This window comes from Mesorhizobium sp. WSM4813 (genome assembly GCF_055811555.1).
Genome location: NZ_JBVVQU010000012.1, coordinates 1 through 113,184 on the forward strand (window position 1 = coordinate 1; position 113,184 = coordinate 113,184).

At 61.6% G+C, this 113,184-nt stretch carries 109 protein-coding genes, 3 tRNA genes, 1 pseudogene and 1 riboswitch; of the genes and pseudogenes, 51 read left to right on the top strand and 62 right to left on the bottom strand.

The features are described 5' to 3' along the window. Window positions 1-179: helix-turn-helix domain-containing protein (locus AC0L25_RS08900; RefSeq protein ID WP_473595258.1), on the bottom strand; the 179-nt coding region annotated here is incomplete at its 3' end. 201 nt (window positions 180-380) lie between these two features. Between AC0L25_RS08900 and rpmG the strand changes: the two genes are divergently transcribed. Continuing rightward, on the top strand, window positions 381-548 hold the full coding sequence (gene rpmG / locus AC0L25_RS08905; protein WP_006201775.1) for a 50S ribosomal protein L33: 168 nt from the start codon (window positions 381-383) through the stop codon (window positions 546-548). 518 nt (window positions 549-1,066) lie between these two features. Here the strand turns inward: rpmG and AC0L25_RS08910 are convergent. Together AC0L25_RS08910 and AC0L25_RS08915 are read right to left on the bottom strand one after the other, a co-directional pair. Beyond that, window positions 1,067-2,440, bottom strand: coding sequence for a PleD family two-component system response regulator (locus AC0L25_RS08910; protein ID WP_473595157.1), 1,374 nt, complete (start codon window positions 2,438-2,440; stop codon window positions 1,067-1,069). A 33-nt stretch (window positions 2,441-2,473) separates the two neighbouring features. Further along, window positions 2,474-2,830 (bottom strand): response regulator, encoded by a 357-nt coding sequence (locus AC0L25_RS08915; protein ID WP_287247952.1) that lies wholly within the window; start codon window positions 2,828-2,830, stop codon window positions 2,474-2,476. Window positions 2,831-3,080: 250 nt separating this feature from the next. Here AC0L25_RS08915 and AC0L25_RS08920 point away from each other — a divergent pair, with 250 nt between their 5' ends. Beyond that, window positions 3,081-3,380 (top strand): DUF3572 domain-containing protein, encoded by a 300-nt coding sequence (locus AC0L25_RS08920; RefSeq protein WP_473595158.1) that lies wholly within the window; start codon window positions 3,081-3,083, stop codon window positions 3,378-3,380. Between the two features lie 24 nt (window positions 3,381-3,404). Here the strand turns inward: AC0L25_RS08920 and AC0L25_RS08925 are convergent, their stop codons facing one another. After that, window positions 3,405-4,892, bottom strand: a complete 1,488-nt coding sequence (locus AC0L25_RS08925) for a hypothetical protein (RefSeq protein ID WP_473595159.1) — start codon at window positions 4,890-4,892, stop codon at window positions 3,405-3,407. A gap of 157 nt (window positions 4,893-5,049) precedes the next feature. After that, complete coding sequence (locus AC0L25_RS08930; RefSeq protein WP_473595160.1) at window positions 5,050-6,435, bottom strand: S8 family serine peptidase; 1,386 nt, start codon at window positions 6,433-6,435, stop codon at window positions 5,050-5,052. A gap of 122 nt (window positions 6,436-6,557) precedes the next feature. Here AC0L25_RS08930 and AC0L25_RS08935 point away from each other — a divergent pair, with 122 nt between their 5' ends. Both AC0L25_RS08935 and AC0L25_RS08940 read left to right on the top strand, forming a co-directional pair. Next, window positions 6,558-7,100, top strand: a complete 543-nt coding sequence (locus tag AC0L25_RS08935; protein WP_473595161.1) for an RNA polymerase sigma factor — start codon at window positions 6,558-6,560, stop codon at window positions 7,098-7,100. Further along, a complete protein-coding gene (locus tag AC0L25_RS08940; protein ID WP_473595162.1) occupies window positions 7,097-7,885 on the top strand; it encodes an anti-sigma factor family protein in 789 nt (262 codons plus the stop codon). Before AC0L25_RS08935 ends, AC0L25_RS08940 begins: the two co-directional genes overlap by 4 nt. Window positions 7,886-8,627: 742 nt before the next feature. Here the strand turns inward: AC0L25_RS08940 and AC0L25_RS08945 are convergent. Together AC0L25_RS08945 and AC0L25_RS08950 are read right to left on the bottom strand one after the other, a co-directional pair. After that, window positions 8,628-9,338 carry a DUF6065 family protein gene (locus tag AC0L25_RS08945; RefSeq protein WP_473595163.1) on the bottom strand — a complete coding sequence of 237 codons (711 nt, stop codon included), beginning with the start codon at window positions 9,336-9,338 and terminating at the stop codon, window positions 8,628-8,630. Window positions 9,339-9,478: 140 nt separating this feature from the next. Beyond that, window positions 9,479-10,054, bottom strand: coding sequence for a GNAT family N-acetyltransferase (locus tag AC0L25_RS08950; protein ID WP_473595164.1), 576 nt, complete (start codon window positions 10,052-10,054; stop codon window positions 9,479-9,481). A 68-nt stretch (window positions 10,055-10,122) separates the two neighbouring features. Here AC0L25_RS08950 and AC0L25_RS08955 point away from each other — a divergent pair, with 68 nt between their 5' ends. Continuing rightward, window positions 10,123-11,451, top strand: coding sequence for a DNA polymerase IV (locus tag AC0L25_RS08955; protein WP_473595165.1), 1,329 nt, complete (start codon window positions 10,123-10,125; stop codon window positions 11,449-11,451). An 80-nt stretch (window positions 11,452-11,531) separates the two neighbouring features. Here AC0L25_RS08955 and AC0L25_RS08960 read toward each other — a convergent pair whose 3' ends face one another. Continuing rightward, window positions 11,532-12,038 (bottom strand): hypothetical protein, encoded by a 507-nt coding sequence (locus AC0L25_RS08960; protein ID WP_473595166.1) that lies wholly within the window; start codon window positions 12,036-12,038, stop codon window positions 11,532-11,534. Between the two features lie 180 nt (window positions 12,039-12,218). Between AC0L25_RS08960 and AC0L25_RS08965 the strand changes: the two genes are divergently transcribed. Next, the gene (locus AC0L25_RS08965; RefSeq protein WP_473595167.1) at window positions 12,219-13,100 is read left to right on the top strand and encodes a DMT family transporter; all 882 of its coding nucleotides are present in this window, start codon (window positions 12,219-12,221) and stop codon (window positions 13,098-13,100) included. Between the two features lie 107 nt (window positions 13,101-13,207). Here the strand turns inward: AC0L25_RS08965 and AC0L25_RS08970 are convergent, their stop codons facing one another. From AC0L25_RS08970 to AC0L25_RS08985, 4 genes are all read right to left on the bottom strand, one after another. Next, a complete protein-coding gene (locus AC0L25_RS08970) occupies window positions 13,208-14,011 on the bottom strand; it encodes a potassium channel family protein (RefSeq protein WP_473595168.1) in 804 nt (267 codons plus the stop codon). 99 nt (window positions 14,012-14,110) lie between these two features. After that, window positions 14,111-15,121 carry a methyltransferase gene (locus AC0L25_RS08975; RefSeq protein ID WP_473595169.1) on the bottom strand — a complete coding sequence of 337 codons (1,011 nt, stop codon included), beginning with the start codon at window positions 15,119-15,121 and terminating at the stop codon, window positions 14,111-14,113. Window positions 15,122-15,226: 105 nt separating this feature from the next. Continuing rightward, window positions 15,227-18,706: a DNA polymerase III subunit alpha gene (dnaE, locus tag AC0L25_RS08980; RefSeq protein ID WP_473595259.1), complete on the bottom strand. Its 3,480-nt coding sequence runs from the start codon at window positions 18,704-18,706 to the stop codon at window positions 15,227-15,229. Between the two features lie 399 nt (window positions 18,707-19,105). Then, window positions 19,106-21,118, bottom strand: a complete 2,013-nt coding sequence (locus AC0L25_RS08985) for an acetyl-CoA carboxylase biotin carboxylase subunit (RefSeq protein ID WP_473595170.1) — start codon at window positions 21,116-21,118, stop codon at window positions 19,106-19,108. A gap of 197 nt (window positions 21,119-21,315) precedes the next feature. On the opposite strand from AC0L25_RS08985, the gene AC0L25_RS08990 reads away from it, so the two are divergent. The 10 genes from AC0L25_RS08990 to AC0L25_RS09035 all read left to right on the top strand — a co-directional run bounded on the left by AC0L25_RS08990 (window position 21,316) and on the right by AC0L25_RS09035 (window position 33,776). Continuing rightward, complete coding sequence (locus AC0L25_RS08990) at window positions 21,316-22,443, top strand: S-(hydroxymethyl)glutathione dehydrogenase/class III alcohol dehydrogenase (RefSeq protein WP_473595171.1); 1,128 nt, start codon at window positions 21,316-21,318, stop codon at window positions 22,441-22,443. Window positions 22,444-22,729: 286 nt separating this feature from the next. After that, entirely contained in the window at window positions 22,730-23,197 is a 468-nt protein-coding gene (locus AC0L25_RS08995; RefSeq protein WP_473595172.1) for a YaiI/YqxD family protein, read from the top strand. Window positions 23,198-23,331: 134 nt separating this feature from the next. After that, window positions 23,332-24,015, top strand: a complete 684-nt coding sequence (locus tag AC0L25_RS09000; protein WP_473595173.1) for a DUF1345 domain-containing protein — start codon at window positions 23,332-23,334, stop codon at window positions 24,013-24,015. Between the two features lie 114 nt (window positions 24,016-24,129). Further along, window positions 24,130-25,011 carry a cytochrome b/b6 domain-containing protein gene (locus tag AC0L25_RS09005; RefSeq protein WP_473595174.1) on the top strand — a complete coding sequence of 294 codons (882 nt, stop codon included), beginning with the start codon at window positions 24,130-24,132 and terminating at the stop codon, window positions 25,009-25,011. 1 nt (window position 25,012) lies between these two features. Then, window positions 25,013-25,801: a molybdopterin-binding protein gene (locus tag AC0L25_RS09010; RefSeq protein WP_473595175.1), complete on the top strand. Its 789-nt coding sequence runs from the start codon at window positions 25,013-25,015 to the stop codon at window positions 25,799-25,801. A gap of 179 nt (window positions 25,802-25,980) precedes the next feature. Then, window positions 25,981-26,067, top strand: a riboswitch (glycine riboswitch). Window positions 26,068-26,215: 148 nt separating this feature from the next. Next, on the top strand, window positions 26,216-27,316 hold the full coding sequence (gene gcvT, locus AC0L25_RS09015) for a glycine cleavage system aminomethyltransferase GcvT (RefSeq protein WP_473595176.1): 1,101 nt from the start codon (window positions 26,216-26,218) through the stop codon (window positions 27,314-27,316). Between the two features lie 5 nt (window positions 27,317-27,321). Continuing rightward, a complete protein-coding gene (gene gcvH / locus AC0L25_RS09020; RefSeq protein ID WP_473595177.1) occupies window positions 27,322-27,690 on the top strand; it encodes a glycine cleavage system protein GcvH in 369 nt (122 codons plus the stop codon). A gap of 16 nt (window positions 27,691-27,706) precedes the next feature. Further along, complete coding sequence (gcvP, locus tag AC0L25_RS09025) at window positions 27,707-30,517, top strand: aminomethyl-transferring glycine dehydrogenase (protein ID WP_473595178.1); 2,811 nt, start codon at window positions 27,707-27,709, stop codon at window positions 30,515-30,517. A 235-nt stretch (window positions 30,518-30,752) separates the two neighbouring features. Further along, window positions 30,753-32,804, top strand: coding sequence for a DNA topoisomerase IV subunit B (gene parE, locus AC0L25_RS09030; protein ID WP_473595179.1), 2,052 nt, complete (start codon window positions 30,753-30,755; stop codon window positions 32,802-32,804). A gap of 297 nt (window positions 32,805-33,101) precedes the next feature. After that, complete coding sequence (locus AC0L25_RS09035) at window positions 33,102-33,776, top strand: outer membrane protein (RefSeq protein WP_473595180.1); 675 nt, start codon at window positions 33,102-33,104, stop codon at window positions 33,774-33,776. A gap of 88 nt (window positions 33,777-33,864) precedes the next feature. Here the strand turns inward: AC0L25_RS09035 and AC0L25_RS09040 are convergent, their stop codons facing one another. Continuing rightward, window positions 33,865-34,986: a DUF2336 domain-containing protein gene (locus tag AC0L25_RS09040; RefSeq protein ID WP_473595181.1), complete on the bottom strand. Its 1,122-nt coding sequence runs from the start codon at window positions 34,984-34,986 to the stop codon at window positions 33,865-33,867. A 214-nt stretch (window positions 34,987-35,200) separates the two neighbouring features. Between AC0L25_RS09040 and AC0L25_RS09045 the strand changes: the two genes are divergently transcribed. After that, a complete protein-coding gene (locus tag AC0L25_RS09045) occupies window positions 35,201-35,677 on the top strand; it encodes a MaoC family dehydratase (protein WP_473595182.1) in 477 nt (158 codons plus the stop codon). Window positions 35,678-35,680: 3 nt separating this feature from the next. After that, window positions 35,681-36,562 carry an HpcH/HpaI aldolase/citrate lyase family protein gene (locus AC0L25_RS09050; protein ID WP_473595183.1) on the top strand — a complete coding sequence of 294 codons (882 nt, stop codon included), beginning with the start codon at window positions 35,681-35,683 and terminating at the stop codon, window positions 36,560-36,562. A gap of 189 nt (window positions 36,563-36,751) precedes the next feature. On the opposite strand, the gene AC0L25_RS09055 is transcribed toward AC0L25_RS09050, so the two are convergent. After that, window positions 36,752-37,723, bottom strand: coding sequence for a sensor histidine kinase (locus AC0L25_RS09055; RefSeq protein ID WP_473595260.1), 972 nt, complete (start codon window positions 37,721-37,723; stop codon window positions 36,752-36,754). A gap of 77 nt (window positions 37,724-37,800) precedes the next feature. Beyond that, a complete protein-coding gene (locus tag AC0L25_RS09060) occupies window positions 37,801-39,240 on the bottom strand; it encodes a DUF7125 family protein (protein ID WP_473595184.1) in 1,440 nt (479 codons plus the stop codon). 322 nt (window positions 39,241-39,562) lie between these two features. On the opposite strand from AC0L25_RS09060, the gene AC0L25_RS09065 reads away from it, so the two are divergent. Continuing rightward, the gene (locus AC0L25_RS09065) at window positions 39,563-41,476 is read left to right on the top strand and encodes a hybrid sensor histidine kinase/response regulator (protein WP_473595185.1); all 1,914 of its coding nucleotides are present in this window, start codon (window positions 39,563-39,565) and stop codon (window positions 41,474-41,476) included. 75 nt (window positions 41,477-41,551) lie between these two features. Here the strand turns inward: AC0L25_RS09065 and AC0L25_RS09070 are convergent, their stop codons facing one another. Beyond that, on the bottom strand, window positions 41,552-42,160 hold the full coding sequence (locus AC0L25_RS09070; protein ID WP_473595186.1) for a flavin reductase family protein: 609 nt from the start codon (window positions 42,158-42,160) through the stop codon (window positions 41,552-41,554). Beyond that, entirely contained in the window at window positions 42,161-42,745 is a 585-nt protein-coding gene (locus AC0L25_RS09075) for a nitroreductase family protein (protein WP_473595187.1), read from the bottom strand. 156 nt (window positions 42,746-42,901) lie between these two features. Here AC0L25_RS09075 and AC0L25_RS09080 point away from each other — a divergent pair, with 156 nt between their 5' ends. After that, window positions 42,902-43,867: a hypothetical protein gene (locus AC0L25_RS09080; protein ID WP_473595261.1), complete on the top strand. Its 966-nt coding sequence runs from the start codon at window positions 42,902-42,904 to the stop codon at window positions 43,865-43,867. Window positions 43,868-43,896: 29 nt separating this feature from the next. Here AC0L25_RS09080 and AC0L25_RS09085 read toward each other — a convergent pair whose 3' ends face one another. The 8 genes from AC0L25_RS09085 to AC0L25_RS09120 form a co-directional block, all read right to left on the bottom strand. Next, window positions 43,897-44,835, bottom strand: coding sequence for a lysophospholipid acyltransferase family protein (locus AC0L25_RS09085; RefSeq protein ID WP_473595188.1), 939 nt, complete (start codon window positions 44,833-44,835; stop codon window positions 43,897-43,899). An 88-nt stretch (window positions 44,836-44,923) separates the two neighbouring features. Beyond that, window positions 44,924-45,142: an RES family NAD+ phosphorylase gene (locus AC0L25_RS09090; protein WP_473595189.1), complete on the bottom strand. Its 219-nt coding sequence runs from the start codon at window positions 45,140-45,142 to the stop codon at window positions 44,924-44,926. Continuing rightward, complete coding sequence (locus AC0L25_RS09095; protein ID WP_473595190.1) at window positions 45,079-45,447, bottom strand: RES family NAD+ phosphorylase; 369 nt, start codon at window positions 45,445-45,447, stop codon at window positions 45,079-45,081. The genes AC0L25_RS09090 and AC0L25_RS09095 overlap by 64 nt, the downstream gene beginning before the upstream one ends. Next, window positions 45,444-45,830: a hypothetical protein gene (locus tag AC0L25_RS09100; protein ID WP_473595191.1), complete on the bottom strand. Its 387-nt coding sequence runs from the start codon at window positions 45,828-45,830 to the stop codon at window positions 45,444-45,446. The genes AC0L25_RS09095 and AC0L25_RS09100 overlap by 4 nt, the downstream gene beginning before the upstream one ends. Window positions 45,831-46,047: 217 nt before the next feature. Further along, a complete protein-coding gene (gene thrS, locus AC0L25_RS09105; RefSeq protein WP_473595192.1) occupies window positions 46,048-48,030 on the bottom strand; it encodes a threonine--tRNA ligase in 1,983 nt (660 codons plus the stop codon). A 165-nt stretch (window positions 48,031-48,195) separates the two neighbouring features. Next, window positions 48,196-49,020: a class D beta-lactamase gene (gene blaOXA / locus AC0L25_RS09110; RefSeq protein ID WP_473595193.1), complete on the bottom strand. Its 825-nt coding sequence runs from the start codon at window positions 49,018-49,020 to the stop codon at window positions 48,196-48,198. A 137-nt stretch (window positions 49,021-49,157) separates the two neighbouring features. After that, window positions 49,158-49,526, bottom strand: coding sequence for a membrane protein insertion efficiency factor YidD (yidD, locus tag AC0L25_RS09115; RefSeq protein ID WP_473595194.1), 369 nt, complete (start codon window positions 49,524-49,526; stop codon window positions 49,158-49,160). 7 nt (window positions 49,527-49,533) lie between these two features. Then, a complete protein-coding gene (locus AC0L25_RS09120; protein WP_354491555.1) occupies window positions 49,534-49,980 on the bottom strand; it encodes an iron-sulfur cluster assembly scaffold protein in 447 nt (148 codons plus the stop codon). Between the two features lie 240 nt (window positions 49,981-50,220). Between AC0L25_RS09120 and folE the strand changes: the two genes are divergently transcribed. The 3 genes from folE (at window position 50,221) to AC0L25_RS09135 (ending at window position 52,437) form a co-directional block, all read left to right on the top strand. After that, entirely contained in the window at window positions 50,221-50,856 is a 636-nt protein-coding gene (gene folE, locus AC0L25_RS09125) for a GTP cyclohydrolase I FolE (protein WP_292514149.1), read from the top strand. A 66-nt stretch (window positions 50,857-50,922) separates the two neighbouring features. Next, window positions 50,923-51,393: a phosphoribosyl-AMP cyclohydrolase gene (hisI, locus tag AC0L25_RS09130; protein ID WP_473595195.1), complete on the top strand. Its 471-nt coding sequence runs from the start codon at window positions 50,923-50,925 to the stop codon at window positions 51,391-51,393. Window positions 51,394-51,477: 84 nt separating this feature from the next. Then, window positions 51,478-52,437 (top strand): patatin family protein, encoded by a 960-nt coding sequence (locus AC0L25_RS09135; protein ID WP_473595196.1) that lies wholly within the window; start codon window positions 51,478-51,480, stop codon window positions 52,435-52,437. Between the two features lie 37 nt (window positions 52,438-52,474). Here the strand turns inward: AC0L25_RS09135 and recJ are convergent, their stop codons facing one another. From recJ to AC0L25_RS09160, 5 genes and pseudogenes are all read right to left on the bottom strand, one after another. After that, complete coding sequence (recJ, locus tag AC0L25_RS09140; RefSeq protein WP_473595197.1) at window positions 52,475-54,259, bottom strand: single-stranded-DNA-specific exonuclease RecJ; 1,785 nt, start codon at window positions 54,257-54,259, stop codon at window positions 52,475-52,477. Between the two features lie 61 nt (window positions 54,260-54,320). Continuing rightward, a pseudogene (gene glpX / locus AC0L25_RS09145) lies at window positions 54,321-55,303 on the bottom strand (class II fructose-bisphosphatase). A 141-nt stretch (window positions 55,304-55,444) separates the two neighbouring features. Further along, entirely contained in the window at window positions 55,445-56,758 is a 1,314-nt protein-coding gene (locus AC0L25_RS09150) for a homoserine dehydrogenase (RefSeq protein ID WP_473595198.1), read from the bottom strand. A gap of 46 nt (window positions 56,759-56,804) precedes the next feature. After that, the gene (locus AC0L25_RS09155; protein WP_473595199.1) at window positions 56,805-58,022 is read right to left on the bottom strand and encodes an LL-diaminopimelate aminotransferase; all 1,218 of its coding nucleotides are present in this window, start codon (window positions 58,020-58,022) and stop codon (window positions 56,805-56,807) included. A gap of 79 nt (window positions 58,023-58,101) precedes the next feature. After that, window positions 58,102-58,422 (bottom strand): hypothetical protein, encoded by a 321-nt coding sequence (locus AC0L25_RS09160; protein ID WP_473595200.1) that lies wholly within the window; start codon window positions 58,420-58,422, stop codon window positions 58,102-58,104. Between the two features lie 172 nt (window positions 58,423-58,594). On the opposite strand from AC0L25_RS09160, the gene phaC reads away from it, so the two are divergent. From phaC to AC0L25_RS09185, 5 genes are all read left to right on the top strand, one after another. Then, window positions 58,595-60,430, top strand: a complete 1,836-nt coding sequence (gene phaC / locus AC0L25_RS09165) for a class I poly(R)-hydroxyalkanoic acid synthase (RefSeq protein WP_473595201.1) — start codon at window positions 58,595-58,597, stop codon at window positions 60,428-60,430. Window positions 60,431-60,645: 215 nt separating this feature from the next. After that, complete coding sequence (locus AC0L25_RS09170; RefSeq protein WP_473595202.1) at window positions 60,646-61,899, top strand: YcbK family protein; 1,254 nt, start codon at window positions 60,646-60,648, stop codon at window positions 61,897-61,899. 189 nt (window positions 61,900-62,088) lie between these two features. Next, window positions 62,089-62,163 (top strand) — tRNA-Glu (locus AC0L25_RS09175). 46 nt (window positions 62,164-62,209) lie between these two features. Continuing rightward, a complete protein-coding gene (locus tag AC0L25_RS09180) occupies window positions 62,210-62,476 on the top strand; it encodes a hypothetical protein (protein WP_473595203.1) in 267 nt (88 codons plus the stop codon). A gap of 209 nt (window positions 62,477-62,685) precedes the next feature. Continuing rightward, window positions 62,686-62,874, top strand: a complete 189-nt coding sequence (locus tag AC0L25_RS09185) for a helix-turn-helix domain-containing protein (protein ID WP_473595204.1) — start codon at window positions 62,686-62,688, stop codon at window positions 62,872-62,874. A gap of 22 nt (window positions 62,875-62,896) precedes the next feature. Here the strand turns inward: AC0L25_RS09185 and AC0L25_RS09190 are convergent, their stop codons facing one another. Together AC0L25_RS09190 and AC0L25_RS09195 are read right to left on the bottom strand one after the other, a co-directional pair. Then, window positions 62,897-63,148 (bottom strand): hypothetical protein, encoded by a 252-nt coding sequence (locus tag AC0L25_RS09190; RefSeq protein WP_473595205.1) that lies wholly within the window; start codon window positions 63,146-63,148, stop codon window positions 62,897-62,899. A 185-nt stretch (window positions 63,149-63,333) separates the two neighbouring features. Continuing rightward, window positions 63,334-63,627, bottom strand: coding sequence for a hypothetical protein (locus AC0L25_RS09195; RefSeq protein WP_352955861.1), 294 nt, complete (start codon window positions 63,625-63,627; stop codon window positions 63,334-63,336). Window positions 63,628-64,261: 634 nt separating this feature from the next. On the opposite strand from AC0L25_RS09195, the gene AC0L25_RS09200 reads away from it, so the two are divergent. After that, window positions 64,262-64,486: a hypothetical protein gene (locus AC0L25_RS09200; protein ID WP_352955859.1), complete on the top strand. Its 225-nt coding sequence runs from the start codon at window positions 64,262-64,264 to the stop codon at window positions 64,484-64,486. Window positions 64,487-64,730: 244 nt separating this feature from the next. On the opposite strand, the gene AC0L25_RS09205 is transcribed toward AC0L25_RS09200, so the two are convergent. Both AC0L25_RS09205 and AC0L25_RS09210 read right to left on the bottom strand, forming a co-directional pair. Continuing rightward, on the bottom strand, window positions 64,731-64,925 hold the full coding sequence (locus AC0L25_RS09205; protein WP_473595206.1) for a hypothetical protein: 195 nt from the start codon (window positions 64,923-64,925) through the stop codon (window positions 64,731-64,733). A gap of 1,308 nt (window positions 64,926-66,233) precedes the next feature. Continuing rightward, window positions 66,234-66,443, bottom strand: a complete 210-nt coding sequence (locus tag AC0L25_RS09210; RefSeq protein WP_473595207.1) for a hypothetical protein — start codon at window positions 66,441-66,443, stop codon at window positions 66,234-66,236. Between the two features lie 241 nt (window positions 66,444-66,684). On the opposite strand from AC0L25_RS09210, the gene AC0L25_RS09215 reads away from it, so the two are divergent. Together AC0L25_RS09215 and AC0L25_RS09220 are read left to right on the top strand one after the other, a co-directional pair. Next, a complete protein-coding gene (locus AC0L25_RS09215) occupies window positions 66,685-66,852 on the top strand; it encodes a DUF3606 domain-containing protein (RefSeq protein WP_473595208.1) in 168 nt (55 codons plus the stop codon). Between the two features lie 58 nt (window positions 66,853-66,910). Continuing rightward, window positions 66,911-66,981, top strand: a tRNA-Ser gene (locus tag AC0L25_RS09220). Between the two features lie 94 nt (window positions 66,982-67,075). On the opposite strand, the gene AC0L25_RS09225 is transcribed toward AC0L25_RS09220, so the two are convergent. Then, window positions 67,076-67,531: a YybH family protein gene (locus AC0L25_RS09225; protein ID WP_473595209.1), complete on the bottom strand. Its 456-nt coding sequence runs from the start codon at window positions 67,529-67,531 to the stop codon at window positions 67,076-67,078. 1,436 nt (window positions 67,532-68,967) lie between these two features. After that, complete coding sequence (locus tag AC0L25_RS09230) at window positions 68,968-70,734, bottom strand: calcium-binding protein (RefSeq protein ID WP_473595210.1); 1,767 nt, start codon at window positions 70,732-70,734, stop codon at window positions 68,968-68,970. Between the two features lie 201 nt (window positions 70,735-70,935). On the opposite strand from AC0L25_RS09230, the gene AC0L25_RS09235 reads away from it, so the two are divergent. Continuing rightward, window positions 70,936-71,169 carry a hypothetical protein gene (locus AC0L25_RS09235; RefSeq protein ID WP_473595211.1) on the top strand — a complete coding sequence of 78 codons (234 nt, stop codon included), beginning with the start codon at window positions 70,936-70,938 and terminating at the stop codon, window positions 71,167-71,169. A 219-nt stretch (window positions 71,170-71,388) separates the two neighbouring features. On the opposite strand, the gene AC0L25_RS09240 is transcribed toward AC0L25_RS09235, so the two are convergent. Both AC0L25_RS09240 and AC0L25_RS09245 read right to left on the bottom strand, forming a co-directional pair. Further along, window positions 71,389-72,048, bottom strand: coding sequence for a DUF2161 domain-containing phosphodiesterase (locus AC0L25_RS09240; RefSeq protein WP_473595212.1), 660 nt, complete (start codon window positions 72,046-72,048; stop codon window positions 71,389-71,391). Window positions 72,049-72,187: 139 nt separating this feature from the next. After that, complete coding sequence (locus AC0L25_RS09245; protein ID WP_473595213.1) at window positions 72,188-72,478, bottom strand: DUF982 domain-containing protein; 291 nt, start codon at window positions 72,476-72,478, stop codon at window positions 72,188-72,190. A gap of 226 nt (window positions 72,479-72,704) precedes the next feature. Between AC0L25_RS09245 and map the strand changes: the two genes are divergently transcribed. Both map and radC read left to right on the top strand, forming a co-directional pair. Further along, window positions 72,705-73,532 (top strand): type I methionyl aminopeptidase, encoded by an 828-nt coding sequence (gene map / locus AC0L25_RS09250; RefSeq protein ID WP_473595214.1) that lies wholly within the window; start codon window positions 72,705-72,707, stop codon window positions 73,530-73,532. A 49-nt stretch (window positions 73,533-73,581) separates the two neighbouring features. Next, the gene (radC, locus tag AC0L25_RS09255; RefSeq protein WP_473595215.1) at window positions 73,582-74,349 is read left to right on the top strand and encodes a RadC family protein; all 768 of its coding nucleotides are present in this window, start codon (window positions 73,582-73,584) and stop codon (window positions 74,347-74,349) included. 52 nt (window positions 74,350-74,401) lie between these two features. On the opposite strand, the gene AC0L25_RS09260 is transcribed toward radC, so the two are convergent. Next, a complete protein-coding gene (locus tag AC0L25_RS09260; RefSeq protein WP_473595216.1) occupies window positions 74,402-75,850 on the bottom strand; it encodes an MFS transporter in 1,449 nt (482 codons plus the stop codon). Window positions 75,851-75,992: 142 nt separating this feature from the next. Here AC0L25_RS09260 and AC0L25_RS09265 point away from each other — a divergent pair, with 142 nt between their 5' ends. The 7 genes from AC0L25_RS09265 to AC0L25_RS09295 all read left to right on the top strand — a co-directional run bounded on the left by AC0L25_RS09265 (window position 75,993) and on the right by AC0L25_RS09295 (window position 82,617). Continuing rightward, a complete protein-coding gene (locus tag AC0L25_RS09265; protein WP_473595217.1) occupies window positions 75,993-76,901 on the top strand; it encodes a LysR family transcriptional regulator in 909 nt (302 codons plus the stop codon). Between the two features lie 509 nt (window positions 76,902-77,410). Next, complete coding sequence (gene coxB / locus AC0L25_RS09270; RefSeq protein WP_473595218.1) at window positions 77,411-78,226, top strand: cytochrome c oxidase subunit II; 816 nt, start codon at window positions 77,411-77,413, stop codon at window positions 78,224-78,226. An 86-nt stretch (window positions 78,227-78,312) separates the two neighbouring features. Further along, window positions 78,313-80,082, top strand: a complete 1,770-nt coding sequence (gene ctaD / locus AC0L25_RS09275) for a cytochrome c oxidase subunit I (RefSeq protein ID WP_473595219.1) — start codon at window positions 78,313-78,315, stop codon at window positions 80,080-80,082. After that, complete coding sequence (locus AC0L25_RS09280) at window positions 80,079-80,783, top strand: cytochrome c oxidase subunit 3 (RefSeq protein ID WP_473595220.1); 705 nt, start codon at window positions 80,079-80,081, stop codon at window positions 80,781-80,783. The genes ctaD and AC0L25_RS09280 overlap by 4 nt, the downstream gene beginning before the upstream one ends. 13 nt (window positions 80,784-80,796) lie before the next feature. After that, entirely contained in the window at window positions 80,797-81,519 is a 723-nt protein-coding gene (locus AC0L25_RS09285) for a heme-copper oxidase subunit III family protein (RefSeq protein WP_473595221.1), read from the top strand. Between the two features lie 31 nt (window positions 81,520-81,550). Then, window positions 81,551-81,955 (top strand): cytochrome C oxidase subunit IV family protein, encoded by a 405-nt coding sequence (locus AC0L25_RS09290; protein WP_473595222.1) that lies wholly within the window; start codon window positions 81,551-81,553, stop codon window positions 81,953-81,955. Window positions 81,956-82,143: 188 nt separating this feature from the next. Then, window positions 82,144-82,617 (top strand): aminoacyl-tRNA deacylase, encoded by a 474-nt coding sequence (locus tag AC0L25_RS09295; protein ID WP_065007814.1) that lies wholly within the window; start codon window positions 82,144-82,146, stop codon window positions 82,615-82,617. Window positions 82,618-82,798: 181 nt separating this feature from the next. On the opposite strand, the gene AC0L25_RS09300 is transcribed toward AC0L25_RS09295, so the two are convergent. The 3 genes from AC0L25_RS09300 to AC0L25_RS09310 all read right to left on the bottom strand — a co-directional run bounded on the left by AC0L25_RS09300 (window position 82,799) and on the right by AC0L25_RS09310 (window position 85,439). Beyond that, window positions 82,799-83,617, bottom strand: coding sequence for a DUF2189 domain-containing protein (locus AC0L25_RS09300; RefSeq protein WP_473595223.1), 819 nt, complete (start codon window positions 83,615-83,617; stop codon window positions 82,799-82,801). A 406-nt stretch (window positions 83,618-84,023) separates the two neighbouring features. Beyond that, window positions 84,024-84,971, bottom strand: a complete 948-nt coding sequence (locus AC0L25_RS09305; protein ID WP_473595224.1) for a heme o synthase — start codon at window positions 84,969-84,971, stop codon at window positions 84,024-84,026. Window positions 84,972-85,058: 87 nt separating this feature from the next. After that, complete coding sequence (locus AC0L25_RS09310; RefSeq protein WP_473595225.1) at window positions 85,059-85,439, bottom strand: c-type cytochrome; 381 nt, start codon at window positions 85,437-85,439, stop codon at window positions 85,059-85,061. 274 nt (window positions 85,440-85,713) lie between these two features. Here AC0L25_RS09310 and AC0L25_RS09315 point away from each other — a divergent pair, with 274 nt between their 5' ends. Then, complete coding sequence (locus tag AC0L25_RS09315; protein WP_473595226.1) at window positions 85,714-86,601, top strand: alpha/beta fold hydrolase; 888 nt, start codon at window positions 85,714-85,716, stop codon at window positions 86,599-86,601. A 22-nt stretch (window positions 86,602-86,623) separates the two neighbouring features. After that, a complete protein-coding gene (locus AC0L25_RS09320; protein ID WP_473595227.1) occupies window positions 86,624-86,950 on the top strand; it encodes an antibiotic biosynthesis monooxygenase family protein in 327 nt (108 codons plus the stop codon). A gap of 80 nt (window positions 86,951-87,030) precedes the next feature. Here AC0L25_RS09320 and tig read toward each other — a convergent pair whose 3' ends face one another. Together tig and AC0L25_RS09330 are read right to left on the bottom strand one after the other, a co-directional pair. Next, entirely contained in the window at window positions 87,031-88,503 is a 1,473-nt protein-coding gene (tig, locus tag AC0L25_RS09325) for a trigger factor (protein ID WP_473595262.1), read from the bottom strand. Between the two features lie 553 nt (window positions 88,504-89,056). Then, window positions 89,057-89,773: a hypothetical protein gene (locus AC0L25_RS09330; protein ID WP_473595228.1), complete on the bottom strand. Its 717-nt coding sequence runs from the start codon at window positions 89,771-89,773 to the stop codon at window positions 89,057-89,059. A 459-nt stretch (window positions 89,774-90,232) separates the two neighbouring features. Here AC0L25_RS09330 and AC0L25_RS09335 point away from each other — a divergent pair. Both AC0L25_RS09335 and AC0L25_RS09340 read left to right on the top strand, forming a co-directional pair. Next, window positions 90,233-90,315 (top strand) — tRNA-Leu (locus AC0L25_RS09335). A gap of 235 nt (window positions 90,316-90,550) precedes the next feature. Further along, a complete protein-coding gene (locus tag AC0L25_RS09340; protein ID WP_473595229.1) occupies window positions 90,551-90,682 on the top strand; it encodes a hypothetical protein in 132 nt (43 codons plus the stop codon). A 32-nt stretch (window positions 90,683-90,714) separates the two neighbouring features. Here the strand turns inward: AC0L25_RS09340 and AC0L25_RS09345 are convergent, their stop codons facing one another. Genes AC0L25_RS09345 through AC0L25_RS09355 form a run of 3 tightly spaced genes read right to left on the bottom strand, consistent with a single transcriptional unit; the run spans window position 90,715 to window position 93,903 of the window. After that, on the bottom strand, window positions 90,715-92,163 hold the full coding sequence (locus AC0L25_RS09345; RefSeq protein WP_473595230.1) for an aromatic amino acid lyase: 1,449 nt from the start codon (window positions 92,161-92,163) through the stop codon (window positions 90,715-90,717). A 52-nt stretch (window positions 92,164-92,215) separates the two neighbouring features. Continuing rightward, a complete protein-coding gene (locus AC0L25_RS09350; protein ID WP_473595231.1) occupies window positions 92,216-92,797 on the bottom strand; it encodes a GDYXXLXY domain-containing protein in 582 nt (193 codons plus the stop codon). Then, the gene (locus AC0L25_RS09355; protein ID WP_473595232.1) at window positions 92,794-93,903 is read right to left on the bottom strand and encodes a DUF2157 domain-containing protein; all 1,110 of its coding nucleotides are present in this window, start codon (window positions 93,901-93,903) and stop codon (window positions 92,794-92,796) included. Before AC0L25_RS09355 ends, AC0L25_RS09350 begins: the two co-directional genes overlap by 4 nt. A gap of 235 nt (window positions 93,904-94,138) precedes the next feature. On the opposite strand from AC0L25_RS09355, the gene AC0L25_RS09360 reads away from it, so the two are divergent. Next, on the top strand, window positions 94,139-94,279 hold the full coding sequence (locus AC0L25_RS09360) for a DUF1127 domain-containing protein (protein WP_091596947.1): 141 nt from the start codon (window positions 94,139-94,141) through the stop codon (window positions 94,277-94,279). A gap of 54 nt (window positions 94,280-94,333) precedes the next feature. After that, window positions 94,334-94,474 (top strand): DUF1127 domain-containing protein, encoded by a 141-nt coding sequence (locus AC0L25_RS09365; RefSeq protein ID WP_023802557.1) that lies wholly within the window; start codon window positions 94,334-94,336, stop codon window positions 94,472-94,474. Window positions 94,475-94,826: 352 nt separating this feature from the next. Here the strand turns inward: AC0L25_RS09365 and AC0L25_RS09370 are convergent, their stop codons facing one another. Beyond that, window positions 94,827-95,378 (bottom strand): hypothetical protein, encoded by a 552-nt coding sequence (locus AC0L25_RS09370; RefSeq protein WP_473595233.1) that lies wholly within the window; start codon window positions 95,376-95,378, stop codon window positions 94,827-94,829. A 149-nt stretch (window positions 95,379-95,527) separates the two neighbouring features. On the opposite strand from AC0L25_RS09370, the gene trmFO reads away from it, so the two are divergent. The 3 genes from trmFO (at window position 95,528) to AC0L25_RS09385 (ending at window position 97,618) form a co-directional block, all read left to right on the top strand. Continuing rightward, on the top strand, window positions 95,528-96,940 hold the full coding sequence (gene trmFO, locus AC0L25_RS09375) for a methylenetetrahydrofolate--tRNA-(uracil(54)-C(5))-methyltransferase (FADH(2)-oxidizing) TrmFO (protein WP_473595234.1): 1,413 nt from the start codon (window positions 95,528-95,530) through the stop codon (window positions 96,938-96,940). 76 nt (window positions 96,941-97,016) lie between these two features. Continuing rightward, the gene (locus tag AC0L25_RS09380) at window positions 97,017-97,319 is read left to right on the top strand and encodes a type II toxin-antitoxin system ParD family antitoxin (protein ID WP_473595235.1); all 303 of its coding nucleotides are present in this window, start codon (window positions 97,017-97,019) and stop codon (window positions 97,317-97,319) included. A 35-nt stretch (window positions 97,320-97,354) separates the two neighbouring features. Then, window positions 97,355-97,618 (top strand): type II toxin-antitoxin system RelE/ParE family toxin, encoded by a 264-nt coding sequence (locus AC0L25_RS09385; protein ID WP_473595263.1) that lies wholly within the window; start codon window positions 97,355-97,357, stop codon window positions 97,616-97,618. Between the two features lie 86 nt (window positions 97,619-97,704). On the opposite strand, the gene AC0L25_RS09390 is transcribed toward AC0L25_RS09385, so the two are convergent. The 4 genes from AC0L25_RS09390 to yajC form a co-directional block, all read right to left on the bottom strand. Beyond that, entirely contained in the window at window positions 97,705-98,535 is an 831-nt protein-coding gene (locus AC0L25_RS09390; RefSeq protein ID WP_473595236.1) for a phytoene/squalene synthase family protein, read from the bottom strand. 1 nt (window position 98,536) lies between these two features. Continuing rightward, entirely contained in the window at window positions 98,537-98,926 is a 390-nt protein-coding gene (locus AC0L25_RS09395; protein ID WP_473595237.1) for an Mth938-like domain-containing protein, read from the bottom strand. A 13-nt stretch (window positions 98,927-98,939) separates the two neighbouring features. Further along, on the bottom strand, window positions 98,940-101,492 hold the full coding sequence (gene secDF, locus AC0L25_RS09400; RefSeq protein WP_473595238.1) for a protein translocase subunit SecDF: 2,553 nt from the start codon (window positions 101,490-101,492) through the stop codon (window positions 98,940-98,942). Between the two features lie 326 nt (window positions 101,493-101,818). Beyond that, complete coding sequence (yajC, locus tag AC0L25_RS09405) at window positions 101,819-102,157, bottom strand: preprotein translocase subunit YajC (RefSeq protein ID WP_352954379.1); 339 nt, start codon at window positions 102,155-102,157, stop codon at window positions 101,819-101,821. Between the two features lie 287 nt (window positions 102,158-102,444). Between yajC and AC0L25_RS09410 the strand changes: the two genes are divergently transcribed. After that, window positions 102,445-103,320, top strand: coding sequence for an ATP-binding protein (locus AC0L25_RS09410; protein ID WP_473595239.1), 876 nt, complete (start codon window positions 102,445-102,447; stop codon window positions 103,318-103,320). Between the two features lie 163 nt (window positions 103,321-103,483). Here AC0L25_RS09410 and AC0L25_RS09415 read toward each other — a convergent pair whose 3' ends face one another. From AC0L25_RS09415 to nagZ, 10 genes are all read right to left on the bottom strand, one after another. Further along, window positions 103,484-104,977, bottom strand: a complete 1,494-nt coding sequence (locus AC0L25_RS09415) for a peptidoglycan DD-metalloendopeptidase family protein (protein ID WP_473595240.1) — start codon at window positions 104,975-104,977, stop codon at window positions 103,484-103,486. Between the two features lie 212 nt (window positions 104,978-105,189). Continuing rightward, window positions 105,190-105,855, bottom strand: coding sequence for a protein-L-isoaspartate(D-aspartate) O-methyltransferase (locus tag AC0L25_RS09420; RefSeq protein ID WP_473595241.1), 666 nt, complete (start codon window positions 105,853-105,855; stop codon window positions 105,190-105,192). Further along, a complete protein-coding gene (gene surE, locus AC0L25_RS09425; RefSeq protein ID WP_473595242.1) occupies window positions 105,852-106,610 on the bottom strand; it encodes a 5'/3'-nucleotidase SurE in 759 nt (252 codons plus the stop codon). Before surE ends, AC0L25_RS09420 begins: the two co-directional genes overlap by 4 nt. Then, window positions 106,610-108,031 carry a serine--tRNA ligase gene (serS, locus tag AC0L25_RS09430; protein ID WP_473595243.1) on the bottom strand — a complete coding sequence of 474 codons (1,422 nt, stop codon included), beginning with the start codon at window positions 108,029-108,031 and terminating at the stop codon, window positions 106,610-106,612. The genes surE and serS overlap by 1 nt, the downstream gene beginning before the upstream one ends. Before the next feature lie 362 nt (window positions 108,032-108,393). Further along, entirely contained in the window at window positions 108,394-109,203 is an 810-nt protein-coding gene (gene tatC / locus AC0L25_RS09435) for a twin-arginine translocase subunit TatC (protein ID WP_095493799.1), read from the bottom strand. A gap of 44 nt (window positions 109,204-109,247) precedes the next feature. Next, entirely contained in the window at window positions 109,248-109,940 is a 693-nt protein-coding gene (tatB, locus tag AC0L25_RS09440; RefSeq protein WP_473595244.1) for a Sec-independent protein translocase protein TatB, read from the bottom strand. 30 nt (window positions 109,941-109,970) lie between these two features. Further along, window positions 109,971-110,192, bottom strand: coding sequence for a twin-arginine translocase TatA/TatE family subunit (locus AC0L25_RS09445; protein ID WP_029353164.1), 222 nt, complete (start codon window positions 110,190-110,192; stop codon window positions 109,971-109,973). A gap of 179 nt (window positions 110,193-110,371) precedes the next feature. Then, window positions 110,372-111,151 (bottom strand): SMC-Scp complex subunit ScpB, encoded by a 780-nt coding sequence (gene scpB, locus AC0L25_RS09450; RefSeq protein ID WP_473595245.1) that lies wholly within the window; start codon window positions 111,149-111,151, stop codon window positions 110,372-110,374. After that, on the bottom strand, window positions 111,148-111,948 hold the full coding sequence (locus AC0L25_RS09455) for a segregation and condensation protein A (protein ID WP_473595264.1): 801 nt from the start codon (window positions 111,946-111,948) through the stop codon (window positions 111,148-111,150). Before AC0L25_RS09455 ends, scpB begins: the two co-directional genes overlap by 4 nt. Before the next feature lie 127 nt (window positions 111,949-112,075). Continuing rightward, on the bottom strand, window positions 112,076-113,095 hold the full coding sequence (gene nagZ, locus AC0L25_RS09460; protein WP_473595246.1) for a beta-N-acetylhexosaminidase: 1,020 nt from the start codon (window positions 113,093-113,095) through the stop codon (window positions 112,076-112,078). Window positions 113,096-113,184: the final 89 nt, after the last annotated feature.

The following is a 113,184-nucleotide window of genomic DNA, read 5'->3' on the forward strand; positions in this document are numbered from 1 at the left end:
TCGAGCAAGCCAGCTTCCCCAGCCTCTTCGTACCGGTCCCGGTAACGCCGGAACTGCCGTTCCGACATGCCGAGCAACTCGCCAGCCTCCATCATCGAAAGGTCGCCGCCTTCCCAGCGGCGCAAAACACCAACAAACTTCTGCATTCTCCGGTCCTGTAGCCATGCTGCCCGCTTCATCCCCAGCCTCCGTTCGCTGGTGATCAAACCGGACAACTCATCTGCTACCTAATCCGGACAACTCATCTGCTTACGACAACCGAAGCCTCACGGGGTTGACTTTCCGGGCGCGTTCTTTATGTGTCGCGCCAAGTTTCCCGCGTCCGGGTGTTTCCCCGTGCTCCAGCGGCCAAAACTCCACGAACATAACGGACTGATACAATGGCCAAAGCCGCAAACATCAAGATCAAGCTTCTGTCGACCGCCGACACCGGTTTCTTCTACGTGACCAGCAAGAACAGCCGCACCAAGACGGACAAGCTGTCGTTCCGTAAATACGATCCGGTTGCCAAGAAGCACGTCGAGTTCAAGGAAACCAAGATCAAGTAATCTGGTTTCCTGCTTTAAAGCCAAAACGCCGCCCTATGGGCGGCGTTTTTGCTTTAAAGGCTTCGAAAAAGTCCAAAATGTCCAATGCTTGTCCCAGAGTCCTGATGCATTTTGAGAACGGGGGCCGGTCGGCGTTTGGCAGCGGTACGAGGAGGCCACTATGTGCCAGCGCCGGCCGGCCGACCCCACGGACCCAGGAGATGCGGCGGACCTGAATCATGGGGTATTCTTCGGATCGACCCGGCGATCTACCCTCGCGCCGGTTCCGTCATTGGTCTGCACATTTGCGCAACAGCCTGTGAAAATCAACAATTTCTTAACCAAGCAGCCCGAATCGCTTGCGTTAAGGTAAATTCGTAACCCTGTCAGACTGACTGGATAATCGGGCGTCGCGCCTGCCTCTGAACCAAGCTCTGTTGAAATTCAGGTCAGGCTGAAACCGAGCGTACGTTCGGATACGCGAATACCGGAAGCGCAGGAAACTGGCATTTGCAGGGCCAGCTGAATATCAACGGACCTTACGCCGCCTTGGCGACGACGCGGTTGCGGCCGGCGCTCTTGGCCTCGTAAAGCGCAAGGTCGGCGCGCTTCATCAGCCCGGCAACCGTATCCATGCCCTTCAGCACCGACGAGACGCCGACGCTGACGGTAACCTCGATCGTCTTGCCGTCGTGACCGACGGCAAACGGCATAAGGGCGATTTCGGCGCGAATGCGCTCCGCGACCTTTTCGGCGACGGCGCCGTCCGTGTCCGGCATCACCACGACGAACTCCTCGCCACCGAAGCGGCAGGCGAGATCGATGCCACGCACATTCTTGCGCAGCCGCCGCGCGAATTCGCGCAGCACCTCGTCGCCGCCGTCATGGCCATGCGCGTCGTTGATGGTCTTGAAGCGGTCGAGATCGGTGATCATCATCGACAGCGGCCGCCGCCGCGCCACGGCACGGTCGAACAGCGTCTGCAGATGGCTGTCGAGGTAACGGCGGTTGTGCAATCCCGTCAGGGCGTCGGTCACCGCCATCTCGATGGTCTGGGTCACGCTGGCGCGAAGCTGGTCGTTGTAGCGCTTGCGGCGCACTTGCGTGCGCAGCCGAGCGGTCAGCTCCTGCTGGTCGATCGGCCGCATCAGATAGTCGTTGATGCCGAGCTCGAGGCCGCGGACGATGCGCCCCTCCTCACCCTGCTCCGCCAGAAGGATGATCGGCACGAAACGGGTACGATCGAGCGAACGCAGTTGCGAGCAGAGCCTGAGCGGATCGAAATCGGCAAAGGCCGTCGAGATCATCACGCATTCATAGGGCGTCTCGGCGGCCTGGAAGAAGCCGGCATGCGGATCGGTGGCGATGTCGAGGTCGGCGCTGCCGCGCAGCATTTTCTGGACGCGCTCGAAGGAGGATTTGCGCTCGTCGATCAACAGAACCTTCGGCGTGGTGTCTGCGGATGCGAAGTTGCGGCTCAAAAGCTCCTCAATGCCGATATTGCGCGTGGTCGAGGCGCGCAGGCGCAGCTCGTCGGTCAACGTCTTCAACCTGACCAGGCTTTTGACGCGCGTCATCAATTGCAGATCGTTGACCGGCTTGGTCAGAAAATCGTCGGCACCTGCCTCGAGGCCGCGCACGCGGTCCGAAACCTGGTCGAGCGCGGTGATCATGACGACGGGGATGTGCGAAGTCGCCGGGTCACTCTTCAGCCGCCGGCAGACCTCCAACCCGTCCATATCAGGCATCATCACGTCGAGCAGAACGACATCGACCTTGCCGTTTTCGCAGGTCTCGATCGCGTCCAGCCCGTTGGTGGCGGTCAGCACCTCGAAATATTCGGCAAGCAGCCGGACCTCGAGCAGCCTCACATTGGCAGGGATGTCGTCGACGACGAGGATCCGTGCAGTCATCTTATAAAGCTCCGGCTCGGCTGGAAGGGCGCATCAGGCGTCGCCCAGGTAGGATTTGATGGTTTCGATGAAACGCGGCACCGAGATCGGCTTGGAAATATAGGCTTCGCAGCCACCCTGGCGGATACGCTCCTCATCGCCCTTCATCGCGAATGCGGTGACGGCAATGACCGGTATGACATGGAGGTCGTCGTCCTCCTTCAACCATTTGGTCACCTCCAGCCCCGACACTTCGGGCAGCTGGATGTCCATCAAAATGAGGTCCGGCTTGTGCAGTCTCGCCAGATCCAGCGCCTCCAGGCCGTTGCGCGTGCGTACCGTCTCGTAACCGCTAGCTTCGATGAGGTCCCGAAAGAGCTTCATGTTGAGCTCATTGTCCTCGACGATCATGACCTTCTTAGGCATCAAATTCCCGTCCCGGCCTGCCTTCCGCTCGAAGGTTGCCGTCATGCGCCTTCGCCGGTACGCACCAAACCCTGCTCGACCCTACGGCAATATAATTGACGAAACGGAAACCGGCTGCCGGAAAAGCTTCGGATTTCACCTCGGACACCGCATTGCAGAGCTAGATGGCTTGCCGCAGGCGACGCTTGCGATTACTGCCAGAAAGAGACTCATTCCACCGCACATGAAGGTAGTGATGGCAAACGCAGCGTCAATGCGCGAGGAAGCGGAAAACATTGCCGTAAAAGCATTGGGCTTCGTCGCCGCCGATCCGGAACTTCTGCCCCGTTTCCTGGCGATCACCGGCATCGAGGCACATTCCATCCGCCAGGCCGCCGGCGAGCCGGGGTTCCTGGCCGGCGTGCTGCAGTTCATCCTCGCCCACGAGCCGACGCTCATGCGGTTCGCGGAGGAAACCGACACGCCGCCGGCTTCCATCGGCAAGGCGCTGCGGGCGCTGCCGCTTGGCGACGACGATCATGAGCATTCCATATGAGCGACGATCGGATCGCGAAAACGCCTACGGCGTTGTTTCTTCTTTGCTGTCGTCGCCTTCATCATTCGCAACCGGATCGGCCGGCTTCACCATGACACCATTGACCGTGACCGAACCGTCCGGCTTGCCGTTGACGACCCATTCGATGCGACCGTCCGGCAACGTCTTGCCGAAGCCCTTGATCGCAAGCGCCACCGGCACATATTGCGCGGCTTCCGGCTCCGACTTCGCCGCCGCCTGCAGGCTTTCCACAATTCTGTCATAGCCTGCGATATCGATCGTCACATTTGCCTCGGGCTTCAAGCCGGGGAACGTCATCTCGCCTTCCATCGCGATTTCCATGTCGCCGTTCTTCACCGTGCTGTGGCCGATGACAAATTTCGGCGTCTTGGCCATGAAATCAGCCTTGATCCGATCGCCAAAGTCGGCCGGCAGCGGCGGATTCTTATTGAGATCAAAGGCTTCGATCGCCTTTTTCGCCATGCTGTCGAGATCGATATTGGCGCCGCCGAAATTCAGATTGATGTCGGTGGGCAGCAGCGCCGTACCCCAGGCGGGCACAAGATTCGGAGGGATCGCCAATCCTGCGGCCCTGATCGTATAGTTGATTGCTCCGTTCTGGGCGATGCCGTCGGACCCGAAGCTGGTGCCCAGCTCCATCGCACTGAAATGCCCGACCGGGCTTTCGACACTGATATCCTTGAGCCCGTAGCTTCCGTCGATCCGCTCCCACAGCGGCAGCGCGGCGAGCAAAAGCGATTTGAGCTGCGCCTGGTTGGCCTTCAGTTTGGCCTCGTCTTCATTGGCGACGGCAAATGCCAGCAGATCGAGAAACGCCTTTGTCCGCACGCCTTTGCCGGTCGCATTCACCGACAGGACTGGCGATTTGATCGTGAGCGGGAATTTCAACCCGCTTTTGGGGCCGTCAAAATCAAGCGCTTCGGCGAAATCGGCGACCGTCTGCGTCGCGGTGAAATCCACGCCGCCATTCGCAGCTTTGCTTGCGTTCATGGTGGCAGTACCGGCGCCGGTGCTCACCTCCGCGCGCTGCATGGTGTCCCGGGATTTCATCGTCATTCCGGCCATCGAGTGTGTGGCGCTGGTGAAAGCTGCCAGTTCGGGATCGTAGACGCCGGAAAACTTGCCGTTTGTAATCGAGAACTGCATGCTCTGCGGGCCCTCTGGCCCCTTGAACTCGAAGGACCCGCTTTGCGACACATCCGCCGAGACGCGCCATGTCCCGTTGCTGCTCGGCTTGACGAGCAATGCGTAGGGGCTGAAGTCGAACTTGAAGGAATGCTGCGCCGCCAGCAGGTCCACGACAGGTTTGACGTCGACAGCGAGTTTGTAAGCGTCGCCTTCCACCGAAACCTTCAGGAGACTGCTCGCCTTACTGCCGATATAGCGGGACAGATTTTCAGAGAGCTGCTTCGCACCCTCGCTGTCAACGGTCTGGCCGAAGGCGGGCGCGCTGAGCGCGAGGACAAAGACGGCCGGCAGAACACGGTTCACGCAGAATCTCCGTTGCTATTCTTGTGGTAGAAAACTCCAGATGTAACCGTAAGCCGAAACGGGCGAGGTGCAATCCCTCCTGGGCGCTAGATCCCGGGGCACCAGCATCGACGATGCATCAGCCTATCGCCCCGGCAGAGCTCGCGTCATCGGAGCTTCACATCGCCTTCTTCGGCGTGACGACGCAAGCGGCGCGGGCATTGAGCAGGCCCCAGCCGAAGACGGCATCCTTGCCCGGCGCGCCGAGATCTTCCGCCGACTTGCCGAGCGCGTCATGAATGTCGGCTGCGGAGGCGTTGCTGTTTGCCGATTTCATCAACGCCGCTGCGGCGGCAACAAACGGCGCCGCAAAGGAGGTGCCGGTCTTCGGCCGTGCGCCGCTGACCGACGCGGCCGTCCACACTTCGACGCCGGGGGCGGCCAGGTCGATATGCTCGCCACGGCCGGCACGCCTGTAAGGCCGTTTCATGCGGTCCACCGCCGTCACCGCGATCACATCCGCGTAGGCTGCCGGATAGGCAGGTCCGGCCTTGGGACCTCCATTGCCGGCGGCGGCGATGATCACCATGCCGCGTTCGGCAAGTCTTCGGACAAACTGCTCGAGAAGAGCATTCGCGGGACCCGACAGGCTCATATTCGTCACCTGCACCCCGCGCACGGAAAGAAGATCGAGCGCGCGAAGAAGATCATAGACGTCCGAGCGGTCATCCTGGCGATCGCCCCGGTGAAACGCATCGACCGCGATGAGTCTGGCGTGCGGTAGGAGGCCGGGGGTACGGCTGTCGGCACCGCCGACGAGCAGGGCCGCGACGGCGGTGCCGTGCTGACGTCCGGACTCCGGAAGGCCGTCATCCGACAGGCGAAGAACTTCGACCCGGCCTTTGGCGAATGCGGGGTGCGCAGGATTGATCGCCGTGTCGATGAGGCCGATCGTGACATTGCCACCGCAGCCGGCGGGAAGGCCGGTATCGGTCGGCCAGCCGATCAGGCCTGTGGCGGCGCAGTGGGGTCCGGCACATTCGGTTTCTTGTCCGGGCCGGTAGTAATGCACGAAATCTGCCGTCGATTGCGGAGCGGCGTCGATGACAAGATCGCGCGCAGCCTCCAGCTGCATATTGGGTGGTATGCGCAGCCGGATCAGCTCCGACCCCAGAAGCTGGATGTCGGCGCGGCCGAGGACGGTGAACCCCGTTGCCTGAAGCCGACCGATTTCAGGCGAACTCAGCCCGGTCGCAACGATCTGGTCCGGCTTCCGAGACGGCAAAGGGACGGCGGGCCGTTGCGCGCGCCTGCCGCCGCGTCTTGGCGGACGCGGGAGAGACCGATCTGTCAGCGTGCGAAACAGATTCGGTCCAGAGCGGGATTGGCCGTCATCTTCATCATCGTCATCGTCACCACCATCGTCGTCATCGGCGAACGCCGATTTTGGCCCGAACTCGCCAAGCGTCATCTGGCCGCTCGGCGCCTGGGTATCCACCAGCAACGCGACAGCTACCCAGACAGGCAGCAGGGCTTTTGGTGTCAGCCATGAGGTGGCGCCCATAGTCTCCCTTCCGGCCGTTGCCGATTTTCAACATCGCGAGGCTAGCGGACCCATCCGGCAATAAGCTAGCGTTGTGAGGAACGGGCGCGGGGCCGCTTTATTCCAAAAAAGCTTGGAGCAACATGCCGGAAAAAACCGACCGCGTCCAAGACCAGCTTGTCGCTTTTCTCCCGAATCTCCGCCGGTTCGCGATTGCGCTGTGCCGGTCCCGCGACATGGCGGACGATCTTGTTCAGCGAGCCTGCGAACGGGCGCTCGCCAACGAGCAGCGTTTCGAGCCAGGAACGCGCTTCGACGCGTGGATGTTCAAGATTCTCCGAAATCTGTGGATCGATGACATCCGCAGGCGCAAGGTCGCCGGCCCGCAGGACGATATCGACGAGCGCCATGACATCGCCGGCGTTTCCGGTGAGCGCGAGATGGAGGCGCGGCTGGCGCTCAACAGTGTGGCGCAAGCCATCGGTGATCTCCCAGGCGATCAGCGCGACGTGCTGCTTCTGGTCTGTGTCGAAGAGCTTTCCTACAAGGAAGCCGCGGAGGTCCTTGCCGTGCCGATCGGGACGGTGATGAGCAGGCTGGCCCGGGCGAGGAAAAATCTGGCGGAGGCGACTGGAATATCCGCGGCGCCCACCCGTTCTCCGGTCACAAAAGGGGCGAGCAAATGACCGAAGAGACTTTTTCGGACGAGATCCTGATGCGGTTCGCCGATGGTGACCTCGATCCGGACATGGTCGCCAGGATCGAGCAGGCGATGGAAATCGACGACCGCCTGGTTACCAGTATTGCAATGTTCATCGAAACCAGAGCGCAGGCGCAGGCCGCGCTGAAGCCGCTGCTCGACGAGCCGGTGCCCGAAAAACTTGTCGCGGCCGTCGAGCAAATGATCGAGGCAAGGCGCGCCGGCGAGAAGACGGAAGCGTCGGTATTGCCGTTTGGCGGCGGGCGCATAGCCGCGCCTCCATCGAGGTCTCAATGGAGGCTGCCGATTGCCGCCTCTCTCGCGGCCGCCGTCGTTGGCGCGCTCGCCGGGTATTGGGCAGCAGGCACCAACGAACTCCGGCAGGGCGGGCTATGGGTTGCCGGCGTCATCAGGCCGGCCCTGGCCCAAGCGCTTGCAACGGTCGAATCCGGGAAAGAAATCAGGATCGCCGGGATCAGCGATCGGTTCCGGGCAATCGCAACGTTCCGTAACGATTCGCAGGATTTATGCCGCGAATTCGAGGTCGACTCGCAGGACCGCTCCACAGTGGTGTCGGTCGCCTGCCGTTCCGGCGACGAATGGCGCGTCAGCTTCGCGGTCGTGGCGCCCGGCGACGCCGGAGGCTATGCCCCGGCCTCGTCGACCGAAGCCCTCGACGCCTATCTTTCGGCGATTGAAGCAGGCGCTCCGATGTCAGCCGAGGAGGAAGTCCAAGCGCTGGAAGAGGTCCGTCGGAAGGACCGGAAGTGAAGCTGCAACGGCCCGGCTTTTTCTGAATGGAATAAAGCCGGCAATCGCCCGTTACTCCGCCGGACCGCAACTGCCGGTCCAGTCTGAAACAAGGAGTAACTACCATGACAAGACACTGGAAACTCAAGTCGGCACTGGTCGCAGGAATGGCAGCGCTCGCGAGCACCGCGGCGCAGGCGAAGGAGTATCCCGCGGCGCCATCGCAAACCGAGCGTCCGCCGGCCGCAATGACCAGCCAAAGCGACGGTTCCTTCATCGTCGCTGGCAACAGTTCGTCAAATTCGAGCTCCAATTCGTCGAGCAATTCGAGTTCGAACTCGTCGTCCAACAGTTCATCGAATTCCAGCTCCAATTCGTCGAGCAACTCGAATTCGAACTCATCGTCGAACAGTTCCTCCAATTCGAACTCGAACGGTTCGGATCGCGGGTGGCGCAGCTGGCGGTCCCGCTAGAGCAACGGACCCCAGAGATAGAGCGGCGGTACGCTTCGACTTGAAAGTCCGCCGCTCTAGCAATCCACAAAGAAACGGGGGCCTGGCGGCCCCCGTTTCGCATTCTTCTCCGGGAAAAAGTTTAGAGCATCGGACCCAAAGCATGCCCTCGGGCCTGACCCGCAGGTGGGTACCGGTTCCGATGCTCAAACAAAAGATAGGGCGGCGGCACGATTCGACTTTGAAAGGTCCGCCGCTCCGGCAAAACGGGGCCTAGCGGCCCCCGTTTCGCATTCTTCTCCGGGAAAAGGCTAGCGGGCCGCGCGGGCCCATTTGCGATACCAGCCTTCGCTCGCAATCGTGTTGCGGTAGACCGTTTCGCGCTCCGTCGCCTCGGCTCCGGTCTCCGCCCGGATCTCCGCCTTGAGTGCCGCACCTTCGCGGCGAACCGGTATGACCTGGACGAGCGGCGTGCCCTTTTCGATGACGTAGAGGCCGTCTGGCGCGGTCGCGAAGAACGGAAAATGGATGTCGGCTGCGTAGGTATCGGTATCGACGATGCCGGCGACGCATTCGAAAGGTTGAGCCGGCCTGTTGAGTGGCGGCAGGAACAAACAACTCCAGCCCGGCGGGGTACGGATCGACCAGTAATTGTGAAACTTGCATGGCGGTGCCGGTTCCTTCGGGTTGCCGGCGACCTGATGGGCGCCATGATTGCTCACCATCACCCTGTCGAACTCCCAGCCGGCATCGACGGCACGGCCGCCGCTCTTGATCTCGAGGCGGACGGTCGCCGCGAGCGGCAGGATCCAGCCGGTAGTCATCGCATCGAGAAACGGCATGCAGCGCTTGACGGTCAGGCCATTGTTGGTGGCCGACGCATGCTTCGAATCGACCGCCGGCAATTTGCGGAACCAGTCCGGCAGAACCGTCTTGGCCGCCACTGGCGGCGCGATGACGCCATGGTCTTCCGGCCGACAGACAAACCGGATCGAGCGAGAGGTCTGGGAAAAATGGAACATTGATAGCCTCCATGGAAAAATCCGAGGAGGAACGGGCCGCAGGCGGATTTATTCCTGCTGGGCGTCAACTGTCTGATTATGCAGGCCGGAGACTTGGCCGCTGCCGAGCAAGAGCCGCGGCAGCGGCGCAAAGCCCACAGCTAAAGCATCAATCGCATCAGCGGCCGGCCCGCCTTGCGCTCGACCAGCCTCTCGAAGCCGGCTTTCTCGAAGACCCGCGACGAGCCGACGAACAGCCCGATCGAACGCGAATCTTTCGACAGGTCGATCGGACATGCCTCGACCAGCCGCGCACCACTCTGGCGAGCGAACTCGATCCCGCCTTCGACCAGCCGGTGCGTCACGCCCCTGCCGCGTGCCTTGACGCGGATGAAGAAGCAGGAGATCGCCCAGACGCCCGGATCCGTGGCGTCGGCGGGATCGACCGGCGCCGACCCCCTGCCCTTATTGTTCCATTCGGGCACGTCGGCGCGCGGGCCGATCTGCATCCAGCCGACCGCCTTGCCGTCCTCGAACGCCAGCAGGCCCGGTGGCGGCCCGGCCTCGATCCGCGCCTTGATGTGGTCCTTGTTCCGCTCCCGGTCGCTGGCGCGGCGCGCTGCCGGCGACAGCCGGAAATGTGTGCACCAGCAGCCGTAGCAGGCGCCTTGCTTACCGAAAAGATCTTCGAAATCAGCCCAAAGCTCGGGCTCCAGCGGTGCTATGGTCGTATTCATGAGCTCTCTCCCGGCCCACCGCCTTGTCGTGGCGTCCGTCCTGACGTACCATTGCATTTGTTCTCTTTATGTTCGCAGTGATGGCGGCTCCTGTCAACAATCCCGATCATGGTTTTTGCCGCGACTGCCTGACCTTCCAGCGCAGCGAGGCACGGCGCTGCGAACGCTGCGGCAGTCCACGGCTTGCCCGTCATCCGGAGCTCTACCGGCTGCATCTCGCCCATATCGATTGCGATGCGTTTTACGCGGCGGTCGAAAAGCGCGACAACCCGGCGCTGAAGGACCGGCCGTTGATCATCGGCGGCGGCAAGCGCGGCGTCGTCTCCACCGCCTGCTACATCGCCCGGATCCATGGGGTGCGCTCGGCGATGCCAATGTTCAAGGCGCTCGAAGCCTGTCCGGAAGCGGTCGTCATCCCGCCCGACATGGAAAAATATGTACGCGTCGGCCGCGAGGTGCGCGCCATGATGCAGGCGCTGACGCCGCTGGTCGAACCGATCTCCATTGACGAAGCCTTTCTGGACCTTGCCGGCACCGAGCGCCTGCATGGCTTGCCGCCCGCGGTGGTGTTGGCGCGCTTCGCGCTCGGCGTGGAGAAGGAGATCGGCATCACCGTTTCATCAGGCCTGTCCTACTGCAAATTCCTGGCCAAGGTGGCATCGGACTTTCGCAAGCCGCGCGGCTTTTCGGTGATCGGCAAGGCCGAGGCATCAGGCTTTCTGGCCGAGCAGCCGGTGACGCTGATCTGGGGTGTGGGAAAAGCCTTCGCCGCCACGCTTGAGCGGGACGGCATCCGCACCATCGGCCAGTTGCAGCGCATGGAGCGCGGCGACCTGATGCGCCGCTACGGCGTGATGGGCGACCGACTGTACCATCTTTCACGCGGCGAGGACGATCGCCGCGTCCACCCCGACCAGGATGCGAAAAGCGTCTCGGCGGAGACCACTTTCGACACCGACATCGCCTCTCTCGATGAACTGGTTTCGGTGTTGAGAGCGCTGTCGGAAAAAGTCTCGGGGCGGCTGAAGAAATCCGGCATTGCCGGGCGCACCATCGTGCTGAAGCTGAAGACCCAGGATTTCAAGACCCGCACGCGCAACCGCCAGCTCGGCGACCCGACACGGCTGGCCGACCGCATTTTCTCGACCGGGCTCGAGCTGCTGCGCAAGGAGGCGGACGGCACCAGATACCGGCTGCTCGGCATCGGCGTCAGCGACCTCTCGAATGACGGAAAGGCCGATCCGCCCGACCTCGTCGATGTCCAGTCGCGCAAGCGCGCCATGGCCGAAGGCGCCATCGACACGCTGCGCGACAAGTTCGGCCGCAGAGCGGTGGAAACCGGCTACACCTTCGGCAAGGGCCGCAACGCCCATCCGCCCGAGCCGATCGAGGACTAAGCGCTTTACGCATGATCCCTAAATATTGGAATCCAGCTCGGAAAAGATCATGCTCGACAAAAAGAAAGATAGAACGGCCCTCAGATGCGTCGCAAATCGATCCGGCTGGTCATCACGCGCTCGCCGGTTTTCGGGTCGACGTCGATAACGGTCAGCCGCATGCCGTCCTCGCCGTTCTTCTCGACGGTCATTTGCGCGGTGCGATCGCCATTGACCTCCTTCGCCCAACGGATGCCGAGATTGATCGCATTGCCCGAGCGCTTGCCGCTGAGCTGCGCCGGCCCGGTGCGGGATCCAACATAGATGCCGGTGTACTTCGTCCCGCTGGACTTCAGATCGGCACTGATGGCGCGCGACACCACGACGAGACCGCGGCAGGTGCCGTCCAGCGACAAGGAGCTCGATGTCGCGTCGGAATTGAAGCGGCAGGAGACGTTCACCGTCGGCGCCTCGGTGGTTACCTTGACGGTGCCCTTGCCGGCGAAATTCCCCTCGAACGAGCGGAGAAATTCGGCTTCGTCGGCGCGAGCTGCGCCAGCTGCAGCCGCCAGGCAGCCGGCAAGTACAAATCGTGCGAATGATTTCATTGGATCTCTCCCCGTTGATATCGGAATCACGACATTTTCACCGAACTGGTTGTTGGACCAACGCTCGCCGCCACGGCAGGTTCCGCCTTCAACATGACCGTTCTGCAACATCGCTTCTGGCCCAGCCGAATGCGTCGACTAGTGGTTGCGGTGAAAGTCCCGGCTTGCGACATAGCGCGCATGGCACCCTCACCCTCGATCCCCAAGGCCGCGTTCTGGATGGCGCTGTCGATCGCATCGTTTCTGACGATGTCGGTCGCCGGCCGCGCCACGACGGCCGAGCTCAACGTATTCCAGGTGCTGGAGCTGCGCTCGGTGATCGGCCTCTTCATCCTCCTGCCGCTGGTGATGATATCAGGCGGTTTTGCGGCAATGCGCACCAAACGCCCCTTGGCTCATATCGCCCGCAATGTCGTCCATTTTGTCGGCCAGGCGGCATGGCTATACGCCTTGACGCTGATCCCGCTGGCCGTGCTGATCTCCATCGAATTCACGACGCCGATCTGGACGGCCATTCTGGCGGTCGGCTTTCTTGGTGAAAGACTAAGCCGGCCAAGACTTGCGGCCATCGTGCTCGGACTGATCGGTGTGGTGATCATCGTCCGTCCGGGCGTCGGCTCCGTCGATCCGGGACATATCGTCGTGCTGGGTGCCGCGGTCTGCTTCGGCATATCTGTGGTCCTGGTCAAATCGCTGACGCGGACGGACAGCGTCGTGTCAATCATCTTCTGGATGCTGGTCATCCAGTCGGTGCTCGGTCTTATCCCGGCGCTCTACGAGTGGCGCAACCCGCCGCTTGAACTGTGGCCGTGGATCCTGCTGATCGCCTTCACCGGCATGTCGTCGCATTTCTGCATGGCCCGCGCACTCGCCTACGCCGACGCGACAGTCATCTCGCCGATGGACTTTTTGCGCGTGCCGCTGTCGGCGCTGATCGGCCGGCTGCTTTATCAGGAGCAGATCGACGCCTTCACCGCCGGCGGCGCCTTGCTGATCCTGCTGGGCAATCTGCTCAATCTGCAGAAAAAAGCAACCAAACCTGCGGAAGTTGCAGCGTCGTAGCATTTTTTGCAGCCAAGCGTTTTCATTTGGCGTCCGACAAAATGCATTAAAGCGAAGAGCTAGTGCGCGGTTTTGGCTCCACCAAAACTGCGCACTAGTCTCGCATCTCAGTTGCCTTCGTCGGGAATATTGAGAATCTGCCCGCAAGCCTTGCAGTGGACGGCGTCGGCTTCATGCCGCTGAAGGCCGCATTGCGGGCAGGGAAAAAACACCTTGTTGGGGCGGAAGAGCGCCTGCGCCAGCCTGACGAACAACGATATGCCGATGATCATGGTGACGATGGCGGTGAGCTTGCCGGCGATACCCGGCAGTACGATGTCACCGAAGCCGGTCGTGGTCACCGTGGCTACGGTGAAGTAGAGCGCGTCGACATAGCCTTCGAGACCGGCCCCGGTGCGGAAGAAGAAGGTGTAGACAAAACCGGTGATGACAAGGAGGAACGTCAGCAGATTGATGACTGCGTGGCTCGCCTCGCGCCATTTTTTGAGGCCGCGCATCTCGAAAAACCGCCACAGCGCGCCGCTGCGCGACAGCGACCACAGCCGCAATATGCGCAGGAAACCCAGATTGGCCAGCGCTGAAGGCATCAGCAGCGTCAGCAGGATGAAGGCATCGACCCACGACGCCGGCTGTTTCATCAGGCGCAGCATGTCGTTTGAGGCAAGCAGCCGCGCAATCATGTCAGCGGCGACAAGGGCTGCGACAGAATAATCCAGCCAGAGGAACGAGGATGATTCCTGGATCACCGGTGTGGCGATGAAGAAGGCGATGATGGCAAGGTCGATGACGATGGCGGCCAGTTGAAACCGGAAAGCCGCGGGCGTGCGCCCGTGATAGAGTTTGCGCAGCGTGCCGCGCAGCCGTGCCAAGGCTGAAAACTCCTGCGCTCCGTCCTTGTCTGGCGCCTTCATGACAACTGCGATAGCGTTCGCTGCGACAGCCGTCCAGTGGGCAGAGCAGAAGCCGCTGTGGCTTGAGAACATCCGGAGAGTTTCGGGCCTGGAAAGCAATCAGGCCGGTTCCGCCTCGATGATGCTGATGCGAGGTCCGGCTTCAACAATATTGGCGACCTGAAAATCCGACGCCGCAAGCAGCAACCTAAATTCTTCCGCCGTGCGCTCCTGCCCGCCCGGCATGACCAGCATGTTCAGATCGCCGAATTTTGCACTGGGGCCTTCGTTGGGCGGCGCCAGAATGCTCTCAAGCACCAGCAGTTTGCCTTCTGGGCGCATCGCCCGGCGGCAGGTTTTCAGGATCCGGATGTTTGTGTCGTCGTCCCAGTCATGCAGGATCCATTTAAGCACAATCGCATCGGCGCCCTCGGGCACCGAGACGAAGAAATCGCCGGCTACGACGTCGCAGCGATCGGCCACGCCCGCAACCTCAAAGACCGGGCCGGCCTTCGACACCACCTGCGGCTGATCGAAAAGAATGCCGCGCTGGCCGGGATTGCGGCGGAGGATTTCGGCAAGTAGCGCGCCCTGCCCGCCCGCGACATCCATGACGACAGCGAACGGCCGGAAGTCATAGGCCGCAAGCACGGCGGCGGCGACACCACGCGACATGGCCGTCATCGCCCGGTCGAAGATGACGGACTCTTCCGGGTGCTCCGCTCGGTATTCCCAAACGCCCTTGCCATGAGCGTGGCGAAAGGCGTTTTCGCCGGTGCTGACACTGTGCAGCAGGTCGCTCCATGCCTGACGGAAATACGGCCGTCCGGCCAAGATCGCCCATGGTGCGACCGAATGCTGAACGTCGGATCGCAACGCGCCGCCGATCTGGGTCAGCGAGAAGACCCGGTCTTCCGCTTCATGGAACACGCCGACCGACGCAAGGGCGCGCAGCAGGCGATAGAGTGCCTGCGGATGGGTATTGGTCAGCGCGGCAAGTTCGCCGCTGGTGCGTTTTCCGTCCTTGAGATGGTCTGCGATGCCCAGCGTGGCGGCGACGCATATGGCCTGAGATACCTGGAACCCATTGACCATTTTCTGGAGTTCGGCAGCGGCATCCCGCTCATCCATGACCCGCTCCCCCGGCCGCCAAAAAGACCCAGGCCGCCGAACTCACAATAGCAGCGGCATTGTCACTGGGCAATGCCGCTAGGCTGGCGGAATACGGTTGTTAGCTCACACCAGCTCCACTTCCACCACGCCCGGCACGGCGCGCATGGCCGACGCGATCTGTGGCGAGACGCGGTAACGGTTGGGCAGTTCGATCTCGACCTCGCCCTGCGCCTCATCCTTGATGACGATGATGCTCACCTGACTGTCGCCGCGTTGAGTAAGCTGCGATTGAATCGCCGACGCCGGTCGGTCATCCCTGACAAAGATGCGCAAGGCCTTCTGGATGCGGCTTGCCTCGTCCTCCAGCGACTGCACGGTCTGGATGCGCAGATTGACGCCTTCGGGCCTGTCCTCGGCCGAAACGGTGATCACCACCGATCGGCCGGGCTCGAGCAGGTCGCGATACTGGGCCAGACCTTCGGAAAAAAGCACTGCTTCATACTGGCCCGACGTGTCGGAGAACTGCACGACGCCCATTTTGTTGCCGGTGCGCGTCTTGCGCTCCTGCTTGGTGGTGACAGTGCCGGCAAGCCGCCCGGCGGCAGCACCGCGTTTGACGGCGGCCGAGAACTCGGCCCAGTTCTGCACCCGCATCTTCTGCAGCGCCGCCTTGTATTCGTCCAGCGGATGCGCGGAGAGATAGAAGCCGACCACCTGGAATTCGCGGTGCAGGCGATCGGCGGCAAGCCACGGGTCGGTCGCCGGCAGATTGAGCGCCTGCGACTGTGCGCCGAGCGAAGCGCCGAAAATGTCGTGCTGGCCCGACATTGCATTCTGCTGCGCCAGCGACGCCAGCCCCATCATCCGCTCGACGCCCGCCATCATCGCGGCGCGGTCGTGGCCGAAGCAGTCGAGCGCGCCGGCCATGATCAGGCTTTCGAAGACCCGCTTGCCGACGATCTTCGGATCGACCCTTTCGCAGAAATCGGCGAGGCTTTTGAACGGTTTTTCGCCGCGCATGGCGACGATATGCTCGACCGCCGCGTCGCCGACGCCCTTGAGCGCGGCCAGCGAATAGAAGATCCGGTTCTCGCCGACTTCGAAGGCGCGGAAGCTGGTCATCACCGAAGGCGCCACGACGTCGATGCCGAGGCGCAGCGCATCCTGCCGGAAATCGGCGAGCTTGTCGGTGTTGCCCATGTCGAGCGTCATCGACGCGGCCAGGAACTCGACCGGGTAGTGCGCCTTCAGATAGGCCGTCTGGTAGGAGACGACGGCATAGGCGGCGGCATGCGACTTGTTGAAACCGTAGTCGGCGAACTTTGCCAGCAGGTCGAAAATGAAGTCGGCTTGCGGCTTGCCGACGCCGCGCTTGACCGCGCCCGAAACGAAGCGCTCGCGCTGTTTGTCCATCTCGGCGCGAATCTTCTTGCCCATGGCGCGGCGCAGCAAATCGGCTTCGCCTAGCGAATAGCCGGCAAGCTCCTGCGCGATCTGCATCACCTGTTCCTGGTAGACGATAACGCCTTGCGTCTCCTTCACCAGATGGTCGATCTTCGGATGGATCGACGCCATCTCCTCCTCGCCATGCTTTCTAGCGTTGTAGGTCGGGATGTTCTCCATCGGTCCCGGCCGGTAAAGCGCGACCAGCGCGATGATGTCCTCGATGCAGTCGGGCCGCATGCCAATCAGCGCCTTGCGCATGCCGGCACTTTCCACCTGGAACACGCCGACCACTTCGCCGCGCGACAGCATGGCGTAGGTATCGGGGTCGTCGAGCGGAATATGGGCGAGATCGATCTCGATGCCGCGGCGGCGGATCAGCTTGACCGCGGTCTCCAGCACCGTCAGCGTCTTCAGGCCGAGGAAGTCGAACTTCACCAGCCCGGCCTGCTCGACATACTTCATGTTGAACTGGGTGACCGGCATGTCGGAGCGCGGGTCGCGGTACATCGGCACCAGCTCCCACAGCGGCCGGTCGCCGATGACTATGCCGGCGGCGTGCGTCGAGGCGTGGCGGTAGAGCCCTTCCAGCTTCTGCGCCATGTCGAGCAGCGTCTGCACGATCGGCTCCCGCTCCGCCTCTTCGGCAAAGCGCGGCTCGTTGGCAATGGCATCGGCGAGCTTGACCGGATTGGCCGGGTTCGACGGCACCATTTTGCTGAGCTTGTCGACCTGGCCATAAGGCATCTGCAGCACACGGCCGACATCGCGCAGCACTGCGCGGGCCTGCAGCGTGCCGAAGGTGATGATCTGGCCGACCTGGTCGCGGCCGTATTTCTGCTGGACGTAGCGGATGACCTCCTCGCGCCGGTCCTGGCAGAAATCGATGTCGAAGTCGGGCATCGACACGCGGTCGGGATTGAGGAAGCGCTCGAACAGCAGCGAGAAGCGCAGCGGATCGATGTCGGTGATCGTCGTCGAATATGCGACCAGCGAGCCGGCGCCCGAACCGCGGCCCGGCCCGACCGGAATGCCTTGTGCCTTCGCCCATTTGATGAAGTCGGCGACGATCAGGAAATAGCCGGGATATTTCATTTTCTCGATGACGCCGAGCTCGAAATCCAGCCTTCCGCGATATTGTTCGACCGTATAGCCAGGAGTCGGGCCGTGCGCCGCAAGCCGCGCCTCCAGCCCTTCATGCGCCTGTCTGGCAAGCTCCTGCGCCTCGGCCTTCACCGCCGCATCGGCGTCGGCGACATCGCCGCCGGCAAAGCGCGGCAGGATCGGGTTGCGGGTCTTGGGATAGTAGGAGCAGCGCAGCGCGATCTCGACGGTGTTGTCGATCGCTTCCGGCAGATCGGCGAACAGCCTCGCCATGTCAGCCTGGCTTCTCAGAAAATTGTCGGGCGACAGGCGGCGGCGGTTGTCGACGGCGACGACCGAACCCTCGGCGATGGCGATCAGCGCATCATGCGCCTCATAGTCATCGCGCGAGGAGAAAAACGCCTCATTGGTGGCGACCAGCGGCAAGTCATTGGTATAGGCGAGATCGACTGACGATTTCTCGATGGCCCGGTCATAACCGGAAACCCGCTCGAGCTCGACATAGAGCCGGTCGCCGAACAGCGCCTTGAGCGCCAAAAGCCGCGTCTCGGCAAGATCGCGGCGGTCCTCTTTCAAGGCGTTGCCGATCGGGCCGCGCGGCCCGCCGCTGAGACAGATCAGGCCGTCGCAATGGCCTTGCAGCATCTCGGTCGTCAGATGCACGGCCTCGCCGGGCGGCGTTTCCAAATAGACTCGGCTGACCAGCCTGACCAGATTGCTGTAGCCGGCCTCGGTCGCCGCGATCAAAACCACCGGCCGCATCTCCGGACCTTGCCGCCTACGGTCGCGTTGGCTGTCGCTGGCTTCGCCGGAAAAGGCGAGAGCGGTCTGGCAGCCGATGATCGGCTGGATGCCTTCCTTCACCGCCTTTTGCGCAAATTCGAGCGCGCCGAACAGATTGTTGGTGTCGGTGACGGCGATGGCCGGGGCGTCATCCCTCACCGCATGACCGACAACGGTGCCGAGTTGCAAGGCGCCTTCGAGCAGCGAATAGGCCGAATGCACGCGCAGATGAATGAACGGCCGCGCAGGCGCTTCCGGCCGCGACGCCTTCATGAAGGCCTCACGACGCAAGGGGTCGCGTGGAAGTGTCTCATTCGCCATGGATTTTTAGCGCCGCTTGAAAGGACTCAGCCGATGAAGATGTATTGTCCGGCACTGGACGATGCGAGTCCAGCGAGAGCGGGCGTTCGACCGGCCAATCGTCGACGCTGGCGCCGCCCCTCATCCGCCTGCCGGCACCTTCTCCCCGTATAGTGACGGGGCGAAGGGGCTGGTCGCAACCTTTGGACTCATTCTGCAAACGCTGGTGATTGGCGAAATCCTTTGAAGGCCTCTTTCTCCCCGTCACTATACGGGGAGAAATGCCCGGCAGGGCAATGAGGGGCAGCGCCAACCAATGCGATTGCCTTGTAACTGTCGGTGATTCAACGTGACAAGTGACGGCATCGATCCTCACGCGAATTCCATGATCACCGCATCGACGGCGAGACTGTCGCCCGGCTTCGCATTGAGTTTCGACACGGTGAGATCGCGCTCGGCGCGCAGCACGTTTTCCATCTTCATCGCCTCGACCACGGCCAGCGTCTCGCCGGCCTTGACCTCCTGCCCCTCGGCAACGGCGATCGACACGACGAGGCCGGGCATCGGGCAGAGCAGCATCTTCGAGGTGTCGGGCGCCACTTTTTCCGGCATCAGCCTTTCGAGCTCGGCGGTGCGCGGCAGCATGGCGCGTGCGGTCACCGACATGCCTTTCCAGGCGATGCGAAATCCGTTCGGCACCGGCCTGATCTGCGCCGCGATTCTGCGGTCGCCGATCGTGCCTCGCCAGATGAGATCGCCCGGCCGCCAGTCGGACGCCACCGTCAGCGCCTTGCCACCGTCGATCGACAGATCGATCGCCATCGGAATGGAGATCATGCCTTCGATAACGGAGGCCGAAAGGTAAACCTTGCCGATCTTGACCACCCAGTCGCGTTTTAGGACACCCGAATGCGGCGCCAGCCGCCCGCCGAGCCGGTCGAGCCGGTCGCGGCGCAGCAGTTCGACCGCGGTGGCGATCGCTGCGAGCACCGCCTTCTCCTCGCTATCAGGCACGATCGGCGCGAAGCCATCAGGATATTCCTCTGATATGAAGGCGGTCGATATCAGCCCGCCCCGCCAGCGCGGATGCTGCATCAGCGCCGCCAGGAACGGTATGTTGTGCTCGATACCGTCGACGACGAAGCTGTCGAGCGCTTCCGACATGGCGTCTATTGCCGCGATCCGCGTCGGCGCCCAGGTGCACAGCTTGGCGACCATCGGGTCATAGAACATCGAGATTTCCGAACCCTCGGTGACGCCGGTATCGTTGCGGATAACGATTTCGCCGAACTGTCCCTCTTCCGGCGGCCGGTATCTTGTCAGCCGGCCGATCGACGGCAGGAAATTGCGATACGGGTCCTCGGCATAGAGCCGGCTTTCCACCGCCCAGCCGTTCAGCTTGACGTCGCTTTGCTTGATAGCGAGCTTTTCGCCGGCAGCTATGCGGATCATCTGCTCGACCAGGTCGATGCCCGCGACGAGCTCGGTCACCGGGTGCTCGACCTGCAATCGCGTATTCATTTCAAGGAAATAGAAGTTCTTTTCGCTGTCGACGATGAACTCAACCGTGCCGGCGCTCTCATAGTCGACCGCCCTGGCCAATGCCACCGACTGCTCGCCCATGGCTTTCCGGGTCTTGGCGTCGAGGAAAGGCGAAGGCGCCTCCTCGACGACCTTCTGGTTGCGGCGTTGAATCGAGCATTCGCGCTCGCCGAGGTAAAGCGCGTTGCCATGCGCGTCGGCCAGCACCTGGATCTCGATGTGGCGCGGATCGACCACGAACTTCTCGATGAAGACGCGGTCGTCGCCGAACGAGCTTTTGGCCTCCGACCGCGCGCGGTCGAACCCGTCGCGCACCTCGGCTTTGCTCCAGGCGATGCGCATGCCCTTGCCGCCGCCACCGGCCGAGGCCTTGATCATCACGGGATAGCCGATCTCGCCGGCTATTTTCTCGGCATGACCGGCGTTCTCGATGACGCCAAGCCAGCCGGGTACCGTCGACACGTTTGCAGCATTGGCGAATTTCTTCGATTCGATCTTGTCGCCCATCGCCCTGATCGCTTTGGGTTTCGGGCCGATGAAGATGATGCCTTCTTTCTCCAGCGCTTCGCAGAAGGATGCGCGTTCGGACAAAAACCCGTAGCCGGGATGCACGGCTTCAGCACCGGTCGCCTTGCAGGCGGCTATGATATTCTCCGGCACCAGATAGCTCTGCGCGGCCGGCGAAGGCCCGATATGCACAGCCTCGTCGGCCATCTCGACATGCACGGCGTCGCGATCGGCATCCGAATAGACCGCGACGGTGGCGATGCCCATCTTGCGCGCCGTCTTGATGACGCGGCAGGCGATCTCGCCACGATTGGCGATCAGGATTTTTGTGAACATGCGGGTCGCGTTCCCTCGGCTGCCTTTCTTTTATGGGCTTCGCCCGGCCGGTCAAGGCAAGTTGGCGTATATCCCGGGCGCAAGTCGCCAAGTGACGACCAAAACCCGGCTACGACTGTCAATTCGTCCCATAGTCCAGAACCTGCAGATACGCTAATGCTCGGCCGCTTGCAGATTTGCCCTGAGAGGAGATGCTGATGAAAACCCGTGCCGCTGTCGCAGTCGCCGCCGGAAAGCCGCTGGAAATCCTGGAGGTCGACCTCGACGGCCCGCGCGACAGCGAGGTGCTGGTCGAGATCAAGGCGACCGGCATCTGCCACACCGACGAATTCACGTTGTCGGGCGCCGATCCCGAGGGCATCTTTCCGGCGATCCTCGGCCATGAGGGTGCGGGAATCGTCGTCGATGTCGGCAAGGGCGTCACCTCGGTCAAGAAGGGCGACCACGTCATCCCGCTCTACACGCCGGAATGCCGGCAATGCCCGTCCTGCCTGTCCAGAAAGACCAATCTGTGCACCGCGATCCGCGCCACGCAGGGGCAAGGCCTGATGCCGGATGGCTCGTCGCGCTTCTCGATCGGCAAGGACAAGATCTTCCACTATATGGGCTGCTCGACCTTCTCCAATTTCACCGTGCTGCCCGAGATCGCGCTGGCCAAGGTCAATCCCGACGCGCCCTTCGACAAGATCTGCTACATCGGCTGCGGCGTCACCACCGGCATCGGCGCGGTGATCAACACGGCGAAGGTCGAGATCGGCGCCACGGCCGCCGTCTTCGGCCTCGGCGGCATCGGCCTCAACGTCATCCAGGGGCTGCGCCTTGCCGGCGCCGACATGATCATCGGCGTCGACCTGAACAACGACAAGAAGGAATGGGGCGAGAGATTCGGCATGACGCATTTCGTCAATCCGAAGGAGATCGACGGCGATATCGTGCCCTATCTCGTCAACATGACCAAGCGCGGCGCCGACCAGATCGGCGGCGCAGACTATACGTTCGACTGCACGGGCAGCACCAAGGTGATGCGGCAGGCCCTTGAAGCATCGCACCGCGGCTGGGGCAAGTCGGTCGTCATCGGCGTTGCCGGCGCCGGCCAGGAGATCTCGACGCGGCCGTTCCAGCTGGTCACCGGACGCACCTGGATAGGCACCGCCTTCGGCGGCGCGCGCGGCCGCACCGACGTGCCGAAGATCGTCGACTGGTACATGGATGGCAAGATCGAGATCGACCCGATGATCACCCACACGCTGAAGCTGGAGGACATCAACAAGGGTTTTGACCTGATGCATGAGGGCAAGAGCATCAGGAGCGTGGTGGTTTACTGAGAAATCGCGACGTGGCGGGGAAGCAAGGCAAATCGCTTCAGGTTTGTGCTGCCCCTCATCTGCCTGCCGGCATCTTCTCCCCGTATAGTGACGGGGAGAAGGGGCTGATCGCAACGTCGGCACGCTTTCTGCCACGCTGAAGATTGGCGAAATCCTTTTTCGAAGGCGTCTTTCTCCCCGTCACTATACGGGGAGAAATGCCCGGCAGGGCAATGAGGGGCAGCGCCTGCATCGACAGTGGTCATTCCAACATGGGTTGGAAGCCTCATACGCGTTGGAACGAACCATGCCCGCACCCGCCATTTACGTCGATGCCGACGCCTGTCCGGTGAAGGCCGAGGTCGAGAAAGTCGCCGAGCGCCATGGCGTCGTCGTCACCTTCGTCTCCAATGGCGGCCTGCGCCCGTCGCGCGATCCCATGGTCCGCAACGTCGTCGTGTCCAAAGGCGCCGACGCGGCGGACGACTGGATCGTCGACAATGCCAAGCCCAACGACATCGTTGTGACATCGGACATCCCGCTTGCCGCCCGCACGGTGGCACTCGGCGCCCATGTGCTTGGGCCGACCGGGCGCCCGTTCACGCCCGAAACCATCGGCATGGCGGTGGCGATGCGCGACCTCAAGCAGCATCTGCGCGAGACCGGCGAAACCAAGGGCTACAATGCCAGTTTCGCGCCGCAGGACCGCTCGCGGTTTCTCGGCGAGCTCGACCGCATCTTGCGGCGTGCGTTGAAATCCGCCGCACCGGGCTAGCGCTTTGAATCGGAGATCAGCGCAGCAAAATCGGAATTGATCTTCCGCATCATGCGCACAATCAAAAGTGCTATAATGCCGAGTCTTAATGAAGACGATCGGCGGTAGGGCGAACCACCATCAGAGGCCGGGCCATGACGACCGAGATGCCCCTGAAGAAACCACTGCACCGCCACATGCAGTTCGCGGTGTCGGCCTGCATCGGTGTGGTGGCACTGGCGATCGCGCTGATCTTGCGCACTCCGCTCGCCTTTTCGATCGGCGCCAATGCGTTTTTCGCCGCCTACACCGTCATCGTCGTCGCCCAGATGCCGCTGCTCACCGGCCGCTATCTGAGCAAGAATGCCCGCACCACCGACCAGCCGGTGCTGGTCATCTTCGCTGTGACGCTGATTGTCGTCGCCGTCGCCATCGTCTCGTTGTTCGAACTAATCAATCGCGAGGGCAGCGCGCACCCTGTCGAACTCACCTTCGCACTGCTGTCGATCCCGCTCGGCTGGTTCACCATCCATGCCATGACGGCCCTGCACTACGCACATGTTTACTGGCTGAACGACGAAGAGACCGATCACGGCAGCAAAGCGAAGCAGAAAAAACCCGTGGGCGGCCTTTTATTTCCCGGTAAGGAGCAGCCGGACGGCTGGGATTTCCTCTACTTCTCGACCACCGTCGGCATGACCTCGCAGACCTCCGATACCGCGGTCTCGACCACGCAAATGCGTCGTATCGTGCTTTTGCATTCGATCGTGTCGTTCTTTTTCAATACAGTGATCGTCGCCGCCGCGGTCAACCTCGCCGTCAGTTTCGGGAGCCAGTAGTATCGGGCAGCTCGTAATATTTCCGTGATCGGATGAAACATCGCTTTGGCTGGCAACGTATTGGGAGGAGAACGACCGGAAAGGCCGCCTGAACGGCCGGGAGAACGCGAAAGAATGGAATCGGTTGCCAGGAGCCAATCCACCGTCGGGCCAGATACTGCCCTCCCGAAAGATGCGACGCTGATCTACCGGCAGTCGCGCTGGACGCGGCTGACGCACTGGCTCTGGGCCATTTCGCTGTTCTTCATGCTGCTTTCCGGCCTGCAGATATTCAACGCCCGCCCCCAGCTCTATATCGGCAAGGAGTCGGGATTCGCCTATAACAACACCGTCTTCGCCATCGGCGCCGAGAACACCGCCAACGGCCCGCGCGGCTACACCGAAATCTTCGGCAAACGCTTCGATACCACCGGCGTGCTCGGCTGGTCGGGGCCAGCGGGGCGGGAGACGTCCCGCGCCTTCCCGTCCTGGGCGACGATCCCCTCCTACTACGATCTCGGCACCGCCCGCGTCGTCCATTTCTTCTTCGCCTGGATACTGACCACGGCACTGGTCATCTGGCTGGCCGCCAGTCTGGTCAACGGCCACCTGCGCCGCGATCTTGTCCCACGCATCGACGATCTCAGGCGCTTGCCGCGAGACATCGTCGATCATGCCAAATTCAAGTTCCACCACACGCGCGAATACAACACGCTGCAGAAGATGGCCTATGGCGGCGTGATGTTCGTGCTGCTGCCGCTGATGATCATCACCGGCCTTGCCATGTCGCCGAGCATGAACGCGGTGCTGCCGTTCCTCAACGATCTGCTCGGCGGCCGGCAGACGGCGCGGACGATTCATTTCATCGTGATGCTGCTGCTCGTCGCCTTCTTCATCATCCATATCCTGATGATCTTCGCCGCCGGCCCGATCAACGAGCTGCGTTCCATCATCACCGGCTGGTACCGAACCGACCCGCCGGCGCCTGGCAGCAAGACGCCCGAGAGGAGTGCGTGAGATGGCGAAGTTTGTGATCAGCCGCAGGAAATTCCTGACCTCGGCCAGCCTCGGCGTCTCCGGTATCATGCTGTCGGGTTGCGATGCCTTCGACAGCCAGCTTCGCGTCGGCGACGGCCTGCGCAGCTTCCTCGAAGGCGCCAACGGGCTAACCTGGCGCGCGCAACGCCTGCTCGCCGGCGATTCGCTGGCGCCGGAATTCACCGAAGCCGACATTCGCCAGCCGCAACGGCCGAACGGCGTCACCGCGCCGGAGGACGATGTCTACAAGGGCCTGCTCGCCAACAATTTCGCCGACTGGCGGCTAGAGGTTTCCGGCCTCGTCGAAAAGTCGCTGTCGCTAACCCGCGAGCAGCTGATGAACATGCCAAGTCGCACCCAGATCACCCGCCACGACTGCGTCGAAGGCTGGAGTTGCATCGCCAAATGGACCGGCACGCCGCTGTCGCTGGTGCTTGATCAGGCGGTGGTCAAGCCGCAGGCGCGCTACGTCATGTTCCATTGCCTCGACACGATCGACCGCAGCCTGTCTGGCGACATCAAATATTACGGGTCGATCGACCTGATCGATGCCCGTCACCCGCAGACGATCCTTGCCTATGGCTTGAACGGCAAGCCGCTGCCGGTCGAGAACGGCGCGCCGTTGCGTGTCCGTGTCGAGCGCCAGATCGGCTACAAGATGCCGAAATATCTCCGTAAGATCGAACTGGTCGACGATTTCGCCACTATCGGCGGCGGCAGGGGCGGCTACTGGGAGGACAATGGCTACGACTGGTACGGCGGCATTTGACCGAACCCGGAACGACGCTCAGTAATCACCGTCGCTGTCATCGCCGGCGCTACGTCAGCAGTATCTTGAGAAAACCCGACGGCGTGGTTAGCGAAGACTTGTCGGTAAGGTGTCGCTGGCAGGTGACAAGGTGTCGCCCACAGGTTATGGATGACGAGTCGAGGGCTCAAATTGAGTCCTACCTGTTTGCGGGAGAGAGCAGCGAGAGCTGCCGCCGAAGGGGAAATCGCCCGAAATCTCTCAGGCAAAAGAACCGTAGACGGGAAAGACACTCTGGAAAGTCGGGGCTTGCCCCCGCGCCGAAGGTGTAAGCGCTGCCGACAGAGTTACGGGGCGCGAGTCTCTCAGGCTTCAGACAGAGGGGCACGGACTGGTCGCCATTCGCGGCCGATTGCGTGCGACTCTGGAGATGACATGACGGGCGACGACACCAAACACCTTCCCCTCGAAGATCTGCACGTGGCCGCCGGTGCGCGCTTTGGCGCGTTCGCCGGCTGGTCGATGCCGCTGACCTATCCGGCCGGCGTGATGAAGGAGCACCTTCATACCCGCGAGCATGCCGGGCTGTTCGACATCTCGCACATGAAGCTGTTCGAGATCAGTGGCTCGGGCAGCGTCGCGCTTCTGAACCGAGCCTGTCCGTTCGACGCCGGCGCACTTGAGATTTCCCAATCCAAATACACGTTCTTTCTCAATGAAGCGGCCGGCATCGTTGACGATCTGATCGTCACCAGGCTTGGCCAGGCGCGCTTCATGATCGTCGCCAATGCCGGCAATGCCGAAGCCGACGAAAAACACCTTCGTGAGCTTGCCGAGAATTTCGATGCCAAGGTGGACGCACTCGACCGCGTCTTCCTGGCGGTCCAAGGACCCGAAGCCTGGGCCGCCTTGTCCCGCGCCGGCATCGAGACCGGATCGCTGCTGTTCATGCACGGCTTTGAACCCCGCGAGAACTGGTTCATGAGCCGGTCGGGCTATACCGGTGAAGACGGTTTCGAGATCGGCCTGCCGGCAGCGAATGCGCGAAATCTCGTCGCCAAACTGCTCGAGGACGAGCGCGTGATGTGGGTTGGGCTGGCCGCCCGTGACAGCCTGCGGCTCGAAGCGGGGCTGTGCCTGCACGGACTGGACATCACGCCTGAGATCGACCCGGCCAGCGCCGGGCTGATGTGGGCGATCCCGAAGGAGGTTCGCGCCTCTGGCGCTTTCATCGGCGCCGACGCATTGCGTTCAATCCTGGAGCGCGGCCCGGCGCAGAAGCGCGTCGGCCTGAAGTCGGAAGGCCGCCAGCCGGTGCGCACCGGCGCTGCCCTTTTCGACGCCGACGGCAATCCCGCCGGCCACGTCACCTCCGGCGGCTTCGGCCCCTCGGCCGCCCATCCGGTCGCCATGGGTTATGTCCAGACGTCGCTGGCCAAACCAGGCACGAAACTCTTCGCCGACGTTCGCGGGACGAAAATCCCGGTCGATATCAATCCCCTGCCCTTCACGCCCCATCGCTACCGCAAAGGATGAATTTCATGGCAAAGACCTATTTCACCAAAGATCACGAATGGCTCCGCGTCGAAGGCGGTATCGCCACCGTTGGCATCACCGACTACGCGCAGGAACAGCTCGGCGATCTCGTCTTCGTCGAATTGCCGGAGCTTGGGAAAAAGCTGGCCAAGGGCGATACGGCCGTCGTGGTCGAATCCGTCAAGGCGGCATCGGACGTCTATGCACCGGCCGACGGCGAGATCACCGAGGCCAACACCTCGCTTTCCTCCGACCCGTCCTTGGTCAATTCGGCGGCGACCAGCGACGGCTGGCTGTGGAAGATGAGGCTGGCCGATGAAAGCCAACTCGAAGGCCTCCTGGATGAGGCAGCCTACAAAGCCCATATTGGTTGATAGCAGGACCAGGAAGATGACCGCAGCACCCTACGCCTTCTCGGCCCGCCATATTGGCCCCGGCCTCAATGATGTCAGAGCCATGCTGGCGACGATCGGCGTTCCCTCAGTCGAGACGCTGATCAGCCAGGCAGTGCCGAAATCGATCCGGCTCGACCGGCCGCTGGCCTTGCCCGCCCCCGCGAGCGAAGCGGAGGCGCTGGCCGAGCTTTCAGCGACGATGGCGAAAAATAAAGTTCTGAAGAGCTTCATCGGCGCCGGCTACCACTGCGTCCACGTGCCGCCGGTCATCCAGCGCAATCTGTTCGAGAATCCGGCCTGGTATACGGCCTACACGCCCTACCAGGCCGAGATCAGTCAGGGCCGGCTCGAAATGCTGTTCAATTTCCAGACGCTGGTCACTGAGCTGACCGGGCTGCCGGTGGCGTCTGCCTCGCTGCTCGATGAAGCGACAGCGGTGGCCGAGGCGGTCGGAATTGCGTTACGCCATCATCGCGACAAGCGGACCAAGGTGGCGCTTGCCGGCACCCCGCACCCGCAGACGCTCGACGTCGTGCGCACCCGCGCTGAACCGCTCGGCATCGAGGTCGACGGCGATACGATCGACGACAACACCGCCGCTCTGCTGGTCTCTTGGCCCGATACATTTGGCGTCTACGGCGACCACAAGGCGGCAATCGAGAAGGCCCGCGCCATCGGCGCGCTGGTCGTCTTCATTGCCGATCCGCTTGCCCTGACGCTGACCGACGCGCCGGCTAAGCTTGGCGCCGACATCGCCGTCGGCCCGATGCAGCGTTTCGGCGTGCCGATGGGCTTTGGCGGGCCGCACGCCGCCTACTGCGCCGTTTCCGACAGGCTGACGCGGCTGATGCCCGGCCGCCTTGTCGGTCAGTCCACCGACAGCAAGGGCCGGCCCGGCTATCGCCTTGCGCTGCAGACGCGCGAACAGCATATCCGCCGCGACAAGGCGACCTCCAACATCTGCACCGCGCAGGCGCTGCTCGCAAACATGGCGACGGCCTATGCGATCTGGCATGGCCCTGCCGGGCTGCAGGCGATTGCCGGCCGAATCCATTCATTGGCCAACCGGCTGGCAGCCGGTCTCACCGCGTCAGGAATTTCGGTGCTTGGCGCAAGCCGCTTCGACACGGTGACGGTGGAAGTGAAAGGCAGAGCCGGCGCGATCGCCGCGGCTGCTGAAAAGACCGGCCGATTGCTGCGCGTCATCGACGCCGACCACATCGGCATAAGCTTTGACGAGACCTCGACCGTTGCCGATCTGGACACCATCGCAGCACTGTTCGGCGCCAAGGCAGGCGCCGTTACCAGCAGCACCATGCCCGGAAAGCCGCGCGGCAAGGCGTTTCTCAGCCAGCCGGTCTTCCAGGAAAACCACTCGGAAACGGAGATGATGCGCTTCTTGCGACGGCTGGCCGACAAGGACCTGGCGCTCGACCGCGCCATGATCCCGCTCGGCTCCTGCACGATGAAGCTCAACGCCGCCGCCGAGATGATACCGGTGAGCTGGCCAAGCGTCGCCAATCTGCATCCATTCGCGCCGGCCGAGCATTCGGCGGGCTATCGCGCGATGGTCGGCGAACTGGAAGGCTGGCTGTCGGAGATCACCGGCTTCGATGCGGTCAGCCTGCAGCCCAATGCCGGCAGCCAGGGCGAGTATGCCGGGCTGCTCGCCATTCGCAGCTATCACCGCTCGCGCGGCGAAGGCCACCGCACCGTCTGCCTGATTCCGTCATCCGCGCATGGCACCAATCCGGCGAGTGCGGCGATGGCCGGCATGAGCGTCGTCGTCGTGCGTTGCTTGGAAGACGGCAATATCGACATGGACGATATGAGTGCCAAGGCCAACGAGCATTCCAAGAATCTCGCCGCGCTTATGTTCACCTATCCCTCGACGCATGGCGTATACGAGGAAGGCGCGCGCCACCTCTGCGCCCTCATCCACGAGCACGGCGGCCAGGTCTATTTCGACGGCGCCAACCTCAACGCCTTGGTCGGCCTCGCTCGCCCCGGCGACATCGGCGCCGACGTCTGCCACATGAACCTGCACAAGACCTTTTGCATCCCGCATGGCGGCGGCGGTCCCGGCGTCGGCCCGATCGGCGTCAAGGCGCATCTGAAGCCGTATCTGCCCGGCCACGTCACCGAAGGCTCGGGCCATGCCGTGTCGGCCGCACCGTTCGGCAGCGCTTCGATCCTGCCGATCACCTGGATGTATATCCGCATGATGGGCGCTTCCGGCCTCAAGCAGGCCACCGAGACGGCGATCGTTTCCGCCAACTACGTGGCGACGCGGCTCGCACCGCACTTCCCGCTCCTCTACAAGGGCAGGCACGATCGCATCGCCCATGAGTGCATCCTCGACACCCGCGTGCTCAAGGAGAGCTCCGGCATCAGCGTTGACGATATCGCCAAGCGGCTGATCGATTATGGTTTCCATGCACCGACCATGTCGTTTCCGGTGGCCGGCACGCTAATGATCGAGCCGACCGAATCCGAGCCCAAGAGCGAACTCGATCGCTTCTGCGAGGCGATGACCGCGATATCGGGCGAGGCAGCCAAGGTGGCGAAAGGCGAATGGCCCCTAGCCGACAATCCGCTGGTCAATGCGCCGCATACCGCGGCCGAGGCGCTGGCCGGCCAGTGGACCCATCCCTATTCGCGGCTGGAGGCGGCCTACCCGGCCGGTGATGCCGACACATCAGCCAAATACTGGCCGCCGGTGTCGCGCATCGACAATGTCGCCGGCGACCGAAACCTCGTCTGCTCCTGCCCGCCGCTGTCGGAGTATCTGGGGGCGGCGGAGTAGAACCAGCCGACTGCGAAGCAGACTGCCCCCTCATTCCCGCGCACACGCAATGAGGGTGGCCGATGCGGCAACCCCCTGGAGGCCGGAGTTTTCGACCCATTTCCGCCGCTTGGTTGTCGGATGGTTTTGCAGTAAGAGGCTCTATCCTCGAACGTAACAGGAACCTCCGTCGCCTGCCCGCAAAAAGCGTGGCAGTATCGGGTGGTGATTCGCAGCATCGGAATCCAGGACCAGCATGGACGACAATAACGATCTTTTCGGCACTATGGACAAGCAGCCGCAACCGGTTCGCGCAACCGCGCGCCCGGCTGACCCGCTGGTGCAGGCGGCGAAGCGCCCGGCATCCCGCGACAGCAGCGAGAGCTACAGTGCCGCCGACATCGAGGTTCTGGAAGGGCTGGAGCCGGTGCGGCGGCGACCCGGCATGTATATCGGCGGCACCGACGACAAGGCGATGCACCATTTGTTCGCCGAGGTCATCGACAACGCGATGGACGAGGCGGTCGCCGGCCACGCGACCTTCATCGATGTCGAGCTTTCGGCCGATGGATATCTGGCCGTGACCGACAATGGCCGCGGCATTCCGGTCGATCCGCATCCGAAATTCAAGAAGCCGGCGCTCGAAGTCATCATGACCACGTTGCATTCGGGCGGCAAGTTCGACAGCAAGGTCTACGAAACCTCAGGCGGCCTGCACGGGGTCGGCGTCTCCGTCGTCAACGCGCTGTCGGACCATCTCGAGGTCGAAGTCGCGCGCGGGCGCCAGCTCTATCGCCAGCGTTTTTCGCGCGGCGTTCCGGTGACCGGCCTGGAGCAGCTCGGCGAGGTGCATAACCGGCGCGGCACCAAGATACGCTTCCATCCCGACGAGCAGATCTTCGGCAAGGGTGCGGCATTCGAGCCGGCGCGGCTCTACCGCATGACGCGCTCGAAGGCCTATCTGTTCGGCGGCGTCGAAATCCGCTGGACCTGCGACCCCTCGCTGATCAAGGAGAAGGACACGACGCCGGCCAAGGCCGAGTTCCATTTTCCCGGTGGCCTCAAGGACTATCTGAAAGCCTCGCTCGGCGACGAATTCCAGGTCACCCGCGAAATCTTCGCCGGCAAGAGCGACAGGCAAGGCGGCCACGGCTCGCTCGAATGGGCAGTGACCTGGTTCGGCGGCGACGGGTTCCTCAATTCCTACTGCAACACCATCCCGACCGGCGAAGGCGGCACGCACGAGGCCGGCTTCCGCAACGTTTTGACGCGCGGCCTACGCGCCTATGCCGATCTGGTCGGCAACAAGCGTGCTTCGATCGTCACCTCTGAAGACGTCATGATCTCGGCGGCGGGCATGCTGTCGGTGTTCATCCGCGAGCCGGAATTCGTCGGCCAGACCAAGGACAGGCTGGCGACGATCGAGGCGATCAGGATCGTCGAGACCGCCATCCGAGACCCCTTCGATCACTGGCTGGCCGACAACCCGCAGGAAGCTTCGAAGCTGCTCGAATGGGTGATCGCGCGTGCCGACGAACGGGTGCGCCGCCGCCAGGAAAAGGAAGTCTCGCGCAAGAGCGCGGTGCGCAAGCTGCGGCTGCCCGGCAAGCTCGCCGACTGCACGCAGAATGCCGCTGCCGGCGCCGAGCTTTTCATCGTCGAGGGCGATTCGGCCGGTGGCTCGGCGAAACAGGCGCGCGACCGCGCCAGCCAGGCAGTGCTGCCGCTGCGCGGCAAGATCCTCAACGTCGCCAGCGCCGGCAACGACAAGCTTGCCGGCAACCAGCAGATTTCCGACCTGATCCAGGCGCTTGGTTGTGGCACGCGCTCGAAATACCGCGATCAGGATCTGCGCTACGACCGGGTCATCATCATGACCGACGCCGACGTCGACGGCGCCCACATCGCCTCGTTGCTGATCACCTTCTTCTATCAGGAGATGCCGAGCCTGGTCCGCGACGGCCATCTCTATCTGGCGGTGCCGCCGCTCTACTCGATCCGGCAAGGCGGCAAGGTCGCCTATGCCCGCGACGATGCGCACAAGGACGAACTTCTGCGGACCGAGTTCACCGGGCGCGGCAAGGTCGAAATCGGCCGCTTCAAGGGCCTGGGCGAAATGATGGCCGCCCAGCTCAAGGAAACCACCATGGACCCGAGGAAGCGCACGCTGCTCAGGGTCGATGTGATCGACGCCGAGGCGGCGACCAAGGATGCGGTCGACGCGCTGATGGGCACCAAACCGGAAGCCCGCTTCCGCTTCATCCAGGAACGTGCGGAATTCGCCGAGACGGAAGTGCTGGACATCTGAGCGTCTTCTGTTCGGCGAACCGCAAACGGCGACCGTCACTGTTGCAAGGCAGTATGTGGCTGGCATCACCGTGCGAAGCGAGGCAACGCCTGTGATGCTTTGTCGTGTCAAGCAGCGCTGAAAGCGCCGAAATAGTTGAGTCTGCTGCTTTGAAATCCGACGACTTCTGCAATTTCGTGTCCTATTTGCAACAAAAAAGAGGAACCGTTGTCCAACCGCCGCGAAGGGAGAGCGCACATATGGACCAAAGCCAGCAGTCTAAGGTAGTGGTTTGATATCAATATTAGGGGGCAAATTATGCGCAAGATTCTTCTCGCATCCATTCTCGTTATAGGCTCATCCGAGGTTGCGATCTCGGCCGACGCTGTGATCGATACACTTCCCGTTGAGTCGGGCTACAACTGGAGCGGCGCCTATTTGGGCGGATTTATCGGCTACGGTTTTGGTGACACCGAACATCTCAATCCGCCCGGTGAGACGGGAGATCTGGACATCGACGGGGTCATTGGCGGCGTCGCCCTGGGCTACAACTACCAGATGGACCAATACGTTCTTGGCGTCGAGGCAGACATTGCCTGGTCGGGCATAGAAGGTTCCCACGGGCCAGCTTTGTTCAACTCGTTCAATTGCGGGTCGGGCGCGTGCGAGACGGAAGTCAACTGGCTTGCCACAATTCGCGGCAGGGCGGGCTATGCTTTCGACAATATTCTGCCATACGTAACCGGTGGTGTGGCGATCGGAGGCGTGGATGCACGCATCGAAAATGCTCCCACGTTGCAAGACGGCGAGGAGACTCAGGTCGGCTGGACGGTGGGTGCAGGTATTGAATACGGCATCACGCAGCAATGGACTGCCAAGGTCGAGTATCTCTACACTGATCTCGGAGATTGGCGCTACGACAGCGACGGCTCCGACTTCAGCGCCACGGCAGAGTTCTCGACCGTGAAGTTCGGCGTCAATTACCGATTCTGAACATCGGCCGGTCCTGATTTCTTGCTCGGGTGTTGTAAAATGCCCGAGCTTCTGGCTTGCCGGCAACCGCAGACAGTCCGTTTGAGTGTCAGGCCGCCGCTATTGCCAGCGCATGGCCGCGCGCGTTTTCGCGCAGCGCATCGAGATGGATTGATTTTACCAATCCGGCGAGATCGCCTTCGGCGGACTGCCCGCCCAATTCCTTCAGCATCAGCCAGCTGACTTCCTGGACGCCTGCAAGGCGCTTGCCATTGGCGACCTCGCGCCAGATCTTCAGCGCACGCAGGATGATCGCGTGCGTGGCCGCGGCCAAGCCGGCGCTGCGGAACAGTGCCTGCAGCGCCACGTCGTGCCCGCCGGCCAGAAGCGCCCTCACCCGTGGTTCGGATTGCTGGCTGAGCGCGACCAGCGCCGAGCCGAAGAAATCGACCTTGCCATGCGCGATGGTGCGAATGATGAAGCTTGCGGTCAGGTCGCCGCGCAGGCGCAGATGCTCGATGAGCGCCGCATGTTCCTCCTGGCGCGTGCCTTCGATCAGCGTCAGGGAAGCCTTGACGCAGGCGTCGCGCATGACGCGCTCGGCTCTGGCATGGCCCATCAGCGCCACCACCAGCGGCGAGCCTTTAAGCGTTTCACCAAGTTTAATCAGCAGCATATGCCGGCAGTCGGCGGGCAGACGCGCATCTGATATCAGCGCTTCGCGCATCGAAGGCAGATGGCCATGGCGTTCGGCGATACGGCGGAAGCTGAGCGAAGCGATGTCGGCGCCGCTGTTGGCGAGAAGCGTGGCGCAGGCCTCCGGCTCGCCGATTTCGGCAATCGCCGCGGCAACCGCCATGGAGACGCGCGCACGATCGGCGATCAGTTTCTGCGTCGCGTTCTGGCCGCCGGCAACGCGGTCGATCAGATCAGCATCGGTCAGCAGCGGCGAACGTGCCAGCACCAGGCTTGCGACTTCCGGTTGATCGGACGCCAGTGCGCTGATGATCTGCAGCGGCGCGTGATGGCTCATCGACAGCGCCTCTGCAATAGCCAGCCGCACTTTCGACGAAGCATCGTCGAGCAGCAGCGTCAGCGCGGCCTCCGCCGCGCAGCGGTCCTCGAAATGCAAATCGGCATTGATGTAGGCGCGAGCCAGAGCGCTTGCCGCAGCAGCGCGCTCCGAAACCTTGGCCGTGTAGATCCATTTCAGGAAATGCGAAACAACCATGCCGTCCGCTACGCCCCTAACCCGAGTCCGTTCCCGCCCCAGTGAAGACCGTAGGCAGAAATGGTTTACGAACGGTTCACCATGTTTGTTAACTGGCTTGCGAGCGCGGTATGCAGCGCCTATCAACCCCTTAGAGCGGACGCACAGAAGTACGCTCTAACACTTTGAATCTTCGCATCGTGCTTTCCGAACATCGATTCCGATTTTCAGGCCGATGCGGCAGCGGAGGAGATCGAGCATGGCCGGGCTTTATCTGGAAGAGTTCGTCGTCGGCCATGTCTTCCGGCACACGCTGCGGAAAACCGTCACCGAAAGCGACAACATGCTGTTTTCGGTAATGACGCTGAACCCGCAACCGCTGCACATCGATTTCGACTTCGCCGCAAAGAGCGAATGGGGCAAGCCGCTGGTCAATTCGCTGTTCACGCTGGGCCTGATGATCGGCATTTCGGTGAACGACATCACCGTCGGCTCCACCATCGCCAATCTCGGCATGAAGGAGACGGTGTTTCCGCATCCTGTCTTCCACGGCGACACCATCCGCGTCGAGACGACGGTGGTGTCGGTGCGCGACTCCAGGTCGAAGCCGGACCGCGGCATCGTCGAATTCGAGCACCGCGCCTATAATCAGAACGACGTGCTCGTCGCCAAATGCACGAGGCAGGCGATGATGATGAAGAAGGCGGCCTGACCGATGCGCTCGCTGCTGTTCGTTCCCGGCGATTCCGAAAAGAAGCTGGAAAAGGCCTTTGACGCCGGCGCCGACGTGGTCATCGTCGATCTCGAGGATTCGGTCGCGCCACAAAACAAGGCTCTGGCACGAGACGTCGCCGCACGCTTCATCCCCGAACAAAGGCATCAAACCAGATCCGCAATCTATGTCCGCATCAACGATCTCTCGACCGGCCTAACGGATGACGATCTGGCGGCACTCCTGCCAGTGAAACCCGACGGCATCATGCTGCCGAAGTCGAACAGCGGACAGGATGTCCAGCATCTCTCGGCCAAGCTCAGAGTGCACGAGGCCGAAAGCGGGCTGCCGGATGGTGCGATAAAAATCCTGCCGATCATCACCGAAACAGCTGCCGGCGTGCTGGCGGCTGCGACCTACGCCAACGCAAGCGTGCGGCTTGTCGGTATCACTTGGGGCGCGGAAGATCTCTCGGCAGCAATCGGTGCGCGCACGGCCCGCGACGAGAATGGCCGCTACACCAATGTGTTCCGCTTTGCCCGCACAATGACCATCCTTGCCGCGGCTGCCGCGGAAGTCGCGGCGATTGACACGGTTTTCCCCAGTTTTCGCGACATGGCCGGCTTCGAGGCGGAATGCGCCGAGGCAGAGCGCGACGGCTTCACCGGCAAGATGGCGATCCATCCGGCGCAAGTGCCGGTCATCAACGCCGCCTTCACGCCGTCGGCCGAGGCGGTGAAGCACTCTCTGGCGATCGTCCAGGCTTTCGAGGCGGCTGGAAATCCCGGCGTCGTTGGCATCGGCGGCAAGATGTACGACCGGCCGCATTTGCGGCTAGCCGAGCGGCTTCTGGCACGCGCCAGGGCGACCGGAGTTTTGGCCTGATTTGGTCTGATGGCGCGATGCCGGGCCCTTCCGACGGGGCTGCTCGCGTTCCTGCCGGGAGGCGGCTCATCAGTTCCGCGAATTGACCGGGCGACCAGATACCAGGAACAGCCCGATAGGCCTGCCGCTCATCATGCGCAGCACTGATCATGGCGTTTCCCGCCGCAACGAGCCAACGGTGCCGCCAGACTAGTCGGTTGGTTCTGGAGAGAGGCGGGAAAGTAGACCGCGGATCGAGAAATGCAGGCCGTCCGGCGCGAAGATAAGATCAGGAGGCTCTCCAAACAGGCTTGTCAAAGCGGCGCGCATATACCGTGTTCCATATCCTACTCGCGAGGGTTCGACGACCGACGGCCCACCCGATTCGGTCCACCTCAGCGTCAGCGTTGGTTCCGGGCTCGAGGCGATCTTCCATTCCAAACGAACCTTGCCTTCGGGCTGGGATAAGCCACCATATTTGATGGCGTTTGTCGCGAGTTCATGAAGGCAGAGGGCGAGGGTTGTGGCGGCCTCGCGCGAAAGCGGCACCTCAGGTCCCTCAATGCTGATGCCGCTTTGTCCGTCCGAGCTGTACGGCGCAAGGATCGAATTCGGGACATCCATCAAGGGCACCGTCTCACCTCCTGCATCAAAGACCGCAGAATGAACATTCGACAACGCTCTCAATCGTCCTTTGAAGTCTTCCGCCAAGCCGTCTGCCGAGGTTGCGCCGCGCTGCGTCATTTCGAAGATGGATACGACGCTTGCCAGGATGTTTTTCACCCGATGATTGAGCTCGCGCCGCAGCTCCGTCTCCCGCTCGAGGTAATCGCGCACGTCGCGCTGACGGGCTCTGGTGAGGAGTGCGGACTGGATGCCGCTTATCAGTTCCAGCGCCGCCACGGGACGTTGATAGAATATCTGGCGTGAATGTGGCCAAGCAGCACTCAGGGCCGCCTGGATGCGCGACTGGGACGCCGCACGGTCGAGAAGGACTACGATTGGGATTTCCGACCAGTTCGGCTGGCGCTGAAGGAATCTGGCGATTGTAGCGGTTGCCGCTGGATCTAGGGCTTCATGCGTAACGACAAGCACTCCGGGGGATTCTTTAAGCAGATTCTCCAAATCTGCGGTGTTGGCAGTTTTGGCATGAACGCCGCGCTCTTGCAGCAGGGAGGCCATGTACGAGGCATCCTTGCGATAGGGCGCCAAAATGAGCGCCCAATCGAGTGTTTCCAGGCCGTTGTTCTCCGTGTCACTCACGTCTCAGGCAAAGGATTATAGGCAACAACCGAAACACCGGAACTCGCGATGAAGAGCTCCCGGACATCGAGGTCGTGCGGGCCGTGGCGCTTCTTGACGACCGTGATGTTGCGCCTTAGCCGGCCCTCATGCTCGGCCATGCGAAGAAGAAGCACCGTATCGCCGAGAAAACTGACATCCACGTCGATCCCGACATTCTGTCCGAGCAACCCGTGCTGAGCGACAATGAGCATGGTCAGCACGTCCGCACGTGCGAGATGCTTCAAGAGAGACTGGATATCGAGCACCGCTTTTTCGCGATGAGGCAGCGAATTCAGATAGCCGGTGAAGCTATCAATCACCACAACGCGAGTATTATTGCGGCTGACCACTTGCTGCACGATCTGGCCGAATTCGCCCGGCGAGATTTCGTTCGGGCTGAAATCGTAGATGACGAGTTGACCGTCCTTGTAGAACTGCCGCAGGTCCATCCCCAAGCCCTCGGACCGGCGAAAAAAGGTTTCCAGCCGCTCTTCAAACAGGAACAGGGCAACATTCTCGCCTCGCTGGAGAGCCGCTGTGGCGTAAAGCGACGACATCGTTGATTTGCCAGTCCCAGACTGACCGATCACCAGCGTTATCGTTCCCGATTCTTGGCCCCCGCCGAACATCTCGTCGAGAGCGTCGACCCCAGATTTGATCAGTTGCGGCTTGGCGACTTCGGGAGGCGACCCGGGTACAATCCGCGGAAACACGACGACGCCTTCGCCCTCGCGAATGGCCATGTCGTGATACCCGTCGGCATACGGCACGCCCCGCATCTTGCTGACCTCAATACGCCGGCGCACGGCTCCATAATCCTCGAGCGATTTATCAAGCCGGATGACGCCATGAGCAATACCCTCGATCTCTTCGCCGTTGTGATCACCGCCTCTCGTTTGAGTGTCGAGCAAAACCGCCACAATGCCGCGCTTGGCCAGAAAGGCCTTGAAGCCAATCAGTTCGCGGCGAAACCTCGGCGTGTCGCCGGTGATCAGCCGGATTTCAAGCAGGGAGTCGTAAACCAGCCTGTGTGGTTTGTGTTCTTCGATCGCGCGTTCGATCGTCTTGCGCGTCTCATCCAACCGAAGGTCGGCGGTCTGGAAAATGCTTTGATCGGCCGCGCCACTCACGGTCTCAGAAGCTGAAAGCTCTTCGACACGAATTCCGTCGAGCGTCCAGCCGTGTGAAGACGCAATCGCCTGGAGTTCAGAGGCGGTTTGCGAAAGACTGACATAGATGCAGCGTTCACCGGCCGCCACCCCAGCGCGCAAAAATTGCAAGGCAGTGGTTGTCTTGCCTGCCCCTGGATCGCCCTGCACTATGTAGAAGTTCGAAGCGGGCAGTCCACCGCGAAGAATTTCGTCCAAGCCGCCAATACCGGAACTTACAACGGGCTGTCTCTTTCGCTCTGCCATGTCCGCCTCGTGTCCAACAGTCTGGGAATCGTAAGCCATCGTCGGGTATCAAATGCGTTCGAAAGATGACAGCTTGCAGATCTGTTGGGCCGCTGGTCTGAGGCGCATCGATTTCTCCCGATCTCGTTTCTGTAATCGCCACGCCCGTGCGAGGCAAGTAATCAGCTCGATTTACCAATAAATGCCGTTTGGGCCTTCGCATCGCCAGCAGGACCCACAACGCGCACGCCGTTGCGATCCTTTCACCTTGGTGAAGGTCGCCTGGAACAAATTGCAGCGCAGTAGCATTCTATGCAGTTAAGCCAAGTAGATGGACGGGGGGATGATTCAAAGGACCACCGACAGGGACCACGAGGATCGTTATCGCGTCCTCGTCCAGGCCGTCACCGACTACGCAATCCATATGCTGGATCCGTCGGGGATCGTGACGAGTTGGAACGCAGGCGCCGAGCGGTTCAAAGGCTATTCCTCCAGCGAGATCATTGGTCAGCATTTCTCACGCTTTTATACGGATGAGGATCGGGAAAGCGGTCTGCCCGCGCGGGCTCTGGAAATAGCAGCCCGCGAGGGCAAGTTTGAGAGCGAAGGCTGGCGGGTCCGCCGCGACGGGACTCGTTTCTGGGCTCATGTCGTTATTGATCCGATCCGCGACCTCAGCGGTAAATCGACCGGCTTCGCCGAAGTCACCCGTGATGTTACCGAGCGAAAGAAGGCAGTGGATGAACTCCGCAAAAGCCAGGAGCAGTTTCAACGTCTGGTTCAGGGGGTGACGGACTATGCGATCTATATGCTCGACCCTGAAGGAACAATCACCAGCTGGAACTCGGGTGCCGAGCGCATCAAAGGTTATTCGGCAGATGAAATAATCGGCAAGCACTTTTCGCAGTTTTATACGCCTGAGGATCGCGAGCGAGGCAGCCCTCAAAGTGCGCTGGAAACCGCTGCTCGTGATGGACGATTTGAACGGGAAGGCTGGCGGGTACGAAAGGACGGCACCACGTTCTGGTCCCACGTGGTCATCGACGCAATTCGGCACGAGGACGGCAAGCTCCTTGGTTTCGCCAAGATCACGCGCGATATCACCGAGCGCAAGAAGGCGCAGGAATCATTGGATCAGGCGCGTGAGGCCCTTTTTCATTCGCAAAAGATGGATGCGATCGGCAAGCTGACGGGCGGGGTCGCTCACGACTTCAACAATTTGCTGATGGCGGTTCTGGGTAGTCTTGAGCTGCTTCGCAAAAGGCTGCCCGACGCTCCACAGCTATTGCGTCTCCTCGACAATGCTGTGCTTGGCGCACAACGGGGCGCGTCGTTGACGCAGCGCATGCTGGCTTTTGCCCGGCGGCAGCAACTCGACCCCAAGCCTGTCGATCTTATTGGCCTGATACAGGGAATGAAGGAGTTGTTGGAGCGGTCGTTAGGCTCGAGGGCGATTATAGAGACCAGATTTCCGCTTTCGCTCAACCAGGTCATGGTTGACGAAAGCCAAATCGAACTCGCACTGCTTAATCTTTGCGTCAACGCCAGGGACGCAATGCCTGACGGCGGGACGATCTTGATCTCCGCCCGGGAGGAAAGCATCGGCCAAAGTCAGGATGCTGGTTTGGCACCAGGGCAATACGTCTGCCTTTCAGTGACAGACAACGGCGAAGGAATGGACGAAGAAACGCTTGCCCGCGCGACGGAACCGTTCTTCACCACGAAGGGAGTCGGCAAGGGAACAGGCCTGGGTCTCTCGATGGTGCATGGGATGATGGAACAGATGGGAGGACGCGTGATTCTCAGGAGTCGCAAGGGCGCGGGTACGACGGCTGAACTGTGGTTGGCGACAACGACCGCGACATCGGATCGCGCGCGCGATCAGGATGCTTTCAGCCCGAATACCATCACGGCTGCTTCTCTGCGGATTCTGGCGGTGGACGACGATCCCCTGGTGTTGTTGAACACCGCTGCAATGCTGGAGGACCTCGGCCATACCGTCGCGGAGGCGCATTCGGCAGCGGCAGCGCTTGATCTGCTGAAGGAGAAGCCGTTCGACCTCGTCATAACGGATCACGCGATGCCGAAGATGACTGGCCTGCAGTTATACGGCGCAATCAAGGATAAATGGCCGAATATCCCCGTCATAATAGCCACGGGCTACGCTGAACTGCCGGGCGCTCGGGAGATGAAAACTCTCAGCAAGCCGTTCACGGAATACGAATTGGCGAACGCAATAGCCAGCACTGCTGTTTAGCCACCGGACTACCAACTGCTAGAAGGTGAGCGAGCCGGCCTTGTCAAGAACCAGGTGCTTAATTCTATCCCAGCCCTAATCTTTTCCCCAGCGAGGCCGGCGCATCGAAAATATCTCGCTGACGCTGGCATAGTCCATATAGCCGAGACGGCCGACATTGCCCGCCCTGGCGATATCGAAGATGCCGTCGTTCAGGAACGCATCGTCGATATGCACGCCGACGACTTCGCCGGCAACGACGATGGCGCCGGTCGGTGTCCCGTCCAGCGCCTTTGGCCGCAAGATCTCCGTCACCCGGCATTCAAGCGCCGCGGGCGCCGCCGCGACGCGGGGCGGCGCTACTAGACGCGACGACGCCATGGTGAGATCGGCATAGTCGAATTCGGTCACGCCGCGCGGCGCATCGACCGCCGTGCGGACCATTTTTTCAGCGAGATCGCGGCTGACGAGATTGGCGACGAATTCGCCTGTTTCTTCGGCGAAGGTGGCGCTGTCCTTCTCGCCTTCGGACGAAAACCAGACGAGGAAGGGTCGCGTCGAAAAAGCATTGAAGAAGGAATAGGGGGCGAGGTTGACCTCGCCGGCCTTGTTCACCGTCGAGATCCAGCCGATCGGCCGTGGCGCCACGATAGCCTTGGACGGGTCATGCGGCAGGCCATGCCCCTTTACCGGCTCATAGAACATTCAGCCCACCCATGGCCCTGCATAATCGGCATAGAGTTTTGCCGGATCAGGCCGTGGCCGCTCCGGCGCCGGCCCTTGATAGGTGCCGATATGGACGAAGCCGACGACCCGCTCATGCGGCGCCAGCCCCAGGATCGCCCTGCCCTCCGGCACGTCGGAATACCAGTTGCTGATCATATTGGTGCCATAGCCCAGCGCATTGGCTGATAGTATGAGGTTCATCGCCGCCATGCCACCGGACAGGAACATTTCCCATTGCGGGATCTTTGGATTTTCCTTCGGGCTCGACACCACGCCGATCACCAGCGGCGCGCGTGAAAAGCGCGCCAGTTCCTGGTTATGGCGGCCTTCTGGCAGCGGCCCTTCGCGCCGTGCGGCAAGGGTCGCCAGCTTCTTGCCGATCTCGACGCGTGCCACGCCCCGGTAGAGGATGAAGCGCCAGGGCTCGAGCCGGCCGTGGTCCGGCACCCGCGAGGCGGCGGCGATCATCGTCGCGATGTCGGCGTCGGTGGGCGCCGGTTCCTTCAACTCCGGGATCGGCGCGGAATTTCGGGTCAGCAGAAAGTCGATGATCGGCGACGCCATGGGCGCAAGTCTCCTTGGAATTTGAGCTGAAGCGCACCATCGGGGCATCGGGCGGCTCGGGCATTGGCGCGGCGCGCCGATAAAGAGCCCTCTAGCAGAAGCTGATCGGACTCTTAAGCCTTGAAATTGCCACCGCCTTGGGCTTCAACGCAAGGCATGTTTGAGGGGACATTGCGTCTTTTCCCGATCTGGCTCGCTGCCGCACTGTTGATGGTGCCGGTTTCGCTTGCCGTCGCGCAGGATGTGGACGGCCTCGGTGATCTGAAGCTTCCCGGAATTTCGAGCTATGCGCCTCCTAAAAGCGACACACCGCTGGCATCGGGCAGCAGCGGGGCGATCACGCTATCGGCGCAATTGACCGACAAGGGCACCGACATCACGCGCGGCATCGTCTGGCGCGTCTTCAAGCCTGAACCCACCGGCGACGGCAAGCTGCCGATGGTCGCTTCCGCGCATGGCGGCAGCGCGGTGTTCCAGCTCGAGCCCGGCAGTTATCTGGTCCATGCCTCCTACGGCCGGGCCGGCGCCACCAAGCGCATCACCGTCGGCAAGGATGCCAAGCGTGAAAGCCTCGTGCTCGATGCCGGCGGCCTCAAGCTCGATGCCGTGCTGTCGGGAGGGGTTCGCATACCGCCGAAGAAACTGCGCTTTTCGATCTATGAAGGCCAAGCCGAGGCCAATCACGATCGCGCCCTGATCATACCAGACGTCGAGCCGAACAGCGTCGTGCGGCTGAACGCGGGCGTCTACCACGTCGTCTCGACCTATGGCTCGGTGAATGCGGTCATCCGCTCCGACATCCGCGTCGAGGCCGGCAAGCTGACCGAAGCGGCCGTCGAGCATCGTGCGGCGGAGATGACTATGAAGCTGGTACGCGAGGCGGGCGGAGAGGCGATCGCCGACACCTCCTGGTCGTTGCTCAACGAATCCGGCGATCCCATCCAGGAAACCGTCGGCGCTTTTGCTTCGATGGTGCTTGCCGAGGGCGACTACACCATCATCGCCAAGAACCGCGACCGCATCTACCAGAAAGATTTTACGGTCGTGGCCGGGCAGAACAAGGAAATCGAGGTTTTGGCCACGGAGGCCTCGGCGATCGACCCCCAGGAAGGCGCGGACTAGACATCCGGACACCGCGTATGATTTGCCGATCAGGCCGCCTTGCGCATGCGTCGCGGCAGGAACTGGCCGCGGCCGCGCGGTTCGGCCGGCGCCAGATCGAAAACCCCACGGTGGAGGCGGTCGAGCAAAGTCTTGCGGTCGCGCAGCGGCTCCAGTTCGTCCCATCCCAGCACGTCGCCGACGCGCACGTCGATCGATTTTCCGGCCAGCCGCGCGAATTCGTGGATGAGCAGCGAAGTACGAAGCGTCAGCGAAGCCCTTCCGACGAACTTCGCCACACGCCCCTCATGCTCGGCCAGGTTCATTGGTCCGCTGACCAGGTGGAACAGCCGGCCGTTCTGGCCGGAAAAGTGCATTGGGACAACTGACGCCTTGGCATCCTGGACAAGACGGGCCGGAAACATCTTCCACGGCAGGTCGCGCGCCCGGCCAAAACCTTTCGGCGCGGTGGCAACGCCGCCCGCGGGGAAGACGACGATGATGACGCCCTCTTTTAGCAACCGCACCGCCTCATGGCGCACCGCCATGTTATTCCTGAGCGCGTCCTTGGTCTCGGAAAAGTCGATCGGCAGCGAATAGGGCTCCATCTCGCGGATCTTGAGCAGATCCTTGTGGATCATGACGCGGAACGGGCGCTGAAGCTGCTCGGCCAGCGAGAGCACCGCAATGCCGTCGCCGATGCCGAACGGATGGTTGGCGACGATCACCAGCGGCGTGTCGGGCAATCCTGCCGGCGGCCATTGACTGGCGACCCGCACCTCGACATCGATCAGCTCCAGCATGCGGCTGAACACGCGCTCGCCGGTCGGCACCACATGGCGGCGCCGAAAGTCATAGAGGGCCGCGAAGCGGTCGCGGCCGGACAGGCCTTCGATCGAATGGATGAACCAGCGCGCCAAAGCCGGCTGATGCGGGCTGGCGTAGGAAAGCTCGGGACACGGTCTTTCGCGCATCTTCAGCTTGAGCATGAGGGCTCGTTACAAGGCTGGCGTGACAAGCGTATGAAAATGGCGGGCATGTGAAAATGGCGGTGGATCGCTCCACCACCATGAGCCGTCATTGCCACGACGACTGATCGCGCGGCAATCGACCATCTGGATCGTGCACCTCTACCTTATCATCGACCGTCAGATTGGCGCTGAATATAACGAGATTGGTGCCTCCCGCATGCTGCAGTGAAGGAAAAAGCAGGCCGCGGCAGCCGGCGGTGATCAGCGTGTCAGAGAGTTCCACGAGGGCGGCGTCTTCTTGTCGATACGCGCGATAAGACGCCATGCACAATCCCATTCCGCCCATTCGGGACCCCAGACGACTGGATCATATCCCGTCGACAAGTCTACAACCTGATCCAGCGTGACCTTGTAGGCCGCCAGTGTCGCTGGCGGAGTTATTGAAGCACCCTGACGATATTCCTCGAGAGCCGTCTGCGGCGCGCGCGAGAGATAAAGCGCTTCGATCCCTGGTCTATTGAACCTACCTCCGTCAATCGCCGCACCAGCGCCGCTTACCGGAACATACGCCCATCTCGGCGTCAGATAGCGATGGAAGACCTCGTCCGGCCCGATGCGGACGAGATTCATCCGCGCGCGCCGTTTTCCAAGTCGCGGAGATAGCTCAACACCGCTTCAAAATGTCCTTCGGCCACCAATTCGGCTGCAGTCTTATGATCGTATTCGGCAATCGGCTCGTTTCGGTACCAGTAAATTGCTTTGCTAATATCTCCGGTGAGCGTCGCCGCAGCCGTGATCGCCTTGATCATTTCTCGCATCCGGCTTTGCAGTCGCTCAGAGGCCGGATTGCGGAGCGTGTTTCGGTGAACACCGGTCAGATCGGCCAGGTTCGTCACTTGGACGCCAAGCGCCTTTGAAAAGCGTTTTGGTGAAATGTACGGCGTGCGAGGTTCCTGAAGGCTCTCCACGAAGCCCGATACCATGGCTGCCTGCGTATTCTGAACGACTGTCATTGATCTTCTCCGGCGCTTGCAATGGCACTTGTTTGCACAATATGTGCACATTTCCTTGCATATCAAGTGCCCAATTGCCTCGTCAGCGCTCAGGAAAGAAAGTAGCCGTCGACGGCGACGGAATTCTCGCCCTCTCGAAAAGCCAATACGAAGCGTCTGCGACGTCAACCCTGTCGGCGGGAACTCCGCCCGATCACTACCGACAGGGAATGCGCCATTAGAGCCAGGCCGCTCGTTTGCGCCTGCGGTCCGGCGTCACCGCCTCTTCGGCAAGCATTGCCACTGCCTGGCCAAGGCCGAGCGACTCCTGGTCGCGCGAGCCGAGCCGGCGGATGTTGACCGTCTCCTCCTCCGCCTCGCGCTTGCCGCAGACGAGGATGACCGGAACCTTGGCCAGCGAGTGCTCGCGGACCTTGTAGTTGATCTTTTCGTTGCGAAGATCGGATTCCGCCAACAGTCCGGCCGCCTTCAGCTGCGCGACGACCTTTTCCGCGTAATCGTCGGCATCGGAGGTGATCGTCGCCACCACCACCTGCAGCGGCGCGAACCACAGCGGGAAATGGCCGGAATAGTTCTCGATCAGGATACCGAGGAAGCGCTCCATCGAACCGCAGATGGCGCGATGCACCATTACCGGCTGCTTTTTTTCCGAATCGGAGCCGATGTAGAAGGCGCCGAACCGTTCCGGCAGGTTGAAATCGACCTGCGTGGTGCCGCATTGCCAGTCGCGGCCGATGGCGTCCTTCAGCACATACTCGAACTTCGGCCCGTAGAACGTTCCCTCGCCCGGATTGACGCCCGTCTTGATCCGGTTGCCCGACCGCGCCGCGATCTTGTCGAGCACGTCCTGCAGCACGCCCTCGGCATGATCCCACATCGCGTCGGTGCCGACGCGTTTTTCGGGGCGGGTCGCCAGCTTGACGGTGATTTCGTCGAAGCCGAAATCGGCATAGGTCGACAGAATCAGGTCGTTGATCTTGATGCACTCGTCGGCGAGCTGTTCCTCGGTGCAGAAGATGTGGGCATCGTCCTGGGTAAAGCCGCGCACGCGCATCAGCCCGTGCAGCGCGCCGGACGGCTCATAGCGATGCACATTGCCGAATTCCGCAAGTTTTACCGGCAGATCGCGGTAGGACTTCAGCCCGTGCTTGAAGATTTGGACGTGGCCGGGGCAGTTCATCGGCTTCAGCGCAAACATCCGGTCGTCGTCGGTGTCGTCGCCGGCAACCGTCACCTTGAACATATTGTCCCGGTACCAGCCCCAGTGGCCCGACGTCTCCCACAGGCTCTTGTCGAGCACTTGCGGCGCGTTGACTTCCTGATAACCCTGCTCGTCGAGGCGGCGGCGCATGTAGTTGACCAGGTTCTGGAACATTCTCCAGCCCTTGGCATGCCAAAAGACGACGCCCGGTCCCTCCTCCTGGAAATGGAACAGGTCCATCTCGCGGCCGAGCTTCCTGTGATCGCGCTTTTCGGCTTCCTCCAGCATGGTCTGATAGGCATCGAGCTGCGCCTGGTCGGCCCAGGCCGTGCCGTAGATGCGGGTCAGCATCGGGTTGTTCGAATCGCCGCGCCAGTAAGCGCCGGCCACCTTCATCAGCTTGAAGGCGCTGCCGATCTGCCCGGTCGAGACCATGTGCGGGCCGCGGCAGAGGTCGAACCAATCGCCCTGCGCATAGATCTTGAGATCCTGATCCTCGGGGATGGCGTCGATCAGCTCGAGCTTGTAGCGCTCACCCTTGTCGGCAAAGATCTTTTTCGCCTTCTCGCGCGACCACACCTCTTTGGTGAACGGCTTGTTGCGCGCGATGATCTCGCGCATCTTCTTCTCGATCACCGGGAAATCGTCGGGCGTGAACGGCTCGTTGCGGGCAAAATCATAGTAGAACCCGTTCTCGATCACCGGGCCGATGGTCACCTGCGTACCCGGCCACAATTCCTGCACGGCTTGGGCCAGCACGTGTGCTGCGTCGTGGCGGATGAGCTCCAGCGCGCGCGGGTCTTCGCGGGTGATGATCTCGATCTTGCCGGACTTGCCGAGCGGATCGGAAAGGTCGCGCAACGTGCCGTCGATGCTGTAGGCAACGGCCTTCTTGGCCAGCGACTTCGAGATCGATTCCGCCAGGCCGGCGCCGGTCATCGCCGCGTCGTAGTCGCGGACGGAGCCATCGGGAAATGTCAGGGAAACGGAATTCAGCATAGAGTTCTCCTATCCAGTCCCGCAAACGAGCGCGGGTGGTGAAATGCATGTCGCCCAAAAGTGTGCAGCGGTTTTGGGCAACGACATGCATAAAGTAAAAAGCCGGATGCGTCCGGCGGCAGTCTTTTATGGGCAGATTCCCGTGCCGTAAAGGCGAATGGCCGATCACTTACTCTTGTTGATGAGATTCGGCAGCTTGTTCAGGAATATCGTCCGCGTCTGAGGACCCTTCGGCGTGTCGGAACGTTTCGTATCGATTACCAGGCGGGCAAAGACAATGCTGCGAGCATCCTTGTTCGCCCAGCCGACAAACCAGCCAAGCGAGCGCTTGTCGGCGCTGTCGCCAAGTGGTGTGGTCCCGGTCTTGCCCTGCACGGTCCAGCCACCTGCCTGGAAAGTCGGCAGGATTGCCTCAGTCATCGCATAGGCCTTGTCCGAAACCGGCAGTTTGCGGTCAAGCAGCCGGCGCAGGAAATCGACCTGTTCCACCGGCGATATCTTGAGGGAAGAGTTCACCCAGGACCGGGTGAGGCCATCATTCTTGCCGGCGTTGCCGGAAACATCCGCGTTGCCGTAGTCGAATTTCGAGACGTAGCCGGCGAACCGCTCGCTGCCGAGCCGGCGAGTGATTTCCCGCGAAAACCACAGCACTGAATCCTTCTCCCAGATTGTTGGGTCGACGGTTTTCTGGTCCCGCTTCACCGCCTTGAACTCCGGCTTGTAGTCCCAGCTCGGCGTGTGCTCGTCGCTCAGGATTCCTGCGTCATAGCCGATCAGGGCTAAGGGGACCTTGAATGTCGAGGCGGGACTGAAGCGCTGGTCACAAATCCCTTGCCGATACAGCGTTTCGCCGCTCGCAGCATCCAGGATCAGCGTGCATTCGAGGTCTTTCAGCGGCGCGGATTGAGCGCGGATCGTAAAACCCAACAGCCAGGCCAGGAGGTAGAGAACCAAGGCGAAAACGAATGGACGGCGGTCTATCTGGCGCATTTGGCTATCTCTCCTGAAGGGTGGTCAGGAGCGGCTTAGCGAGGCGTCTTGTCTCGATTTTGTCTTAAATGCGCAACGTGCGGTTAACCCTAGCAAATCGTAAAGATCTGCCCGATTGCAGATCTTCTCTACCCGCTTCAGCTTTCCGGGCCGCTGCGCTTTTTCCCAATCCGCCAGTACCGCCACGGCGTGAACCAGACATAGCGCTCAGTCAGCACCTCCGGCACGCGGTCGATGCCATGCGTTCCGCCCGGCCCGCAGCGCAGCACGCGGAAAAACCCCATCCAGCCGCCCGCCCATAATCCATGGCGGGCGATTGCCTCATGTGCGTATTCGGAACAGGTCGGCAGATGCCGGCAGGAATTGCCGACAAAGCCGGACAGCGTCAGCTGGTAAAAGCGCACGAGCGACGTGCCGAGGATTCGGCCGGGCGTCTTGCGCCACGGGCCGGGCCAGTTGCGCGTGTATCGCGGCCTCTGATGCTGGTGGGTATGATCCGTAGCCATTTGATGGCTACGCTGCCTGTTCGGCGCGCTTCTTCTCGATCTGGCCGATCGCGTCGACCACCGCATCGAAGGTCAGCATGGTCGAGGCATGGCGCGCCTTGTAGTCGCGCACCGGTTCGAGATATCTGAGGTCGGCGAAGCGGCCTTCGGGCGGCGCACCGTTTTCCTTCAGCATCTTTAGCATCGTCTCGCGAACGCTGCGCAATTCATCCGCGCTGGCGCCGATGACATGCTGCGCCATGATCGATGACGACGCCTGGCCAAGCGCGCAGGCCTTCACATCATGGGCGAAATCGGTGACCACGCCATCATCCATCTTCAGATCGACGGTCACGGTCGAGCCGCACAGCTTGGAATGCGCGCGCGCGGTTGCGTCGGGACGGTCGAGCCGGCCGATCCGCGCGATATTTCCGGCAAATCCCAGAATTTTCGCATTGTAGACGTCGTCGATCATATTTTTCCAATCCGTCGCCGCCGAGCGAACAGCGATTGCCGCTGACGGTCTTCCTTTCGCTCGGCACGATCATATATAATGCTGGTAGTCGGGTATGGACAAGGCAACCCAGGCCTTCGTTTTTGCCCAAATCAGTTCACGCCGCTTACGGGCTGGAAACAGGGCACGTTTCTAACACCCGAAAGGTCGTGGTCCGTTCAACTCGTTCCTCCTGAGAGAGGAACTACGGGAGACGCCTTTATGGATGCCGTCATCAAGAAATTCATGCCCCCCTCCGCCTATCTGGAAAAGCCGATCACCGACCGGCCGAGCGAAGCCGAAGCCGAGGCCGCGGTTCGCACGCTGTTGCGCTGGGCCGGCGACAATCCGGACCGGGAGGGCCTGGTCGATACGCCAAAGCGTGTGGTGAAGGCCTATCGCGAAATGTTCGGTGGCTACGACAAGTGCCCGGCCGAGGAACTCGGCCGCACCTTCGAGGAAGTCGCCGGCTATGACGACCTTGTCCTCGTCAAGGATATAACGTTCCATTCGCATTGCGAGCACCACATGGTGCCGATCATCGGCAAGGCGCATGTCGGCTATCTGCCGGACGGCAAGGTTGTCGGCCTGTCCAAGATCGCGCGCGTCGTCGATATCTTCGCTCAGCGCCTGCAGACCCAGGAAGCCATGACCGCACAGATCGCTGGCGTTATCCAGGATGTGCTCAATCCGCGCGGCGTCGCCGTCATGCTCGAGGCCGAGCATATGTGCATGGCCATGCGCGGCATCCGTAAGGAAGGCTCGACGACGCTGACCTCGACCTTCACCGGCGTCTTCAAGGACACGCCCGAGGAACAGGTCCGTTTCGTCACCATGGTGCGCGGCGGCAGGGGCTGAACGATCGTCGCCGGTCGCTAGCCAATGATCCCGAAAAGTGGGTGAGGCTCTGAACAAGGACCGGCGATGTCGGCAGTGAAATTTCCGAAAGCTCCATCAGACAAGAAAGCACTGGAAGAAGGCACGGCCTTTTCGCCGCGCTTCGATGCCAGCGGCCTCGTCACCGTCGTCGTCACCGATGCCGAAGACGGCATGCTGCTGATGGTCGCGCATATGAACGCCGAAGCGCTGGCGCTGACGCTGGAAACCGGCATCGCCCACTACTGGTCGCGCTCGCGCAGCGCTCTGTGGAAGAAGGGCGAAACGTCCGGAAATGTCCAGAAAATCGTCGAGATGCTCACGGATTGTGACCAGGACGCAATATGGTTGCGCGTCAAAGTGATGGGCCACGACGCAACCTGCCACACCGGCCGGCGTTCCTGCTTTTATCGGACGGTGGGGCTGATCGATGGCAAGGGGACGCTTGCCAGCGATGGCAGCAGGCCGCTGTTCGATGCGGAAGAAACGTATCGAAAGCCCCATGAGCCATCCATTTGAACCATTCGCCGAACCGCAATCACGTATATTCATCATTTCGATACGGCCTGCCTATACATTAGCCGCGGGACAAGGGAGATTGTGATGCTCGAGTGGGCGTCATTGCGCAACAGACCTGACGTTCGGGAGGCGAATGGCCTCTCTTCACCCGCAGGCGCAGAAGCTCCAAAAAAAACAGCCATTTCACTGGCGTTGGGGGGCGGCTGCGCTCGCGGCTGGGGCCATATAGGCGTGCTGCGCGCACTCGACGAAGCCGGCATCGAAGTGTCGATGATCGCCGGCACCTCGATCGGTGCGCTGGTTGGCGGCTGTTATCTCGCCGGCAAGCTGGACGAGCTGGAAGAATTTGCCAGAAGCCTGACCAAACGGCGCATTTTCGGCCTTCTCGACCTCAATCTGCGCGGCAGCGGTTTGTTCGGCGGCATGAAGCTCGACGCGCGGCTGCGCGAGCACATGGCCGGCATTCGCTTCGAGGATCTCTCGAAACCGTTCGTTTGCGTTGCTGCGGAAATCCGCACTGGCCATGAAATCTGGCTTTCGAGCGGCTCGCTGACCACCGCCATGCGCGCCTCTTATGCGCTGCCCGGCGTGTTCGAACCGGTCACTTGCAACGGACGCGTACTGGTCGACGGCGCGCTGGTCAACCCGGTGCCGGTCTCGGTCTGCCGTGCCTATGAGCAGCCGCTGGTGGTCGCGGTGAACCTTCACTACGATCTGTTCGGCCGCGCCGCCGTCATCAAGCACAGCGCCGGCGAACTGGTCGTCGAAAAGGATGCACTAAGGTCCGGCCAGACCGATGCAGGGCACCAGTACCAAACACGACTCGGCATTACCGGTGTTATGGTCGAAGCCTTCAACATCATCCAAGACCGCATTTCGCGTGCGCGACTTGCCGGCGATCCGCCCGATATGTCGCTGCAGCCGAAGCTCAGCCATATCGGTCTGACGGAATTCCACCGCGCCGACGAAGCGATCCGCCTCGGCTATCAGGCTACGATGGCCCAGATCGGCGAACTGACCCGGCTGCAAACGGTTCTGGCTTAAATCATCGAAGGCTCGCCCAGAAGCGAAAAACCGGCTCTCAGGCGCGTGCGGCATCGACGATGCGGAACTGCACGGTGCGGTTGCCGTTCCAGTGATTGCCCGACAGCGAACCGGCGACATGCACCGGTTTGCCCCTGTTCGTGAACAGGAATTCGCCGAGCGCCGTATCGACGGCGCGAAAGGCGATCGCCTGGATCCGGCCGCCGCTTTCCGACTGCAACTCGGCGCGGATGTGATTGGTGCCGACCGGCCTTGCATCGGCAAGGCGATGGCGCGGCAGCGCGAAGACCGGTGCGACATGCCCGGCGCCGAACGGGCCGGCTTTCTCCAGTGCATCGAGCAGGCCGAGCGTCGCACCCTCGGCGGCCAACGCACCGTCGATCGCCAGGCTTTCCTCGCCCTGCAGCCGAAACACGTCGGCCGCCGCTCGTTCCTCGAAGAAGGCCCTGAGCGCGCCAAGTTTCGCCCGCTCCACCGTGATGCCGGCCGCCATGCCATGGCCGCCACCTTTGACGATCAGCCCGGCAATGGCCGCCTCGCGCACCAGCCGGCCAAGGTCGAAGCCCGACACCGAACGGCCTGAACCCGTGCCGACGCCGTTAGCGTTGAAGGCGATGGCGAAAGCGGGCCGGCGCGCATGGTCCTTGAGCCGTGAGGCCAGCAGGCCGACGATGCCCGGATGCCAGTTGGAGCTGGCGGTGACGACGATGGCCGGTCCATTGCCGCCGGCAAGCTCGGCATCGGCCTCGACGCGTGCCGCAGCCAGCATTTCCAGCTCCATCTGCTGCCGCTCCTGATTGAGCCGGTCCAGCGTCTCGGCGATGGTGCGGGCCTCGACGGGATCGTCGGTGGCGAGCAGGCGGCTGCCGAGTGCTGCGTCGCCGATGCGCCCCCCGGCATTGATACGCGGGCCGATCAGATAGGCCAGATGGAAGGTACTGACCGGTTCGCCGATGCGCGAGACCCGCGCCAACGCCGCCAATCCTTCGTTCCTCTGCTGACGCGCCATCTGCAATCCCTTGACCACGAAGGCGCGGTTGACGCCGGCCAGCGGAACCACGTCGCAAACGGTCGCCAGGGCCACGAGGTCGAGCAAGCCGAGCAGGTCCGGCGGTGCGGCATCCGGCAACCGGCCGCGCAGGATCTTCGCCGTCTGCACCAGAGCCAGGAAGACGACGCCGGCGGCACAAAGATGGCCCTGCCCCGAAAGGTCGTCCTCGCGATTGGGATTGACGACCGCAACCGCTGCCGGCAACGGACCGCCGAGTTGGTGATGATCCAGCACCACGACATCGGCGCCGGCTGCGTTCGCCGCGTCGATGGAGACGGCGCTGTTGGTGCCGCAGTCGACGGTGACGATCAGCGTCGCGCCACGCGTGACAAGTTCGCGCATGGCTTCCGGATTGGGTCCGTACCCCTCGAAGATACGGTCCGGTATGTAGATCTCCGCTGGCACGGAGAAATACGTGAGAAACCGCTTGAGCAGCGCCGATGAGGCCGCGCCGTCGACGTCGTAGTCGCCGAAGATCGCCACTCTTTCTCCGGTCACGATCGCTTCAGCGATGCGGGCGGCGGCCTTGTCCATGTCGGTCAGCGAAGCCGGGTCCGGCAAAAGATCGCGGATGGTCGGATCAAGGAACCGCTCGGTCTGCTCGGCGGTCACGCCGCGCCCGGCAAGCACGCGCGCGACGATGTCCGGCACGCCATAGCCTTGCGCTATGGCAAGCGCGGTCATGTCCTGCCGCTCGGTCAGCCGGTGTTCCCAGGAAACACCTGACGCCGACTGCCTGACATCGAGGAAGATACGGTTTTCGCCCGTCATGCGACGCGCCGTCTGCGGATTGTCATTTCTCACAATATGCGACGGCTAGCCGAGTCGGGAATCAAAACTTTTCCAGATCCTGGTGCCTTGCCTTGATCTCGCGCACCGTGCGCGACGACGAGCGCAGCACGATCGTATGCGTGGTGATGGAATTGCGGCCGAACTTGACGCCGGCCAGCATGTTGCCGTCGGTCACCCCGGTTGCGGCAAACAGCAATCACCGCGCGCCATGTCTTGCGTGCGGTAAACCCGCTTCGGGTCCAAGATGCCCATCTGCGCCGCGCGCGCCACCTTTTGCGGCGTGTCGAGGATCAGCCTTCCCTGCATCTGGCCGCCGGTGCAGCGCAACGCTGCCGCCGCCAGCACACCCTCCGGCGCGCCGCCGGTGCCAAGATAGATGTCGATGCCGGTTTCGTCCGGATCGGTGGTGTGGATGACGCCGGCGACGTCACCATCGCCGATCAGCCGGATCGCAGCGCCCGTGGCGCGCACGGCCTCGATCAGGCTGCCATGGCGCGGCCGGTCGAGGATGCAGGCGGTGATCTCCGACACCGACACGCCCTTGGCCCTGGCCAGGCTGGCGATGTTTTCGGCCGGCGAGGCATCGATGTCGATGATGCCGTCCGCGTAGCCCGGGCCGATGGCGATCTTGTCCATATAAACGTCAGGCGCGAACAGGAGGCTGCCCTTTTCCGCAATGGCGATGACCGCCAGCGCATTGGGCAGGTTCTTGGCGCAGATCGTCGTGCCTTCGAGCGGATCGAGCGCGATATCGACTGCAGGGCCTTTGCCGGAGCCGACCTCTTCGCCGATATAGAGCATCGGCGCCTCGTCGCGCTCGCCCTCGCCGATCACCACCGTGCCGTTGATGGCGAGGCGGTTGAGCTCCTCGCGCATGGCGTCGACAGCAACCTGGTCGGCGGCCTTTTCGTCCCCGCGTCCGCGCAATCTGGCTGCCGCAACGGCAGCGCGTTCGGTGACACGCACCAGTTCCATGGTGAGTATCCGGTCAAGGCCGGCGACGATGTTCTGGGCAACGTTCATCGGTGGGCAATCCTCGTTGGCACATTGCCTCCCGCCAGAGGCGCGCCGGTTGTGTCAAAGCTCCATGACAACAGCAAGACCTGGGCGGGCCTTTTTTGAAAACACAACGATATCAACAGATTGAAGGAGAAAGAGAAATGCCTATTCCGCCCTCTCGATGCGAATGACCTGCGGCTTGTCGGTCAGATGGTCGTCCTTGGTGATGCCGTCGACGGCCTTGCGGACCGCCGCTTCCGTCGTCTCGTGGGTGACGAGGATCACCGTCTTCTGCAGGGCGGTACCCGGCCCGGCGGCGTGCTGCACAATCGATTCCAGCGAAATGTCGTTGTCGGCCATGCGCTTGGCGATGGCGGCAAAGACGCCGATTCGGTCATGCACGGTCAGCCGGATGAAATAGCCGCCGGCATGGCTGCGCATCTGCGCCTTCTTGTACGGCCGCAATTCCTTCGCCGGCAGGCCGAAGACCGGGCCGTGCTGGAAACCGGGCCGGCTCTTGGCGATGTCGGCAATGTCGCCGACCACCGCCGATGCGGTGGCGTTGCCGCCGGCACCGGGACCGGAGAGCAGGAGTTCGCCGAGGATGTCGGTTTCGATGGCCACCGCATTGGTAACGCCGTGCACCTGCGCGATGACCGAGGCCGTCGGCACCATGGTTGGGTGCACGCGCTGTTCGATCCCGCTTTCCGTGCGTTGGGCGACGCCGAGCAGCTTTATCCGGTAGCCGAGATCGCCGGCCGCGCGGATGTCGGCCTGGCTGATGTTGGAAATGCCTTCCATGTAGATGTCGTTGGCGGCAATCCGCGTGCCGAAGGCAAGACTGGTCAGGATCGACAGCTTGTGCGCGGTGTCATGGCCCTCGATGTCGAAGGTCGGGTCGGCCTCGGCATAGCCCAGCCGCTGCGCGTCTTTCAGGCAGGCGTCGAACGACAGGCCCTCGGCTTCCATGCGAGTCAGGATATAGTTGCAGGTACCGTTGAGGATTCCGAAGACACGGGTCACCGAATTGCCGGCCATCGCCTCGCGCATCGTTTTGATGACCGGAATGCCGCCCGCCACCGCCGCCTCGTAGTTGAGCAGCACGCCCTTCTTCTCGGCGATCTCGGCCAGCGCCACGCCATGCTTGGCGAGCAGCGCCTTGTTGGCGGTGACGACGTGGCGGCCTGTTTCAAGCGCTGCTTTCACGGATGATCGAGACGGCCCCTCGTCGCCGCCGATCAACTCGACGAAGACGTCGATCTCGGCGGTCTGCGCCATTCCTACCGGATCGTCGAACCACTTGGCCGCGCCGAGGTCGACGCCGCGGTCGCGTTTGCGATCGCGGGCCGAAACGGCTGACACGACGACCTCGCGGCCGCATTGCCGCGTCAGTTCCGCCGCCTTGTCGCGCAACACGCGCGCCACCGACGCGCCGACGGTGCCGAGACCGGCGATTCCAACACGCAACGCTTCAGCCATGTCCGGCGACGCCCCTCAAGGATTTGGTCGATGTGATGTGTGGCACTCAACGATGCGCGGCGAGCGGCACCACATTGTTGGGCTGTTTGGCGCTGGACGCCAGGAAGCGCTTGATGTTGCGCGCCGCCTGCCGGATCCGGTGCTCGTTCTCGACCAGCGCGATGCGCACATGGTCGTCGCCATGCTCGCCGAAGCCGATGCCCGGCGCCACCGCCACGTCGGCATGCTCGATCAGAAGCTTGGAGAATTCGAGCGAACCGAGATGCTTGAACGGCTCCGGAATCGGCGCCCAGGCGAACATCGACGCCGCCGGCGCCGGAACAGTCCAGCCGGCGCGGCTGAAGGCATCGACCATGACGTCGCGGCGCTTGTGATAGATGTCGCGCACTTCGGCAATATCGGCACCGTCGCCGTTGAGCGCGTGCGCGGCCGCCACCTGGATTGGCGTGAAGGCGCCGTAGTCGAGATAGGATTTCACCCGCGTCAACGCCGAGATCAGCCGCTCGTTGCCGACGGCAAAACCCATGCGCCAGCCGGGCATGGAAAAGGTCTTCGACATCGAGGTGAACTCGACCGCCACGTCGATCGCGCCCGGCACCTGCAGCACCGAAGGCGGCGGATTGCCGTCGAAATAGATTTCCGAATAGGCAAGGTCCGACAGGATGATGATGTCGTTCTTCTTGGCGAAGGCCACCACCTCCTTGTAGAAATCAAGCGAGGCGACCTGCGCCGTCGGGTTCGACGGATAATTGAGGATCAAGGCCAGCGGCTTCGGGATCGAATGGCGGATGCCGCGCTCCAGCGCCGGAATGAAGCCGTCGTCCGGCTCCACTTGCAACGAGCGGATGACGCCGCCCGACATGATGAAGCCGAAAGCGTGGATCGGATAGGTCGGGTTGGGGCACAGGATCACGTCGCCGGGCGCGGTGATCGCCTGCGCCATATTGGCAAAGCCTTCCTTCGAGCCTAGCGTCGCCACCACTTGCGTGTCCGGGTCGAGTTTCACGCCGAAACGGCGGGCATAGTAATTGGCTTGGGCGCGGCGTAGGCCCGGAATGCCGCGCGACGACGAATACCGGTGCGTGCGCGGATCGCGCACGACCTCGCACAATTTGTCGACGATGGCCTTGGGCGTCGGCAGGTCCGGATTGCCCATGCCAAGGTCAATAATGTCGGCGCCGCGCGAGCGGGCACTGGCCTTCAGCCGGTTGACCTGCTCGAAGACGTAGGGCGGAAGCCGGCGGACCTTGTGAAATTCTTCCATATCAGTTCCAGTGGTGGGTCAATTCCAGACGGTCAAAGTGGTTTTTGGCAAAGGTGCTTGTCGGTCGCGCGATATAACCCTATTTGCAGGTAGGGTCGAGGGCGAGATCGCATTTGGCTTCGATCTGCTTCAGCGCATCGGCGCCGTGCTTTTTTGCCAGTGTGTTCAGTGCCGCCGGGTTCGCCGCTTTGACCACACCGCCTTTTGAGCCCTGCGCCTGCTCGGCCGCCTTCAACTGGGCGAGCTTGGCGTTCTTTTCCGCCTCGGTGAATTGCTCCGCCGCCGCCTGCGGCGGGATATTCAGGTTCGGATAGGTGCCGGTGTTCTTCGGCCCGTCGGTAGCCGCGACAGGCGTGGCGCCCTCGATGTTGGTGCTCGAACAGCCGGCGATCGCCAGCAAAACGACCGCCGCGCCCATGCGGCAAAAACGACCAGTGCCAGAAGAAAAAACAGTTTCGCCAATATTAATCGTCATATTGTTTCCTTGGCAGCCGAGGTAGAGCGCGTTGGACCCTGTCCGATGTCCCATGATAATATGTCAAGAAAACGCTTCGGGAGGAACCCCGCGAACCATGGCCAAAACACCCGATTCGGGCAAAGCGGAAGATGACGAGCCTTCGACCGTCGAGCAATATCTGGTTAAGGACCCGGAACGCTTCGCCTTGAACATGGCGCGCATGATCGAGCAGGCCGGCAAGGCGGCCTCCGCATGGGCCGAGCCGCGGGAAAAAGGCGAGGTGCGCGATCATGTCGCCGAGCCGGTCGTCGATATGGTGAAGACCTTCTCCAAGCTCAGCGAATACTGGCTTTCCGATCCGCAGCGCGCGCTGGAGGCGCAGACGCGACTGTTCTCCGGCTACATGACCGTCTGGGCCAACTCGATCCAGCGTCTCAGTGCGGGCGGCGAGGATGCCGACGACGCGGTCAAGCCCGAGCCCGGCGACAAGCGTTTCCAGGACCCGGAATGGGGCCGCAACGCTTTCTTCGATTTCCTCAAGCAGGCCTATCTCGTCACCTCGCGCTGGGCGGGCGAACTGGTCGAGCACGCCGATGGCCTGGACGAGCACACCCGCCACAAGGCCAGCTTTTACGTCAAGCAGGTGTCCAACGCCATCTCGCCGTCGAATTTCATCCTGACCAACCCGGAACTGTTTCGCGAGACCATCGCTTCGAATGGCGAAAACCTGGTGCGCGGCATGAAGATGCTGGCCGAGGACATCGCCGCCGGCAAGGGCGACCTGAAACTGAGGCAGGCAGATTACTCGTCCTTCGAGATCGGCAAGAACCTGGCCACGACACCCGGCAAGGTGGTGGGCCGCAGCGATGTCGCCGAGATCCTGCAATATGATCCGGCGACCGAGACCGTGCTCAAGCGGCCGCTGCTGATCTGCCCGCCGTGGATCAACAAATTTTACATTCTCGATCTCAACCCGCAAAAATCCTTCATCCGCTGGGCGGTCGAGCAGGGTCACACCGTCTTCGTCATCTCCTGGATCAACCCGGACGAGCGCCACGGCACCAAGAGCTGGGAGGCCTATATCAGAGAGGGCTTGCAATACGGCCTGGACACGATCGAAAAGGCCACCGGCGAAAAGGACGTCAACGCCGTCGGCTATTGCGTCGGCGGCACGCTTCTGGCGGCGGCCCTGGCGCTGATGGCGCAGGAAGGCGACCACCGCATCAAATCGGCAACCTTCTTCACCACGCAGGTCGATTTCACCTATGCCGGCGACCTGAAAGTGTTCGTCGACGAGGAGCAGGTCGCGGCCGTCGAAAAGGCGATGAACGAGAAAGGCTATCTCGACGGCACCAAGATGGCGACCGCCTTCAACATGCTGCGCTCGGGCGACCTGATCTGGCCCTATGTCGTCAACAACTACATGCGCGGCAAGGATCCCCTGCCCTTCGACCTGCTCTACTGGAATGCCGATTCGACCCGCATGGCCGCGGCCAATCATTCCTTCTACCTGCGCAATTGCTATCTCGAGAACAGACTTTCGCAAGGCATGATGGAACTGGCGGGCCGCGTGGTATCGCTGAAGGATATCACCATCCCGGTCTACAACCTCGCCTCGAAGGAAGACCATATCGCGCCGGCGCTTTCGGTTTTCCTCGGCTCCAAGTATTTCGGCGGCGAGGTTGACTACGTCGTGGCCGGCTCCGGCCACATCGCCGGCGTCGTCAATCCTCCGGCGGCGCAGAAGTATCACTACTGGACCGGCGGCAAGCCGGCGGGCGACTTCGACCAGTGGATCGCCGAGGCCACCAACCACCCCGGCTCCTGGTGGCCGCACTGGCAACGCTGGATCGAGGCCAAGGACAACACCCGCGTGCCGGCCCGCAAACCTGGCAAGCACATGAAAACCCTGGGCGACGCGCCAGGCACCTATGTCAAGGTGCGTGTGTAACCTTCTGTAATGTGTGGTGAGTTGACGCGCCGCCAAAAGAGGAGGAAATGGTGTCGTCAACCCTTAAGCAGCCTCGATTCCTCTCTATCCGTCGAATTACTCTGGGGCTTGCGGATTTGACACAGGTCTCGTTTCCGTTCGGGGACAAGGATTTATTTCGGCGAGACGTTGCGACGTCGCGCCAATGATTTACCGGCCGGACCTCGAGGGGGAATTTGGTTTTGAAATCAGCAGGATCGCGCCTCGCGAAGGGAGAAAGCCGCGCCATTGCGGCCGCGCTTTTCTCCGTGCTCCTGGCGTCCTGCACCTCGGCCGGCGACCCGTCCCTGTCGGTCGGCATGCCTGGTTATAACGCCTCTGCTACGGACATCAGCACGGCCTCTGGTACCCAACAGGTCGCCGTCGATTCGTCGTCGCAGATCACGACTTCACAGATGACGATGACCGCCGAGGGCGACGCAAGCCTTCCCGCGCAGGTCGCTTATGTGCCAATGGCCAAGCCGGGAGCCCCCCAGGGAGGCGCCAGGTCCGATGCCGGCTTCCCCGTCACGGCTCCTGCGCGCGCAGACGCGACTGCGGGCCAGACGCCGCAGCCACAGGAACAGTCCACGCAGACGGTTGAACAGGCCGACGCTGCTGCGCAGAAGACTGAAACCGCCGATGCAGGCCCGGCCGCGCCGAAGTCCAAGGCCGAGGCCGCCGCGCCGGCGATGAACAACCCCGTCTATGTGACCGCCGGAGAGCCGCAGCCGCAGGCCTATGCGCCGAAGAAGAAGGGGTTCCTCGCCTCTTTGTTCAGCGCCACGCCGGCCTCGGCCGCCCCTGCTCCGCAGGCCAACAACAGGTCGGCCGAGCAACCGACGGCGGCGCAGCCCAAGACGGCGGCAAAGCCGACCATCACCTTGGCCTCGGCCAAATCAGCTGAAAAGCCGGTGCAACTGGCTTCGATCGGCGATACCAGCCATTTCACCGATGACGCGCTGCCTGGCGTACGCAAGACCGCACTCTTCGAGATCAAGCGCAAATCCGGCCTCGATGACGACAGCGACGTCGATCTGAACGAGGATGAGGGCGGCGCCTATCAGGTGGCATCCGCTGCCGGGCTTGCCCGGCTGGCGCCCAACGGTCTTTTGAAGCAGACCGAGAATGTCGACGTTGCCTGCCTCAAGCCTTCGCTGGTCCGCGTGCTCAAGACGATCGAGGGCCACTACGGCAAGAAGATGATCGTCACCTCCGGCTATCGTGACCCGGCCCGCAACCGCCGCGCCAACGGCGCCAAAAATTCGCTGCACATGTATTGCGCCGCTGCCGACATCCAGGTTCCAGGCGTCTCGAAAGCGCAACTGGCAAGCTACATCCGCAGCATGCCCGGGCGCGGCGGCGTCGGCACCTACTGCCATACCGAATCCGTCCACATCGACGTCGGTCCCGAGCGCGACTGGAACTGGCGCTGCCGCCGGCGGCGGTAGCGGCTGGTTCTTCCCTCGTTTATGCAACGTCCGCAATGCGCCGTCTCACGACGGCATGCGGTGCCGCGCCGAACCGGGCTAAATCGCCGAAAATGCGCGGTTTTGCGGCCACTGAAAAAAGTTGTCGCAGGCGGCGGCAGACGGGTTGCCGGTTTGGTGCAACGCAACTATAAGCGCTCACATCTGAGCGCGCCCATCGTCTAGCGGTCAGGACACCGCCCTTTCACGGCGGTAACAGGGGTTCGATTCCCCTTGGGCGTACCAGATATTTCAAGCATTTAGCTGAAAATCCCGCTCCCCTGTCCAATATTTGGCCAATTTCCTCCTGGCTTTGTCGAGTCAGCCGATTCCTGTCACACCGGCGGAGTGGCCCGATGGCATACGCGGGATCAGCCAGGAAGGTCTCGCGCTCTTGGGGATAAACCCGAAGACCAACACACTTCACTGGGATGGACAGGAGCTTGCGATTGAAAAGCGTCTGGCCAATTTCGAGCGAGGCATGGCGCTGGTCGTGACGATCGCCACCGTTGCTATTGCCTGCGTTGAGGTCGGTCGTGCAATTGGATGGGCCCAGTGAACCCGCCACCGTTGGCCAGCGGACCCGAACGAGGAACATTCCAGCTTAACATATGTTATACGGGCTATGGCAAGGCTCCCTCCGCTCCCGCGACCCTCGTTTCGCATGGTGCTTTTCGCGCTCTGCCGCGATCTTGCCTTGCGCAAGCAGCAACAGGCCATCAAGCTAACGAGCCCGCCACCGTGAGGCAGCGGGGTCGTCTGGACAATTTGTCCACGCCGTCAGTGGCGCTCTGCCGGTCCTTCGTTCACCGCAAGACAATCACCAATTTTGAGACCGGCAAGTCCGAGGGCGATCCAGACACGCTTGTTAAACTTCAACGAGCGCTCGAAGCAGCCGGCGTCGAGTTCATCCCGGAGAATGGCGGCGGCGCCGGCGTGAGGCTGAAGAAGGATTGACGCGCCGCCCGTGCCCGCCCGATCAGGACGCTTCCTGCACTTCCTCGACTTGTGGCGTCACGGGTGCAGGATTAAAGACGTAGGTGTTCGAGGTCAGGTCGCTAGTAGATCGGATGATGATGCCGTCGTCTCTTAATCGGGCAAACGTTTCTCTTGCGATACGCATGGGCTTGCCTTTGGCATCTGCGGCTGTGACTTTGTTCGACCGGGGAACGTGAGTGATGGTGTCAACGCGCTTGAGAAAGCGCTTTTCCGTCTCGGTCAACTCGATCACGCGCGTTCCTCCATATCGTTGGCAGCGTTTGTTGGCCGGTAACGCCGATGATGCGACTCCGTTCCAAGGACCCAAAGGCAGACAGGTGCATGGTCGCTGCCTATGTCGAGAAACTCACAGTGGACGACCTTGAGGCTAAGGGCTTCCTGCCGAAAGGCGCAGCAGAATGGCTATGCTCGTCACCGTCAGCCGGGAGGAGTGTAGAGCGGCTCTCGGCATCGATGAACCAAGCACTGGCCATCGCGCGTCGGCACAAACCCTACCGCTGGGATTTCCGACCAGTCGCACGCATTGCTGTACTGGCGGACGTAGAGGGCATAGGTGTTCGGGCCGGTGGTCAGCACCGCCGAGCCATGGCTCTGGATTAGCGCCTGCGTCTGTTGGCAGGTCATGGCGCGGGTGTCCGGCCTGGCCTGGGCGAGGGTTGTGAAGGCAAGCGTGACCGCTGCCGAGGTCAACGCAATCCGGCGAATGGACATGACGGGACTCCCATGATGAGCCATTTAATGCATGTCGCGCAAAAGTGTGCAGCGGTTTTGCGATAACGACATGCATAAAAACAACAACCTAAAGCGCGTCGCATGAGGCCGGTCAAACGCGCTTTAGTTGACAAACTCGCATGTCGCAGGGCAGCTGTGCAATGGCGGCCTCCAAATCGGAATTCCGGACTGGAGCAAACCGCCCGCCCCGTGCGAACTGACGGCGTACTGCTGGAGCCCGCAACCGAGGACGCTCTCAACTCCATCGCGGCTGAATGAAAATTGGCCGGGCGGATCTCATTCAAATCGGCTGCGCGAATGGCTGGAAACCAACGCTTATCTGCCAGTCCGAACGATCGACGAGGAAAGCGAAACAGACGGCAGCGCGTAGGCTGGGACTCGACCGGGATGTAGAAGACCCGCCGCTACATTTGCGAAGCGACGGGACCCCATGAGTGCCGTGCATTGGGGTACCCGGCATTGCTGACCATGCAATTGCGATACCAGACGTATTGACCCATCGCGGGGCACTTTTGGCTTCTACACAGCGGAATTGCCGCAGACGTACTTTTTACCGCAAGACGTTTCGGGAACGCTTGGTCGTCTCGAGGGTTGGGATGCAGGAGATGCAGGCGTGGCCAAGAAGCCGTCCATCGCCGGAATATTGCGACTGACCTCTGACCAACTGAAGAGGATCCGGAAACGCGTCGCTAGTGGCGGTCATGTAGACCAGATGCAAGAGGTCGATGCCTTGGTGGGCCTCGCTAAAGAAATGGCCGACCGGCAACTGGCCGGGTTAGAAAGCCCGGCAGATGAAAACGATGGCTCTGTGCAAGACGGGGACGGTGCAAAGGACTGAGCGCCCTCGACCGTCTCCTCACATTCCGCGATCACGGAATTACCCAAATCGCCAAGTTCGGTACTTTCCAACGGCGGACCCCAATCCGCCCGGCCGGCGCCCTACGCGCAACCTACCCCAACGCCCCGCCCAAGCGGCGCCGGCCACTTTCAGCCCTCGTTCGACAGTTGGCTTGCAATCGCGATTGCGCGCCCGCTGCTGACCTTCGTAGTCAGGAATGCATGTGAAGAACACCTGCCGGCGGTCACGGCCGGCAGCCTTGCAATTTGAGCAGACAAGAGCCCGGCCAGGTCGTCATCATCGAGCCGTGGTCACGGCCGAGCCTGTCAATCAGCGCCTGGATATCCAGCTTTGTCGATTTGCAGCACATCGGGTGCGCACAATTGACGTAGATGGTTTCGCGGACGGCCAGAGTGTCGGCGAGGGTCCTTTGGGGCAATTGGCGATCTCCGTTGAAGGGGCTCGCCGCAACGGAGAGGATTATATTCCTGAGACCTGTGTGAAGGCGAGCGGGTCTGTTACCTAAAGCCAACCATTTCGGCCGGCTATGTACATCCATGCACCAGAAATGAAGGTTGCAGCGCCCAAAATAGCGCCGAGATAGAGCCGGCCTTCGCGGGACGGACCGGCGCCTAAATAGAAGGCCGTTGCGAGGAGCAGCAAGCCAACGCACATGATGCCCATCCCAATTCTTCGCATATAGCCCTCAGTTCCCTTGTTCTTCTCGGAAATCCTGCAGCGAAGCATGCCGCAAATCCTCGCCGCGTAGGTGCTTCACGCGGCCGATCAACCCCCGGCTTAACCCATTGTCGCCGGCCCGCTTCATGCCCTTTGGCGCCTGTCCTGGGGGCTTCCTGGACGCGTTTCCAGAGCCGCTCCCGCATTTCCCGGTTCAAGGTGATAAATGCGCTGCCAACATAGCGACCTGTGCCTCGCTCGGCCAGGAGAGCGAAGGCCAGCTTACCCCGCTCGCGTTCAACTCCGAGAAGTTCAAACTCGCTTTCGGTGAAGGATTTCGTCTTCAGCCAGTTGGTGGTCGGGCCGCTGCGGTATTTGCTGTCCCGACGTTTCGATACCATCCCTCCAGGCCGTCCTGTATTTTGAGGCCTTTGACTGCCTTGACCAGATCGCGGTATTTGGAGGTCCAGTCGAGACCGCGACGGGTGAAAATCCGCGAACCGCCGCGGCTTTGCTGCCAAGGTGGGCATCATCGGCGGGACAAACTTCAAACGCATGCATTGACTCGCAAAACCGCGACTCAATTAGCATGCGCTTAATTAGTTCGATTTTAACGAAACGTTGACCGCGCTGTCCTATTCTGGGACAGCGCGGTTAACCCCAAGGGCTGCGCAGGCGGCTCCGGCAATTCAGCACCCCGCCTCACTGTCGGAGCCGCTTCCACACTCCTCTAGAATACCAGCAATGGTTGAATCAACTCTTACCGCACGTGCTTTCCAGTGCGCTTTCCCAGTCGTTAAACTTTGATGGAGTCAGGGCCTCGCCTTCACGGTCTGACGCTAAGACAGTCGATCTCAGCGAGGAAGCATGAACGGCCAAGATAACATCTGCAACGCCTTGGGCCGCCTCAAAATGGTTCGCATGGCTATTGAACAGACCTGTCCAGCCGGCGTGCTGTCGAGCGAAGAAGCTGTCCTGTTGCTCTACGGCACCGAGCCTATCCACAAGGGCGAAGCACTCGCGAAGGCAATCATTGAGACCGTCGAAAGGCTGAACCGGTGCCCGGACGCTAGCGCCCCAGCGGCAGCTTGGAAGTCAAGAAGAGTTCTTCCTCGTCCGTAATGCCAGCCGAGTAGTTTGAAAGGATTCGGAAAACCGGCGCTTCGTGCCGCTGTTCGGATTGCCCCTCGATCTTGAGCCGGTCGAACACGCTACCCAACAAGGCGACGTCGGACGGATTGAAAATGCCAGCCTCTCTAGCTGTCTGATAAATCGGCAAAAAAGCCCGTCGCACCTGTCTTGGATTAGGGCTCGCTATCAAAAATCGGCGTAGCTCCTCTGACTGTGCACGGCGAAGCCGGCCCCATGAGGGGATTCGGTCCGATCCTCCACCGGACCTAAGTCTAATCTGTTCGCAAAACAGGCAAAGACGTATCGCCACTCGGAACCGCGGCTGCGCGCAGTCGTTGCTATGGTCCTTTCAACGTGCCGTTCGCTTGAACCTGGGTAGGACTACGGAAATGGAAGACAACCAGAATCGTTTGTCGGTCGACGAGTACTACGAGATAGAACATTTCGCGCGAGAGAATGGAATCTCGCCGAGCCAGGTCAGCAAGCTGATCAAAAAGAACGGCAATGATCGGTCAGCCCTGACAAAAGCCGCGAGGGCGCTGCGAGAGCAGAAGTGAGATACCGAACGAACAACGAAGCCACCGTCTGGCGGAGAGCGCGGGCCCGATCGGGTTTGCGTCCTGACTGGCAGCTTTAGCCGCCCTTTCACGGCGGTAACAGGGGTTCGATTCCCCTTGGGCGTACCAAAGATTTCAACTGGCATGGCAATAGAGCACCAGATCCCGGTGCATGCAGCCGTACTCGTCGCCAAGGCGTCGATGAAGGCCTGGATGTCAATCCCTATTGGGCCGCACCTAAGTTCCAGATGTCCCGATGCAGGCGCCATGTTCCGTCGTCGCCCTTTTTCCAGACGACGATGTACTTGCCCGCAACGGTGGAGAGGGCGCCGTCTTTGCTCGGCACATCGAACGTAAATGCGCCCACTTCGTAGGCGAGGTTCGCGCTCTCTTCCACTTCTACTGCCTTCAGGGTGAGATTCTTCACCCCGCTTTTGATCGCGCCCTGCCAGAATTCTTCCACGCCCTTGCGACCATCGACGCGTTTGCCGTCGGGCGGCAGCACGGCGGCATCCTCGGTATACATTTGCCCCACCGCCGCCGCGTTTCCGCTGTTGAAGGCGTCCGTGAATTTCGTCAGCGCCGCTTCGATGTCCTCGCGTGCCGACTGGGCGGTCGCAGACAATGCAGACGAAAAAAGCAGCAGAGCAGCAAATGCAAATGACCTAACCAGTCTCATCTCGTCCTCCCTTTCTTTGGCGTGATCGACATCCACCGGATGACCATAGCGTCAGCCTCAAAGCGCAGCCTGCGCCGCTGCGCCCGCTCAATGGCAGATCATGATTTACAGGTTTATATTAGGCTTATCTGATATGATGGCACAAGCGCAGCTGCGCAGCCGGGGGCGGCGGCAGAGCCTCACCAGAGCGCGTTTCGGCTATCGATTGGGGTGATCTTTCGCCATAACGTTGGAAGTAGAAAGCAGGGCCAATAACGACACGCATCCGCCTATGAAGCCCGATCGCGACCAAGCTCCCATAGGGTTACAGCATCAGGCACGAACTTTCCAAACAGCTTTCGGAAGCCCAACTCGCACACTTTCTCGCGGACGCTGAAAAGCTCCGCAAAAGCATCACACAGACGCTTATATCGCCTCGCAGCGATCACTATAGGATGTTGCGGACATTGAACGTTGTTGCAATCGGTGAAGGACGTTACCGGAAAGACCGCTCCTTGGGTGCAGTGGGGAACGACAGGCCCAGTATAACAGCGGTCGCCATCCTAGCGATGTGAGAGTGCCCGTGCGGGTGTCTTGGTGTGGTTGTGTCTCTCCTGCAAAGATGCTCTGGTGCGGCTTATAACGGGGGGAATGCGATCGTGAGAAAGATGCAGTTGGCGGCGGCGCTATTTCTCGCCGGATGCCAAACCGGACCGTTGCCGAGCGCTTTCAAGCCGGGAACTACTGCTCGCAACGACAATTCGATTACGATCAATGCAAGGTCGCGTCTCTTCAGGAAATACCGCAAGCCATGGCTACGCAAATGAGCGGCGGTGTGTACAGCCCCGGCACAGTTCAATGTCGGACGATCGGGACATACACCAGATGCAATGAATCTGGTGGCTTAAATATAACAGCAACAGCAACAGCTTACGACGCAAATCAAGGACTGCGCAGCCGATACATTGCGCGATGCATGACCGGGAAAGGCTATTCGATCCTCAACCTGCCAATGTGCACTACGGCTGAAGCAAGGCAGAGGGCGGCCATCGAACCGCAGCCAACCAACCCGGCCGATTACAAGTGCACCCCCGGAATAAACATGGACGGCTAAAGGCGCAGCATTGCGATAGGTCGCCGATCGTCCTGATGTTCCCAGTCACCATGAGATGATGTTCCGAAGGCCGGACAACGAAGCTCTGTCATCAACACAACGGCACCGCGCCGGATGGGACAGCCAAAGGGCTGGATGGACAGAACACCATCATCTACGGCGTAGCCATCGTCCTCGATCAGACGGGCCTGTCGGACTTTGCCCGATCCCGCGACGCCAGTATTTCGCCGCGGGATGTCTGGGAAGTTGATTGACGGCCGGCACGGGAAACGGCCCGGCCAATGTTCTTCGAGGTGAACAAAGGCCGGGCCTGATCTAGTTTCCCGCCGGTAGCTCCTTTAGGTCACAGCGAATGATGCTGCCATGGGAAATGGCTGGCGAGCTGCGTTTGGGCTGCATCTCCCGTTCCGTCGCTGTCCACGGAGAGCGACCCGGTTGAACTGTCGTAACTGACATCGTCGGAACGATCATGCGCAGCCGTACCAGCAGACGGAGCGTCGGAAAGCCCTCCCGACTTGAGCCCGTCAAAGAAGGCCTGGTCGAAGTGAGGCTTGTCCTGCAGCTTTTCCTGGAGCCAGCTGAAGTCGAAGGCGTCGTGGCCTCCGCGGCCGGACATGATCTCGGCGGCGCCGCCCTTGCTGGCGCTGGCGCCGACATTTTCATTGTCCTCGACGGTGTGGGCGAACCCGTTGCCGGCCGTCTTGTCGTGTGAACCGGCGAGAGACTCAGAGCCGCCAGAAAGGGCGGCCAGCACCCGATCGACACTGCTGCCTGCCTTTTCGCCGGCATTGTCGACATGGGAGGTGTCGGTGTCGTCGTGGTCCGCCGCCCAGTCGGCGCCGGCGGCTGCATGGGTCGCATCGGCACCACGGACAGCATGAACACCGCCATTGCTGGTCGTGGGCCGGGAAGCGGCGGCCTCAGTGGAACTGCCATCGCTGGTGGTGGTGTCGGAAGCGGCGGCCGCAGTAGCGCTGTCGTCGCTGGTGGTGGTGTCGGAAGCGGCGGCCGCAGTAGCGCTGTCGTCGCTGGTGGTGGTGTCGGAAGCGGCGGTCGCAGGAACGCTGTCGTCGCTGGTGGTGGTGTCGGAAGCGGCGGCCGCAGTAGCGCTGTCGTCGCTGGTGGTGGTGTCGGAAGCGGCGGCCGCAGTAACGCTGTCGTCGCTCGTGGTGGTGTCGGAAGCGGCGGCCGCAGCAGAGCTGTCGTCGCTGGTGGTGGCGTCCGAAGCGGCGGTCGCAGTAGAGCTGTCGTCACTCGTGGTGGTGTCGGAAGCGGCGGCCGCAGCAGAGCTGTCGTCGCTGATGGTGGCGTCGGCAGGGACAGTCACGGTAGAGCTGTCATCAGTGACGTCGGAAGCGGCGGTCCCAGCGGTGCTGAGATTGTGTTCCCGGAAAACAGCCTGCAGTTCCGGCGAGCTTTCAAGTGCGACGTCGCCTTCCTGCGAACCCCAGGCATAGGCGAAGTCGAATTCGGGCGACGGAACCAGTTCGTCCCAGTGGTCCATCATCGTCTGCAGCTGATCCGCCGTCGGCATGACATATTTGCCGCCCGTGTTGGTCGTCCAATTGCCGCCGCCAAACGTCTGATGGACCGGAACGATCTGGCTGGTCGGGATGCCCGATTCCACCGCTGCAGCCACGGTTCTGTCGATCATGTCGTAGTCGACCGTGTCTGTGCCGGTGCGCACCGGATAAGCGCTTATTCCAAACAGATCGATATGCGTGTTGTCATAGTTGTAGGTGTTGGAAAAATCCGGGTTTTCGAAAGATCCCATGTCCATCGCGGTGATGAAGGTCTTGGCGTCTGGCATGCGAGAGTGGATCCAGTCGGATTCGGCTTTCAGATCCTCAGCGTCTACCTGGGTATGGTATTGGCCGGTGGGATCCGGCTCGTCGACGAGAAAAAACCCATACACCTTCGGATTGCCAAGGAAGGGGGTGACTTTGTCGATAAAGGACTGGGTCACGCCCTCGCCCTCGTTGAGCCAGACCATAGCCTTCGTGCCATCCGGCAGCTCATTGACCTGGTCGAGGTATTGAACGTCGACCAGATTGAAACCGGCGCTTGCGACTTCTGTGGCGGACCCACCTGCTGCGAAATGAAGTGCCATTGATAATCCTTTTTTTCTTAGCCCCCGCGGTGCCTGCCTACTCGACGGCGTATATTAGCTTCAAATCACATACCCGCACCCCTCTGATAGAATTCTTGAGATTTTTGGTATTGCATCGAGTGCCGCAGGCCGGATTTCGCCGCACAAAGTGCGCGCTCCTGCCAATGTCGAATTCGTGAAAACAATCCGTAGACAGTCTTGATGAACTACCAAAATATTCCTTTTTTGTTTCTGGGGCGTACCGACCCGCTCGACGCGCTTGGTAACGCAAATATCAATTTGTTGTTTCTAGCTGCTGCAATCACTGTCTCCTGCTGCCGCATCTGCTCGATTTTTTGCGCTCTGGCGGGCGGAGACATTTGTTTGAACAATCTTGCCCCGGACGATCGCAGTTTGCGATATCTCGCTGGCGACGATGCCCTTTGCCGCGTTTGAGTTCGACGCAACCCACCTTGTCGTCGCGGCATCAACGGGTGTGCACAAGGCAGATGCGCAACTCGGAAGAGGCTGTCACGTTTCGCCTTGTGCAATAATGCCTTCCACGGCCAGCGACAAACCGATACAGCCCGCCGACTCTGATCGTTGCCAGGTCCGGGAGAGGTTTGTTGTCTCCCCTGCCGCGGCAAGTCGCTCAAACGACTCGGCGCCGCCTCGTCATGGAACCGGTTGGGGCCAGCGCTGCAACGCAGCACGGCCAACGTCCGTAAGCGCATAGACCCCGCGCTCGGCCCTGGCGAACCAGCCATAGACATTGTGAAGCAGAATCTTGGCGGCGCGTGGTGAAATGGTTTTCAAGTCGCGCGGGCGCTTCGGGCCGTCCACCATCGCAGCGGCGCAGGCCAGCGCATCCTGCCGGTAAGCGGTCATTATCGGCGTACGCGAGCCGCCGCCGACGACAGGGTCGCCGCGTCGGCGACGATGCTCGTCCACCAGGCGCGATCTTCGTCTCGGGTCGCGCCGGGGCGGCAAGGCGGTCGGGCTAAGCAGCAATTCGACGTTGCCGGCGGAGCCAACCCCCAGAAGGCCGAAACCGAGCCGCCGGCAAAGTGCGCGGAACCGGCGATCATGCTCACGGCCTTTGCCGCGGGCCGACATCCGCGCCGCGAGCCAGACCTCATCGCATGACGCAGCACGATCGACACCTTGAAGTATGAGTTCGAGGTTGAACTGCAATTTCAATTCGCAGATAACGACCAAGGGCGGCTCGCCGTCACGCAGTCCCACGACATCGCAGCCGCCAACTTCGCCCTTGACGGTGAATTCCAGGCCCTCAAGAAACCGCTTCACCGGGATGTAGAGAGACGTTTCCAGCATGCCGAAGCCATAGCCGATTCGTAACTGGCTGGCACAACATCACCGAAGGGCATGCCGCTCTGGGGCAGATTTGCCGCTCGTCGAACGCATGGAAGTGTGGGATGCATTAAGCAGTTCGCTGGCACTGCCTGCTCGGCCGCTAAGCCCGCAGCCGCTCGCCTCCGCGCTTGCGCGGAACCAGCATGTCCCTGGCCAGGAGGCGGCTTACCCGGCAGAACGCCATGAACGCCCGGCAAGCATCCTCGGTCTCGAACAGGTCGACTGTGGCGCCAAAGCAGGCATTGAACGCGGCCTGATAGACCGGGCCCTGCCGGCGAACCGGCCAGCCTTGCAGGAAATCCAGCGCCTGTTCGACGCTGTAGATCTCCTCTACCGGCAGGCCAGGCGCGGTCGTGATGCGCACCGGCACCTCGAATTGCAATCTGTCCATTCGTGTCTCTCCAGAACGCGTTCCCCACTTGTTGCTCAGAAATATGTCGTCAGTGCGGACGAACACAGGCCGGACAGGCACAAGATGAAGCCGCAAGAGATGAATATCGCCGGCTAGAGCTCATCGCCGGCAGTTCGTCCTTGAACCTGGCGCCGTCCGGTGCCAAATCTGAGAGACTTTTCGCGCGGGCTCATCAGAAGCCCTTTCTTCCGGCAAGACGGACACAATGGTCACCTATCTCGACGCCGCCACGGCACCACTCAGAAACACCGGCCAGATCCGCCTTTATGGCGAAGAAGGCTTTGCCGGCATGCGCAAGGCCTGCGACCTCACCGCGCGCTGCCTCGACGAGCTGGTGTCGATCGTCGCGCCGGGCGTCACCACCGAAACCATCGACCGCTTCGTGTTCGAGTTCGGCATGGATCACGGCGCATTGCCGGCGACGCTCAACTATCGTGGCTACACGAAGTCGTCCTGCACCTCGATCAACCACGTCGTCTGCCATGGCATCCCCGACAGCAAGCCGTTGAAGGATGGCGACGTCGTCAACATCGACGTCACCTACATCCTCGACGGCTGGCATGGCGATTCGTCGCGCATGTATCCGGTTGGCACGATCAAGCGCGCCGCCGAGCGCCTGCTCGAGGTCACGCATGAATGCCTGATGCGCGGCATCGCCGCGATCAAGCCCGGTGCCCGCACCGGCGCCATCGGCGCCGCCATCCAAACCTATGCCGAAGGCGAGCGCTGCTCGGTGGTGCGCGATTTCTGCGGCCACGGCGTCGGCCAGCTCTTTCACGATGCGCCGAACATCCTGCACTATGGCAACGCCAGCGAGGGCGTCGAGATGCGGCCGGGCATGATCTTCACCGTCGAGCCGATGATCAATCTCGGCCGGCCGCACGTGAAAGTGCTGTCGGACGGCTGGACGGCGGTGACGCGCGACCGCTCGCTGTCGGCGCAGTACGAGCACACGATCGGCGTCACCGAGACCGGCTGCGAAATTTTCACGCTGTCGCCAAAAAACTTCGACCGCCCCGGCCTGCCGGCCTAGTGTTTGTGCGAGGGCCGGATCTTTCCGGTCAAGAAAATGCGGGCGGCTTATGGGGAAAACCAGCGACGAAGACGAACGGATCTTCTTTCCCGAGAGACCGATAAAATTGCTCGCGAAAGCCACGTCGGTCGACACGTCAGTCGAAAAGCCGCATTATCTCGGTCATCGCGACCGCTTGCGCCAACGGTTCGCGGCTGCGGGTTCCGACGCCCTCCCGGACTATGAACTGCTGGAACTCTTGCTCTTTCGCCTGATCCCACGCGCCGACACCAAGCCCGTCGCCAAGGCGCTGCTGGCGCGCTTCGGCACGCTGGCCGAGGTGCTTGGCGCGCCGGTCGCGCGGCTTGAGGAGGTCAGGGGTATCGGTCCGGCAGTGGCACTCGATCTGAAGATCGTTGCCGCGGCCGCCCAACGCGCGGCACGCAGCGAGATCAAAGGCCGCGAGGTCTTGTCGTCCTGGACGCAGGTTCTCGGATACTGCCGGTCGGTCATGGCCTTCGAGGAGCGCGAGCAGTTCCGGATCCTGTTTCTCGACAAGAAGAACGCGCTGATCGCCGACGAGGTGCAGCAGGTCGGCACCGTCGATCACACGCCGGTCTATCCGCGCGAAGTGGTCAAGCGCGCGCTAGAACTCTCCGCCACGGCGATCATTCTGGCGCATAATCATCCGTCAGGGGATCCCACGCCGTCGCGCGCCGACATCGAGATGACCAAGCTGGTCATCGAGACGGCTAAACCGCTCGGCATCGCTGTCCACGATCACATCATCATCGGCAAGAAGGGTCATGCCAGCATGAAGGGCCTGCTGCTGATCTGAAGCCCCGATTTGAACATGCCTCGGCTTTTTGTCGAAAGCGTCCGGTCTCCTGTCATGGCACACTTGCAATCAGCGGACGGCGTGCCGCCAGAGCGCGGCTTCCAACCGCGATGGCGAGCGCGGCGACGATCAGTATAGCCGCGACCGCAAACGTGATCCGCATACCGTCGGCAACGGCCTCGGGGCGCGCCGTTGTGATGTCGATCGCCTCTGAGGCGAATGCGAACACTGCACCCATAACGGATGCGCCAGTGATGAGCCCGAGATTGCGCGACAAATTGAGCAAGCCGGAAATGACGCCCCGCTGGTCCGGGCGGATCTCCGACATGACGGCGGTGTTGTTGGCGGTTTGGAACAGCGCATAGCCTGATGTGATGACGGCGATCGGGGCGATGTAGCCAGGGAGCGTTGCCGGCATCTCGGATAGAATGAAGCAACCGGCCGCCATCGCGATCAGCCCAATGATGGCCACGCGTCCAGCGCCAAAACGGTCGGCTATGCGACCAGCCGGCACACCGGTCAGCGCGGCGACAAGCGGACCGACCGACATGACGATGCCAACGAGAGCCGCGTCGAGCCCGAGCGCACGAGACAGATAGAACGGCCCGACCACCAGCGTCGCCATCATCACCGTCGCAACGAGCCCGCTCATGGCGAGGCTCGCACTCAGCATCCCATTGCGGAACGCGGCCAATCGGATCAAAGGCGACGCCACTCTCGCCTCCACAAGCACAAACAGGCCGGCTCCGAAAACGGCTGCCACCAACAGAGCCATGTTGAGCGGACCAAAACTGCCACGCCCGATCGTCATCGCGAGTGCATAGGCGCCAAGTGCCAAGGCAAGCAGCAGCGTGCCGACAACGTCGAAGCCGGCCCGATCCGTCTTCAGCCCCCGGTGATCAGCCGGCAAATAGCGATAGGCGAGAACAAGGGCCAGCAAACCCAGCGGCACGTTGACGAGGAAGATCGCCCGCCAACCGGCTCCGGCAATCAGAAGCCCGCCGAGCGATGGACCGAGAGCGGTGCCGATCGCCGACATCGTTCCAAGCAGCCCCATGGCGCTGCCGGTCCTTGCCTTCGGAACCGTCTCACCGACAAAAGCCATGGTCAGCGCCATCATGATGGCCGCCCCCAAGCCCTGCGCCGCGCGGGCAGTTATCAGCAGCCAGAGCGTCGGCGCGATTCCACATAGGACCGAAGCCACCGTGAACAGGAAGAGGCCGGCCAGCAGCAGCAGCCGGCGACCGATGAGGTCACCGAGCCGCCCGAAGCTGACGATCGAGGTGGTGATGGCGAGGAGATAAGTCAGCACGATCCACTGAACCTCCTGGAACGAGGCGTTGAACGCGTGCGTCAACGTCGGCAAGGCGACATTGGCGATGCTGATGCCGAGCGAGGACAGCAACATCGACAACGAAAGGCTGGCGAGCGCCCATCGAACCGAAGGTGCCCGTTCTGGATTTCCAGCGACTGCCCGTCCTGCATCGATCGGCTTCAACATGAACTCCGTTTTCTGGCGACTCCTGAAACGGAGCTGTCAGAGACGTAGTCCTTTGCCTAATATGGCGGAAGATGCATCGTTTGCACTTAATCATTGCGTTTGACGCTATGTCAGATCGTGCCGACCATGCTACGGTCCAGCCATGTCGCATCCCGATCTCAATCTGCTTGTCACCCTTGATGTGCTGCTGACGGAACGCAGTGTGGCACGCGCCGCCACAAGGCTGCGGCTTAGCCCGTCGGCGATGAGCCGGGCGCTGGCGCGATTGCGTGAGACGACCGGCGATCCGCTGCTGGTCAGGGCTGGACGCGGCCTCGTGCCCACACCCCGAGCCATCGAGCTCCGCGAACGCGTCGGTCAGCTTGTGCAGGACGCCGAATCCGTTCTGAGTCCTGTTGAGACGCTCGACCTGAAACGGCTCGTGCGAACCTTCACGCTTCGAAACAGGGATGGCTTTGTCGAGAATTTCGGACCGGATCTCATTGCGCGCATCGGCGAACAGGCACCGGGCGTGCGGCTGCGTTTTGTGCTCAAGCCGGACAAGGAGAGCACTCCCATGCGCGACGGCAGCGTGGACCTGGAAACGGGCGTCGTCGGAAAGGTCACGGGGCCGGAGGTGCGTGCGCAAGTGCTGTTCCGTGATCGTTTCGTCGGTGTCATGCGGATGGGGCATCCATTATGCGAGCTGACGATCACCCCTGCCCGTTACGCAGCCGGCCGGCACATCCTCATCTCCCGTCGCGGGCTTGACAGGGGACCGATCGACGATGCCCTTGAGCCGTTAGGGTTGAAACGGGAGATCGTGACGGTCGTCGGCGGCTTTTCGGAAGCTCTGGCTCTGGCGCGCGCCTCGGACCTGATCGCCAGCGTTCCAGAACGCTATACGGGTAACCTGCGCGACGGAATGTTCTGTTTCCCTCTGCCGGTTCCCTTGCCGGAAATCACGGTCTCACTTTTGTGGCACCCGCGGCTGGATGCCGATCCGGCGCACCGCTGGCTGCGCGGGTGCGTTCGAGACGTTTGCGCCGGAATAACTCACTGGATCTCTTAGCAATCAAGGCGAGCGTTGCTGATTCGATCGCGGCAACTCGATGTTGCAGGTGCCGGCGATCTGGCCGACCGCCTCGCTGAACCCGGCAAGGTCGAAATCGGCCTCGCCTCGCCCAGCGCGGGCCGACCGACCAGCTTTCGTAGAATGTCGCTTATCGCATCGGTCCGAGAATCGGGATCGATTCTCGGACGCGCGATATGCGCAGATAGTGAGAGTTCGTTCAGAATGCACTGCGTCCAAGTGGACGCACGTCGCTTTATGGCGACAACGAAAAAGGACGCATTGAGGGCGGTCTTTCATAATTCGGCGCAATGCCGTGTTGTTCGGCGCCCGGCAGGTTTTTTCTTCGCCGCAGCCTTCTTCTTCTTAGGTTCTTCCGCATCATCGCCATTGCGTTTTCGGCTGACCGGAAGACCGCACTAGAATTTCGACCGGAAATCGAGCTATGATGCATTTGGCATTTGCTGGGACGGATTCGCGCCCTTGGAATGCCGGGAGGGAAACGGGATATGGCCATCGCGCTTGTACTCGTTTTGGTGGTCGTGGGCTCAGTGTTGTTCCACTTCCTGAGCCCATGGTGGTGGACGCCGATTGCCTCGAACTGGGACTATATCGACAACACCATCATCATTACCTTCTGGATCACCGGCGTCGTCTTCGCCGCCGTCGTCCTATTCATGGCCTATTGCGTCTTCCGCTTCCGTCATCGGGAAGGCAATCAGGCGGCATACGAACCCGAGAACAAGCGGCTCGAATGGTGGCTGACGATCGTCACCGCAATCGGGGTCACGGCCATGCTGGTTCCCGGCCTGTTCGTCTGGAACCAGTTCGTCAGCGTCCCAAGCGACGCAACAGTGGTCGAAGTCGTCGGCCAGCAATGGCAATGGAGTTTCCGCCTGCCCGGCAAGGACGGCAAGCTCGGCACATCCGACACCCGCAACGTCAGCCCTGAAAATCCCCTGGGCGTGAACGCCAGTGATGCCGACGGCCAGGACGATGTCGTCGTCGAAGCTGCCGATCTGCATCTGCCGGTCGGCAAGCCGGTCAAGATGCTGCTCCGCTCGATCGACGTGCTGCATGATTTCTATGTCCCTGAATTCCGCGCCAAGATGGACATGATCCCGGGCTCGGTCACCTATTTCTGGTTCACCCCGACCAAGACCGGAACTTTTCAGGTCCTGTGTGCCGAACTTTGTGGCCAGGGGCACCCGTTGATGAATGGCGTGGTGATGGTCGACACGCCGGAAGACTATCTGGCGTGGCTCGGCGAACAGCAGACTTTCGCGCAATTGTCGGCCCCCCAGCAGGTGGGCTCGGCAGAGTAGACGCCGGGAAAGACGGCGACGTGGTTTGAAATTGCGGCAGGACTCGAAACTGTCGAGTCTGGCCGAAAAGGGCACGGAGTGTTCTTATGGTCGATGTCACACCTGCGGATGCGGTACCGCCGGCCGAAGTCGCGGAGATGGAACTCTACCATCCGCACAGCTGGTGGACAAAATACGTCTTCTCGCAGGACGCCAAGGTCATCGCCATTCAGTATTCGGCGACGGCCACGGCAATCGGCATGGTGGCGCTAGTGCTGTCCTGGTTGATGCGGCTGCAGCTCGGCTTCCCCGGCACGTTCGATTTCATCAGCCCCGAAGCCTACTACCAGTTCATCACAATGCACGGCATGATCATGGTGATCTATCTGCTCACGGCACTCTTCCTGGGTGGCTTCGGCAACTACCTGATCCCACTGATGGTCGGCGCGCGGGACATGGTCTTTCCCTATGTCAACATGCTGAGCTACTGGATTTACCTGCTTGCCGTGCTGGTTTTGGTGTCGAGCTTCTTTGCGCCCGGCGGACCGACCGGTGCCGGCTGGACGCTCTACCCGCCGCAGGCGATCATGACCGGCACACCAGGCGGCCAGGACTGGGGCATCATCCTGATGCTCGTCTCGCTGATCCTGTTCATCATCGGCTTCACCATGGGCGGCTTGAACTACGTCGTGACGGTGCTGCAGGCCCGCACACGCGGCATGACGCTGATGCGCCTGCCGTTGACTGTCTGGGGTATCTTCACCGCCACGGTCATGGCGCTGCTCGCCTTCCCGGCGCTGTTTGTCGCCTGCGTGATGATGCTGTTCGACCGTGCGCTCGGCACCAGCTTCTTCATGCCGGCCATCGTCGAGATGGGCGAACAGTTGCAGCACGGCGGCGGCAGCCCGATCCTGTTCCAGCATCTGTTCTGGTTCTTCGGCCACCCCGAGGTCTACATCGTGGCGCTCCCGGCCTTCGGCATCGTATCCGACTTGATCAGCACCCATGCGCGCAAGAACATCTTCGGCTACCGCATGATGGTCTGGGCCATTGTCGGCATCGGCGCGTTGAGCTTCGTGGTCTGGGCGCACCACATGTATGTCAGCGGCATGCATCCCTATTTCGGCTTCTTCTTCGCCACCACGACTTTGATCATTGCCGTCCCGACTGCGATCAAGGTCTACAATTGGGTGCTGACGCTGTGGCGCGGCGACATCCACCTCACCGTACCGATGCTTTTTGCCCTGGCCTTCATCGTCACCTTCGTCAATGGCGGGCTGACCGGACTTTTTCTCGGCAACGTCGTCGTCGACGTCCCGCTGTCGGACACGATGTTCGTCGTTGCCCATTTTCACATGGTCATGGGCGTCGCCCCGATCATGGTGATCTTCGGAGCGATCTATCACTGGTACCCGAAGGTCACTGGCCGGATGCTGAACGAGGCAATGGGCCAGTTCCATTTCTGGGTCACCTTCCTCGGTGCCTATCTGATTTTCTTTCCCATGCACTACATCGGCCTGATGGGCGTGCCGCGCCGCTACCACGAACTGACCGCCACGACGGTGATGACCGAGTCGGCCCACGATCTGAACGCGTTCATCAGCATCATGGCGTTCCTCGTCGGCTTTGCCCAAATCGTGTTCCTGTTCAATCTGATCTGGAGCATTCGCCACGGCCGCGAGGCCGGCGGCAATCCGTGGCGCGCCACGACGCTCGAATGGCAAACGCCGGAAACACCGCCCGCCCATGGCAACTTCGGCAAGGAACTGCCGATCGTCTATCGCTGGGCCTATGACTACAGCGTGCCGGGCGCCAAGGAGGATTTTATCCCGCAAAACATGCCGGGCTCCTTCGGATCCTCCAGGGAGCCGGCATGAGCGTCATTCTGGTCTTCCTCCTCGTGATCGCCGGCTTTGCCGGATGGTGGCTTTCCCACCAGCGGCTGATGGCCAAGCCATGGCTCGAGCAAGGTGTGATCGGGGATATTATCGGCCCGGAAGGATCGACGCTGCCGACCGCCAAGATCGGCCTCGGCGTCTTCCTCGCTGTCGTCGGCTGCCTGTTTGCGCTTTTCACCAGCGCCTACTTCATGCGCATGGCGCTGTTGGACTGGCAGCCGCTGCCGCTGCCGCGCGTGCTCTGGTTCAACACCGGAGTGCTGGTCCTGAGCAGCATCGCGCTGCAATGCGCCTCGGTCGCTGCGCGCCGGGGCCAAATCGACACGGTCAGGCTCGGCCTCGTCACGGCGGGGCTGACCGCGCTTGCCTTCCTGGTCGGACAGCTTGTGGCATGGCGGGAACTGACCGCCGACGGCTACTTGCTGACCGCCAATCCGGCCAACAGTTTTTTCTACCTGATAACCGGGATGCATGGCCTGCATATACTGGGAGGGCTGGTGGGCCTGAGCAGAACAACTGCCGGCGCCTGGAGCGGAGCACGGCCGGAGCGGCTTCGCCTCAGCGTCGAATTGTGCGCCATGTACTGGCATTTCCTGCTTTTCGTCTGGCTCGCCATTTTTGCACTTTTGGCCGGCTGGGCCGCGACTTTTATCGAGATTTGCCGACAGTTGCTGACCTAGGAGGGCCGGGCGGATGGCAGACACGACACTGACACATACTGGCCAAACACAGCCGCGGCCGGCGGGCTTGCAAGGCGTCGCCGCCGACTGGTCCTCGGATCAGCGCGCGTTCAAGAACGTGTCCTGGGGCAAGGCCATGATGTGGATCTTCCTGCTCAGCGACACCTTCGTCTTCGGCTGCTTCCTGCTCTCCTACATGACCGCCCGCATGTCTACCCGAGTGCCGTGGCCCAATCCGAGCGAGGTCTTTGCCCTTCACATTGGCGGCTCGAATATTCCACTGATCCTTATCGCCATCATGACCTTCGTGCTGATCTCGAGCAGCGGAACGATGGCCATGGCGGTGAATTTCGGCTATCGCCACGACCGCCGCAAGACGGCGATCCTCATGCTTTTGACCGCAGCACTCGGCGCGACTTTCGTCGGCATGCAGGCCTTCGAATGGACCAAGCTGATCTCCGAGGGGGTACGGCCCTGGGGCAATCCGTGGGGGGCGGCGCAGTTCGGATCATCCTTCTTCATGATCACCGGCTTTCACGGCACCCATGTGACGTTCGGGGTGATCTTCCTGATCATCGTGGCGCGAAAGGTCTGGCGCGGCGATTACGAAACCGGGCGGCCTGGTTTCTTCACCAGCCGCAGGGGCCACTACGAGCACGTTGAGATCATGGGGCTCTACTGGCATTTCGTCGACCTGGTCTGGGTGTTCATTTTCGCATTCTTCTATCTTTGGTGAGAGGCAGACATGGCTGAGGCGAGAGGCAGATATGGCTGAAGCAACCGCAAACGGTCTGGGGCAACATACGCTGCACGGGGCTCAAGCGCATGATCCGGCAGCGACCGGCATCGCGCCGGCGGAGGTTCACCAGGAGCACCCGATCAAGCTCTATCTGGTGGTCTGGGCATGGCTGTTCATCCTCAGCGCCTGCTCCTATCTGGTCGACTATGTCGGCCTCCACGGCTATCTCAGATGGTCGCTGATCCTGATCTTCATGATGCTCAAGGCCGGGCTGATCGTCGCGGTCTTCATGCATATGGCCTGGGAACGGCTGGCGCTGACATATGCGATTATATTGCCGCCGATACTGGTGCTGGTGTTCGTGGCAATGATGGCCTTCGAATCAGAATACACGCTTCTCACCCGGACGCTGTTTTTTGGGGCCGAGCCCTGACGTGCAATCCGGGTAGAGGGTTTGTCGACGGCGTCTCCTGTCAAGAGCAGGAAGCGCTATTTGCGGGCCGCTTCTGTGTGCCTTGAAACAATCGACAGCTGGACCATTTTTGGTAGGGGAAACGACAGAAGCAGAATGATTGCCCTCGTTTCCATATGCGTCGCGAACTCCAGCGAGGGAGGCTCAAGATGACGATCGCAAACAGACTGAAGGACTTTATCGACGAGAAAGGAATTTCCTACGACACCGTCGAGCACCACCGCACTTCGACAAGCAGGCAGTCCGCCATAGCGGCGCATGTGCCCGGCAGCATAATGGCCAAATCGGTGGTGGTTCACCACGACGGTGGCTATGCGCTGGCCGTGGTGCCCAGCACGCACAGGATCGAGCTGGGCACATTGCAGGACGTCATGGACCAGCGTATCGGACTCGCCTCCGAAGACGAGGTGGTTTCGCTCTTCGAGGATTGCGACACCGGCGCCATCCCGCCGATCGGCGCGGCCTACGATGTGCCGGTGATCCTCGATGAAAGCCTCGGCAATGCCGCCGACATCTATTTCGAGGGCGGTGACCACAGGACGCTCGTGCATGTCAGCGGCAAGGATTTCCGCAACCTGACCAGCGACGCACAGCAAGCCCGCTTTAGCTACCCGGCTTACTAGAGCAATTCCAGGAAAGTGTGAAACGGTTTTCCCGGGAAAAGCGCATAGCGCTTTCCCTAGGGAATTGCGCAATAACAAAGAGTTAGAGCGGTTCGGCGTTTCCGTGAAACGATGAACCGCTCGAAAGGCTCAGGCCTTGCCGTACCGGGCGCGTTCGCCGGCGCGGCAAGGCAGGATTTTTTCAGCTCGCCGGTTTGGTGGAAGCCGGCGATTCCACAACTTTGCGATAGACGTGCCAGGTGGCGTGACCGAGGATCGGCAGCACGACCGCCAACCCGGCGAACACCGGCAGCGAGCCTATGATCAGGGCGACGGCGACAATCAAGCCCCACACTGCCATCACGATCGGGTTCGCCAGGACCACGCGCACCGAAGTGTGGATGGCTTCATAGGCGCCGACGTCACGGTCGAGCAACAACGGGAACGCGACAACCGTGGTGCACAACACGACCGCGGCGAAGACGAAGCCGATGGCGTGGCCCAGGATGATCAGCGTCCAGCCGCGTCCGGTGGCGAATATTTCACTGATGAAGCTGGAGAGCGATTCCGGCGGCGCCGGGCCGAACACCTGCTGGTAAAATATCTGCGCGGTCAAAAGCCAGGCGATGAAGATCGCAAGCAGCATGATCCCGACCGCCGCGATGGCCGGCAGCGCCGGAGAATTCCTGACCTCGAAAGCGTGACCCCACGAGGCATCGAGCCCGGCCTCCCGCCTCCGGCTGATCTCATACAGGCCGAGCGCCGCGAATGGGCCGATCAGCGCAAAACCTGACACCAGCGGAAACAACAGCGGCAGCGCATTGTTGCCCGACGTCCAGACAGCGAGCACGACGCCGACAAGCGGATAGATCAGGCAGAGGAAAACGATATGCGACGGTTTGACCATAAAATCGTCGACGCCACGCTTGAGCGCGTCGAAAAGGTCGGAAACGCCGATCTTTCGAATTCTGGTGTGCTCCAGCGTCTCGCTGGCGCCTGCAATCACGTGAAAACTTGCCATGACCATTCCTCCAGACCAGGTCCGGTAAGGTCGCGATTTCACGGTGCTGCCGTTCAGCGTAACTGGCCACGCAAAACCGCGACCTGCACCATGGCCAACATACGCTCTTGCATGGGATTTGTCGCCGTCCTTTGTCTGAGGGGACGGCTCCGGTGATCCGGCTAGCTCTAACGGCGTTTCTTCGATATTCTCCAAGGTGGGTTGAAGGGTGAAGGTCATGGATGGAAAGACCGTTCTCATGCTCGGCCTTGGCGTAGTTATTCTGCTGTTGCTGGGGTTCTGCGCGGTGCCAACGTGAGGTTTGAGCAGGTTCGGGGCGGACCTCGTTCAGCAATCGCCGATTCTCAACTCAGCAAGCAATCCGAGAGCAACAGGATTCAATGCAGCCACGAGGCAGGTGATGCCGTCAATTTCCGGCTGACATGACGACACGCATTGCAATGGTATCGGCAAGCAGCACGGCAAAGATCGCGAAAAGATAGAAAATCGAATAGGCAAACAGCGCCTTTGCGCGTTTCATCTCCCACCCTTCAACACACCTTTTGTCGATCAGGAGCTTCCAGGCATGCCAGATGAAACCCGCGCCCAATGCCGCCGAAACGAGCCCGTACAATCCGCTCGCGAATCCAAAAGCCCAAGGCAGCACGCCGATTGGTGCCAGGATCAGTGAATAGACGAAGATTTGTTTTCTGGTCGAAGCCTGGCCGGCCACGTTCGGCATCATGGGAATGCCGGCGGCAGCATAGTCGCCGATCTTGAACAGGGCGAGCGCCCAGAAATGGGGCGGCGTCCAGAGGAAGATGATCAGAAACAGGATGAGACTTTCAGCTCCGACGGCGCCGGTGGCCGCCGCCCACCCGATCACCGGAGGAAGGGCACCCGCAGCGCCGCCTATGACGATATTCTGCGGCGTCGAGCGTTTCAGCCACATCGTGTAGATGACGACGTAGAAGAAGATGGTGAAGGCCAGCAGCGAGGCGGCAAGCCATCCCACCAGCACGCCGAGCGTCATGACCGAAAGTACGGAAAGCACCAGGCCGAAGCCGAGAGCTTCGCCTGGCATGACCCGGCCTGACGGGACCGGCCGCTTTGATGTGCGCGACATCAGCGCATCAATATCGGCATCGTACCACATGTTGAGTGCCCCGGCCGCTCCCGCTCCAACCGCAATTGCACTGATTGCAATCACGGCGATGGCCGGATTCATCGCCCCAGGCGCCACCATCAGGCCGACGAAGGCGGTAAAAACAGCAAGCGCCATGACGCGTGGTTTCAGAAGCGCGAAGAAATCACTGACCGTCGCTTCAGATATCTGGATACCGGTATCCTTGAGGCCGCTTTCCCTAGCCGACATTTCAGGCGACCACCGACGGGGACAGAGAATCTGGCCGCGCCAGGGGCCGGCGGAAGAACCGGGTTACTTCCTGGCGGAAGAACCGGGTCATTTGGAAAATTGCTTCAGATAGGCGATGACGTTGGCGAGATCCTCGTCCTTCTTGAGGCCGGGAAACGCCATCTTCGTACCCTTGATCATGGCCTTCGGGTCGCGAAGATAGGCCGTCAGCGTGGCTTCGTCCCATTTGACGCCGGATTTACCCGCCTCGGTCATGGGCTTGGAGTATTTGAACCCCGGATGTGTGCCGGCCGTCCGGCCGATAACGCCGCTCAACGACGGACCGATCTTGTTTTTGTCCTCGTCGACGACGTGGCAGGCCTTGCATTTGGCGAAGACCTTCTCACCCGCCGCGGCATCCTGTGCCTGCGATTGGTTTGTGATGAACGTCGCAACGGACACGACGGCAAAAAACGCGATTGCACGCATGGCATTCCCTCCCCGATCGCCAAACCTGTCTTGGACGATCTGCGCCTGCCGACACTTCGTCAGCATGCGCCCCTTGCACGACAGAGCGGAATATCCGCGTCTCCCGCATGGAATTGCGGCATCTACTTACCACAGAATCCGGCCGGCAGATAGATTGCCCCCGAAGCGATGAGGCAGCTCGATCGGCATCGAGCGCGATCGGAACGCATACCGGGTAAAGGCGTTAGACCAGCTACGGTTCAGCGTCACGAGATCAAAGATCAGAGAAGCGTCCATGAACGACAGGAGCGTCCTGGAGGTGCGCCACGGCACCCGCACGATCGATGGCGAGACGGTCTTTTACAGAGAAGCAGGTCCTGAAACCGCGCCGGTGTTGCTGCTTCCGCATGGCTATCCCTGCTCATCCTTCCAGTATCGCCGGCTGATGCCGGCGCTCGCCGATCGGTGGCGGACGGTCGCGCCGGATTTCCCCGGCTTTGGCTACAGTGGAACCCCCGATCCGGCACGGTTCGGTTTTGATTTCGACGCCTATGCAACTTTCCTGGAGCGGTTTACCGATGCGCTGGGGCTCGGCAGCTACGCGCTGTGGCTGCACGATTACGGCTCGCAGATCGGCCTGCGTCACGCTATAGCGCACCCATCGCGGATCAAGGCCCTCATCATCCAGAATGGCGACATCTACGCGGATGCTCTTGGCCCTAAATACGAAACGATCCGGCGCTTTTGGCGGGATCCTTCACCAGCGCACCGCGCGCCGCTCGAAAAGGCGGTGAGCGAGGACGGCTTTCGCGCCGAGTTCGTGGGCGAAGTCGATGACGACATCGCTCGACGTGTGCCGCCCGATCTGTGGAAGTTGCATTGGCCGCTGATGGATACGCCTGTGCGCCGTGCGCTTTCAGTCGGACTGATGGAGAAGCTCAAGGCTAATCTCGACTGGTTCCCTCGTTACCAGGCATACCTGCGCGAGCAGCGGCCGCCGGCAATGATCCTTTGGGGGCCAAAGGACGAATACATGCCCGAGCCGGCAGCGCGCGCCTATCTGCGCGATCTCCCGGAGGCCGAGCTGCATTTGCTGGACGACGCAGGGCATTGGCTGCTGGAAACCCATTTCGAGGCCGCCCTGCCGTTGGTGCGACGGTTTCTCGGCGAGGTCCTGCATTAATCCCCGCGCAGAGGAGCATTTCATGACCGACAACGCCACAATTGCCCGGATCTGGCGGGGAAGGACACGCCGCAATCTGGCAGACGTCTACGAGCCCTATCTGCGCCGCGAAGGCATTCCGCCGCTTCAGGAGAAGGCACTTGGCGTGCAGTTGTTTCGCGAAGATCGCGAAGAAGAAACAGAGTTCGTGACGATCTCGTACTGGCCTGACGTCGAAGCCATGGCGAGCTTCACCGGCGGCGACCCGCACAAGATCCACCACCTGCCGCGTGACGAAGAGTTTCTCATTGAACTGCCCAAGCGAGTGACGGTGATGCGGATCCTCGTCAATCAATTGCCTCGCGACTAGGGCAGCGGCGGCGTTGCGACATCGGCAGCAACGAAAAGGCCGCCCCGTGGGCGGCCTTTCACATCCAGCAGAATGCCGTGTTATTCGGCGTCCTTGGCAACTTTCTTCTTCGGCGCGGCCTTCTTCTTGGGCTCCTCCGCATCGTCGGCCTTCTTGGCGTCGGCCTTTTTCACAGCGGCTTTCTTCGCCGGCTTTGCCTTGGCCGTCTCGGTGTCCTCGTCGTCGGCCATCAACTCTTCCTTGCTGACCTTGACGTCGGTGACGGAGATCTGGCCGAGTAGATGGTCGACCACCTTCTCCTCGAACAGAGGCGCACGCAGCGTGTTCAGCGCTTCGGGATTGCTGCGGTAGAATTCGAAGGCTTCCTGCTGCTGGTTGGCCGGATAGCGGCGCACCTGCTCGAGCAGGCCGCGCTGCAGTTCCTCGTCCGACACGGTGATGCCGGCCTTCTCGCCGATCTCGGCGAGAACCAGGCCGAGACGCACACGACGCTCGGCAAGCCGCATATACTCGGCGCGCGCCTCTTCTTCCGTCGTCTCCTCGTCGGCGAAGGTGCGGCCGGCGGCTTCCAGATCGCGGTTGACCTGGTTCCAGATGTTGTTGAATTCGGCCTCGACGAGCTTCGATGGCGCCTCGAACGAGTAGGCGGCATCGAGCTGGTCGAGCAGCTGGCGCTTGATCTTCTGGCGCGTCATCGAACCGAACTGGTTCTCGATCTGGACGCGCACCACCTCACGCAGGCGCTCCAGCGACTCCAGGCCGAGATTCTTGGCCATCTCGTCGTTGATTTCCAACGCACCTGGCTTGGACACTTCCTTGACGGTGACGTCGAATGTGGCTTCCTTGCCGGCAAGATGCGCCGCCTGGTAGTTTTCCGGGAACGTGACAGTGACCTGCGTCTCGTCACCGGCCTTGCTGCCGACGAGCTGATCCTCGAAGCCGGGAATGAATTCCTTGGAGCCGAGCACCAGCGGCTGGTCGGTGCCGGCGCCGCCGTTGAAGGCTTCGCCGTCGATCTTGCCGACATAGTCGATCGTCACGCGGTCGCCTTCGGCGGCCTTGCCGGTCTTCGGCTCGTAGGTACGCGCCGATTCGGCGACACGCTGGACCTGCTCGTCGATTTCCGAATCCGGCACGTCGAACACCTGACGCGTCACCTTGATGTCGGAGAAATCCTTGATCTCGATCGGCGGAATGATCTCGTAGTTCAGCCGGAACTCGAAGTCGGCGCCGCCGGCCAGGATCTTCTCGGCCTCCTTCTCGTCCTCGGTCATGATCACTTCGGGCTGCATGGCGGCCTTTTCGCCGCGCCCGGTAATGATCGAACGGGTCGAATCGTTGAGGATCTCGTTGACCACTTCGGCCATGAACGACTTGCCGTAGACCTTGCGCAGATGCTGCACCGGCACCTTGCCGGGGCGGAAGCCGTTGATGCGGACCTTGTTCCTGGCATCGGACAGCCGCGCCATCAGTTTGGCTTCCATGTCACCGGCCGGCACGGTGATCTTGATCTCGCGCTTGAGACCGGAGTTGAGCGTTTCGGTGACCTGCATCATAGAACCTTTGTTTCCACCAATGAGCAGCCAAACGGCTCCTGCCGTTTACAGCCTGCCGGTATGATCTTGCCGGGAATGGCTTTTGGTGCGGGAACTTGGCGATCTGTCCGCCCAACGCGGCTCAAATCCTTCAAAAATACGCTCCAAAATGTGAATAAGTCTTTGTTTTTCCTACTTCTTATCACATTCTGCAGAAGCGGATCGTCGCATCCCGTCACATTCGACACGCCTTTTGTCACAGGCGCGGCTAATTTTCAACCATCTTCGCGTCTACAGCGCCGCGCGTCCTCTTGGACGCGTAAAGGACGCTGTAGGCCCTTGATTTTGGCGCGTGATCCTTTCCGAAAATCGGTTTTTCGACTGTCGGGATCATGCGCCCGCGAACGGCCCCTATTTTGACCGCGACATTGACAGAATGATGGCCCAGCGCAGCGATCCTGATGCAGAGAAGCCCGCCACGTTGCGAGTGGCGGGCCGGCCGCGAGCCCAGGAGAGTATTGTCAACGCCTCCACGGCCGATGCGATACTCTCGTTTTGCGCAATAGTCTCTTCAGCGGCGTGCGATCAGCAAGCAAAGCTCACGTAGGTCGCGATCGTATGTGCTGCCGCTCCCGAGCACGTCGACGCAGCGCTTCTTCATCCGTATCAGCTGGCTGCTGGACATCTGCGCGACCAGGCTCACGCCGTGAGTGCCGGGTGTTCCAGGAGCGCCGGGTGTGCCAGGAAGGGTTCCGCCGCCGACACCGACGCCCATGCCGACACGGCTCGTTCCACCAACATTGGCACCCAAACCCGGGGTAATGCCGCCGGTGCCGCCTATATTTGCCGCTGCGCCGGCAGTGATGCCACCGGTGCCGCCGAGATTGGCACCCAGGCCAGCCGTGACGCCACGAGTGCCGCCCACATTGGCGCCAGCACCGGCGCTAATGCCCCTGCTGCCGCCAATCGATGCACCGGCGCCGGCATTCACCCCGCTTCTGCCCCCGATCGAGGCGCGGAGACCAGCGGTAATGCGCTTTTTGCCGCCAACCGATGCACCGGCGCCGGCATTCACCCCGCTGCTGCCGCCGATCGAGGCGCCGGCCCCCGCATTGATGCCGCCACTGCCGCCGACCGAGGCGCCGAGACCGGCGTTTACGCCGCCCCGGCCGCCAACCGATGCGCCGGCGCCGACGCTAATGCCGCCTGCGTTGGAAGGAAAAGACAGAGATAAAACAAGTGCACCACCGGCCAAAGCTGTGGCGAAACGCTTAACGACATTTGCCATGACACTCTCCTTTGGTAGTTACCTCAGCAGCAGTTTCAAAGCCTGCTACTTTAGCGACAACGAACTCAGAGAGTTTTTGAATTGCTGACTCGGAATTTGTTTACGATCGTGACTTACGGGTAGCAAAAAATTCCGAATCAATTTGAATACGTTCCCAGGCAGAAAAACCTGACCGCCGATGAGTTCGTTCGCGCCGCCGTCGCCTACTTTGGGCGGAAGATCCGCGACGGGCCCATCTGGTGCTGATCTGGCCGACAGCTTTGCAAGAACCCTAAATATAATCCGTCAGGTCGAGCGCGATGCCAACGCGTGGCGCGGCGTGAAGTCCACCGGGCTCGGGCTGGGACTTGCCCCAGCGACTAACGTAGACGGCAACGTGGGGTCGAAAACCTCGAAAATCTAAGTCTTGAACTTATGACACGGCTTATGACATAGACGTGTTACGGTGACACAAAGCCAGCGGGTATGGCGGAATTGGTAGACGCACCAGATTTAGGTTCTGGCGTGAGAACGTGGGGGTTCGAGTCCCTCTACCCGCACCACTGCTCCCCTAGAAAAGTGGATTAAGGTTCCAGTGCCGAAAGGCGTAGGGTTCGTGTCCCTTCATCGCACCAAGTTTTTCGCCGGAAGGCCTGGAAACGCCGCATTCTCCAGGCGCGTTGTTCGGCAGAGCATCAATTGGCCCTTCTGAAAGCTGACCTGCTCAAGATGGCTGCCGGGAACCAGCCTCGGCGAGCCACGTTGCTAAGTCATGGACCTTCACGAAAGGATCGTGCAATGGCGAAAGACCTACCCCGCGAGGAAGAGCAACGCGGCACCGGAAAGGTCCTCATGTGGGGCGCCGTGATCATCGCTATGCTTTTTGTCGCCCTAATGGCCGTGTTCATCCTCGGGCCGTTCTGGTCGTAGCCACCATTGAGCATTGCGAAACTCCAGGCCGCCTACTCCTCGAAGACCTGGCGGGTGAACCATTCGGTCAAAGTCGCAAGTTCAGGTCCCAGCACGCGATCGTCGCCGACCGGCGGCACGATGCTTCTTACATCCGCGACGAACGACTGAAGCGCCGGAGGAGCCACGCGCTCGGTGACATGCAATGCCTGCGAGGCGATCACCGCCAGCATCGCCATCGCGGCATCGAGACAGCGGCCGGAGCGTGCTTCCTTCGTCCAGGCGAGGAACACGGTCGTGGCGACATCGTCCTGTCCGGCGCCGGCCGATTCCGTTCCCGGGATGAAGGTGCGCTGCGCCGAAAGTTTCGCCTGCTCCAGATAACCCGTGATCGCCATTGGCACATAGCCGACATTGCCGTGGCCGTCGCTGTCGCTCCAGTCCCGCCCTGTCAAAAGCAGATCGGGCAGGAGCGAGACCTTGCCGTTCAAAAGCTTCGAGGCGTGGCGGTCGCACAAGAGGCAGATGTCGGCCCATATCGCCGCCAGATCGTCCAGGGCGGGTGTGGCCATGGCATTGTGATAGCCGCCCGTGCTGATGCAGCGCCCGAGCGGATGCCCGTCGTCAGGCGGGATGTAGACCGGATTGTCCGATACCGAAGCGAGCGACACGGTGGCCGCCCGCTCCGCCGATGCCAGCGCGCGATGCGCGTGCCCGAGGATGCGAGGGACGATGCGGTAGCTGACCGGTGCCTGGTAATTGCGGCGCCCGGTGCCGGCGCCGGCAAGGAACTCCCTCAATCCCCTCAGGGCCGCCGCTTCGTGTTCATCGCCCCAAAGCGCATCGAGCGCCGGGTCGTAATGTTCGAGCGGCGCGCGAAACGCCTCGATCGAAAGCGCGAAGACTTTTTCGGCGAGGCGAATGCGGCGGCGAGCCGCCAAAGCCGCATCGGCCACGAGTGCGGCAGCGCAAGGCGAACCGTTGATCAAAGACCCGCGTTCCTTGACTTCCAGGTCGAAGCGCGTCGAAACTTCTGCAAAGAGCGGATAGAGGGCGAGGATTTCACCGGCACCGCCCTGACCGGAGGATGGCACCATGGGCATGGGTCCGCTGTCCAGCATCGCGGCGACGGCGAGCGCCATGCGCGGTGTCGTCGCGGCATTTCCCTCGAGGAAATTCGCCAGCCGGGCGAGCACGATCGCCCGTACCACGCGATCTGGCAAAGGCTCGCCGAATGATGTTGCGGCTGCGAACGCCTTGATGCGCGCATGGCGAACCCGCCCGCCAAGTTCGAGCCGCCTGCTCGCCAGTTCTCCCATAGCGGTGGTTACGCCATAGATGACCGGAACAGGGTCGGTTTCAATGAGACGCAGGAACGACGCGCGACACTCTGCGATGCGCTGCAAGGCCTTGCCGCTGATTTGCACCGTGTCTTTTTTCCAGGCGACGCGGAAAACGGAGCTGAGATTTATGTCTTCTCGTGTCGTCAGGATAGTTGTCATGTTTGATGCTGTCCGAGCGGCCACGCTTTCCCAATTCTAATCCGGGCCAATTCTAATAAAGTGGTTCCTCGAACAGCGTCTTGTCGCCGTCCATCAGCGCCTTGATCTGCGCGGCGCCATCGGCTGCGATTGCGACGCGGACGCCGAACGGCCGCACTCGCATGTCGTTCTGGATCGCCATCCCCTCGCCTTCCGGCAGGTAGAAGCGTTCGATGCCGTAATCCGGCGCGATGGTGGTGGCTGCGCTGAGATCCCACCCCACGGCCACATGCCCGATAATATCGGCTTCGTCGGATGCTGCCGGCGCCGGCGCTTGCCCGAACCAGGCCGTGGTCGCCTCCCAATAGCCGTCGGCGCCCTGCTTCAGCCTGACGACGATCGGCGTATCGTCGCTCGTCAGCTTACCGCCCGGAACGTTGGCGATCAGCTTCACCGGTATGCGCGAAATCTCATAGCCAAGGCGAATATAGTCGCCGCGCAGCAGATCGCGCGGATCGATCGGTTCGACCCTCAGCAGCACTTGCCTGCCGTCGCGCAAGATCGCCGCCCGTCCGGCGATGATCCAGCTCAGGAAGCCGATCTGGACGAGCGCCAGCACCACCGCCGAAACGATCAGCCTCTTACCGGTCATCATGCCGCCGCTCCTTCCACGCTCCGGGCCCTCATGCGCTTTTCCACGCGGAGGATGACAAAGGCAAGGATGCCGAGGAGCACAGCTGCCGCCAGGAAGAAGCCTGCCGTGTCGAGCATCGACTGCAACATCACCACATAGATGATGGCGAGTTCAAAGGCGAAGCCGGCATAGCCAACCCAGCGCAAGCCCCTGCTGTCGCGTCCGCCCAGCACAATTGCCGCGACAATGCCGGCAAGCGCAACGGCCGAGGCAATGGCAAAGCCGCTGCTTAAATCGGCTAATTCGAACTGGATCATCGCCAGGCCGGTGAGAAATCCGATCAGCGCGTGCAAGGGCAGCCGGCTGCCCAGCTGCACGATCTTGTCGACAGACCCGGCAGCGAAGATCGCAGCCGCGAAAAGCAGCACCGACACGACGACGAGCGGCACAGCGACCTGCAGCGTTTCGTATTCCGTAAACAACAGCACGAGATAGAAGATGATCGACAGGATGATCAGGTGCCGCGCCGCCTCGCTGCGGGTCCAGAACGAAATGGCGAACAACACGCTCGCCATGACGACGAAGAGATGCGGGAATTCCGTGCGACTGAAATAGTCGAAGCCCTTCAGGAACAGCCAGGCATCGGCAATGCCGACGGCAGCGACGGTCAGCGGGTTCGAGCGCAGCGCAACCGCCGCCAAGGCCGTGCCGGCGCCCCAGGTGATCAAGGCCGATGTCTCGTCGCCGGACAAATGATACATCTGGCCGATGAGCGCGATCGATCCGCCGAATGCCGCCGCGGCGACGATCCAAAGTGCCTCGCCGAGCGCAGCATGGTCGCGTGTCTTCAGCACCGCTCCGCCGACATAGCCGGCGAGGATGATGGCGAAGAGCGCTGCCACCCGCGCCAGCCGCGGGATGGCTTCCCAATTGGCGGCGACGAAGATCAGGACGGCCGCACCAAAAAGCAGCGCCGCCATCATCGCCAGGATCGAACCGAAGCTTAGCGATTTGCGCTCATTGGCCTCCACGTCGCGCGTCAGCGCGTCGGCCGTCGAGGCATCGATCAGGCTAGCCTGCCGCCATCGTGCGATATCGGTCCTGACGCGTGACGAATAGCTCGCCATGCTTTTCTCCCCAGATTGGTCTTTTTTTCAGCCGATCCCGCCAAACCGTTGACGCTACGGCTTTTCCGATTCGGGTTTATCTATGTCGAAGTCGTGAGTTGCCGGTGATGGTGCATTGCACAATTTGCATTGCTGCTATGCACCAATAGCGCTTTTAAATCGATATGACCCCACCTACCTTCAGGTCGTACACAAAGACGGAATGATCCGAAAGAAAGACGAAACGAGAAATACCATGAACCTGATCCGCAACTACCGCAACTGGCGCCGCTACCGGGACACCGTTTCCGAGCTGAGCCGCCTGAGCACCCGCGAACTGACCGACCTCGGCATCAGCCGCAGCGACATCCACTACGTCGCCCGCAAGGCGGTCTAATCCTCTTCGGACCGCAAATGGTCCGAACCAGTTTGACTTGAAAAGAGAACGACAATGAACCTGATCCGCAACTATCGTAACTGGCGCGTTTATCGCTCGACGGTTACCGAGCTGGGTCGCCTTTCGAACCGCCAGCTGCATGATCTCGGCATCGTCCGCGAAGAGATCAAGAGCATCGCCCGCAAGGCGATCTAGTCAAGGAATTTCGCCAGGGTCGACCTCCTCCCCGACCCTGACGAATACGGTCAGCCTTCACCTCCTCCCGAGGGTTGACCACAAAAACGGCGCCCGCCGCACCTCCTCCCGCGGCGGGCGCTGTTTAAAAGGACGAAACGAGTTTCGTCCTGGGGTTTCGCCCCCTTCATCAGGCGAAAGGAATTTCGTCAAAGCCGACCTCCTCCCCGGCGATGACGAATACGGTCGATCTTCACCTCCTCCCGAGGATCGGCCAGCAAAACGACACCCGCCGGACCTCCTCCCCCGGCGGGTGTTGTTGTTTTCAGGGTCGAGGCACTCTGAGAGCCGTTTTGGCGGGACGTCCCTGTCGTCAGTCCAGCGCACCGCTTTCCAGCACGCCCCGTGTCTTCCACTGGCTCAGCGGAAAAATGTCCGGTGCGCCGCCCATTGGCGCATACCAGGAATCCACCACCCATTCGGTGCCCCCGCGGTCGCTGATCACCGCTGTCCAATGGGGATAGCGCCCGTCGACAAACAGGCCTCGCGAAGCCTTGTCCTCGACCTTGTGAAACCTGAGCAGTTTTCGCTCGGCAAGGTAGACCAGCAGCGCATGCGTATTGGTCGATTCGTCGACACAGTCCATCTGGCCCCTGATGCGCGATGCACCGAATTCCGACTGCGGCAGATCGCGAATGCCGGTGGCCCAGAAAATGCGCTGCTCGAAATAGCGGACAGCCTTCGAAATAGCGGAGCGCTCGGCTTGGGGCGAACCCGCACCCGCACGCAGGATAGAGCGGAAACGCGCGCCGTCACCGGGGCCAAGCGCCAGCATCGTGCGATAGTTGCAACTGTAGCCGTGGCATATGGGGATCCGCTTGGAAGCCGTCGTGGCCAGTTCGCCGGCGGTCGCTGATCCGCCCACGGCGATCACGACTGTCAGAAATGTCGCTTTGATATAGACCCCGAGACTCCCGTCCATTTTTCGATAGTAGAGATTGCAGCACTTGGCGGCAACAGCGCCGCTAACTCGGGCAATTGCAATCGCAGCTACAAGCGACTATTTCGGCGCTCATGAGCAAGAATCCCATTCACGTCATCGGCGGCGGTCTCGCCGGCTCCGAAGCCGCTTGGCAGGCGGCCGAAGCCGGCGTTCCAGTCGTGCTGCATGAAATGCGTCCCGTCCGCGGCACCGATGCGCACAAGACGAATGGGCTGGCCGAGCTCGTCTGTTCCAATTCCTTCCGCTCCGACGATGCGCAAACCAACGCCGTCGGCCTGCTGCACGCCGAGATGCGACTGGCCGGTTCGCTGATCATGAGCGCCGGCGATGCGCACCAGGTGCCGGCCGGTGGCGCGCTGGCCGTCGACCGCGACGGATTTTCCGAAGCGGTGACCAAAAAGCTCGAAGCGCACCCGCTCATCACCATCCAGCGCGAGGAGGTGCCCGGCCTGCCGCCGGCGGAGTGGGACCAGACGATCATCGCCACCGGCCCGCTGACCGCACCTGGGCTCGCCCAATCGATCGCGGAAATGACCGGCGCCGATGCGCTCGCCTTCTTCGACGCCATCGCGCCGATCGTGCATTTCGACACGATCGACATGGACATCTGCTGGTTCCAGTCACGCTACGACAAGGTCGGGCCCGGCGGCACTGGCAAGGATTACATCAACTGTCCGATGGACAAGGAACAGTACCTTGCCTTCGTGCAGGCGCTTGTCGACGGTCAGAAAACCGAATTCAAGCAATGGGAAGGCACGCCCTATTTCGACGGCTGCCTGCCGATCGAGATCATGGCCGAGCGCGGCGTCGAGACGCTGCGCCATGGGCCGATGAAGCCGATGGGGCTGACCAATGTGCACAATCCATCGGTGAAGGCCTATGCCGTCGTGCAGCTTCGCCAGGACAATGCGCTGGGCACGCTCTACAACATGGTCGGCTTTCAGACCAAGCTGAAGCACGCCGAGCAGGTGCGCGTGTTCCGCACCATCCCGGGCCTCGAAAATGCCGAATTCGCCCGCCTCGGCGGTCTGCACCGCAACACCTATATCAATTCGCCGACCCTGCTTGACCATTCGCTGCAGCTGAAGTCGCGGCCCGGCCTGCGCTTCGCCGGCCAGATCACCGGCTGCGAGGGCTACGTCGAAAGTGCGGCCATCGGCCTGCTTGCCGGGCGCTTTGCCGCCGCGGAACGGCTGGGCCAGGCGCCGGCGCTACCGCCGTTGACCACAGCTTTTGGCGCGCTGCTCAACCACATCACCGGCGGTCATATCGTTTCCGACGACGAACCGGGAAAGCGCTCCTTCCAGCCGATGAACATCAATTTCGGCCTGTTTCCCCCGGTGGAAGCGCCGAAAGCCGAGGGAAAGCGCCTGCGCGGCAAGGACAAGACCGTCGCCAAGCGGCGTGCGGTGACGTCACGCGCGCTGGCGGACTGCCGCGAATGGCTGGGGCTGGATTCATTGGCGGCGGAAGCGGCGGAATAGTCCGCCGTCTGTTCTTGTCGATCGGGCGACAGGAGAGTAGGATACTATCCTACTCTCCATCATAGGGAGCAATTCCTTGGAATCCGCCGAGAAACTGTCCGTCACCGTCACGCCCGCAATGGCGCGCATGATCCGCGAAAAAGTCGAGGACGGCTCCTTCGGATCGGCAAGCGAGGTCATCCGCGCAGCGCTTCGCGCCTTCCAGCGCGAAGAGGAAGAGCATGCCGAGCGCATGGCGTCGATCAGGGCGCGCGTGAAGGCATCGATCGAGGATACAAGGCCGGCCGTCCCGCTCGAAGAGGCAATCGACAGGGTAAAGAGCCGGATTTCGCAACTCGCGCGAGACAATGATGATCCAGCGTCTCGCCGTCGTTCTTAGAGGCTATTACCGATCTCGAAGCGATTGCTGCCTACATCCTTGAGAGCAGCGGAAGCGAAAACATCGCAGATGGTTTTGTCGATCGGATTAAATATCGCTGTCAGAGCATCGGCAATGCGCCTCGCGGCGGCCGGTCGCGTGACGACATCGTTCCGGGATTGCGAACAGTACCGTTCGAGCACTCCGCCATCATCGCCTACGTTGTCGATGGCGATCTCGTCCGCATCGTCAACATCTTCTACGGCGGCAGCGACTATGAGACGCTGATGCGCGATGGCGGATCGAGCGATCCATCATGATGGACAAGTTACTCGCCCAGCTCAACGAGCACGGCGGCAGTCCCGGCTTTCCGTTCCTCTCTGGGTTCCTTCACATTTGGCAGTCTTCAGGCGTCCGGCCAGCCTCGCGTCGCACGCCGGAACAGCAGCCAATGCCGGCGCCAGGCCGAGAGCCGCGCCACGCCGTTTTCCATCTTGCCGAGATAGGCGCGCGACAAGGCCAGTGGCAAAAATGCCGGTCGCAGCGAAACCGGCAAGATCGATGCACCCTGCTCGAAAGCGGACAAATGCTCCTGCGCCAGTGCAATCATCGCGGCGACAGCGCGTTGCGCTCCAGGCCCACCATCGCCCGTAACGAACTCCTCCGGCGACGACCCTGCCGCGGCCAGAATGTCGACCGGGACAAAGCATTGCCCGCGCTTGCGGTGCAATGGCAGCAGCAGCAAAAGGCCGGTCATCGCTTGTGCACAACCTGCCCTGCCTGCAAGTTCGGCGAAGCGCGGCGCTGCGACGGGATCGAGTACCATCGCTGCAAGTTGGATGAGCGCCGCTGCGGTCTCGCCGCAATAGCCTTCCAGATCTGTGCGCGACGGCATAGGGTCGTCATAAAGATCGAAAACGCGGGCTTCGAGCATGTTCTCGAAGGCAGGTTTCGGCAGGCGGTGGGTGGAAATCGTCGCCTTCAACGCGTCCGCAACGGGATGGCCGATGCCTGCCCCGGCGTCCTCGGCTGCGATGACATCGCGCCACCATTGCAGCCGCACCTCGCCCGGCAGCGCCTCGCGGATACGATCGCGAATGCCTGATATCTCGGCATTGAAAGCATAGAGCGAAAAAAGCGCGTCACGCTTGTCCTCGGGCGCGTAGAGCGCGCAAACATAGCGGTCATGATCGGCGGCTCGCACCGTCTCCATGACGATTTTGGTGTTTTCGGTCACGTCACTCGACGGCAATCAGCGCGGCGGCCACCGCACGGTTTTCCGCCAGAAGAACATTGTAGGTCCGCACGGCCGCGCCGGTCGACATTGGATCGGCCGCAATGCCCACCGCCTTCAGCGCAGCACGCAGCGCCGCCGGCAACGGCCTGAGATCCTTGCCGGCGCCGACCAGCAGGATCTCGACCTTGTCAGCCTCGTTGAGCAGCTTCGCGAAATCGGCCGCAGTCAGGCTCAGGGGATCAGCCGGTTCCCAGCCATAGATGCCCGACGGCAGGCACAGGAGCGAGCCGCGGTGCGACATGTCGGCGAAACGAAACCCACCATTGCCGTAGGCCTCGATCGGGGCACGGCCAGGGAAATGCGCTTCGCGGATGACAATGCCTTTGGTCATCCTCGGCTGCCCGTCAGGTTGCCATGGCTTTGCCACCGCTCACCGGCTTCTCCTCATCGGCCGTCGCCGCCTCCGGCCGGAGCTTGAACAGGATGAGCAGTGGCGCGGCGATAAAGATCGACGAATAGGTTCCGAAGACGACGCCGAACAGCATCGCCAGCGTGAACGAGCGGATTACCTCGCCGCCGAACAGCACCAGCGCCAGCAGCGCTAGCATCGTCGTCACCGAGGTCAGCGTCGTTCTGGACAGCGTCTCGTTGATGGCGTTGTTCAACAATTGCGGCAGCGGCATTCTCTTGTATTTTCGTAGGTCTTCGCGAACACGGTCATAGACGACGATCGTGTCATTGAGCGAATAGCCGATGATGGTGAGTATCGCCGCAAGCGACGACTGGTTGAATTCGAGACCGGTGATGACGAAGAAGCCGATCGTCATGACCACATCGTGGACGGTTGCGATGATGGCGCCGACCGCAAACTGCCATTCGAAGCGGAACCAGACATAGATCAGGATTCCGAGCAGCGCTATCAGCATGGCGATGGTGCCTTGCTTGGCGAGTTCGCCGGAAACCGTCGGTCCCACCACCTCGACCCGGCGGAAATCGTAATGGTCCTGCAACTCGCCGCGCACTTTGTCGATGACGGTCTGTTCGGCGTTCTCGCCGCCCTCCTGCGTGCCGACGCGAATCAAGACGTCGTTCGGGTCGCCGAACTGCTGGACCTGCACTTCGCCGATGTTGAGTTCCGAAAGCCTGCCGCGGATATCGGCAATATCGGCAGTGCCCTCCTTGGCCTGGACCTCGATCAGCGAACCGCCCTTGAAGTCAATGCCGTAATTGATGTCGACGGTCATGAACAGCACGACCGCCAGGATCGACAGCACGCTGGACAGCGCGAATGTCCAGCGGCGGATGCCCATGAACGGAATTCTCGTGCCCGGCGGGACGAAGGTCACCGGCGCGCGCGGCAACTCCTTCGGGCGGGCGCGGCGAAGCCAGATCGACACCAGCAGCCGGGTGAAGGTGAAGGCGGTGAAGACGGTGGTCAGAATGCCGATGGCGAAGGTTACGGCAAAGCCCTTCACCGGCCCGGTCCCGAGCCAGAACAGCACCACGGTCGCGATCAGCGAGGTGACGTTCGAATCGACGATGGTCGCCAGCGCTTTCGAAAAGCCCGTGTCGATCGCCTGGATCACCGAGCGACCGTTTCGCCGCTCCTCGCGGATACGCTCGTAGATAAGGACGTTGGAATCGACCGCCATGCCGATGGTCAACACGATACCGGCGATGCCGGGCAATGTCAGCGTCGCGCCGAGCAACGACAACAGCGCGATAATCATCGCCACATGCACCGCCAGCGCGATGTTGGCAATGAAACCGAGAAAGCCATAGGCCACGAACATGAACACGACGACGAGGATGGAGCCGATCACGCCGGCGACCTTGCCGGCGTGAATGGAATCCTCGCCAAGCCCAGGGCCTACTGTGCGCTCTTCGATCACCGTCAGCGTCGCCGGCAGCGCGCCAGCACGCAACAGCACGGCGAGGTCATTAGAGCTCTCGGCGGTGAAATTGCCTGAGATCTGGCCGCTGCCGCCAAGGATCGGCTCGCGGATCTGCGGCGCCGAAATCACCTGATTGTCGAGGATAATGGCAAACAGCTTGCCGACATTCTGCGAGGTGGCCTGGCCGAAACGCGCCGCTCCTTTGGAATCGAAGGTGAACGAAACCACCGGCTCATTGGTCTGGGAATTGTACGTCGCTTGCGCATCGACGAGATTTTCGCCCGAAACGATGACGCGGTTCTCGATCAGGTACGGAACCGGCGGATCATCCTGCGAATACAACACCGAGGATCCCGCCGGCGGTCGACCGTTGAGCGCGTCCTGCACCGGCATCGACGGGTCGACCATCTGGAAGGTCAGCTTGGCGGTCTGGCCAAGAATGTCCTTCAGCCGTTGCGGATCCTGCAGGCCCGGCACCTGGACCAGGATGCGGTCGTCGCCTTGGCGTTGCACGATCGGCTCGGTGGTGCCGAGTTCGTTGACGCGGCGCTCGACGACTTCGAGCGACTGCGCCAGCGCCGTCGACGTGCGGTATTTGATGCCGGCATCGGTGACAGTGAACTTGAGCAGGCCGGGCTCGGAATCATCCAGCGACATCTCCTGGACGGAGCCGCCGCTGAACAGGCCGGCGGCCACCGGGTCGGTCAGTGTCTTCAGCGCCGTCTTGGCGGCATCGACCTGGCCGGGATCGGAGATGCGGACCTGCACGGTCCGGCCCGATCCGGCAAGGCCGGTATAACCGATCTTGGCGTCGCGCAGCAGTGTCCTGATTTGGTCGCGCGTCGTCTCCAGCCGATCCTTGGTCAGATCGTTCGGATCCATCCTGAGCAGGATATGCGAGCCGCCCTGCAGATCGAGGCCGAGCGTCATCTGGCGCTTCGGCACCCAGTCGGGAAGCTTGGCGAGCGTGCTTGCCGAAAAAAGATTGGGCGCAGCGAGGATCACTGTGGCGGCCACGGCCAGCCAGATCAGGATCATCTTGAAGCGCGAGAAATAAAGCATAAGGCGTCGTCCGTCAGGGCGTACTGGCGGATCGTTCCGCCTGGAATTGGGTTATTTCTGGGCGTTCTGGCTCGCCACCGGCTCGCCTTTTGGTCCGCATATCGGCGATTGTCGAGCACGGGTCAGTCACTTTGGTGCTGCCATCGGGCTTTCTTCAACTATTGTCAATCTTGCCGGCAAGGCACCAGCGCGCAATGGCATCACGATATCGTTGGCGCCCTGTGACGAGTGGCCAGCCAGACCAGAGTCGTCCTGAGCGCGAGAAATACAAGCAAATGGCGTCGTCCGTCAGGGCGTATCCGCGGGTCGCTCCCCAGAAATTTCGGTTATTTCTTGGCGTTCTGGTTCGCCACCGGCTCGCCCTTGACGCGCACATCGGCAATCGTCGAGCGCAGCGCCGTTACCTTGGTGCCGCCGCCGAGATCGATCTCGAGCTCATTGTCGTCGATCACCTTGGTCACTTTGCCGACGAAACCGCCGCCAGTGATGACCGTGTCGCCCCGGCGAACCGCCGCCAGCATCTCGCCGCGCTTCTTCAACTGTGTGCGCTGCGGCCGGATGATCAGAAAATACATGATCACGAAAATCAGGACAAACGGCAAAATACTGATGAACATATCCGGGGAGGCGCCGACGCCTTGGGCATATGCCGGTGTCACGAACATCGAGGTACTCCTGAATTTTGAAAAACAGCCGCCAACCGTCCTAGGGAAATTTTGGCGGCCCCGTGAAATTTCGCCGGAATATAGTCGGTAAAGTTGCCAATGCAACTGCGGTCGGGCATTTCGGCTGCTTTTCCGGCTGGTTGAGCCGTGTTAGAGCATGGTCCCGAAAAATGGAGCTTTCGGAAAAGATCATGCTCTAACAAAAAGTTGGAGCCGGTTCCGAAACCGCCGGAATCAAATAGGTCCCGTTGTCACATTTTCCTGAATGCAAAAACAAAAGACAAGAAATGAGCGACAGCACCATTGAAGCCCTGAATAAGAAGCTCGACCGCCTGATTGAGGCGGTCGCCCGCCTCGCTCCGCCGCCGGTGCCGGAAACCGATCTCGGCGAGGCCGATTGCTTCGTCTGGCAGGCTGATCCCGGCTATCTGGAGCCGGTGCTCAAGGTCAACCGCGTCGACATCGGCCTGATCCGCGGCGTCAACCGCGTCCGCGACATACTGGTCGACAACACCAAGCGTTTCGCCTCCGGTTACGCCGCCAACAACGTGCTGTTGTGGGGCGCGCGCGGCATGGGAAAGTCCTCGCTGGTCAAGGCCGTGCATGCCGCAATCAACGCGTCGGCAAAGCTGGACCTGCCGCTCAAGCTCATCGAGATCCACCGCGAGGACATCGACACGCTGCCGAAGCTGATGAATTTGCTGAAGGCAGCACCTTACCGCTTCATCCTGTTTTGCGACGACCTCTCCTTCGACCACGACGACACGTCCTACAAGTCGCTGAAGGCCGCGCTCGAAGGCGGCGTCGAGGGCCGCCCGGCCAATGTCATCTTCTACGCCACTTCGAATCGGCGGCATCTTTTGCCGCGCGACATGATCGACAATGAGCGCTCGACCGCCATCAACCCGTCGGAGGCAGTCGAGGAAAAGGTTTCGCTGTCGGACCGTTTCGGCCTCTGGCTCGGCTTCCACAAATGCTCGCAGGACGAGTATCTCGACATGATCGACGGCTATGTCAGCCATCACGGTCTTGCCATCGATCCCGAGACGCTGCGCGCCGAGGCGCTGGAATGGGCAACGACCCGCGGCAGCCGGTCGGGCCGCGTCGCCTGGCAGTTCACCCAGGATTTGGCAGGCCGGCTTGGCAAGTCCCTCAAGGATTAGACCATGATCCCGAAAAGCGGAGCCCGGTTTTCGGACAAGATCATGGTCCAGAAAAGCGACTGAAAAAGCCCGCCCCTTGCGGAGCGGGCTGAGCCGGCGGGCCGGACTGGAGGTCAGGCGGCGCGCAATCGCTTTTCTTGTTCTATTCGAGACCGACTTTCTTTTATTCAAGATAGGTCGAAGGATCGACCGGCGCCGAATTCTTGCGCACTTCGAAATGCAGTTTCGGCGAGTCGGTGGTGCCGCTCATGCCGGACTGCGCGATTTCCTGGCCACGCTTGACCTTCTGGCCGCGCTGGACCTCGATCGAACGGGCGTGGCCATAGACAGTGACCAACCCGTTCTCGTGGCGCACCAGCACCGTGTTGCCGAATTCCTTGAGGCCATCGCCGGCATAGATGACGACGCCGTTCTCGGCCGCCTTGACCGGGGTTCCTTCCGGAACGGCGATGTCGACACCGTCCTTGCCGCCGCCAAAGCTGGAGATCACGCGGCCGCGTACCGGCCAGCGCATCTTGCCGATACCGGTGGCGTTTGGCGCCACCGCGTCGTCATCCTCTGCCTGCTGGATAACCTTCGCGGCCTTTTGGGGCGGTGTGTAGGCGGCGAGCGTCTCCGACGGCGTGGTCGTTGCCGCAGGCGGGGTGGTGGCAGTCGTTACCGGATCAACCTTTGCCGGCTTGGCGCTGGCAACCGTCGCGGTTCCGCCAGCCGGCACCTTCAGGGTTTGGCCGATCTTGAGCAGACCGTCCTGCATGCCGTTCGCCTGCTTCAACGCAACCACGCCGACGCCGGTCTTCCTGGCGATGGCCGATAGCGTATCGCCCTGCTGGACCGTGTAGGTGCCACCGGCACCGGCCGCCTTGGGTGCGGCGCCCTTCGGCTGGCTTGCTGCGGCCGAGGCATCCATCTGCGCGGCGGACTTGCCCTCCTTGAGCTTCGGCTGCTGCGGCAGCACGGCCACCATCTCCGGCACCTTGGCCGGCAAATCGTGCTTGGTATCGTTCGCAGGCTTGGCGTCCGCAAGCTTTGGCGCCGGTTTCTTGCCCGAATAGGCATAGGCCGGGATGACGAGCGTCTGGCCGGTCTTCAGCCCGTTGGTCGCGCTTAGCCCATTGACCTTCATGAGGGCATCGGCGGGCACGCCGTAGCGCCGCGACAGGCCGGAAATGGTCTCGCCATCCCTAACGATGATCTCGGTTGCACGCGGTGCACCGCCTGCCGTCGCCATGCGCGGAGCGTCAGGCTGCGCGTTCTTGAACGGCTTTGCCGCTGTCCCGGTCGCAGTACGGTCAACCTGTGAGGCTGCGGGCACAGAAGCGGTGCGAGCCGGACTGGCGGTGGCGGCCGGCTGCGACTGGCTGACCGGCGGCAATTGCTGCGTCGTAACCGGTTCGAGGCTTGAGCGACTGACCGACTGGGTATGGCTGCCGTCGAGCGGCGCGGCCGACACCGGCGCATCGCCTGGATAAGGCTGTGCGGCGTCCTGCTTGTCGATGATGGCGCGCTGGTTGTTGGTCGAGGAGGTAAAGACGTCATCGACGCTGTTGAACCGCGAGACCTGGGAACTGCATCCCGCCGCGGTGCCCGCAACCATAAGGACAGCGAAACCACGCGCCAGGTTGCGTCCGTTTGCCTTCAAAATACTGAATTGCATCGCTTTTACCCGCAGATACCCGGTACAGACTGACCGTGATTAAAGCGCGTTAATGTTACTGGTCGGTTAAACCTCTAGAATCAGACGCAAATTTTCTTAAAATATTTAAGGGTGGAACTGGTCGGGTTGAGGTTCAGGTAGGGCCGAGGCGGAAACGGGCGCGAACCGACCAGACGGTCGGTTGAGAGCATCACCTGAATACCGACAGATCCCTAGATGACCGCGGCTACGCTGCGCAGGATCGGCTGCAGGCGGACGAGACCGATGTCCTCGCGTTCGAAGCGGCTGCCGACCTTAGTCAGTTTGGCCAGCACCTGCTCGCCCTCCTCGGGTCCGATCGGGGCGATGACGATGCCGCCGCTCGACAATTGGTCGAGCAGGAAGCGCGGCAGGCTGTCGAAGGCCGCCCAAGCGACGATACGGTCGAACGGCGCTTCATTCGCCAGTCCGTTGGAGCCGTCCGCCTGGCGCACGATGACATTGCCGATGCCGAGCGCCTCGAAGCGCTGTTTGGCCTGCTCGGCCAGCGTCTTGTAGCGGTCGACGGTGACGATCCGCGCGGCAAGCCGCGACATCACTGCCGCCGTATAGCCCGACCCGGTGCCGATCTCGAGCACGCGGTTGCCCGGCTCGATGGCAAGCGCTGCGATCACCGCGGCTTGCAGATCGGCGCCCTCGATCGCCTCGCCGCATTCGATCGGCAGCATGCGGTCCGACCAGGCGATCGGATGGAACTGCGCGAAAAGGAAGCCGCGCCGCGGCGTCGCCTCGAAGGCGGCGATCAGCGCCTTCGGCACCACGCCCTTGCCACGCAGGCGGAGCAGGAAAGCGGCGAAGCCTTCGCGGTCGTCGAGCGTCGGACCGTGGTTCAGGTTCATGCGAGCGCCTTGGTCAGTTGATCGCGGATTTCATGAGCGGTGAGATCGAGCTGCAGCGGCGTTACCGACACCAGCCGGTTGCGCATGGCATGGAGGTCGGTGCCTTGCTTGCCCTCGACCGGCTCGCGGCCGAAGCGCAGCCAATAATAGGGAAGTCCGCGGCCGTCGCGGCGCTCGTCCACCCACAGGCTATGGACAAGCTTGCCTTGCGAGGTGACCACCGTGCCGGCGACCTCTTCTGGCGCGCAATTCGGAAAATTGACATTGAGCAGCACGCCGTCGGGCAACGGCATGGCGACAAGCTTCTTGAGCAGCGCCGGCGCCAGCGCCTCGGCGGTCTCATAGGGAACGACGCGGTCCTCGCCGGCATAGGAATAGGCCTGGCTGAGCGCAATCGATCGGACGCCGAGCAGCGCGCCTTCCATGGCGCCGGCGACGGTGCCCGAATAGGTGACGTCGTCGGCGATGTTGGCGCCGGAATTGACGCCGGACAGGATCAGGTCGGGGGCTGCCGGCAGGATCTTCTTGACGCCCATGATGACGCAGTCGGTCGGCGTGCCGCGCACGGCGAAGTGTTTTTCGCCGATCTTCCTCAGGCGCAGCGGCTCCGAGATCGACAGCGAATGCGCGTAGCCGGACTGGTCCTGCTCCGGCGCCACCACCCAGACGTCGTCCGACAGCGTGCGGGCGATGCGTTCGAGCGATGCAAGGCCATCGGCATGGATGCCGTCATCATTGGTCAGGAGGATGCGCATTATTTCGATTCGATCTTTTCCAGACCGCCCATGTAAGGCCGAAGCGCTTCAGGAATGGTTACGCTGCCATCCTCATTCTGGTAGTTTTCGATGACAGCAATCAGAGCGCGGCCGACGGCGGTGCCGGAGCCGTTCAGCGTGTGGACGAATCGGTTACCTTTACCGTCCTTGTCCTTGTAGCGGGCGTCCATGCGCCGCGCCTGGAAATCGCCGCACACCGAGCATGACGAAATCTCGCGATAGGCGTTCTGGCCCGGCAGCCAGACCTCGATGTCGTAGGTCTTGCGCGCGCCAAAGCCCATGTCGCCGGTGCACAGCGTCATGGTGCGGAACGGCAGGCCGAGCCGCTTCAGCACTTCCTCGGCGCATTCGGTCATCCGCTCGTGCTCGGCGAGCGAGGAGTCCTGGTCGGTGATCGACACCAGTTCGACCTTGTAGAACTGGTGCTGGCGAAGCATGCCGCGCGTGTCGCGCCCGGCCGAGCCCGCTTCCGAACGGAAGCACGGCGTCAGCGCCGTATAGCGCAGCGGCAGTTTTTCGTGCGGTGTGATTTCTTCACGGACGAGATTGGTCAGCGGCACTTCGGCCGTGGGGATAAGCCAGCGTCGATTATACTTGTCTGCCAGATCAAGGAACGCCAAGAATTGATTGGCTTCATTTCGAGCAGGAGAATCGAACGGCGTTTCTCTTAGTAGAGCATCGACGTTGCCTCGGGCTTTCTCGTCGGTAAGTAGCTGCGTAGCTGCAAAGAGGTCTTCTTTGAATTTCGGAAGCTGACCAGTGCCGTACATGGCATCATTGTTCACCATCAACGGCGGCTGGATCTCCTCGTAGCCGTGCTCGGTCGTGTGAAGGTCCAGCATGAACTGGCCAAGGGCGCGCTCCATCCGTGCAAGTCCGCCCTTGAGCACCGTGAAGCGCGAGCCGGAAAGCTTCGCCGCCCGCTCGAAATCCATCATGCCGAGCGCTTCGCCGATCTCGAAATGTTCCTTCACCCAGTTCGGGCGCGTCGGCACCTTGCCGACGGTGCGCTTGACGACGTTGTCGTGCTCGTCCTTGCCGACCGGCACGTCGTCGAGCGGCACATTGGGCAGCACCGCCAGTGCGTCATTCAGCGCCTGATCGAGTTCGCGTTCGCGCGCCTCGCCGTCCTGGATAAAGGCCTTGATCTCGCCGACCTCGGCTTTGAGTTTTTCGGCAAGGGCGGCGTCGCCCGAACGCATGGCGTTGCCGATCTCCTTCGAGGCGGCGTTGCGGCGCTCCTGCCTGGTCTGCAGCTCGGTCAGATGTTCGCGCCGCGCCTCGTCCCTGGCAATCAGATCATCGACCGTGGACTGCGCGTCATCGCCGGACCACGAGCGCTTCTTGAGCGCCTCAACCAGGACGTTGGGGTTGTCGCGAATCCATTTGATGTCGAGCATTGTTTGTTCGTCCTCGGCGGGCATGTCGCCCGAAAGTGCGCGGCGGTTTTGGGACAACGATATGCCCAAAAGCAGAGACCTAAAACGCATCGCGTTTTAGGTCAGTGGGCGTAAACCGCATCCTTCGTTGATGCAAGATGTGAAGGCCGAGTTCCTTCACACCCCCCTCTGTCCTGCCGGACATCTCCCCCTCAAGGGGGGAGATTGGCAGCTTCGTCGACAGCTAACCTCTTCGACCGCTGGAGATTAGCGAAAGTCGTGATGACATCCAATCTCCCCCCTTGAGGGGGAGATGTCCGGCAGGACAGAGGGGGGCGCTGTCCCGCAGACTTTGAAAAGATAAGAGGCTCCTATGAAGGAATCTACGTCGACGATGCGTCCGCTGCTTTTTCGGCGGCCGCTTCCGCAGCCTCCCGCTTCTCGCGCGCCAGACGTTCCCGTTCCTTGCTGCGCTCGATCAGCCGGGCCGACCAGATCGAGACCTCGTAGAGAAGGATCGTGGGAACGGCCAGGCCGATCTGGCTTATCGGGTCGGGCGGTGTCAGAATAGCCGCCACGACGAAGGCGATGACGATCGCCCACTTGCGCTTTTCAACCAGCGCCTCGGACGACAGCATGCCCACCCGCGTCATCAGGCTGGTCACCACCGGCAACTGGAACACCAGGCCGAAGGAGAAGATCAGCGTCATGATCAGGCTGAGATATTCCGACACTTTCGGCAGCAGCGAAATCTGCACCTGGTCGTCGGTGCCCGCCTGCTGCATGGCGAGGAAGAACCACATCACCATCGGCGTGAAGAAGAAATAGACCAGCGACGCGCCCATCAGGAACAGGATCGGCGAAGCGATCAGGAACGGCAGGAAAGCGTTGCGTTCGTTCTTGTAGAGGCCGGGCGCGATGAATTTATAGATCTGCGTGGCGATCAGCGGAAAGGCGATCACCATGCCGCCGAACATCGCCAGCTTGACCTGGGTGAAGAAGAATTCCTGCGGCGCCGTGTAGATCAGCTCGACCTTGTGCGGGTCGAGCCCTGCCCATTGAGTCGCCCATTTGAACGGGATGACCAGCAGGTTGAACAGTTGCTTGGCGAAGAAGAAGCAGAACAGGAAGGCAACGAAGAACCCGCCGATCGACCACATCAGCCGCCGGCGCAACTCGATCAGATGCTCCATCAGCGGAGCCGCCGATTTATCGATTTCGTCCTTTTCCGAAATGCTCACTTGGCGGCTCCCGCCGTCTTTTTGGCGGCTGCAGTCGGCTTCTTCACCGCTGCCGGTGCGGGCTTCGGCTCGGCCTTCTTAGCCGCGGTCTTCGTCGCAGCAGGTTTTGCCGCTGCCGCCGCTGGCTTCGCTGCGGCCGTGGAGGCCGGGATCGCTTTCGCTGGCGCACCCTTCGTCTTCGCCGCCGAGGCCTTTTGCGGTGCAGCCGGCTTCGCCGTCGCAACAGCCGGTGTCACCACCGACTCATCGGTCATCGCCGGAAAGGTCGGCGCCGTCGGCACCGCTTCCGGGGCATTGACGCCCGGCAGCACCGCCGTTCCATTCTTCGGCTCGGCATCCTGCGGGGTCGAAGCAGCTGGCGCGACCGGGTCTACGGCCGGCTTCGGCTTCATCACCGCGTCGACGCCTGAGCGGACGTCGGCTGCCGCCTGCTCGAACGGGTTGAGCTGTTTCCTGATTTCGGCGGCCGGGTTGAGGCTTCTGAGTGAATCGACCGACTTCTTGACGTCGTCGAGCTCGGCCTCCTTCAGCGCGTCGTTGAACTGTTTCTGGAAGTCGGCTGCCATGCCGCGCATCTTCGCCGTCGTGCGGCCGAAAGTGCGCAGCATCTTGGGCAAATCCTTAGGCCCGACGACCACGATCATGACGATCGCGATCACCAGCATCTCGGTCCAGCCGATGTCGAACATGGCGATACGTTCCGACTAAAGTTTTTGGGCTCAGCTCTTGCTGGCCTTTTCCTTCACTGCCGAAACGGTTTCGTCGGCACGGTGTTCAACGGTGCGCTTGTCCTCGGCAACCTCGTCGTCGGCCATGCCCTTCTTGAAGCTCTTGATACCCTTGGCCATGTCACCCATCAACTCGGGAATCTTGCCGCGGCCGAACACCAGCAACACGATCACCAGGACGATCAGCCAGTGCCAAATCGAAAATGAACCCATAACAATCTCTCTCGAAAGTTTTCTCTGACGATGATCTATGCGCTTTCGCGTCGGGATTCAAACATAACCGCGACAGAGTTTAATAAATGAGTGGCCGAATCCACGCACTTTCGGCGCCATAGCCCGCTACCAATCGGCGCAGCCGCAAATACCAACGGCTGTCGGCACATCTTTTGCGGTCAATCTTCCTCGACGCGCGGCGTCAGCAGGCCAAGTTCCTCGAGGTCGATGTCGGTCAGCGGATCCTCGTCGTCGGTCAGCGCATCCGGATCGGCCGGCGGCAGCGGAATGGAAAAATTCGACGGCATGCGGCCCGAAAGCAGCCCGGCGCCCTTCAATTCATCCATGCCGGGAAGGTCGCGGATCTCCTCCAACGCGAAATGGTCGAGGAAGATATCTGTTGTGCCGTAGGTGACGGGACGGCCGGGCGTGCGGCGTCGGCCGCGCATCTTCACCCATTCGGTCTCCATCAGCGTGTCCAGCGTGCCCTTTGAGGTCTCGACGCCTCTGATATCCTCGATCTCGGCGCGCGTCACTGGCTGGTGATAGGCGATGATCGCCAGCACTTCGAGCGCCGCACGTGAAAGCTTCCTCTGCTGCACCGTGTCGCGGCTCATCAGGAACGCGAGATCGCCGGCAGTGCGGAACGCCCAGGCATCGCCGACGCGCACCAGGTTGACGCCCCGCCGCGCATATATTTGCTGCAGTTCGGCCATCGCCGTGGCAATGCTGATGCCGTCGGGCAGGCGAGCGGCAAGCTGCTTTTCGCTGACCGGCTCGGCGCTGGCGAAGACGATCGCCTCGGCCATGCGCACTGCTTCCGCTATATGCAGCCGCTCGCCAGGATTCTGGGACAAGTTCTGAGCTTGATCTTCTGCCGGTACCCCGGCGAGCACGCCTTCTTCGGTCTCATCGTCGACCTTGAACGGAATGACTGAAGCGTTGGCGCGTTCACTCATGATGCCACCTCGACTGCCCTGATGCCTTGCGCGCGGCCGCGCAGATAGAGCGGCGCGAACACCTCGTCCTGCCGCATTTCCACTTTGCCTTCGCGCACCAGTTCCAGCGTCGCCGCAAACGAACTGGCAATCGCGGTACGCCGCTCGTCCGGGCCGGTCAGATATTCGACCAGGAAACTGTCCAGCGCCGTCCAGTCGGCAAGCGTGCCGATCAGCCGGTTCAGGATATCGCGCGCGTCCTTGAGCGACCACACACCGCGCCTGGCGATCGTCACATTGGTGATCGCCTGCTTCTGGCGTTGCGCCGCATAGGCGGTCAGCAGATCGTAGAGCGAGGCCGAATAGGCGTTGCGTTTCTCGACGATAACCATTTCCGGCATGCCGCGGGCGAACACGTCGCGTCCGAGCCGGTTGCGGTTGACCAGGCGTGCCGCCGCGTCGCGCATCGCTTCCAGCCGCTTCAACCGGAATTGCAGCACCGCCGCCAGTTCTTCGCCGCTTTCGCCATCGTCGCCGGGTTGCTTGGGGATCAAAAGCTTCGACTTGAGAAACGCCAGCCACGCCGCCATCACCAGATAGTCGGCGGCAAGTTCCAGCCTGAGCGCCCTCACCTTCTCGACAAAAGCCAGATATTGCTCGGCCAGCGCCAGGATCGAGATGCGCGACAGATCGACCTTCTGGTTGCGGGCAAGATGCAGCAGAAGATCGAGCGGACCCTCGAAACCGTCGACGTCGACGACCAGCGCGGGATCGCCGGTCAGCCGCGAATCGTCGTTCTCGGCCCACAGACGGTCCATCGGTGCGGCCTTGCCGGCCTTGTTGTCCAATGTTTCCGCCACTTCCTGTTGCTTTCCTTTGCTTCTATCTTCTTGTTTGACCATGATCTGTTCCGAACAACCGGCTCCCATTTTTTGGGATCATGGTCTAGGCCACCGCATCGAAATAGGTGGCGAATTCGGCGCGTATCTCGGCTTCATCAGCCCGATCGCGGTTCTTGATATAAGTCAGTGCCCGTTGCGCGCGTTGCAGCGACGTGCCTTCAAGCCCCGTTGTGCGCGACGCAATGCCGGCCATCTCCTCGAAAACGCCATTGCAGTGAAGGACCAGATCGCAGCCCGCGGCAAGGATCGCGGCCGCCTTTGTCGGGAAATCCCCAGAAAGTGCCTTCATCGAGGTGTCGTCGCTCATCAGCAGCCCGTCGAAGCCGATTTCGCCGCGGATGATCTCGTCGATGACCTTGCCGGACGTCGTGGCCGGATTTTTCGGATCGATCGCGCTGTAGACGACATGCGCCGTCATCGCCATCGGCAAATGATTGAGCTCCCTGAACGGGGCGAAATCATGCCGCTGCAAGTCGCTCATCGAGGCATCGACGGTCGGCAGTTCGAAATGCGTGTCGGCAAAGGCCCGTCCATGTCCGGGAATATGCTTCATCACCGGCAGCACGCCTCCCGACATCAGGCCCTCGGCCGCGGCGCGACCCAGTTCGATGACGGCACGAGGCTCCTTGCCATAGGCGCGCGCGCCGATGACGTCGCTGGCCCCCTCGATCGGCACGTCGAGCACCGGCAGGCAATCCGCCGTGATGCCGTAGCGCAGCAGGTCGAAAGCATGCAGCCGCGCCATCAGCCAGGCGGCGCGGTTGCCGGCGTCGTGGTCGCTGCGCCATAAGGCCCCGAGCGCACCACCAGCTGGATAATTCGGCGCCAACGGCGGCCGCAGGCGCTGCACCCGGCCGCCTTCCTGGTCGATGAACACCGGGGCGTCCGGGCGCTCGACACAGTCGCGCATCGTGGCGACCAGATCGCGGATCTGCTCGGCCTCGCCGATATTGCGGGCAAACAGGATGAAGCCCCACGGGCATTCATTGCGATAGAAGTTGATTTCGTCGCGTGTGAGCGATTTCCCGGCGCAGCCTAGGATCATGGATTTTGATTCGGTCATGGGCCGGAGTTTAGAGCTTCATGCGAACAAAGGGAATCGCATCGAACCACATGCGGTCTAATGCATGTCGCACAAAAGTGTGCAGCGGT

Bases quoted from the DNA above. Each gene is read 5' to 3' on its own strand.
- rpmG (WP_006201775.1), top strand. From the start codon at position 381: ATGGCCAAAGCCGCAAACATCAAGATCAAGCTTCTGTCGACCGCCGAC.
- AC0L25_RS08910 (WP_473595157.1), bottom strand. From the start codon at position 2,440: ATGACTGCACGGATCCTCGTCGTCGACGACATCCCTGCCAATGTGAGG.
- AC0L25_RS08915 (WP_287247952.1), bottom strand. From the start codon at position 2,830: ATGATCGTCGAGGACAATGAGCTCAACATGAAGCTCTTTCGGGACCTC.
- AC0L25_RS08920 (WP_473595158.1), top strand. From the start codon at position 3,081: ATGGCAAACGCAGCGTCAATGCGCGAGGAAGCGGAAAACATTGCCGTA.
- AC0L25_RS08930 (WP_473595160.1), bottom strand. From the start codon at position 6,435: ATGGGCGCCACCTCATGGCTGACACCAAAAGCCCTGCTGCCTGTCTGG.
- AC0L25_RS08935 (WP_473595161.1), top strand. From the start codon at position 6,558: ATGCCGGAAAAAACCGACCGCGTCCAAGACCAGCTTGTCGCTTTTCTC.
- AC0L25_RS08940 (WP_473595162.1), top strand. From the start codon at position 7,097: ATGACCGAAGAGACTTTTTCGGACGAGATCCTGATGCGGTTCGCCGAT.
- AC0L25_RS08945 (WP_473595163.1), bottom strand. From the start codon at position 9,338: ATGTTCCATTTTTCCCAGACCTCTCGCTCGATCCGGTTTGTCTGTCGG.
- AC0L25_RS08950 (WP_473595164.1), bottom strand. From the start codon at position 10,054: ATGAATACGACCATAGCACCGCTGGAGCCCGAGCTTTGGGCTGATTTC.
- AC0L25_RS08955 (WP_473595165.1), top strand. From the start codon at position 10,123: ATGTTCGCAGTGATGGCGGCTCCTGTCAACAATCCCGATCATGGTTTT.
- AC0L25_RS08960 (WP_473595166.1), bottom strand. From the start codon at position 12,038: ATGAAATCATTCGCACGATTTGTACTTGCCGGCTGCCTGGCGGCTGCA.
- AC0L25_RS08965 (WP_473595167.1), top strand. From the start codon at position 12,219: ATGGCACCCTCACCCTCGATCCCCAAGGCCGCGTTCTGGATGGCGCTG.
- AC0L25_RS08970 (WP_473595168.1), bottom strand. From the start codon at position 14,011: ATGAAGGCGCCAGACAAGGACGGAGCGCAGGAGTTTTCAGCCTTGGCA.
- AC0L25_RS08975 (WP_473595169.1), bottom strand. From the start codon at position 15,121: ATGGATGAGCGGGATGCCGCTGCCGAACTCCAGAAAATGGTCAATGGG.
- dnaE (WP_473595259.1), bottom strand. From the start codon at position 18,706: ATGAAGGCGTCGCGGCCGGAAGCGCCTGCGCGGCCGTTCATTCATCTG.
- AC0L25_RS08985 (WP_473595170.1), bottom strand. From the start codon at position 21,118: ATGTTCACAAAAATCCTGATCGCCAATCGTGGCGAGATCGCCTGCCGC.
- AC0L25_RS08990 (WP_473595171.1), top strand. From the start codon at position 21,316: ATGAAAACCCGTGCCGCTGTCGCAGTCGCCGCCGGAAAGCCGCTGGAA.
- AC0L25_RS08995 (WP_473595172.1), top strand. From the start codon at position 22,730: ATGCCCGCACCCGCCATTTACGTCGATGCCGACGCCTGTCCGGTGAAG.
- AC0L25_RS09000 (WP_473595173.1), top strand. From the start codon at position 23,332: ATGACGACCGAGATGCCCCTGAAGAAACCACTGCACCGCCACATGCAG.
- AC0L25_RS09005 (WP_473595174.1), top strand. From the start codon at position 24,130: ATGGAATCGGTTGCCAGGAGCCAATCCACCGTCGGGCCAGATACTGCC.
- AC0L25_RS09010 (WP_473595175.1), top strand. From the start codon at position 25,013: ATGGCGAAGTTTGTGATCAGCCGCAGGAAATTCCTGACCTCGGCCAGC.
- gcvT (WP_473595176.1), top strand. From the start codon at position 26,216: ATGACGGGCGACGACACCAAACACCTTCCCCTCGAAGATCTGCACGTG.
- gcvH (WP_473595177.1), top strand. From the start codon at position 27,322: ATGGCAAAGACCTATTTCACCAAAGATCACGAATGGCTCCGCGTCGAA.
- gcvP (WP_473595178.1), top strand. From the start codon at position 27,707: ATGACCGCAGCACCCTACGCCTTCTCGGCCCGCCATATTGGCCCCGGC.
- parE (WP_473595179.1), top strand. From the start codon at position 30,753: ATGGACGACAATAACGATCTTTTCGGCACTATGGACAAGCAGCCGCAA.
- AC0L25_RS09035 (WP_473595180.1), top strand. From the start codon at position 33,102: ATGCGCAAGATTCTTCTCGCATCCATTCTCGTTATAGGCTCATCCGAG.
- AC0L25_RS09040 (WP_473595181.1), bottom strand. From the start codon at position 34,986: ATGGTTGTTTCGCATTTCCTGAAATGGATCTACACGGCCAAGGTTTCG.
- AC0L25_RS09045 (WP_473595182.1), top strand. From the start codon at position 35,201: ATGCGGCAGCGGAGGAGATCGAGCATGGCCGGGCTTTATCTGGAAGAG.
- AC0L25_RS09050 (WP_473595183.1), top strand. From the start codon at position 35,681: ATGCGCTCGCTGCTGTTCGTTCCCGGCGATTCCGAAAAGAAGCTGGAA.
- AC0L25_RS09055 (WP_473595260.1), bottom strand. From the start codon at position 37,723: ATGGCCTCCCTGCTGCAAGAGCGCGGCGTTCATGCCAAAACTGCCAAC.
- AC0L25_RS09060 (WP_473595184.1), bottom strand. From the start codon at position 39,240: ATGGCAGAGCGAAAGAGACAGCCCGTTGTAAGTTCCGGTATTGGCGGC.
- AC0L25_RS09065 (WP_473595185.1), top strand. From the start codon at position 39,563: ATGATTCAAAGGACCACCGACAGGGACCACGAGGATCGTTATCGCGTC.
- AC0L25_RS09070 (WP_473595186.1), bottom strand. From the start codon at position 42,160: ATGTTCTATGAGCCGGTAAAGGGGCATGGCCTGCCGCATGACCCGTCC.
- AC0L25_RS09075 (WP_473595187.1), bottom strand. From the start codon at position 42,745: ATGGCGTCGCCGATCATCGACTTTCTGCTGACCCGAAATTCCGCGCCG.
- AC0L25_RS09080 (WP_473595261.1), top strand. From the start codon at position 42,902: ATGTTTGAGGGGACATTGCGTCTTTTCCCGATCTGGCTCGCTGCCGCA.
- AC0L25_RS09085 (WP_473595188.1), bottom strand. From the start codon at position 44,835: ATGCTCAAGCTGAAGATGCGCGAAAGACCGTGTCCCGAGCTTTCCTAC.
- AC0L25_RS09090 (WP_473595189.1), bottom strand. From the start codon at position 45,142: ATGGCGTCTTATCGCGCGTATCGACAAGAAGACGCCGCCCTCGTGGAA.
- AC0L25_RS09095 (WP_473595190.1), bottom strand. From the start codon at position 45,447: ATGAATCTCGTCCGCATCGGGCCGGACGAGGTCTTCCATCGCTATCTG.
- AC0L25_RS09100 (WP_473595191.1), bottom strand. From the start codon at position 45,830: ATGACAGTCGTTCAGAATACGCAGGCAGCCATGGTATCGGGCTTCGTG.
- thrS (WP_473595192.1), bottom strand. From the start codon at position 48,030: ATGCTGAATTCCGTTTCCCTGACATTTCCCGATGGCTCCGTCCGCGAC.
- blaOXA (WP_473595193.1), bottom strand. From the start codon at position 49,020: ATGCGCCAGATAGACCGCCGTCCATTCGTTTTCGCCTTGGTTCTCTAC.
- yidD (WP_473595194.1), bottom strand. From the start codon at position 49,526: ATGGCTACGGATCATACCCACCAGCATCAGAGGCCGCGATACACGCGC.
- AC0L25_RS09120 (WP_354491555.1), bottom strand. From the start codon at position 49,980: ATGATCGACGACGTCTACAATGCGAAAATTCTGGGATTTGCCGGAAAT.
- folE (WP_292514149.1), top strand. From the start codon at position 50,221: ATGGATGCCGTCATCAAGAAATTCATGCCCCCCTCCGCCTATCTGGAA.
- hisI (WP_473595195.1), top strand. From the start codon at position 50,923: ATGTCGGCAGTGAAATTTCCGAAAGCTCCATCAGACAAGAAAGCACTG.
- AC0L25_RS09135 (WP_473595196.1), top strand. From the start codon at position 51,478: ATGCTCGAGTGGGCGTCATTGCGCAACAGACCTGACGTTCGGGAGGCG.
- recJ (WP_473595197.1), bottom strand. From the start codon at position 54,259: ATGACGGGCGAAAACCGTATCTTCCTCGATGTCAGGCAGTCGGCGTCA.
- AC0L25_RS09150 (WP_473595198.1), bottom strand. From the start codon at position 56,758: ATGGCTGAAGCGTTGCGTGTTGGAATCGCCGGTCTCGGCACCGTCGGC.
- AC0L25_RS09155 (WP_473595199.1), bottom strand. From the start codon at position 58,022: ATGGAAGAATTTCACAAGGTCCGCCGGCTTCCGCCCTACGTCTTCGAG.
- phaC (WP_473595201.1), top strand. From the start codon at position 58,595: ATGGCCAAAACACCCGATTCGGGCAAAGCGGAAGATGACGAGCCTTCG.
- AC0L25_RS09195 (WP_352955861.1), bottom strand. From the start codon at position 63,627: ATGTCCATTCGCCGGATTGCGTTGACCTCGGCAGCGGTCACGCTTGCC.
- AC0L25_RS09215 (WP_473595208.1), top strand. From the start codon at position 66,685: ATGGAAGACAACCAGAATCGTTTGTCGGTCGACGAGTACTACGAGATA.
- AC0L25_RS09225 (WP_473595209.1), bottom strand. From the start codon at position 67,531: ATGAGACTGGTTAGGTCATTTGCATTTGCTGCTCTGCTGCTTTTTTCG.
- AC0L25_RS09230 (WP_473595210.1), bottom strand. From the start codon at position 70,734: ATGGCACTTCATTTCGCAGCAGGTGGGTCCGCCACAGAAGTCGCAAGC.
- AC0L25_RS09235 (WP_473595211.1), top strand. From the start codon at position 70,936: ATGAACTACCAAAATATTCCTTTTTTGTTTCTGGGGCGTACCGACCCG.
- AC0L25_RS09240 (WP_473595212.1), bottom strand. From the start codon at position 72,048: ATGCTGGAAACGTCTCTCTACATCCCGGTGAAGCGGTTTCTTGAGGGC.
- AC0L25_RS09245 (WP_473595213.1), bottom strand. From the start codon at position 72,478: ATGGACAGATTGCAATTCGAGGTGCCGGTGCGCATCACGACCGCGCCT.
- map (WP_473595214.1), top strand. From the start codon at position 72,705: ATGGTCACCTATCTCGACGCCGCCACGGCACCACTCAGAAACACCGGC.
- radC (WP_473595215.1), top strand. From the start codon at position 73,582: ATGGGGAAAACCAGCGACGAAGACGAACGGATCTTCTTTCCCGAGAGA.
- AC0L25_RS09260 (WP_473595216.1), bottom strand. From the start codon at position 75,850: ATGTTGAAGCCGATCGATGCAGGACGGGCAGTCGCTGGAAATCCAGAA.
- AC0L25_RS09265 (WP_473595217.1), top strand. From the start codon at position 75,993: ATGTCGCATCCCGATCTCAATCTGCTTGTCACCCTTGATGTGCTGCTG.
- coxB (WP_473595218.1), top strand. From the start codon at position 77,411: ATGGCCATCGCGCTTGTACTCGTTTTGGTGGTCGTGGGCTCAGTGTTG.
- ctaD (WP_473595219.1), top strand. From the start codon at position 78,313: ATGGTCGATGTCACACCTGCGGATGCGGTACCGCCGGCCGAAGTCGCG.
- AC0L25_RS09280 (WP_473595220.1), top strand. From the start codon at position 80,079: ATGAGCGTCATTCTGGTCTTCCTCCTCGTGATCGCCGGCTTTGCCGGA.
- AC0L25_RS09285 (WP_473595221.1), top strand. From the start codon at position 80,797: ATGGCAGACACGACACTGACACATACTGGCCAAACACAGCCGCGGCCG.
- AC0L25_RS09290 (WP_473595222.1), top strand. From the start codon at position 81,551: ATGGCTGAAGCAACCGCAAACGGTCTGGGGCAACATACGCTGCACGGG.
- AC0L25_RS09295 (WP_065007814.1), top strand. From the start codon at position 82,144: ATGACGATCGCAAACAGACTGAAGGACTTTATCGACGAGAAAGGAATT.
- AC0L25_RS09300 (WP_473595223.1), bottom strand. From the start codon at position 83,617: ATGGCAAGTTTTCACGTGATTGCAGGCGCCAGCGAGACGCTGGAGCAC.
- AC0L25_RS09305 (WP_473595224.1), bottom strand. From the start codon at position 84,971: ATGTCGGCTAGGGAAAGCGGCCTCAAGGATACCGGTATCCAGATATCT.
- AC0L25_RS09310 (WP_473595225.1), bottom strand. From the start codon at position 85,439: ATGCGTGCAATCGCGTTTTTTGCCGTCGTGTCCGTTGCGACGTTCATC.
- AC0L25_RS09315 (WP_473595226.1), top strand. From the start codon at position 85,714: ATGAACGACAGGAGCGTCCTGGAGGTGCGCCACGGCACCCGCACGATC.
- AC0L25_RS09320 (WP_473595227.1), top strand. From the start codon at position 86,624: ATGACCGACAACGCCACAATTGCCCGGATCTGGCGGGGAAGGACACGC.
- tig (WP_473595262.1), bottom strand. From the start codon at position 88,503: ATGCAGGTCACCGAAACGCTCAACTCCGGTCTCAAGCGCGAGATCAAG.
- AC0L25_RS09330 (WP_473595228.1), bottom strand. From the start codon at position 89,773: ATGGCAAATGTCGTTAAGCGTTTCGCCACAGCTTTGGCCGGTGGTGCA.
- AC0L25_RS09340 (WP_473595229.1), top strand. From the start codon at position 90,551: ATGGCGAAAGACCTACCCCGCGAGGAAGAGCAACGCGGCACCGGAAAG.
- AC0L25_RS09345 (WP_473595230.1), bottom strand. From the start codon at position 92,163: ATGACAACTATCCTGACGACACGAGAAGACATAAATCTCAGCTCCGTT.
- AC0L25_RS09350 (WP_473595231.1), bottom strand. From the start codon at position 92,797: ATGATGACCGGTAAGAGGCTGATCGTTTCGGCGGTGGTGCTGGCGCTC.
- AC0L25_RS09355 (WP_473595232.1), bottom strand. From the start codon at position 93,903: ATGGCGAGCTATTCGTCACGCGTCAGGACCGATATCGCACGATGGCGG.
- AC0L25_RS09360 (WP_091596947.1), top strand. From the start codon at position 94,139: ATGAACCTGATCCGCAACTACCGCAACTGGCGCCGCTACCGGGACACC.
- AC0L25_RS09365 (WP_023802557.1), top strand. From the start codon at position 94,334: ATGAACCTGATCCGCAACTATCGTAACTGGCGCGTTTATCGCTCGACG.
- trmFO (WP_473595234.1), top strand. From the start codon at position 95,528: ATGAGCAAGAATCCCATTCACGTCATCGGCGGCGGTCTCGCCGGCTCC.
- AC0L25_RS09395 (WP_473595237.1), bottom strand. From the start codon at position 98,926: ATGACCAAAGGCATTGTCATCCGCGAAGCGCATTTCCCTGGCCGTGCC.
- secDF (WP_473595238.1), bottom strand. From the start codon at position 101,492: ATGCTTTATTTCTCGCGCTTCAAGATGATCCTGATCTGGCTGGCCGTG.
- yajC (WP_352954379.1), bottom strand. From the start codon at position 102,157: ATGTTCGTGACACCGGCATATGCCCAAGGCGTCGGCGCCTCCCCGGAT.
- AC0L25_RS09410 (WP_473595239.1), top strand. From the start codon at position 102,445: ATGAGCGACAGCACCATTGAAGCCCTGAATAAGAAGCTCGACCGCCTG.
- AC0L25_RS09415 (WP_473595240.1), bottom strand. From the start codon at position 104,977: ATGCAATTCAGTATTTTGAAGGCAAACGGACGCAACCTGGCGCGTGGT.
- AC0L25_RS09420 (WP_473595241.1), bottom strand. From the start codon at position 105,855: ATGAACCTGAACCACGGTCCGACGCTCGACGACCGCGAAGGCTTCGCC.
- surE (WP_473595242.1), bottom strand. From the start codon at position 106,610: ATGCGCATCCTCCTGACCAATGATGACGGCATCCATGCCGATGGCCTT.
- serS (WP_473595243.1), bottom strand. From the start codon at position 108,031: ATGCTCGACATCAAATGGATTCGCGACAACCCCAACGTCCTGGTTGAG.
- tatC (WP_095493799.1), bottom strand. From the start codon at position 109,203: ATGGAGCATCTGATCGAGTTGCGCCGGCGGCTGATGTGGTCGATCGGC.
- tatB (WP_473595244.1), bottom strand. From the start codon at position 109,940: ATGTTCGACATCGGCTGGACCGAGATGCTGGTGATCGCGATCGTCATG.
- AC0L25_RS09445 (WP_029353164.1), bottom strand. From the start codon at position 110,192: ATGGGTTCATTTTCGATTTGGCACTGGCTGATCGTCCTGGTGATCGTG.
- scpB (WP_473595245.1), bottom strand. From the start codon at position 111,151: ATGAGTGAACGCGCCAACGCTTCAGTCATTCCGTTCAAGGTCGACGAT.
- AC0L25_RS09455 (WP_473595264.1), bottom strand. From the start codon at position 111,948: ATGGACCGTCTGTGGGCCGAGAACGACGATTCGCGGCTGACCGGCGAT.
- nagZ (WP_473595246.1), bottom strand. From the start codon at position 113,095: ATGACCGAATCAAAATCCATGATCCTAGGCTGCGCCGGGAAATCGCTC.